At 69.5% G+C, this 93616-nt stretch carries 94 protein-coding genes, 2 tRNA genes, 1 pseudogene and 1 riboswitch (1 of these 98 cut by a window edge); of the genes and pseudogenes, 50 read left to right on the top strand and 47 right to left on the bottom strand.

Annotation, left to right across the window (positions count from 1 at the left end):
• Window position 1: 1 nt before the first annotated feature.
• The 5 genes from rocF to ACFONC_RS01000 all read right to left on the bottom strand — a co-directional run bounded on the left by rocF (window position 2) and on the right by ACFONC_RS01000 (window position 3791).
• Entirely contained in the window at window positions 2–925 is a 924-nt protein-coding gene (gene rocF, locus ACFONC_RS01020; RefSeq protein WP_386741685.1) for an arginase, read from the bottom strand.
• Between the two features lie 131 nt (window positions 926–1056).
• Window positions 1057–1132, bottom strand: a tRNA-Thr gene (locus ACFONC_RS01015).
• A gap of 62 nt (window positions 1133–1194) precedes the next feature.
• On the bottom strand, window positions 1195–1983 hold the full coding sequence (locus ACFONC_RS01010; RefSeq protein ID WP_386741683.1) for an SPOR domain-containing protein: 789 nt from the start codon (window positions 1981–1983) through the stop codon (window positions 1195–1197).
• A 66-nt stretch (window positions 1984–2049) separates the two neighbouring features.
• On the bottom strand, window positions 2050–2784 hold the full coding sequence (locus ACFONC_RS01005; protein ID WP_386741682.1) for a type III pantothenate kinase: 735 nt from the start codon (window positions 2782–2784) through the stop codon (window positions 2050–2052).
• On the bottom strand, window positions 2781–3791 hold the full coding sequence (locus tag ACFONC_RS01000; RefSeq protein ID WP_386741681.1) for a biotin--[acetyl-CoA-carboxylase] ligase: 1011 nt from the start codon (window positions 3789–3791) through the stop codon (window positions 2781–2783). The genes ACFONC_RS01005 and ACFONC_RS01000 overlap by 4 nt, the downstream gene beginning before the upstream one ends.
• A gap of 231 nt (window positions 3792–4022) precedes the next feature.
• On the opposite strand from ACFONC_RS01000, the gene ACFONC_RS00995 reads away from it, so the two are divergent.
• Both ACFONC_RS00995 and ACFONC_RS00990 read left to right on the top strand, forming a co-directional pair.
• The gene (locus ACFONC_RS00995) at window positions 4023–4298 is read left to right on the top strand and encodes a hypothetical protein (RefSeq protein ID WP_386741680.1); all 276 of its coding nucleotides are present in this window, start codon (window positions 4023–4025) and stop codon (window positions 4296–4298) included.
• A gap of 85 nt (window positions 4299–4383) precedes the next feature.
• The gene (locus ACFONC_RS00990; protein WP_386742197.1) at window positions 4384–5079 is read left to right on the top strand and encodes a M90 family metallopeptidase; all 696 of its coding nucleotides are present in this window, start codon (window positions 4384–4386) and stop codon (window positions 5077–5079) included.
• A 65-nt stretch (window positions 5080–5144) separates the two neighbouring features.
• On the opposite strand, the gene ACFONC_RS00985 is transcribed toward ACFONC_RS00990, so the two are convergent.
• The 5 genes from ACFONC_RS00985 to dusA all read right to left on the bottom strand — a co-directional run bounded on the left by ACFONC_RS00985 (window position 5145) and on the right by dusA (window position 10010).
• Window positions 5145–6530, bottom strand: coding sequence for an ATP-binding protein (locus tag ACFONC_RS00985; RefSeq protein WP_386742195.1), 1386 nt, complete (start codon window positions 6528–6530; stop codon window positions 5145–5147).
• A 195-nt stretch (window positions 6531–6725) separates the two neighbouring features.
• Window positions 6726–7412 (bottom strand): response regulator transcription factor, encoded by a 687-nt coding sequence (locus ACFONC_RS00980; protein WP_386741679.1) that lies wholly within the window; start codon window positions 7410–7412, stop codon window positions 6726–6728.
• Window positions 7413–7485: 73 nt separating this feature from the next.
• Window positions 7486–7914, bottom strand: a complete 429-nt coding sequence (locus ACFONC_RS00975; RefSeq protein ID WP_386741678.1) for a hypothetical protein — start codon at window positions 7912–7914, stop codon at window positions 7486–7488.
• A 129-nt stretch (window positions 7915–8043) separates the two neighbouring features.
• Entirely contained in the window at window positions 8044–8955 is a 912-nt protein-coding gene (locus tag ACFONC_RS00970; protein WP_386741677.1) for an arginine deiminase-related protein, read from the bottom strand.
• Entirely contained in the window at window positions 8952–10010 is a 1059-nt protein-coding gene (gene dusA / locus ACFONC_RS00965) for a tRNA dihydrouridine(20/20a) synthase DusA (RefSeq protein WP_386741676.1), read from the bottom strand. Before dusA ends, ACFONC_RS00970 begins: the two co-directional genes overlap by 4 nt.
• A 115-nt stretch (window positions 10011–10125) precedes the next feature.
• Between dusA and ACFONC_RS00960 the strand changes: the two genes are divergently transcribed.
• Window positions 10126–10452, top strand: a complete 327-nt coding sequence (locus tag ACFONC_RS00960) for a type II toxin-antitoxin system RelE/ParE family toxin (protein ID WP_386741674.1) — start codon at window positions 10126–10128, stop codon at window positions 10450–10452.
• 2 nt (window positions 10453–10454) lie between these two features.
• Window positions 10455–10742: a helix-turn-helix domain-containing protein gene (locus ACFONC_RS00955; RefSeq protein WP_386741673.1), complete on the top strand. Its 288-nt coding sequence runs from the start codon at window positions 10455–10457 to the stop codon at window positions 10740–10742.
• A gap of 88 nt (window positions 10743–10830) precedes the next feature.
• On the opposite strand, the gene ACFONC_RS00950 is transcribed toward ACFONC_RS00955, so the two are convergent.
• Together ACFONC_RS00950 and ACFONC_RS00945 are read right to left on the bottom strand one after the other, a co-directional pair.
• A complete protein-coding gene (locus tag ACFONC_RS00950; protein WP_386741671.1) occupies window positions 10831–11538 on the bottom strand; it encodes a LytR/AlgR family response regulator transcription factor in 708 nt (235 codons plus the stop codon).
• Window positions 11529–13235, bottom strand: a complete 1707-nt coding sequence (locus ACFONC_RS00945; protein ID WP_386742193.1) for a sensor histidine kinase — start codon at window positions 13233–13235, stop codon at window positions 11529–11531. The genes ACFONC_RS00950 and ACFONC_RS00945 overlap by 10 nt, the downstream gene beginning before the upstream one ends.
• 143 nt (window positions 13236–13378) lie before the next feature.
• On the opposite strand from ACFONC_RS00945, the gene ACFONC_RS00940 reads away from it, so the two are divergent.
• Complete coding sequence (locus tag ACFONC_RS00940; protein WP_386741670.1) at window positions 13379–14815, top strand: alpha/beta fold hydrolase; 1437 nt, start codon at window positions 13379–13381, stop codon at window positions 14813–14815.
• A gap of 4 nt (window positions 14816–14819) precedes the next feature.
• On the opposite strand, the gene ACFONC_RS00935 is transcribed toward ACFONC_RS00940, so the two are convergent.
• Entirely contained in the window at window positions 14820–15089 is a 270-nt protein-coding gene (locus ACFONC_RS00935) for a hypothetical protein (RefSeq protein ID WP_386741668.1), read from the bottom strand.
• Window positions 15090–15143: 54 nt separating this feature from the next.
• On the opposite strand from ACFONC_RS00935, the gene ACFONC_RS00930 reads away from it, so the two are divergent.
• Entirely contained in the window at window positions 15144–15983 is an 840-nt protein-coding gene (locus ACFONC_RS00930; RefSeq protein ID WP_386741667.1) for an amidohydrolase family protein, read from the top strand.
• Here ACFONC_RS00930 and mntR read toward each other — a convergent pair.
• Entirely contained in the window at window positions 15980–16426 is a 447-nt protein-coding gene (mntR, locus tag ACFONC_RS00925; protein ID WP_386741666.1) for a manganese-binding transcriptional regulator MntR, read from the bottom strand. The genes ACFONC_RS00930 and mntR overlap by 4 nt on opposite strands.
• 227 nt (window positions 16427–16653) lie before the next feature.
• Between mntR and ACFONC_RS00920 the strand changes: the two genes are divergently transcribed.
• Complete coding sequence (locus ACFONC_RS00920; protein ID WP_386742191.1) at window positions 16654–17934, top strand: Nramp family divalent metal transporter; 1281 nt, start codon at window positions 16654–16656, stop codon at window positions 17932–17934.
• Window positions 17935–17943: 9 nt separating this feature from the next.
• On the opposite strand, the gene ACFONC_RS00915 is transcribed toward ACFONC_RS00920, so the two are convergent.
• The gene (locus ACFONC_RS00915; protein ID WP_386741665.1) at window positions 17944–18483 is read right to left on the bottom strand and encodes a hypothetical protein; all 540 of its coding nucleotides are present in this window, start codon (window positions 18481–18483) and stop codon (window positions 17944–17946) included.
• Between the two features lie 223 nt (window positions 18484–18706).
• Here ACFONC_RS00915 and ACFONC_RS00910 point away from each other — a divergent pair, with 223 nt between their 5' ends.
• Window positions 18707–18907: a hypothetical protein gene (locus ACFONC_RS00910; RefSeq protein WP_386741663.1), complete on the top strand. Its 201-nt coding sequence runs from the start codon at window positions 18707–18709 to the stop codon at window positions 18905–18907.
• Between the two features lie 7 nt (window positions 18908–18914).
• Here ACFONC_RS00910 and ACFONC_RS00905 read toward each other — a convergent pair whose 3' ends face one another.
• The 4 genes from ACFONC_RS00905 to ACFONC_RS00890 all read right to left on the bottom strand — a co-directional run bounded on the left by ACFONC_RS00905 (window position 18915) and on the right by ACFONC_RS00890 (window position 21257).
• The gene (locus ACFONC_RS00905) at window positions 18915–19256 is read right to left on the bottom strand and encodes a hypothetical protein (RefSeq protein ID WP_386741662.1); all 342 of its coding nucleotides are present in this window, start codon (window positions 19254–19256) and stop codon (window positions 18915–18917) included.
• A gap of 73 nt (window positions 19257–19329) precedes the next feature.
• Window positions 19330–20055 carry an HAD family hydrolase gene (locus ACFONC_RS00900; RefSeq protein WP_386741660.1) on the bottom strand — a complete coding sequence of 242 codons (726 nt, stop codon included), beginning with the start codon at window positions 20053–20055 and terminating at the stop codon, window positions 19330–19332.
• A 340-nt stretch (window positions 20056–20395) separates the two neighbouring features.
• The gene (locus ACFONC_RS00895) at window positions 20396–20740 is read right to left on the bottom strand and encodes an EF-hand domain-containing protein (RefSeq protein WP_386741659.1); all 345 of its coding nucleotides are present in this window, start codon (window positions 20738–20740) and stop codon (window positions 20396–20398) included.
• Window positions 20741–21068: 328 nt separating this feature from the next.
• Window positions 21069–21257: a CPXCG motif-containing cysteine-rich protein gene (locus ACFONC_RS00890; RefSeq protein WP_386741657.1), complete on the bottom strand. Its 189-nt coding sequence runs from the start codon at window positions 21255–21257 to the stop codon at window positions 21069–21071.
• Between the two features lie 83 nt (window positions 21258–21340).
• On the opposite strand from ACFONC_RS00890, the gene ACFONC_RS00885 reads away from it, so the two are divergent.
• Window positions 21341–22525, top strand: coding sequence for a PQQ-dependent sugar dehydrogenase (locus ACFONC_RS00885; protein WP_386741656.1), 1185 nt, complete (start codon window positions 21341–21343; stop codon window positions 22523–22525).
• Between the two features lie 173 nt (window positions 22526–22698).
• Here the strand turns inward: ACFONC_RS00885 and ACFONC_RS00880 are convergent, their stop codons facing one another.
• The gene (locus ACFONC_RS00880; protein ID WP_386741655.1) at window positions 22699–23469 is read right to left on the bottom strand and encodes a lytic transglycosylase domain-containing protein; all 771 of its coding nucleotides are present in this window, start codon (window positions 23467–23469) and stop codon (window positions 22699–22701) included.
• Window positions 23470–23778: 309 nt separating this feature from the next.
• On the opposite strand from ACFONC_RS00880, the gene ACFONC_RS00875 reads away from it, so the two are divergent.
• From ACFONC_RS00875 to ACFONC_RS00865, 3 genes are all read left to right on the top strand, one after another.
• Window positions 23779–25032, top strand: coding sequence for a sensor histidine kinase (locus ACFONC_RS00875; protein WP_386741654.1), 1254 nt, complete (start codon window positions 23779–23781; stop codon window positions 25030–25032).
• Window positions 25022–25813 (top strand): LytR/AlgR family response regulator transcription factor, encoded by a 792-nt coding sequence (locus ACFONC_RS00870; RefSeq protein ID WP_386741652.1) that lies wholly within the window; start codon window positions 25022–25024, stop codon window positions 25811–25813. Before ACFONC_RS00875 ends, ACFONC_RS00870 begins: the two co-directional genes overlap by 11 nt.
• Window positions 25814–25884: 71 nt before the next feature.
• Window positions 25885–26265: a hypothetical protein gene (locus ACFONC_RS00865; protein ID WP_386741651.1), complete on the top strand. Its 381-nt coding sequence runs from the start codon at window positions 25885–25887 to the stop codon at window positions 26263–26265.
• Window positions 26266–26394: 129 nt separating this feature from the next.
• On the opposite strand, the gene ACFONC_RS00860 is transcribed toward ACFONC_RS00865, so the two are convergent.
• Complete coding sequence (locus ACFONC_RS00860) at window positions 26395–26823, bottom strand: hypothetical protein (protein WP_386742189.1); 429 nt, start codon at window positions 26821–26823, stop codon at window positions 26395–26397.
• Between the two features lie 275 nt (window positions 26824–27098).
• On the opposite strand from ACFONC_RS00860, the gene ACFONC_RS00855 reads away from it, so the two are divergent.
• The 4 genes from ACFONC_RS00855 to ACFONC_RS00840 all read left to right on the top strand — a co-directional run bounded on the left by ACFONC_RS00855 (window position 27099) and on the right by ACFONC_RS00840 (window position 30943).
• Window positions 27099–28286 (top strand): M23 family metallopeptidase, encoded by a 1188-nt coding sequence (locus tag ACFONC_RS00855; protein ID WP_386741649.1) that lies wholly within the window; start codon window positions 27099–27101, stop codon window positions 28284–28286.
• 90 nt (window positions 28287–28376) lie between these two features.
• The gene (locus ACFONC_RS00850; protein WP_386741648.1) at window positions 28377–29702 is read left to right on the top strand and encodes an APC family permease; all 1326 of its coding nucleotides are present in this window, start codon (window positions 28377–28379) and stop codon (window positions 29700–29702) included.
• 132 nt (window positions 29703–29834) lie between these two features.
• Window positions 29835–30167: a biotin--protein ligase gene (locus ACFONC_RS00845; protein WP_386741647.1), complete on the top strand. Its 333-nt coding sequence runs from the start codon at window positions 29835–29837 to the stop codon at window positions 30165–30167.
• Window positions 30164–30943 (top strand): lipoate--protein ligase family protein, encoded by a 780-nt coding sequence (locus ACFONC_RS00840; RefSeq protein WP_386741646.1) that lies wholly within the window; start codon window positions 30164–30166, stop codon window positions 30941–30943. Before ACFONC_RS00845 ends, ACFONC_RS00840 begins: the two co-directional genes overlap by 4 nt.
• Before the next feature lie 38 nt (window positions 30944–30981).
• Here the strand turns inward: ACFONC_RS00840 and ACFONC_RS00835 are convergent, their stop codons facing one another.
• Window positions 30982–31149 carry a hypothetical protein gene (locus tag ACFONC_RS00835; RefSeq protein ID WP_386741645.1) on the bottom strand — a complete coding sequence of 56 codons (168 nt, stop codon included), beginning with the start codon at window positions 31147–31149 and terminating at the stop codon, window positions 30982–30984.
• Between the two features lie 96 nt (window positions 31150–31245).
• Between ACFONC_RS00835 and ACFONC_RS00830 the strand changes: the two genes are divergently transcribed.
• Entirely contained in the window at window positions 31246–33147 is a 1902-nt protein-coding gene (locus tag ACFONC_RS00830) for an MFS transporter (RefSeq protein ID WP_386741643.1), read from the top strand.
• Window positions 33148–33307: 160 nt separating this feature from the next.
• Here the strand turns inward: ACFONC_RS00830 and ACFONC_RS00825 are convergent, their stop codons facing one another.
• The 4 genes from ACFONC_RS00825 to ACFONC_RS00810 form a co-directional block, all read right to left on the bottom strand.
• Window positions 33308–34213: a hypothetical protein gene (locus tag ACFONC_RS00825; protein ID WP_386741642.1), complete on the bottom strand. Its 906-nt coding sequence runs from the start codon at window positions 34211–34213 to the stop codon at window positions 33308–33310.
• Window positions 34214–34250: 37 nt separating this feature from the next.
• Window positions 34251–35165, bottom strand: coding sequence for an NAD(+) diphosphatase (gene nudC / locus ACFONC_RS00820; RefSeq protein ID WP_386741641.1), 915 nt, complete (start codon window positions 35163–35165; stop codon window positions 34251–34253).
• A gap of 91 nt (window positions 35166–35256) precedes the next feature.
• Window positions 35257–35634 carry an iron-sulfur cluster insertion protein ErpA gene (gene erpA / locus ACFONC_RS00815; protein ID WP_386741640.1) on the bottom strand — a complete coding sequence of 126 codons (378 nt, stop codon included), beginning with the start codon at window positions 35632–35634 and terminating at the stop codon, window positions 35257–35259.
• Between the two features lie 31 nt (window positions 35635–35665).
• A complete protein-coding gene (locus tag ACFONC_RS00810) occupies window positions 35666–36484 on the bottom strand; it encodes a DUF6776 family protein (protein ID WP_386741639.1) in 819 nt (272 codons plus the stop codon).
• 72 nt (window positions 36485–36556) lie between these two features.
• Here ACFONC_RS00810 and ACFONC_RS00805 point away from each other — a divergent pair, with 72 nt between their 5' ends.
• The 3 genes from ACFONC_RS00805 (at window position 36557) to ACFONC_RS00795 (ending at window position 41707) form a co-directional block, all read left to right on the top strand.
• Window positions 36557–37138: a DUF4126 domain-containing protein gene (locus tag ACFONC_RS00805; RefSeq protein WP_386741638.1), complete on the top strand. Its 582-nt coding sequence runs from the start codon at window positions 36557–36559 to the stop codon at window positions 37136–37138.
• Window positions 37139–37247: 109 nt separating this feature from the next.
• Window positions 37248–39122 (top strand): EAL domain-containing protein, encoded by a 1875-nt coding sequence (locus ACFONC_RS00800; RefSeq protein WP_386741637.1) that lies wholly within the window; start codon window positions 37248–37250, stop codon window positions 39120–39122.
• A complete protein-coding gene (locus ACFONC_RS00795) occupies window positions 39119–41707 on the top strand; it encodes a hybrid sensor histidine kinase/response regulator (RefSeq protein WP_386741635.1) in 2589 nt (862 codons plus the stop codon). Before ACFONC_RS00800 ends, ACFONC_RS00795 begins: the two co-directional genes overlap by 4 nt.
• A gap of 135 nt (window positions 41708–41842) precedes the next feature.
• On the opposite strand, the gene bfr is transcribed toward ACFONC_RS00795, so the two are convergent.
• From bfr to ACFONC_RS00780, 3 genes and pseudogenes are all read right to left on the bottom strand, one after another.
• The gene (bfr, locus tag ACFONC_RS00790) at window positions 41843–42319 is read right to left on the bottom strand and encodes a bacterioferritin (protein ID WP_386741634.1); all 477 of its coding nucleotides are present in this window, start codon (window positions 42317–42319) and stop codon (window positions 41843–41845) included.
• Window positions 42320–42460: 141 nt separating this feature from the next.
• Window positions 42461–42682 carry a (2Fe-2S)-binding protein gene (locus tag ACFONC_RS00785; protein WP_386742187.1) on the bottom strand — a complete coding sequence of 74 codons (222 nt, stop codon included), beginning with the start codon at window positions 42680–42682 and terminating at the stop codon, window positions 42461–42463.
• 170 nt (window positions 42683–42852) lie between these two features.
• Window positions 42853–43371: pseudogene (locus tag ACFONC_RS00780) on the bottom strand (RNA pyrophosphohydrolase); the annotation flags it as partial.
• 117 nt (window positions 43372–43488) lie between these two features.
• Between ACFONC_RS00780 and ACFONC_RS00775 the strand changes: the two are divergent.
• The 6 genes from ACFONC_RS00775 (at window position 43489) to ACFONC_RS00750 (ending at window position 47072) form a co-directional block, all read left to right on the top strand.
• Window positions 43489–43565: transfer RNA gene (locus ACFONC_RS00775), tRNA-Met, on the top strand.
• Window positions 43566–43677: 112 nt separating this feature from the next.
• On the top strand, window positions 43678–44001 hold the full coding sequence (locus tag ACFONC_RS00770; RefSeq protein WP_386741633.1) for a hypothetical protein: 324 nt from the start codon (window positions 43678–43680) through the stop codon (window positions 43999–44001).
• A 68-nt stretch (window positions 44002–44069) separates the two neighbouring features.
• Window positions 44070–44717: a DNA oxidative demethylase AlkB gene (gene alkB / locus ACFONC_RS00765; RefSeq protein WP_386741632.1), complete on the top strand. Its 648-nt coding sequence runs from the start codon at window positions 44070–44072 to the stop codon at window positions 44715–44717.
• A gap of 113 nt (window positions 44718–44830) precedes the next feature.
• Window positions 44831–45901 carry a bifunctional DNA-binding transcriptional regulator/O6-methylguanine-DNA methyltransferase Ada gene (gene ada, locus ACFONC_RS00760; protein WP_386741630.1) on the top strand — a complete coding sequence of 357 codons (1071 nt, stop codon included), beginning with the start codon at window positions 44831–44833 and terminating at the stop codon, window positions 45899–45901.
• Between the two features lie 147 nt (window positions 45902–46048).
• The gene (gene queD, locus ACFONC_RS00755; protein WP_386741629.1) at window positions 46049–46405 is read left to right on the top strand and encodes a 6-carboxytetrahydropterin synthase QueD; all 357 of its coding nucleotides are present in this window, start codon (window positions 46049–46051) and stop codon (window positions 46403–46405) included.
• Window positions 46406–46670: 265 nt separating this feature from the next.
• On the top strand, window positions 46671–47072 hold the full coding sequence (locus ACFONC_RS00750) for a phasin family protein (RefSeq protein WP_386741627.1): 402 nt from the start codon (window positions 46671–46673) through the stop codon (window positions 47070–47072).
• A 118-nt stretch (window positions 47073–47190) separates the two neighbouring features.
• Here ACFONC_RS00750 and ACFONC_RS00745 read toward each other — a convergent pair whose 3' ends face one another.
• Window positions 47191–48096: a LysR substrate-binding domain-containing protein gene (locus ACFONC_RS00745; protein WP_386741625.1), complete on the bottom strand. Its 906-nt coding sequence runs from the start codon at window positions 48094–48096 to the stop codon at window positions 47191–47193.
• 96 nt (window positions 48097–48192) lie between these two features.
• Between ACFONC_RS00745 and ACFONC_RS00740 the strand changes: the two genes are divergently transcribed.
• Window positions 48193–49254 (top strand): YeiH family protein, encoded by a 1062-nt coding sequence (locus ACFONC_RS00740; protein WP_386741624.1) that lies wholly within the window; start codon window positions 48193–48195, stop codon window positions 49252–49254.
• Between the two features lie 373 nt (window positions 49255–49627).
• Here ACFONC_RS00740 and ACFONC_RS00735 read toward each other — a convergent pair whose 3' ends face one another.
• The 4 genes from ACFONC_RS00735 to ACFONC_RS00720 all read right to left on the bottom strand — a co-directional run bounded on the left by ACFONC_RS00735 (window position 49628) and on the right by ACFONC_RS00720 (window position 55559).
• Window positions 49628–52789: a multidrug efflux RND transporter permease subunit gene (locus tag ACFONC_RS00735; RefSeq protein WP_386741622.1), complete on the bottom strand. Its 3162-nt coding sequence runs from the start codon at window positions 52787–52789 to the stop codon at window positions 49628–49630.
• Between the two features lie 6 nt (window positions 52790–52795).
• On the bottom strand, window positions 52796–54031 hold the full coding sequence (locus ACFONC_RS00730; protein WP_386741621.1) for an efflux RND transporter periplasmic adaptor subunit: 1236 nt from the start codon (window positions 54029–54031) through the stop codon (window positions 52796–52798).
• Window positions 54032–54147: 116 nt separating this feature from the next.
• Complete coding sequence (gene bioD / locus ACFONC_RS00725; RefSeq protein WP_386741620.1) at window positions 54148–54828, bottom strand: dethiobiotin synthase; 681 nt, start codon at window positions 54826–54828, stop codon at window positions 54148–54150.
• Complete coding sequence (locus tag ACFONC_RS00720; RefSeq protein WP_386741618.1) at window positions 54825–55559, bottom strand: TMEM175 family protein; 735 nt, start codon at window positions 55557–55559, stop codon at window positions 54825–54827. The genes bioD and ACFONC_RS00720 overlap by 4 nt, the downstream gene beginning before the upstream one ends.
• A 57-nt stretch (window positions 55560–55616) precedes the next feature.
• Here ACFONC_RS00720 and ACFONC_RS00715 point away from each other — a divergent pair, with 57 nt between their 5' ends.
• From ACFONC_RS00715 to btuB, 3 genes are all read left to right on the top strand, one after another.
• Complete coding sequence (locus ACFONC_RS00715; protein ID WP_386741617.1) at window positions 55617–56099, top strand: GAF domain-containing protein; 483 nt, start codon at window positions 55617–55619, stop codon at window positions 56097–56099.
• 138 nt (window positions 56100–56237) lie between these two features.
• Window positions 56238–56585, top strand: coding sequence for a TfoX/Sxy family protein (locus ACFONC_RS00710; protein WP_386742185.1), 348 nt, complete (start codon window positions 56238–56240; stop codon window positions 56583–56585).
• A 280-nt stretch (window positions 56586–56865) separates the two neighbouring features.
• Window positions 56866–57111: riboswitch (cobalamin riboswitch) on the top strand.
• A 230-nt stretch (window positions 57112–57341) separates the two neighbouring features.
• Window positions 57342–59237: a TonB-dependent vitamin B12 receptor gene (btuB, locus tag ACFONC_RS00705; RefSeq protein ID WP_386741616.1), complete on the top strand. Its 1896-nt coding sequence runs from the start codon at window positions 57342–57344 to the stop codon at window positions 59235–59237.
• 168 nt (window positions 59238–59405) lie between these two features.
• On the opposite strand, the gene dinB is transcribed toward btuB, so the two are convergent.
• The 4 genes from dinB to ACFONC_RS00685 form a co-directional block, all read right to left on the bottom strand.
• Window positions 59406–60497, bottom strand: coding sequence for a DNA polymerase IV (dinB, locus tag ACFONC_RS00700; RefSeq protein WP_386741615.1), 1092 nt, complete (start codon window positions 60495–60497; stop codon window positions 59406–59408).
• A gap of 149 nt (window positions 60498–60646) precedes the next feature.
• Window positions 60647–63346 carry a bifunctional acetate--CoA ligase family protein/GNAT family N-acetyltransferase gene (locus ACFONC_RS00695; RefSeq protein ID WP_386741613.1) on the bottom strand — a complete coding sequence of 900 codons (2700 nt, stop codon included), beginning with the start codon at window positions 63344–63346 and terminating at the stop codon, window positions 60647–60649.
• Window positions 63347–63404: 58 nt separating this feature from the next.
• A complete protein-coding gene (locus ACFONC_RS00690; RefSeq protein WP_386741612.1) occupies window positions 63405–64157 on the bottom strand; it encodes an anti-sigma factor family protein in 753 nt (250 codons plus the stop codon).
• The gene (locus ACFONC_RS00685; protein WP_386741611.1) at window positions 64154–64666 is read right to left on the bottom strand and encodes a sigma-70 family RNA polymerase sigma factor; all 513 of its coding nucleotides are present in this window, start codon (window positions 64664–64666) and stop codon (window positions 64154–64156) included. Before ACFONC_RS00685 ends, ACFONC_RS00690 begins: the two co-directional genes overlap by 4 nt.
• Before the next feature lie 169 nt (window positions 64667–64835).
• Here ACFONC_RS00685 and ACFONC_RS00680 point away from each other — a divergent pair, with 169 nt between their 5' ends.
• From ACFONC_RS00680 to ACFONC_RS00655, 6 genes are all read left to right on the top strand, one after another.
• Complete coding sequence (locus ACFONC_RS00680; protein ID WP_386741610.1) at window positions 64836–65966, top strand: catalase family peroxidase; 1131 nt, start codon at window positions 64836–64838, stop codon at window positions 65964–65966.
• A complete protein-coding gene (locus tag ACFONC_RS00675) occupies window positions 65963–66514 on the top strand; it encodes a cytochrome b (RefSeq protein WP_386741609.1) in 552 nt (183 codons plus the stop codon). Before ACFONC_RS00680 ends, ACFONC_RS00675 begins: the two co-directional genes overlap by 4 nt.
• A 106-nt stretch (window positions 66515–66620) precedes the next feature.
• Entirely contained in the window at window positions 66621–67178 is a 558-nt protein-coding gene (locus ACFONC_RS00670) for an NADPH-dependent FMN reductase (RefSeq protein ID WP_386741608.1), read from the top strand.
• Window positions 67179–67332: 154 nt separating this feature from the next.
• On the top strand, window positions 67333–67659 hold the full coding sequence (locus tag ACFONC_RS00665; RefSeq protein ID WP_386741607.1) for a helix-turn-helix domain-containing protein: 327 nt from the start codon (window positions 67333–67335) through the stop codon (window positions 67657–67659).
• A gap of 13 nt (window positions 67660–67672) precedes the next feature.
• A complete protein-coding gene (locus tag ACFONC_RS00660) occupies window positions 67673–68950 on the top strand; it encodes a type II toxin-antitoxin system HipA family toxin (RefSeq protein WP_386741606.1) in 1278 nt (425 codons plus the stop codon).
• Between the two features lie 126 nt (window positions 68951–69076).
• Window positions 69077–69724, top strand: a complete 648-nt coding sequence (locus tag ACFONC_RS00655; RefSeq protein WP_386741605.1) for a 2-hydroxychromene-2-carboxylate isomerase — start codon at window positions 69077–69079, stop codon at window positions 69722–69724.
• A gap of 110 nt (window positions 69725–69834) precedes the next feature.
• Here the strand turns inward: ACFONC_RS00655 and ACFONC_RS00650 are convergent, their stop codons facing one another.
• Window positions 69835–70725, bottom strand: a complete 891-nt coding sequence (locus ACFONC_RS00650) for a LysR family transcriptional regulator (RefSeq protein WP_386741604.1) — start codon at window positions 70723–70725, stop codon at window positions 69835–69837.
• A 134-nt stretch (window positions 70726–70859) separates the two neighbouring features.
• On the opposite strand from ACFONC_RS00650, the gene ACFONC_RS00645 reads away from it, so the two are divergent.
• Window positions 70860–71459, top strand: a complete 600-nt coding sequence (locus ACFONC_RS00645; protein ID WP_386741603.1) for an NADPH-dependent F420 reductase — start codon at window positions 70860–70862, stop codon at window positions 71457–71459.
• A gap of 93 nt (window positions 71460–71552) precedes the next feature.
• Window positions 71553–72293, top strand: coding sequence for an SDR family NAD(P)-dependent oxidoreductase (locus ACFONC_RS00640; protein ID WP_386741601.1), 741 nt, complete (start codon window positions 71553–71555; stop codon window positions 72291–72293).
• A gap of 89 nt (window positions 72294–72382) precedes the next feature.
• On the opposite strand, the gene ACFONC_RS00635 is transcribed toward ACFONC_RS00640, so the two are convergent.
• Together ACFONC_RS00635 and ACFONC_RS00630 are read right to left on the bottom strand one after the other, a co-directional pair.
• A complete protein-coding gene (locus ACFONC_RS00635) occupies window positions 72383–73669 on the bottom strand; it encodes an arsenic transporter (protein ID WP_386741600.1) in 1287 nt (428 codons plus the stop codon).
• Between the two features lie 3 nt (window positions 73670–73672).
• Window positions 73673–74008, bottom strand: a complete 336-nt coding sequence (locus ACFONC_RS00630; RefSeq protein ID WP_386741599.1) for an ArsR/SmtB family transcription factor — start codon at window positions 74006–74008, stop codon at window positions 73673–73675.
• Between the two features lie 17 nt (window positions 74009–74025).
• Between ACFONC_RS00630 and arsH the strand changes: the two genes are divergently transcribed.
• Complete coding sequence (gene arsH, locus ACFONC_RS00625) at window positions 74026–74748, top strand: arsenical resistance protein ArsH (RefSeq protein WP_386741598.1); 723 nt, start codon at window positions 74026–74028, stop codon at window positions 74746–74748.
• Window positions 74749–74783: 35 nt separating this feature from the next.
• Here the strand turns inward: arsH and ACFONC_RS00620 are convergent, their stop codons facing one another.
• Genes ACFONC_RS00620 through glmS form a run of 3 tightly spaced genes read right to left on the bottom strand, consistent with a single transcriptional unit; the run spans window position 74784 to window position 78222 of the window.
• Window positions 74784–75839: an NAD(P)-dependent alcohol dehydrogenase gene (locus ACFONC_RS00620; RefSeq protein WP_386741597.1), complete on the bottom strand. Its 1056-nt coding sequence runs from the start codon at window positions 75837–75839 to the stop codon at window positions 74784–74786.
• Between the two features lie 47 nt (window positions 75840–75886).
• Window positions 75887–76387, bottom strand: coding sequence for a DUF411 domain-containing protein (locus tag ACFONC_RS00615; RefSeq protein WP_386741596.1), 501 nt, complete (start codon window positions 76385–76387; stop codon window positions 75887–75889).
• Complete coding sequence (glmS, locus tag ACFONC_RS00610) at window positions 76384–78222, bottom strand: glutamine--fructose-6-phosphate transaminase (isomerizing) (protein ID WP_386741595.1); 1839 nt, start codon at window positions 78220–78222, stop codon at window positions 76384–76386. Before glmS ends, ACFONC_RS00615 begins: the two co-directional genes overlap by 4 nt.
• Before the next feature lie 284 nt (window positions 78223–78506).
• Here glmS and ACFONC_RS00605 point away from each other — a divergent pair, with 284 nt between their 5' ends.
• The 10 genes from ACFONC_RS00605 to ACFONC_RS00560 all read left to right on the top strand — a co-directional run bounded on the left by ACFONC_RS00605 (window position 78507) and on the right by ACFONC_RS00560 (window position 89597).
• On the top strand, window positions 78507–79805 hold the full coding sequence (locus tag ACFONC_RS00605) for an efflux RND transporter periplasmic adaptor subunit (protein ID WP_386741593.1): 1299 nt from the start codon (window positions 78507–78509) through the stop codon (window positions 79803–79805).
• 2 nt (window positions 79806–79807) lie between these two features.
• A complete protein-coding gene (locus ACFONC_RS00600; protein ID WP_386741591.1) occupies window positions 79808–80017 on the top strand; it encodes a hypothetical protein in 210 nt (69 codons plus the stop codon).
• A 101-nt stretch (window positions 80018–80118) separates the two neighbouring features.
• Entirely contained in the window at window positions 80119–80850 is a 732-nt protein-coding gene (locus tag ACFONC_RS00595) for an ABC transporter ATP-binding protein (protein WP_386741590.1), read from the top strand.
• A gap of 118 nt (window positions 80851–80968) precedes the next feature.
• On the top strand, window positions 80969–82300 hold the full coding sequence (locus ACFONC_RS00590; protein ID WP_386741589.1) for an ABC transporter permease: 1332 nt from the start codon (window positions 80969–80971) through the stop codon (window positions 82298–82300).
• Window positions 82300–83517: an ABC transporter permease gene (locus ACFONC_RS00585; protein WP_386741588.1), complete on the top strand. Its 1218-nt coding sequence runs from the start codon at window positions 82300–82302 to the stop codon at window positions 83515–83517. Before ACFONC_RS00590 ends, ACFONC_RS00585 begins: the two co-directional genes overlap by 1 nt.
• 64 nt (window positions 83518–83581) lie before the next feature.
• Window positions 83582–84892: an ABC transporter permease gene (locus ACFONC_RS00580; protein WP_386741586.1), complete on the top strand. Its 1311-nt coding sequence runs from the start codon at window positions 83582–83584 to the stop codon at window positions 84890–84892.
• A gap of 125 nt (window positions 84893–85017) precedes the next feature.
• Entirely contained in the window at window positions 85018–86250 is a 1233-nt protein-coding gene (locus ACFONC_RS00575) for an ABC transporter permease (RefSeq protein WP_386741585.1), read from the top strand.
• 35 nt (window positions 86251–86285) lie between these two features.
• The gene (locus ACFONC_RS00570; protein WP_386741584.1) at window positions 86286–86666 is read left to right on the top strand and encodes a four helix bundle protein; all 381 of its coding nucleotides are present in this window, start codon (window positions 86286–86288) and stop codon (window positions 86664–86666) included.
• A gap of 36 nt (window positions 86667–86702) precedes the next feature.
• On the top strand, window positions 86703–88046 hold the full coding sequence (locus ACFONC_RS00565; protein WP_386741582.1) for a sigma-54-dependent transcriptional regulator: 1344 nt from the start codon (window positions 86703–86705) through the stop codon (window positions 88044–88046).
• A 240-nt stretch (window positions 88047–88286) separates the two neighbouring features.
• Window positions 88287–89597 (top strand): sensor histidine kinase, encoded by a 1311-nt coding sequence (locus tag ACFONC_RS00560; RefSeq protein WP_386741580.1) that lies wholly within the window; start codon window positions 88287–88289, stop codon window positions 89595–89597.
• 151 nt (window positions 89598–89748) lie between these two features.
• Here the strand turns inward: ACFONC_RS00560 and glmU are convergent, their stop codons facing one another.
• Complete coding sequence (glmU, locus tag ACFONC_RS00555) at window positions 89749–91116, bottom strand: bifunctional UDP-N-acetylglucosamine diphosphorylase/glucosamine-1-phosphate N-acetyltransferase GlmU (protein WP_386741579.1); 1368 nt, start codon at window positions 91114–91116, stop codon at window positions 89749–89751.
• A gap of 143 nt (window positions 91117–91259) precedes the next feature.
• Here glmU and ACFONC_RS00550 point away from each other — a divergent pair, with 143 nt between their 5' ends.
• Window positions 91260–91643 (top strand): GtrA family protein, encoded by a 384-nt coding sequence (locus tag ACFONC_RS00550; RefSeq protein WP_386741577.1) that lies wholly within the window; start codon window positions 91260–91262, stop codon window positions 91641–91643.
• Window positions 91644–91772: 129 nt separating this feature from the next.
• On the opposite strand, the gene ACFONC_RS00545 is transcribed toward ACFONC_RS00550, so the two are convergent.
• Complete coding sequence (locus tag ACFONC_RS00545; protein WP_386741576.1) at window positions 91773–92198, bottom strand: F0F1 ATP synthase subunit epsilon; 426 nt, start codon at window positions 92196–92198, stop codon at window positions 91773–91775.
• Window positions 92199–92281: 83 nt separating this feature from the next.
• Window positions 92282–93616, bottom strand: partial view of a F0F1 ATP synthase subunit beta gene (gene atpD, locus ACFONC_RS00540; RefSeq protein ID WP_386741574.1) — the 3' portion only. The gene runs 90 nt beyond the window's last position; only the last 1335 of its 1425 coding nucleotides appear in the window; its start codon lies beyond the right edge, outside the window — the gene reads right to left on this strand; the stop codon is at window positions 92282–92284.

Genomic DNA, 93616 nt, shown 5'->3' with positions numbered 1-93616 from the left:
GCTAGTCGCGCATCAGAGTCGACTTGCCGAAGAGGCTTTCGACCAGGTCCACGGCCAGTTCCGCGGTCGCGTTGCCGGCGTCCAGGATCGGGTTGACCTCGACGATGTCCAGCGACCCCATGCGTCCGCTGTCGGCGATCATTTCCATGATCAGCTGCCCCTCGCGGTAGTTCACCCCGCCCGGGACCTTGGTGCCGGTGCCCGGCGCGATCGACGGGTCGAGCATGTCGACGTCGAAACTCACGTGCAGGTGGGTGTCGGCATCGACGCCGGCCAGCGCCTCCTCCATCACCTGCTTCATGCCGACTTCGTCGATGTAGCGCATGTCGTAGATATCCAGCCCGTGCTGCTTGACCAGGCGCTTCTCCTCCTGGTCGACCGAGCGGATGCCGATCTGGCGGACCTGCGCCGGCTCGATCTCCGGTACGTGTCCGCCCAGCGAGGTCAGCGCGTCGGGGCCGATGCCGCACAGGCAGGCCACCGGCATGCCGTGGACGTTGCCCGAGGGCGTGATGTCGCTGGTGTTGAAGTCGGTGTGCGCGTCGAGCCACAGGATCCGCAGCTTCTTGCCGCGCTTGCGACAGTGCGCGGCCACGGCCGCGATCGAGCCCACGGCCAGGCAGTGGTCGCCGCCGAGCATGATCGGCATGCGGCCGGCGTCGAGTTCGCGGGTGGACGCTTCAAGCACGGCGCGGTTCCAGGCCACCACCTCGTCGAGGTGGCGGTAGCCGTCGACCGGCGGTTGCCACGGATTGCGCGGACCCTCGACGTTGCCGCGGTCGACCACGTCGATGCCGCGCGCTGCCAGTGCCTCGACCAGGCCGGCCACGCGCAGCGCCTCCGGCCCCATGCGGGTGCCGCGGGTGCCGGCGCCAACGTCGGTGGGCGCGCCGATGATCGATACGGGGGGATGGCTGCGGCTCATGGCGGGCTCCGGTTCTTGACTGTGCCTGCCGCTCCCGGCGGGCATGGATGGCGGACTGGCGTCGACGCGGCCCGCCGCGTTCGATCGCGGCGACGGTTGCGCAGGACGATGGCCGATCCACTCCCCGGCGATGGTGCCGGCACCCGGGTTCGAACTGGGGACCTACCGCTTACAAGGCGGTTGCTCTACCAACTGAGCTATGCCGGCAGTTTTCGCGGGAGTGGATTGCAGCGCGATGCCGTCGTCCTGGCACGCCGCGGGCGGGCATTCTAGCGCGAGGCGGTCGCCGGCGCGGCCGGCAGGGTCGCGCAGTCGACCGCGTCGACGCGTTCGGCGCCCAGCGCATTGCCGTCGGCCGCGGCCAGCGGCATGGCGCTGGCCACGTCGATCCACGTCACCGGCGACGGCGCCTCGCCGAGGGCATCGGCGCGCACTTCGGTGAATCCGGCCGCACGCAGGGCGGCCTGGTGGCGGCGCGCCGGCTCTTCGCTGCCATACAGGCCCAGCGCGATGCTGTTGGCCTCCTCTCCCGCGGCCACGATGTAGTAGTCGCTGAAGCCGGCGGCGGTGATCCGGTCGACCAGGGCCTGCGCGGCGGCGCGATCGGCCTGCGGCGGCAGCCACACGCGCCACTCGCGGCGTGCGGCGTTGGCGGGGGCGGCTTCGCGGATGCTCAGGCGCGCCACGCGCGCCTGCAGTTGGCCTCGCGCGGCAGCGAGCTTGCCCGCATCGGAGAACGGGCCGATCGCGTAGCACTGCAGCGGCGCCTGCGTCGCCGCGGGCGCGACAGGCGGGTCCGCCCGGGATGCATCGGCTCCGGTCGGCGATTCGGGCGCGGACGATTCGCGTGCAATCGCCGCTGGCGCGGCGGCCGCGACGGATGGCGGCGAAGTGGCGCCTTCGGCCGGCGCCACTTCGCGCAGCAGCTGCAGCCGCGCGACCCCGGCGGGCGGTTCGACGGAAGCGACGGCGGGCGCGGTCTCGTCGCGCGCCATCCACCAGGCGGCGACGCCGAGGTTCAACACCACCAGCAGGACGATCAGGGAACGGGCGAGCATGTGTTGATTCTAGGGGTAATCGATGCACGGCTGGCCGCGCGAAGGATGCGGTTCGCGCACCCGCTCCTACAGCGCGTCTGGCTGCGCCCAACGGGCGAGGCCTTCGAGCACAAGCGCCGGCGCGTGCACGGCATGCGGCAGGTGCGCGCGCAGCGCTTCGGCCCCGCCTCCGTGCAGCAGCAGCGTCGGTGCGACGCCTGTCGACGCCGCGGCCTGCAGGCTGCGTTCGACCAGCGCCAATGCGGCGCCGGTGCAGCCGGACTCGAGCGCATCGTCGGTGTCGTCGCCGAATTCGACGTAGCGACCGCCGCTCGCGGGCAACTGCGCTGCACGGGCATGCAGCGCGTCGCGCATCAGCGTCGGCGAGGGCGCGATGCGGCCGCCGTGGTGGTGGCCGTCGGCACCGAGCCAGTCGATGGTCAGCGCGGTGCCCACGCCCACCACCAGCGTCGCGTCGGTGCCGCGCGCGTGCGCACCGAGCAGGGCGAGGAAACGATCGACGCCCAGGCGCGACGGCTGCGGGTAGGCGATCCGCACCGCACCGAACTGCGCCTGCGTGCATGCCAGCGAGATGCGCTGGCAATGTCGGGCGAGCACGTCGAGCAGTTCGGTGCGCAGGCCGTCGGGTGCGACGCTGGCCACGCAGGCGTCGGTGAAATGCGCGGGCAGCACGCTTGGAAGTTCGTCGTCGAAACGCACGCCGTCATGTGCGATCGCATGCACCGGGCCGATGCCGCCGGCATCGTCCAGCGGCGCGCACTTGAGGCGGGTGTTGCCGAGGTCGAACAGCCAGCGGCTCATCGCGGGCGCACGCTGACTTCGCCGGCATGGAAGGCCTGCACCCGGCCGTCGGCCAGGCGCACGCGCAGCGCGCCGTCGGGTGCCAGCCCGAGCGCGGTGCCTGTTCGATCGCCATCGCCGCCGTGCAACACGATGTCGCGGTCGGCAAGCGCATCGAGCTCGGCATGGCGCGGCAGGAAGTTCGCCAGGCCGTCGCGGTCGAACCGTTCCAGCGCAGGCAGCAGCGCCGCCAGCAGCGCCGCCGCGATGGTGTTGCGCGACGGCAGCGCATCGCCCGCCATCGCTGCCAGGTCGGTCCACGGCTGGTCGATGACGCGCCCATGCACGTCCGGCATGCGCACGTTGAGGCCCAGGCCGACCACCGCGCGCACCGGACCGGCATGCTCGCCGCTGCCTTCGACCAGCAGCCCGCCAAGCTTGCGCAGAACCTGCCCCGGGCGTGCCCCGGAGCGGTCACACTCGACGACCACCAGGTCGTTGGGCCATTTCAGGCGGACCGCGTCCAGCCCCAGTGCGTGCAGCGCCTCGGCCGCGGCAACGCCGGCCACCAGGCTCAGCCCGCCCAGCCGCGCCAGCCCGCCGTCGAAGCCTCGCGCCAGCGACAGGTAGAGGTTCGCCGCCAGCGGCGAGGCCCAGTCGCGGCCACGGCGACCGCGACCACCGGTCTGGCGCTCGGCCAGCAGCACCGCCACGCCGTCGCGCGGCGCCGGGCGGCGCAACAGCTCGGAGTTGGTGGAATCGATCGACCAGGCCACCTCCAGGTCGGCCAGCAGCCCGCGCGCACGGTCCGGCATCGCCATCACGATGGCGTCGGCATCAAGCAGGTCCAGCGGCTGCGCCAACGCGTAGCCGCGGCCGGCCTGCGCCTGGATCGCCACCCCGGCTTCGCGCAGGCTTTCGATCCGCTTCCACACCGCGGCGCGGGTCTCGCCGTTCTCGCGCGCCAGCGCGTCGCCCGAGACCGGGCCGGCGATCAGCCGCTGCAGCAGGGCGCGCTCGGCGCTCATCGGCGCCTGGTCGCGCGGTGGCGGGCGGGAGGGCTTGTTGGAAGGACGGCGACGGGCATCAAGCGATTATCCGCGAGGCCATTCACCGCTGTCTCGCCCTCGGGACCGCCGGGGGGCGTAGCCCCGACCTACGTGAGCCCGGCTGCTGCATCGCAGCATGCAACCATCTGCGGAGCCGCCGCATCCAAGGTATAGTCCGCCATTGATCGCGGCTCCGGCCAAGGATCCCCCATGTCCATCCGACTCGCATTGTGCCTGCTGCTGTTGTGCGCCAGCCTGCCGCTGGTTGCGCGCGACATGCCCCTGCTCAGCGCTCAGGACAGCGGCTGCCAGGACGATACGGCAACGCAGGACGGCGACGACGACGTGCGCCCCGCCAGCACCAAGCCGGCGGCGCACACGGTCAAGCCGGCCAAGGCCAAGCCCGGCGCGCGCCATGCCGGCGACAATATCGGCGAGATCCGCCCGCCGCGCTGGCACAGCTTCCTGCCGGGCATGTTCCGCTGAGGTCTTGGCAACATCCCGTGCGCGCGTGCGTGCGCTGATCCGACGCCTGTTCGCAGGCACCGTACCCCCTCCACCCGAGCCGGCCCTGTGGGACGGCGTGCGTCGGCGCGTGCGCTGGGTGGCCGCGCTCGATGCCGAACGCGATGCAAGGCTGCAGGCGCTGGCAGCCCGCTTCCTGCGCGACAAGTCGATCACGCCGGTGGGCGATCTCGAACTCGATGCCGCCGCGCGCACCCTGCTGGCGGCGGTGTGCTGCCTGCCGCTGCTCGAGTTCGGCGAGCAGGGGTTGTACGGCTGGACGCAGCTGATCGTCTACCCCGACGCCTTCCGCGTGAACCGCAGCCACGTCGACGCGGCCGGCGTGCTGCACGAGTGGGAGGACGAACTGATCGGCGAGTCCTGGGAGAGCGGCCCGCTGATCCTGTCGTGGGCCGACGTGCAGGCCGATCTGGACGAGCCGGACGTGGGCTTCTGCGTGGCGGTGCACGAGATGGCGCACAAGCTCGACGCGCTCGACGGCCTGCTCGACGGCACCCCGCCGCTGCCGCGCGCGTGGCAGCGCGAATGGGCGCGCGATTTCCAGGCCGCGTTCGACGCGTTCGCCGCCGAAGTCGACCGCGGCCGGGACACCGCGATCGATCCCTATGCTGCCGAGGCGCCGGAAGAGTTCTTCGCGGTGTGCAGCGAATACCACTTCAGCGATCCACGCTCCCTGCAGGCCACGATGCCGACGGTGGCCGCGCACCTGGCGCGCCTCTACGGCCCCTCGCCCCTGGCGTAGGTCGGGGCTACGTCCCCGACGACTTGCCGGTGTGCCGAGGGAATCGTCGGGGGCGTAGCCCCGACCTACAGGCCTGGCGGCAGGGTCACCTGGAAGCGCGCCCCGCCCAGCTCCTGCGACGGGCCGACGGCCAACTGGCCGCGGTAGCTGCGCACCAGGTCCTGCACGATCGACAGGCCGATGCCGTGGCCCTGCACGCGCTCGTCGCCGCGCACGCCGCGCTGCAGGACGTAGGCGATGCGGTCCTCGGGAATGCCCGGGCCATCGTCGTCGACGACCAGCACCAGCCCCGGCCGCCGGTTGGGCTGCTGCTCGGCGGGCCTGGCGGTCAGCAGCACGCGCGACTTCGCCCACTTGAACGCGTTCTCGAGCAGGTTGCCGAGCAGTTCCTGCAGGTCGCCCGGTTCGCCGTAGAACTGCACGCCGTCGTCGATGTCGAATTCGCAGATCACGCCCTTGTCGGCGTAGATCTTTTCCAGCCCGCGCACGATCTGCTCGGCATGCGGTTCGATGTCGATGGGCGCGGCGAACAGCTTGTGGCCGGCCGAGGCGGCGCGGCCGAGCTGGTAGCCGACCAGGTCGTTCATGCGCCGCAGCTGGGTGTCGACCTCCTCGCGCAGCTCGGCCTCGCTGGCATCGTTGTCCAGGCGCGTGCGCAGCACCGCCAGCGGGGTCTTCAGGCTGTGCGCCAGGTCGGACATCGTGTTGCGCTGGTGGTCGAGGTTCTCGCGTTCGCTCTCGACCAGCGCGTTGATGCTGTCGGTGAGCGGTTCGAGCTCGCGCGGATGGTGTTCGCTCATGCGGTTGGCCTGCCCGCGCTGCACGCGCTTGAGTTCGCTGACCACGTTGCGCAGCGGCCACAGGCTCCAGCGCAGGACGAGTGTCTGCAGCAACAGCAGCACCGCACCGGCGATGCCCAGGTAGCCCCACAGCGCGGTGCGGAACACGCGCACCTGGCGCGCGAGCGAGCCTTCGTCCTCCATCACGTAGACGGTGTACGGGCGCTCGATCTCGACCCCACCGCCGCTGTCCTGCACCGCCGCGACGCCGATGCCGTAGCGGAACACCTCCCCCGGCTGGCCGTTGGTCTTGACGATCGGCAACGGGCCGCGGAATTCCTCCTGGTTGGGCGCCAGCATTTCCTCTTCCGGCAGCTGCGGCCCGCGCGTGGACATCGACCGCCACGATTGCTCTCCCTCGGGCAGGACGACCACCGCGTACAGCCCGCTGCCGGGCTGGTCGAAGCGCGGATCCGTCGGGATCTCGGGGACGTAGATATCGCCGTTACGCCAGAAGTCGATATTGCGGACGTAGTTGTAGGCGTAGGCCTTCAACCTGTCGCGCTGCACCTGTCCGGCGACGTCGACGAAGGCGCGGTCGAGCGCATAGCCGGCCAACGCGAGGAAGGCGACCAGGCCCAGGCTCGCAGCCATGAGCTGGCGCGCCTGCAGCGAACGCGGCCGCCACGGCAGCAACGGCCTGCGCTGCCCGCTCTCCTGCTTATCGGCTCGTCCAGGCAACGGCGCCTCGCGGTGTGGACCTGTTCCGGTTCGGGGATGTCGCCGAGCGTGCCGGGGCCGGCGCCGGCGACATGGGGGACCGATCCATTGTGCCGCACCGCGGTCGAACGCGGCGCGGCAGTGCGATCAGCCTTCGTTGCTGCGCGGGATCGCGAAGCGGTAGCCGCGGCCGCGCACGGTCTCGATCGGCTTGAGCGTGCCCTCGGGGTCGAGCTTCTTGCGCAGGCGGCCGATGAAGACTTCCAGCACGTTGGAATCGCGGTCGAAATCCTGCTGGTAGATGTGCTCGGTGAGGTCGGCCTTCGAGACCAGTTCGCCGGCGTGCATCATCAGGTACTCGAGCACCTTGTACTCGTAGCTGGTCAGGTCGACGTTGGCGCCGTTGACGGTCACCGTCTGCGCGGCCAGGTCGAGCGCCACCGCGCCGCATTCGAGCGTGGGCTTGCTCCAGCCGGCGGCGCGGCGCACCAGCGCGTTGATCCGCGCCAGCAGCTCCTCGACGTGGAACGGCTTGACCAGGTAGTCGTCGGCGCCCTGCTTGAGGCCGTCGACCTTGTCCTGCCAGCTCGAGCGCGCGGTGAGGATCAGCACCGGGAACTGCTTGCCTTCCTCGCGCAGCTGCTTGACCAGTTCCATGCCGGACATCTTGGGCAGGCCGAGGTCGATGATGCCGACGTCGAACGGCACTTCGCGCCCCATGTACAGGCCTTCCTCGCCGTCCTGGGCGGCGTCCACCGCGAAACCTTCGCGCTTCAGGCGTGCGGCGAGCGTCTCGCGCAGCGGGGCTTCGTCTTCGACGAGGAGAATTCGCATCGGCTACTCCAGTGTGGTGATGTGCGAGGGCAACCGTGCCCGGTCGATGTGTTCGTTGTGGAAGCTTGGAAGCTCAGTTGTCGTCACCGCGTGTAGGCGCACCGCGGCGCGCCTGTGGATCGTCCATGTAGACGCGGATGCGGCCGCGATCGTCCATCACCTTGATGCGATTGATGTTGCGCCCGTCGGACTGCACGCGCTCGGCGTTGATGACCCGGCCGCGGGTGGTGCGCTCGATCCGGCGCACCGAGTCCGCCAGGCCGTCGTCGCGCTGGCGCCTCTGCTCGTCGCGGGGGCGCCGCAGTTGCTCCTCCCGCCTTGCCCGGGACTCCATCGCCCGGGGTGGGGGCGCTTCGCGCATGCGTTCGATGCGGTCGCCCCGGTTGCCCTGCCCTTCATGGCCTCGGCCGTGTCCGCGCCCGTCCTGCGCCCAGGCGCTCGTTCCCGCCAGCGCCAGCACGGCGACGGCAATCAGGGACAACGGGAACGGGCGGATGGTCATGGTCGACGGAACTCCGGGACGCTTGTGCCTGCGGCAGCTTGATGGGGGACGATGATTCTCGAAAGGGAGCGGTGAACAGGTCTTAACTTTTCGTTTTTCCGGGTTTTCGCATTCAGTCGCCGTGGCGGCTCAGTAGATCTCCGCCACGCAGCAGCGCAGCGAACCTCCGGCCGCCTCGATCGCATCCAGCGGCACAGGGCGCAGCGAGAAACAGGCATTGTCCAGCATCGCGCGGCTGGCCGCCGACAGCGCAGACGCGGCGCCAGCGCTCATCCACGCAGTGCCGGGCGAGGCGGAAATGGCGTTGCCGGCGAAGGCCGCGTGCTCGGCCTGCGACAGCATCGCCACGTGCGGCGCGTACAGGCCGGCGATGGCCTCGACCGCGGCGGGATCGGCGAACCCGCCCGGGCACACGAGCGCCGCCCGGCCGGCCAGTACCGCCAGCACCACGTTCGTGTGGTATTCGCCCGGCGCCAGGTCGAACAGCAGGGTCGCGCGCAGGCCGAAGGCTTCGTGCATCTGCCGCGCGCCTTCCTCGTCGCAGCGCTCGGACAGGCCGCAGAAGCCCAGGCCGCGGGCGCGGTCGATCACCAGCGCGCCGGTCAGCTCGCAGGGATGCGGCTGGCCGGACAGATCGACTTCCGCGTAGCCGAGCACGTCGCGGAAGAACCCGCGGATGTCGTCGCGCGCGGCCTCGCGGCGGCGCACCGGGTGGCGCATGCGCCCGACCACCAGCCGCCCCGGCACGGTGGCGAAGGCGTTGTTCGGAAACAGGCCATCGGGCGCGTCCGGGTTGCCGGCGAAGCACAGCGTCGGCAGCACCGAAGACAGCGCGGCCTGCAGGCCGCGGTGCTGCGCGCCGGCCAGCGCCGCGTCGAAGCCGGCGGCGTCGGCCATGTAGCGATTGTCGCTGGCGGACTCGTCGGCGCGCGCGAAGCCGTCGGGCGAGACCAGGAAGGCCGCCTTCGCCGTCGCCGGCCCGAAGTCCGGCGCGCAGCCGCGTGCGGCCTCGAGGAAGGCGCGCGCGTCCCGGGTGATCATGCGGCTGCCTGTTCCTTGTGTCCGGTCACCGCGAGCGCCGCCTCGACCAGCGACCAGTCGGCGCCCGGTCGGTGCGCGCCTTCGCTCAATATCTGCCGGAACGCCCGCCCGCCGCGCTCGCCGTGGAACAGGCCGAGCAGGTGGCGGGTGATGTGCTTGAGGAACACGCCGCGCGCCAGCTGCGCCTCCACGTACGGCCGCAGCGCGCGCAGCAGCTCGCCGCGCGTGCGCAACTGCCCGCCGAACCAGGCCACGTCGAGCCGGTGCAGCAGCCAGGGATCGTGGTACGCGGCACGGCCGAGCATGGCGCCGTCGGCGTGGTCGAGATGCGCGGTTGCCTCTTCCTGCGTGGCGATGCCGCCGTTGACGATCACCGCCAGCTCCGGACGCTCGCGCTTGAGCGCGTACGCCCAGTCGTAGCGCAGCGGCGGCACCTCGCGGTTCTCCTTCGGTGACAGTCCCTTGAGCCAGGCGTTGCGCGCGTGCACCACGAACATGCGGCAGCCCGCGGCGGCAACCTCGTCGACGAAGTCGCGGAACACCTCGTAGCGATGGTCGTCATCCACGCCGAGCCGGCACTTCACCGTGACCGGCACGGGCGTTTCCAGCGTGGACACCGCCTCGATCATCGCCGCCACCGACCCGGCCACCAGCGCCGGCTCGCGCATCAGGCAGGCGCCGAAACGCCCGGCCTGCACCCGGTCGGACGGGCAGCCGCAGTTGAGGTTGACCTCGTCGAAGCCAAGCTGCGCACCGATCACCGCCGCCTGCGCCAGAAGTTCCGGTTCGCTGCCGCCCAGCTGCAGCGCCACCGGATGCTCCACCGGATCCATCGCCAGCAGCCGCGAACGATCGCCATGGATCACCGCATTGGCGTGCACCATCTCGGTGTAAAGCCGCGCATGCGGCGCCAGCAGCCGGTGGAACACGCGGCAGTGGGTATCCGTCCAGTCCATCATCGGGGCGACGGACAGGCGCAAGGACGCCGCGTAGCGCGTTGTCCCACGCAAATCCGGGAACTTGCCTGATTCCTGATGTTGGTCTGCTGCTGTCATTGTTCGGCCATGCCGAGCCCAAGTGTCGACGGCTGCGCTGGGCCGCATAGGGTACATGCCCGATTCGGCGTCCCCGGGCACTTAATTTGCCATTTATACAAATACGGATATATTTGTGCCCGCCAAGCCGATCGAATTCCTTGGAGACTCCCTGCGCGCCTTGCGGGGGTTTCCGGATGACGCGAAACGAGACGCCGGCTACCAGTTGGATCGCGTACAGCACGGATTGCAGCCGGACGACTTCAAGTCCATGCCCACGATCGGCAAGGGCGTCGAGGAAATCCGGGTGCGGGACGACACTGGCGCCTACCGCGTCATCTACACCGCGCGGTTGGCCGATGCCCTCTACGTGCTCCACGCCTTCCAGAAGAAGACACGGACCACATCGAAGCGGGATATCGAACTGGCGAAGCAGCGCTTCGCCCTGTTGAGCAGGAAGTGACCATGAACAAGTCCAAGACCGAACGACATGCCAGCGTCTGGGACGCGCTTGCCGACACCGCCGAGGAAGCCGCCAACCTCAAGGTCCGAGCGGAACTGATGCGCAAGATCGCATCGCTCATCCAGGACAGCGGCTGGACACAAGCCGCGGCTGCCGAGCATTGCGGCATCAGCCAGCCACGCATCAACGACCTGCTCCGTGGACGCATCTCGCGCTTCTCGCTGGATGCGCTGGTGAACATCGCGGCATCACTGGGCCAACAAGTCCGCATCGCACTGGAAGTCGCGTAGCGCTGATTCGTCGACTTCAAAGGGGCCACCGCTCATCAAGAACCGGCACTGGCGTTGAAAGTTAACCTGACCCCGATGTCCGCGCCTTCTATGACTTGCCGTCACCAAGCGCCCTTCGTGCCGACTTGATCCATTTCCGCCCCACCGGCAACTCGCTTCCGTCCTTCAATTCGAGGCGATAGCGACTGCCGGCGTACGCTGCAAGCGAATGCACCTCATCCAGGTTGACGAGGTGGGAACGATGGATTCGCATGAAGCGGCCCGCCAGCATTTGCGCCAGTTTGTCCAGCGACTTTTCATGCAGGCGGCGCGAGTCCCCGGCAAGCTCGAGCTCGGAATAGTCGTTGGCGCCATGAATCGCGCGGATGTCGTCGATCTTGATGCGTTCAAGTTTGCCGGCATGCCGAACGATCAGGTAGCGGATGGCTTCGCCCTCGCCGCCTTTCGCCGAGAGCCGTTCGAATGCCTGGCCCAGTCGCGCTTCTGTAAACGGCTTCGGCACAAAGTCGACAACACCATGCTCGAACGCTTCGATGGCGCGATCGGTATTCGCGGAGACAACGATGGTATCGAACGAACCGGAAACCGCGCGCTTCAGCAGATCGAAGCCGTCGCGGCCATGCAGGTTCAGATCGAGGAGAAGGACATCCGGCACCGTCGCCTGCAGGCATGCTTCGGCCGAACGGAGATCACCGAAGATATCAAGCCGCTGGAGCGACGCACCCAGCACCGATTCCACACAGCGCGCCAGGCGGCGGGCCACCATCGTTTCATCCTCCACCATGATCACGTGCATCGGGCATCACCCGGAATCTCGATCTCGGTGAACCAGCCGCCGCTGTTGGAAACGCCATGCTGCAGTCGCCAGTCTTCGCCGAATGCTTCGGCCAGCCTGGCTCGAACGTAGGCCAGGCCTGTGCCCTCCAGTGAACCTTCGCCGACTTCGGCACCGGCGGGACAATCCAGGCGCAATCGCCATCTACTCCGATCACCCTTGCGCGCGGTGAAGACAAAAGACGCGGGGGCATCAACATTGCCACCGTGGGTGATGGCGTTTTCGATCAGCGTATGCAGCACCGCCGGGGGCACGACGGGGCTGCCTGGATCGAGCCTTGCATCAAGAACGAACGCCCGGTCCCTGCGAAAACCCATCACTTCGAGGTGAGCACGGCAAAGCGCCAGCTCCTCTTCCAGGGTGACGAATGCCCGATCGGAGACATCGATCAGGGTGCGGAACTCATCGGCCAGCGCATCGACCATCCGAACCGCCGTGCGTGGAGACTCCTCGATCCATCCCGCCAATGCCGTCAGGGTGTTCATGAGAAAGTGCGGCTTGAGATGCTGCTTGAGCAGGTCGAGCTCCAGCCGCTGGGCGGCATGCCGTGCCGCATCCCGCTCCCGCACGGTTCTGAAATGCAGGCGCACGTGGTCCGCGAAGAACAGCATCAGTACCAGCGAAAAACCGACGTAGAGCCAACGGTCGAGAAAGGCCGCTGTCTGCAACAGCAGCAGCGCCAGCAACAGCGCCAGGACGACCAGGAAAGGCATCGCGTCGGGGTGCCCGTTCTTGCGGGCCATGCCAGCAATCAGAAGACTGCCACCGAGGAACACCAGCAGCACGGCAGCGGCAACGACATCGCCCGAAAGGAAGAATGGCAACAGCGCCAGCAGGCCAAGGGCAAGTTGCCAGCGAATGGGCCGTGGCGTTCGAAGGCGCGCCATGAAGAAGCCGACGAGGCTGAAACCGAACAGCCATGCACTTGCGGCGATGGCAACAAGTCTCGGGCCATGCCAGGGATAGGGATAGTTGACGAACCCGCGCAAAGATTCGAACCCCAGCTGCAACAGCAACGCGAGGCAACTTGCGGAAAGCCACAGCGCGGCCGGGTCCCTGCTGCGCCATCCCGTCACCAGGAGGAACAAACCAGCCAGCACAACCGCACCACCGCTGAGCACGCTCGGCAGGTAGTACCGCAGCGCGTCATCCAGCGGGTCTTCCCACGGCCCCAGGGACAGCTGATCGATCGGCGTCGAGATCATCGCGCTGCCATGCTGTCGCGAGAGCCGCATCAGCAACCGGTGCTCCCCTTCGCGCAACTGCCGGTCATCGAGCATGAATACCGCTTCTATGCGGCCCGGAAGTTCGCCGACGGCAGTGGATTCCGGTCGACCGTTGCGTCCGATCATTGCGCCGTCCCACCAGACTTCGGCAGACGCTGCCGCGTTGAGGGAAAGACCCATCGGATGATCGCCGGTCGCGAATCCAGGCGGCACTTCGACGACAGCCCGCAACCAGATGGCATCCCGGAACCTCAGCGCTTGCCAGTCAGCGGCTGTCCAGCCTGGATCATCGTCGGCCAGCGGCGTGTCGCTGACATCCGCGCCGGAGTGCACCATCACGTCACGTCCAACGCTGAGGTATTGCGCTTCCGATGCAACGGCAAGGGACGGGGCAAGCAAGCTTGCAAGGAGGAATAGAAGCACGGTCGGCATGTCGTTCAAGTTAGCATCGCTGCGGGCTCCAGCTTCTGCAGCACGAGTCGTTGACCGTACTCTTCGAGCAGTTCACCGGAAAGACGGGTGAACGCGGGCAGTGCGTGATCTAGCGTGACCGCACCTGGACACCGGAGCGCATCATGCGCAGCATTCTTCTTGCGATCGCCCTGCTCGTGACATCGCCGGCAATCGCCGGCATCACGATCGCCCCGTACAAGTTCAAGGCCGACAACGGCACCATGGTCGAAGCCGAACGGGGCACGTTCGAGGTGCCGCGGCATCATGCCGAACCGGACGGCGCCACGTTCACGCTGCACTTCGTGCGCTTCCCATCCACCAACCCGAACCCCGGCTCGCCCATCGTGTACCTCGCCGGTGGCCCGGGCGGTTCCGGTATCGGCGCGGCCGAAGGGCCGAGGTTCGAGTTATTCATGGCGCTGCGCGAGGTCGCCGATGTCATCGCACTGGATCAGCGCGGCACGGGCGCATCCGCCGTTGACCCGGACTGCCAGCCACCGCTGACCGCATTCGCGGGCCGGGTACTTACGCGAGACACATTCGAGGCCTATCTGGACCAGGCGGCCAGCTACTGCAGCGCCTGGTGGAAGGGCCGGGACGTCGACCTTTCCGCGTACTCCACTACGGAGAGCGCGGCCGATCTCGAGGTTCTGCGTCGGCAGATCGGCGCCGAAAAACTGAATCTCTGGGGCATCAGTTACGGCACCCACCTTGCACTGGCGGCGGCACGACAAATGGGCGATCGCATCGACCGCATCGTGCTCGCCAGCGTCGAGGGCACCGATCAGACCTTGAAGCTCCCGGCCCGCACGGATGCCTTCCTGGGACGGGTCAATGCGCTTTTGCAGAACGATCCAAAAGCAGCCAGCCTGCCGCCGCTTCCCGATCTCATGCGACATGTCCTGGGCAAGCTGGAGCAGGAACCCGCCAAGGTCACGTTCGTCCCCGAAGATGGCAAGGGACCGGTCACCATGACCCTCGGCGCCTATCCGGTGCGGCTGCTCACGGCTTCCGGGCTGATCAAGAACCCGGAGAACATCCGCAACCTGCCAGGCCTGTACGCCATGATGGCCATGGGCAACTACCAGATTGTCGCGCGCGAGCTGGACAAGTCCGTCGCCAACGGCGGCATGGCGTTCTCCCCGATGTCGGTTGGAATGGATATCGCCTCGGGCGTCTCGCCCGAACGCTTGGCGACATTCCGGGAACAGGCGAAGACGGCAATCCTGGGGGATGCCCTGAACTTCCCCCTGCCCCAGTTCCTGGGCAAATTCGACGTACCGGACCTGGGCGAGGCGTTCCGCGCGCCGGTGGAAACGTCGGCACCCGTGCTGGTCCTGACCGGCACGCTTGATGGCCGCACCTACCCAGAAGCGGCCAGGGAAATTCTGGACGCACTGGAGAACGGCCAGCAAATTGTCATCGAGAATGCGGGCCACGACCTGTTCCTGAGTGATCCCAGGGTTGGCGAGGCGATCGTGGATTTCCTGTCAGGACGGGACGTCAACACGAAAACCATCACGATTCCGCCGCCGGAGTTCGCACTCGACTCACCATGAAACGTCAACGCAACATGGCGACCTGGAATCGCCGTAACAGCTTGAAATCAATCACCTTAAGCGAACTGGCGGTCCAGTCCATCATCGGCGCAACCGAAAGCCGCAGCGACGCCGCATCAGGCTGTGGATTGACGGAGGGCTGGCCGGGAAGGGTCATCGAGTGCCGGGCGCGGTTGGACAGCGCGCATTCTCGCCGGTCGCCGGCGGCGGGTCGAATCGCCGGGCTTTCTCGCTTGCCCGCGCCGATCAATGCATGCACGCGGGTTTGTCGCAAGGCGCCATATCCGGGCGCTGCTAGACTCGCCCACCCCACGCGCCGGAAACTACCATGTTGCGAGCCCTCGCCCTCCTTCCGCTGCTCTGGGCCGGGACTGCGGTCGCGGCCACGCCGGTGTTCGACGTGCACGTGCACCTGCATGACGGGGAGAAGTCGCTGCTGGCGTACGAGGCCGAGGTCGAAGCCGCCGGGATCGAGCTGGCCGGGCTCGGCGCGATGTGGTTCGGCGGGCCGCACCAGGCACTGCAGGGCGAGCTCGACGAGATGCGCGCCGGCAACGACAGCGTGATCGCGCTGGCGGCGAAGCACCCGGAGGTGGTGCCGATCGCGACCGTCCATCCCTACGACGGGCAGGCGGCGCTGGACGAGCTCGCGCGCGTGGCCGCCGCCGGGGTCGCGGTGCTGAAGATCCATGCCCACACGCAGCGCTTCGACGTCTCCGATCCGCGGGTGGAGGCGCTGGTGCGGCGCGCCGGCGAGCTCGGCATGGTGGTGCTGACCGACAACGCCAACATCCTGCCCGGGGACAGCGAGAAGCTGTTCAACCTGGTGGCGCGGGTGCCGGAAACGAAGTTCATCCTCGCGCACATCGGCGGGCTGAACTTCCGGTTCTGGAACGTCCTCGCGCTGGTCCGCACGGCGGACGGCTTCGCGATGGACAACCTGTACTTCGACATCTCCGGGCCGGTACTGCTGGCGGCCGATTCGCCGATCGAGGCGGAGTTCGTGTGGACGCTGCGCAACGTCGGCATCGACCACGTGCTGCTCGGGTCCGACTATCCGCAGATGTGGCTCGACGACACGGTGGACGCGCTGGAGAAGCTCGACCTGACGGACGAGGAGAAGGCGAAGATCCGCGCCGGCAACGCCCATCGGTTGTTCGGGCGTTAGCGCCGCTGCTCGACGAACCGCGCGAACGCCGCGACCGTCTCCGCGCTGACGTGGTGCTCGATGCCCTCGGCGTCGCGGCGCGCGGTGTCGGGGTCGATGCCCAGCGCCAGCAGGAAGGCCTCCACCACCTGGTGGCGTTCGCGGCTGGCCTGGGCGAGGGCCTCGCCTTCCGGCGTGAGGAACGCGCCGCGGTACGGCTTCTGCACCACGTAGCCGGCCTTCACCAGGCGCTTGAGCATCTTAGCCACCGTCGGCTGGGCGACGCCCAGACGCGCGGCGATGTCGACCTGGCGGGCCTCGCCGCCGTCGCGGATCAGGTCCGAGATCAGTTCGACGTAGTCCTCCACCAACTCCAGGCGGTGCGCCTCGCGCACCTGGCGGAAGCTTTCGGCGTGCAGGTCGGCGTCGATCAGCGGCGGCGGGGATGGCTTGGGCTTCGGCATGCCGGCTCGCGTCCTGTTGCGCGGACGCCCGCGGCGCCGGAATGGGCCGCGGGGAAACGCTAGGTTACCGCAGCCATGATGGTGCTTGCTTCGCAACATAGCAGAGGCTATAACAACGCTTTCCCCGCACGGACGGCGCCCGCCCCGTGGATCGCGAAGCCACTCCCCCGCCACGCGCAGCCGAACCCGGCTGGCGCTTCAGCCGTGACCCGCGCACCGGCGCGAGCCTGGGCGCGCTGAACGCCAGCGTGCGGGTGCCGACGCAGGGCCAGTGGCTGCGCCGCTTCCTCGCCTTCCTCGGTCCGGGCTACATGGTCTCGGTCGGCTACATGGACCCGGGCAACTGGGCCACGGACCTGGCCGGCGGCTCGCAGTTCGGCTACACCCTGCTGTGCGTGATCCTGCTCTCGAACCTGATGGCGATCGTGCTGCAGGCGCTGGCCGCGCGGCTGGGCATCGCCACCGGCCGCGACCTCGCCCAGGCCTGCCGCGACCACTACCCGCGGCCGGTGGCATTCGTGCTGTGGGTGGTATGCGAGATCGCGATCATCGCCTGCGACCTGGCCGAGGTGATCGGCACCGCGATCGCGCTCAACCTGCTGTTCGGCATCCCGCTGGTCGCCGGCGCGATCATCACCGCCGTCGACGTGTTCCTGGTGCTGTACCTGATGCGCCACGGCTTCCGCGCGCTGGAGGCCTTCATCATCGCGATGCTGCTGGTGATCTTCGCCTGCTTCGCGGTGCAGATCGCGCTGGCTGCGCCGCCGGTGGCCGAGGTGCTGGGCGGCTTCATCCCGCGCGCGGAAGTGGTCACCAACCCGGCCGCGCTGTACATCGCGATCGGCATCATCGGTGCCACGGTGATGCCACACAACCTGTACCTGCACTCGTCGATCGTGCAGACCCGCGACTACCCGCGCGACGACGCCGGCAAACGCATGGCGATCCGCTGGGCGGTGACCGACAGCACCATCGCGCTGATGCTGGCACTGTTCATCAACGCGGCGATCCTGATCATGGCCGCCACCGTGTTCCACAAGGCCGGGCACACCGACGTGCAGGAGATCGAGCAAGCCTACGCGCTGCTGTCGCCGATGCTGGGCGTGGGCATCGCCTCGACCCTGTTCGCCGTCGCGCTGCTGGCCTCGGGCGTCAACTCCACGGTCACCGCGACGCTGGCCGGGCAGATCGTGATGGAAGGCTTCCTGCACCTGCGCATGCCGACGTGGGCGCGGCGGCTGGTCACCCGCGGCATCGCGATCGTGCCGGTGGTGGTGATCACCGCGCTCTACGGTTCGGAAGGCACTGCGAAACTGCTGGTCTTCAGCCAGGTGCTGTTGTCGATGCAGTTGCCGTTCGCGGTGATCCCGCTGGTGCGCTTCGTCACCGACCGCGAAAAGATGGGGCGCTTCGTCATCGCGCCCTGGCTGGCATCGCTGGCGTGGGTGATCGCGGCGATCATCGTGGTGCTGAACATGAAGCTGCTGTACGACACTTTCGTCGGCTGAAGCCGCGCGTCAGCCGCCCTTGCCCGGTGCCAGCCTTGCGTCGCCATCCCCTTGCGACCGCGCTGCGGGCACCTCGGCCAGCGGCCGCCCCCAGCGTTCGTAACTGCTGGTGATGGACTGCTTCAGCCGCTGCGCGGCGTCCGGGCGCTTGGCGATGCCCGCCTTGCCGGCAACCGCTTCCCAGCCCTCGTCGTGGAACTGCCCCCAGACTTCGACCAGCGACCGGCACGGGCGTCCCACCACCTGCGCCAGCGTGCAGGCGTAGTAGACATCGCCGGGCGCCCAGTTGCGCTCGTCGACCAGCTCGTTGACCAGGTCGCGCGGCGCGGCGTGGTAGCGCACCAGTTCGTCGACGAAGGCGCCGCGGTAGCGGCCGCCGTACGCGTTGATGTCGGCCAGCTGGGCGTCGATCCAGGCGTCGCCGCTGCGCGGGTTCCACGCAAACGCGTAATCCTGGGCGAACGCGGTGCCCGCCAGCAGCAGACCGGCGACCAGCAGCGCGGTGGACCGGCTCAGGCCGTGCAGCGGGGAAATGGCGGCGTTGGGCATCGTGGTCCTCACGGGACATCAGGGGGCGAACGGGACAGCGTCGCGTCATCTTGCACCGGCAGCGGCCGGACGCGCGAATCGCGCGACTGCATGCCGCGACGGACCCATACGCGATTGTGCGCACGCGGGCCGTCACTTGCACGCGTCCGTGACGCGGCTCGGCGTAATGTCCATCCGGACTCGGCAGCGCCCGCTGGCGCAACGCGTATTCAGGAGAAGACCCATGACCGGCACCCGATCTGCGCACCTTCGGCAACCGCCGCGATCGCGCCGCTGGGCGATCTGGCTGGTCGCAATCGTGGTCCTGCTCGGCGCCTACGCCGTCGGGCTGCGCTGGGTCACGCTGCAGGTGGAATCGGGCGTCGAAGCGAGCATCCATCCGCTCGTGATCGATACGCCGGCGCAGGAGGCACCCCCCGGATAGCCGCGCGCTACCGGTCGTCGCTTCCGCGGCGTGCGGCGCTGCCGTCCTCTTCGGCACAGCGGCCCCGGTCGTCGCAAGCCGCGCCTTGCCCCGTGCCCGCATCGCGCACGGCGGTGCCGTGGCGATCCAGCGGAATCTCGCGGAAATGGATCGGCCGGCCATAGGCATCGCGACGCACGCGGGCGGGGGCGTCGTGCCCGTCGCGGCTTCCGCTTGCGGTATCCGCCGGATGGGTGAAGCGCAACGTTGGCTCGCTGCGGGCCTGCGTCGGCCCGGTCGCGCTGCATGCGCCGAGCGCCAGCGCCGCGGCGCCCACCGCAGCGGCCATCCAGCGTGGCGTCGATTCCATCGGCCTGCTCCCGTGCGTCAGGCCGCCACCATGGCGCAACCGCGGTGAACGCATCGCCAATCCGGCCATCGCTTCAAGCGGCCGCGGCCGCGGCGATCGCCTCGACGGCTGCGGGCAGTTCGCCGGGCGAACCGACGCTGCGCATGCGCTCGCTGCCGGCGTCGACGCGGGCCTCGTTCTCGTGGCTCCAGGTCGTGTGGTAGGGCATGTGCACGCCCCACCCGCCAAGCGAGAGCACCGGCGCGATGTCCGACCGCAGCGAGTTGCCGATCATCAGGAACTGCGCGGCGTCGATTTCGAACTCCTCCAGCAGGCGTGCGTATGTCGCCGGGTCCTTCTCGCTGACGATCTCGATGCGCCGGAACAGGTCGGCCATGCCGGAGTCGCGCACCTTGGCCTCCTGGTGGAACAGGTCGCCCTTGGTGATCAGCACCACGTCGTGGCGCGCGGCGATGTCGGCCACCGCGTCGCGGATGCCCGGCAGCAGTTCCACGGGATGCCGCAGCAGGTCCTTGGCCAGGCCGACGATGCGCTGCACGTCGGCGGCGGCCACGCGCTGGCCGGTGATCTCCACCGCCGCCTCGATCATCGACAGCGCCATGCCCTTCACGCCGTAGCCGAACCAGGCCAGGTTGGCCTTCTCGAACGCGTACAGGCGCTCGGACACGCGCGCGTCGGCGAGGTCGACGTAACCGCCGACGATCTGTTCGAACTCCAGCTGCGCGGCATCGAAGAAATCCTGGCTGCGCCAGAGGGTGTCGTCGCCATCGAAGGCGACCATGCGGATCTGGTTGGTCATCGCTGCATTATGCCGCGCCGCGAAAAGCCCAAGCCGGCGTGGGCTCCGGTGAGTCGCCGTGTCCTGTCGGCCGGGAGCCGCTTTCCCCTCGGCAGGACATCCTGTCCTGACGAGGGCGCGCGCCATCCATGGCGCGCTTGTCGCGGCCCCCGGCCGCCAGGACACGGCTCACCTTGACGCGACCTTCGTCGCTTCGGTTGAAGCCGCATAGGTCGGGGTTACGTCCCCGACGGCTTTTGATCTTCGGTTGCCGATGAAGAAGCCATCCCAGGGCAAACAACCACAAAAAAGGGCGGCCCGGAGGCCGCCCTGCACACACACGCGGAGAGTCCCGCGAGTCTTACTGCTCGCTACCGTCATCGGCGCCGGCTTCACCCGAAGCCGCGGCCGCGTGGACCTTGTATTCCTCGGCGGTGAGCTTGCCGTCCGCGTCGGCGTCGGCATCGTCGAAGACCTGGGTGAGCGCCGGCACGGTGGCGACTTCCGCCTTGCTCAGGCTGCCGTCCTTGTCGACGTCCAGGTCGGCCCAGGTGACCTGCTTGGGCTCGGCGGTGGGCGCGTTGGCCTGCGTCGACGTCGGCTGCATGCCGTCGTCGGTGGTCGGAGCGGTCTGCGCGAACGCCATCGGCATGGCGACGGCGGCGGCAAGTGCGATCAGGCCGGACAGCTTGTTTGCATGATTCATCAGTGTTCTCCATGGGGTTGTCTGTTCGAGGGTGCTGACGTGTCGTGTCCGTGCACCACCCTGGTACCGACCTTGACCCCGCGCCGATGAACGCTTGCCGCGCCCCGCGGCGCCGACTTACGCCGTCTTAACCACATGCGCCGCGAATGCGGCTAGTCCGCAGTGCGATGGCGGTCATGCATTCGCGGTTGCAGCCGGAACCAGCGCGGATTTCCGGCCTGTTTCGCAGGACGGCGGTGTGGCCTGCGACTGAACACAACACAACCTTTACCTGCACGGCAACGACCCGGGCCGCGCTTCGGCGAACAGATGCGGCGCGATGGCTCCCTCAGGCCTCGTCCTCGGCACGCACCGCGACTTCGGGCTCGCCGTCCGCATCCAGCGCGACCGTGACCACGATCGGCCGGCAACAGACCTGGCAATCCTCGATGTATTGCTGGCCACCGGCGGAGTCGTCAACGAACAGCTCGATCGGCTCGCCGCAGTACGGGCATCGGGTGTCGATGGCGGGCAGCATCCTGATCCTCCTGACGGTCGTTCCACGCACGATGCTAGTGTGCATCCCTCCCACCGTGTCGACATGTGAACCGGAGCGCTGCCATGACCCCTCGCCTGCTCGTCCTCGCCTGCGCCAGCCTCGCACTGATCGCCTGCAACGCCCCCGGCAACGCCTCGGGACAGCCCGGCGCTGCGCAGGACGACAAGCCCCAGGCCGCGGAGCCCGCTGCCGCCGAGCCGGTCGCCAGCGACTCCCGCCCCTTCGCCAGCACTGAAGTCGCCTCGTTCGACGAACCCTGGGCGATGGCCTTCCTGCCCGACGGCCGCCTGCTGGTCACCGAGAAGCGCGGCGCGCTGAAGCTGGTCGACGTCGCCACCGGCAAGGTCGGCGACATCAAGGGCGTGCCCGAGGTCGACTACGGCGGGCAGGGCGGCTTCGGCGACATCGCGCTGCATCCCGGTTTCGCCGACAACCACGTGGTCTACGTCAGCTACGCCGAGGCCGGCGACGGCGACACCCGCGGTGGCGTGGTCGCGCGCGGCACGCTGGCGCTGGACGACAGCGGCGGCACGCTCGAAGGCCTCGAGGTGATCTGGCGCCAGGTGCCCAAGGTTGGCGGCCGCGGACACTACGGCCACCGCCTGCTGTTCGACGACGACGGCAAGCTGTGGATCAGTTCCGGCGAACGACAGAAGTTCGATCCCGCGCAGGACATGCAGTCCAACCTCGGCAAGCTGGTGCGCCTCGACGACGACGGCAGCGTGCCGGCCGACAATCCCTTCGCCGACCAGGGCGGCGTGGCCGCGCAGGTCTGGTCGCTGGGCCACCGCAACCCGCTGGGCATCGATTTCGATGCGCAGGGGCGGCTGTGGGAAGTGGAGATGGGCCCGAAGGGCGGAGACGAGCTCAACCTGGTCGAACGCGGCGGCAACTACGGCTACCCGATCGTTTCCAATGGCGACCATTACGACGGCCGCGACATCCCCGACCACGACACGCGCCCGGAGTTCGACGCGCCGAAGGTGTCGTGGAGCCCGGTGATCTCGCCGTCGAGCCTGCTGATCTATTCGGGCGCGATGTTCCCGGACTGGCAGGGCGACGCCTTCATCGGCGGGCTGTCCTCGCAGTCGCTGGTGCGGGTGGAGTTCGACGGCGACAGCGCGCGCGAGGCGCAGCGCTTCGACATGGGCTCGCGCATCCGTGCCGTCGAACAGGGGCCGGACGGCGCAATCTGGCTGCTGGAGGATGGCGACGGCGGGCGGCTGCTGAAGCTCACGCCACGCTGATTCGCGGTCGCCGTAGGTCGGGGCTACGTCCCCGACGGCTCTTGATTTTCGCAGAGTGTCGGCCCGCCCCGGGGCTTCGGTTCGATTCGCGGGTGTCGGGGGCGTAGCCCCGACCTACGGCACACCCGAGGAGGTTGGGGGTTTCCCGACCGCATGGCTCGCGCGAATCGTCGTCACTGCGCCGGCGTTTCGCGCTTGATCCCCATCGCCTCGCGGTAGCGCGCGTACAGGGCCAGCACCTTGTCGATGTAGGTCCGCGTCTCGTCGTACGGCGGCACGCCGCCGTAGCGCGCCACGGTGCCGATGCCGGCGTTGTAGGCTGCCGCGGCCAGCGTGCGGTCGCCATCGTAGCGGCGCAGCAGCGCCTTCATGTAGCGCGCGCCGGCGCTGATCGACTGCTCCGGCGCGAACGGGTCGTCGACGCCGTACTCGGCCGCCACCTCCGGCATCAGCTGCATCACGCCCTGCGCGCCCTTGTCCGACACCGCCTTCGCGTCGAAGCCGCTCTCCGCGTGCGCGATCGCGCGCAGCCACGCGTCGTCGACCCCGGTCGCCTTCGCCGCGGCCTTGAACAGCTTCGCGTGCCGGTCCAGCTGCGGCTTGCCGACTTTGCCCAGGCCCGCATGCGCCTGTTCGCCCGGCGGCGTGTGCACGGTGAACTTCAGGTACACCCGAGACCCGGGCAGCTTGCGGGTCGAGTACACCAGCTCGCCGTCCTGCTCGCGCTCGTACAGCGTGCCGCTGAACACCCCCATCTCGCCCCACAGGTTCGGCGTCTGCACGGCGTTGTCGTCGATCTGCTTCGCCACGCACTTCGAACCGGGCTCGGGCGCGGTGGCCAGGCTGACCGTGCCGTCGCGCACGCAGCGGTAGACGGTACGCGCCTGCACGTCGACGGCGGTCGCCAGCAGCACGACCGCAGGCAGGGCGAGCCAGGCGCGCATGCGCATCGTCAGCAGCCCTGGCGGGCCTGCCGCCGGCCACGGCCGGCGCTTGATGACAACACGAGGACGGCAACAAACAAAGGCGGGATGCGCATGCTCGGAGTCCTTCCCGGACGGGGTCAGGCATGATCGCGCACCGGTGCGAGCACCGCGTCAACGCGCCTGCAAGGCCCCGGCCTGCACCAAACCGACGAATCCGGCGCGGAATCCGGCGGTTCCGTCGCCGGATGCCCCGCATTCGTCGCATCCCGCTTCCCCTGCCCGGCCGCATCGCTATCCTCGCCCCATGACCACTGCACCGGCATCGCCATGACCGCCTTCTCCTTCGTCACCCGCCACGTCTTCGCCTGGTGCGTGTTCTACCTGGTGGTGCTGATCCTGTGGTCGAACTTCGGCCTGCCGGAGTTCCCGATCGTGCTGCTGTGGATGATCACCCTCGCCTTCGTGATCCCCGACGTGATCTCGCACATCCACCGCGTGGGCATGATCGTCGGCCGCAAGGCCACGCCCGAGCAGCTGCGCAACCGGCAGCGCCGGCAGATCGAGGTGCCTTTCCCCGCCGACGAGGCCTTCGACCTGCTCGATGCAGCGCTGCGCGAACTGCCGCGCGCTGTCGACATCGAATCGGCGCCCGGCAGCCTGCGCGTGCGTGCCGGCGTCGAGCGCCCCGATCCATACGGCACGCACAACCGCTTCGACCCGATGCACTGGATCGACCGCAAGCTTGGCGGCCGCTACGACGTGGTCGTCGCCACCGTGGCGCCCGGCGGCGACACGTCCAGCATCACCCTGGCCTGCGAGCCGGAAAGCGCGGCCTGGACCGACTGGCTGCGCGTCGACCACGGCCGCAACCTGGAAACCACCGAAGCCATCACCCGCGCCATCACCCGCCGCATCGCCGAGCACCGCCGCGGCGAAAAGGCCGTGGTGCGCGACACGGCCAGCGCCAAGGAACTGAGCGAGGCCAAGCTGAGCCTGCTCAATGCCCAGGTCGAACCGCACTTCCTCTACAACACCCTGGCCAGCGCGCAGGCGCTGACCCGCAGCGACCCGCAGCGCGCCGACGCGATGCTCGGGCATCTGATCGCCTACCTGCGCCGCTCGCTGCCGCGCAACCTCGACGGCCAGTCGACGCTGGGCGAGGAGCTTGAACGCGCCGTCGCCTACCTCGAGATCCTGAAGATCCGCATGGGCGCGCGGCTGTCGACCCAGGTCGACGTGCCCGAGGCGCTGCACGCGGTGCCGTTCCCGTCGATGATGCTGCAGACGCTGGTGGAGAACGCGATCAAGCACGGCCTGGAGTCCAAGCCGGGCGGCGGCACGGTCTGGATCCGCGCCACCGGCGGCAACCGCGAGGTGTCGGTCACCGTCGCCGACGACGGCCGCGGCTTCAACGCAGAGAGCAGCGGCACCGGCATCGGCCTGAAGAACGTGCGCGAACGCCTGCGCCTGGCCTACGGCAATGCCGCGCACTTCAGCATCGCCGCCAACTTCCCCAATGGCGTGGCCGCCACCATCACCTTGCCGGCCGGCACCACGCAGGACCACGGCCATGTCGCCTGAGACCGAAACCGCCACCACCCCGACCTGCGTCATCGCCGAGGACGAGGAGATCCTGCGCAGCGCGCTCGAATCGCTGCTGCGCGAGGCCTGGCCGGAGCTGTCGATCGTCGCGTCCTGCGACGACGGCGGCAGCGCGGTCGAAGCGATCGCCGAACACCAGCCGGACGTGGCCTTCCTCGACATCCGCATGCCCGGCCTGACCGGCCTGGAGGTCGCTTCGGCGGCGGCCGACACCAGCCCGCGGACGCAGGTGGTGTTCGTCACCGCCTACGACCAGTACGCGATCGACGCATTCGACAACGGCGCGGTCGACTACCTGCTCAAGCCGGTGACGCGCGAACGCCTGGACGCGACGGTGCAAAGGTTGCAGGCGCGCGCGGCCGGCTCGCACCCCGATGCCGCCACGCTGGCCGCGCTGATCCGCCAACTCGACGCGACCCGCGTCCCGGACAAGACGCCGCTGTCATGGATCACCGCCAGCGCCGGCAAGGACACGCGGCTGATCCTGGTCGAGGACGTGGCCTACTTCCGTGCCGACAACAAGTACACGACCGTGATGACCGCCGAGGGCGAGTCGCTATTGCGCACGCCGATCCGCGAACTGCTCGGCCTGCTCGACCCGGCGATGTTCAAGCAGGTGCACCGCTCGACCATCGTCAACCTCAAGGCGATCGCGTCGATCGCCCGCGACGACAGCGGCCGCGGCACGATCCGGCTCAAGCAGCGACCCGAGACGCTGGCGGTCAGCCAGCCGTTCATGGCGCTGTTCCGCAACATGTGACACGCGCGCCGCGCGGGCGAACCATTCGTCCGAGCATCCACGCCATCGCGATACCCGCAAGGAGAGACCCCATGCGCACCGCCATCCTGTTCGCCGCGACCATGTTGCTGCTGGCCGGCTGCAAGATCGACGCCGGCACGACCACGATCACCAACGTGTCGATCGACGGCAAGGCGCAGAACGTGATGCGTTCCTATGTCAACGGCGGCGCGGGCGACTTCGAGTGCATCAAGAGCGTCAGCGGCCGCTGCCACTACCTGCTGTTCGTGCGCGACTGCGACGCCGCGGCGCCACCCACCGGCGACCAGCCCTGCGCCGCGCGCACCGTGCAGGCCTTCACCCTCGACGCCGGCACCTCGCGCCACCTGGCCAACCTGCCGCCGCGCCTGAAGCAGTGCGTCAGCCACGACCGTGAACCCTCCGCCCCGGACTGCCTGGCCAGCCAAGGCTGACTTGGCCCTTGCAGGAGCGGCGGAAGCCGCGATGGCTTTACCGGGAAAGCATCGCGGCTCCCGCCGCTCCTACAAGAACCCCATAAAAAAGCCCCGCAGCTGCGGGGCTTTCCTGCACACCGGCTACGACTATTCGCGATAGCCGCTGTCGTTCTTGTTGTGGATGATCCAGATCAGGTTGCCGCCGGTGCCCATCGACTTGCCGGCGAAGACCAGCCGGCCCTGGCCCTTGTAGGCCATCTCGTACCGATACCGGTCGCCGCCGAAGAAGAACGGAATGAACGCCTTGCCAGTGACGTAGGCGCCCTGGTCGGTGGGTTCGCCGATCAGGTCGGTGACCTGCTTCATCGGCATGCCGATCTTGAGTTGGGTGAACTTGCTGTCGGGCGCGGGAATGCCCGTGATCTCGCCCTCGTAGTCGTTGATGCCGACCACTTCCTCGCCCCAGCCGGACTCGACCTCGGCCGAATTGACGACTTCGCCGGCCTCGTTCATGCCGGGCCCCACGCCGGATTGCTTCTTCTTGGCCAGCGCCGACATCGGCGCGGCAACCACCAGCGCCGACAGCGCGACGGCGAGCAATGCGTTCTTCTTCAACATGCCTGAAATCTCCGTATATCAGTTGATCCCCATTCCTGTCCTTCACGCCTCCCCCGAGCGTGGCGGCGGGGATTCCGCCACGGACCAAGACGCGGCCCACAGTGTCGACGGACAAGGCGACAGGCACAAGCATCTCGTGATGACAATCGCATTTCCCGGTACTTCCGGCCCGCTCGCGGGGGGCGTCCCGAGCCTAACCTCGGCAGCCTGCCCATTCGTATGACGCAGGTCCGATGACCCGCCTGTTGACCACTGCGCGACGCGGGGCGTTCGCGCTGCTGCTGCCCTGCCTCGTGCTCGCAACCCCGGCCGCCGCCGAAACACCGCTGCGCGAATCGTTCGACCTGCGGGTGCCGGTGGCACCGGCCGCCGTGCCCGTCGACGGCCAACACCTGCTGCGCTACGAACTCCACCTAGCCAACTTCGCCGCGCAGCCCCTGGCCCCGACCCGCATCGAGGTGCGCAATGCGGACAGCGGCACGGTGATCGCGCGCCTCGAGGGCCCGGCGCTGTCGCGAAGCCTCGCGCTTCCCGGTGCGGGCGCGTCGGGTGCTGACCCATCGGGCGCCGATGCGCGGACCATCGCGCAAGGCATGCATGGCGTGGCCTACCTCGAGGTCACGTTGCCTGCGCAGGCGCAGGTGCCGGCGGCGCTGGACCACCACGTCGAGTACCGCGTCGACGACCACAGCGGGGCCCGCGCAGCCGTGGACGGCGCGCACGTCCGCGTCGATCGCCGGCCGCTGCCGGTCCTGGGCCCGCCGCTGCGTGGCGGCCCCTGGGTCGCGATCCATTCACCGGCCTGGCCACGCGGGCACCGGCGCGTGCTATATGCGATCGACGGCCGCGCGCGCATCCTTGGGCGCTTCGCGATCGACTGGGTCAAGGTCGATGCGCAAGGGCGCACGACGCACGGCGATCCGGATCGCGTCGACAGCTTCCTGGGCCACGGCGCCGACGTGCTGGCGGTCGCCGACGCGGTAGTGTCCACCGTGCGCGACGACATGCCCGAGAGTGAAACCATCTCGGCACATCCGCGCAATGCACTCGCCGATGCCAGCGGCAACTACATCGCGCTCGACCTCGGCAACGGCCGCTATGCGTTCTACGAACACCTCAAGCCCGGCAGCATACGCGTCGCACCTGGCCAGCGCGTGCGGCGCGGCCAGGTGATCGCCACGCTCGGCTTCACCGGCGATTCCAATGGCCCGCACCTGCACTTCCATGTCGCCGACGGGCCGTCGCCGCTGGGCGCCGAAGGCGTTGCATTCGTCATCGACCGCTTCGACGTGCTCGGCCGCTATACCGACATCGGCACTCTCGGCACCGCGCCCTGGCAGCCGCGGGTGGACGACCTGCCACAGCGGCGCACGATGCAATGGCCGGCGTCGAACGTCGTGGTCAAGTTCGACACGAAGTAACCGTACGCCAGCGCCGGAAGGCGCCACGCTGCGCGAAGACCAGGCCGGCATGCTAGCTTGCGCCGATCGCCAGCCGTGGATAGACCACCCATGCCCAGCCCGCAGCAGTCCGCCGTGCCACCCCTCGACACCGAGCCGACGATGCACCGCGCGGTCGGCCGCTGGCAGTTGTTCGGGCTGTCGATCAACGACGTCATCGGCAGCGGCATCTATCTCCTGCCCGCAGCCGCGGCGCTGCTGCTGGGGCCGGCGAGCCTGTGGGCGGTGCTGCTGGCGGGGCTGGCGGTCAGCCTGCTGGTGCTGTGCTACGCGCAGGCGGCCAGCTACTTCGACCAGCCCGGCGGCGGCTATCTGTACGCGCGCGAGGCGTTCGGGCCGTTCATCGGCTTCGAGGTGGGCTGGATGCTGCTGATCACGCGCGTGGCCAGCGCCGCGGCGCTCTCCAACGGCCTGGCCGAGGCGGTGACCCATTTCTGGCCGGATGCGGCCCACGGCGGCGTGCGGGTGGCGATCGTCACCGGGTCGCTCGCGTTCCTGGTCGCGGTCAACGTGTTCGGCGTGCGCGCCGCCGCGCGCACCGGCGTGTTCCTGGCGATCGCCAAGGTGCTGCCGCTGCTGATGTTCCTCGGCATCGGCGCGATGTACGTCGACATGTCGCTGGCCACGCCGCTGGCCGGGCCGATCCCGCTGGACGACCTCGGCAGGGCCGCGCTGCTGCTGCTGTTCGCCTACGCCGGCTTCGAGAACCTGCCCGCGGCCGCCGGCGAGTACCGCAACCCGCGCCGCGACGTGCCGTTCGCGATGCTGATGATGATCGCCTCGGTGACCCTGCTCTACTTCGCGGTGCAGTGGGTGGCGCTGGGCACGCTGCCCGGGCTGGCGCAGTCGCAGACGCCGCTGGCCGACGCCGCGGCCACGTTCGGCGGCGGCTGGCTGGCGCTGGTGCTGACGGTGGGCGCGGCGGTGTCGATCCTGGGCACCAACAGCAACACCGTCATGCTCGGGCCGCGCTACCTGCACGCGATGGCGATGGACGGCTACGGCCCGGCCGCGCTGGCGAAGATCCACCCGCGCTTCCGCACCCCGGCGCTGGCGATCATCACCGTCGGCGTGCTGTCGCTGCTGCTGGCGCTGTCGGGCTCGTTCGTGCAATTGGCGTTGCTGTCGGTGGTTGCGCGGTTGTGCACCTACATCGGCACGTCCGTGTCGGTGCTGGTGCTGCGTCGCCGCCACGGCGACCGCGACGGCGCCCTGCACCTGCCCGGCGGGCCGCTGATCCCGATCGCCGCGACGCTGCTGTCGATCGGCCTGCTGGCCAGCGCCAGCATCGAGAACCTGATCGCAGGCGCGGTGGCGTTGCTGCTGGGCGCGGTGATCTACAAGTTCCGGCGCAAGCCCGGGCCCGAAGCGCCGTAGACGCACAACGTAGGAGCGCCCCATGGGCGCGATGCCTTCGCAGCGAACGGCGATCGCGCCCATGGGGCGCTCCTACGGGGCTCGCATCGCAGGCAGGTCCGCCGGGCCATGGGGTTTGGATAGACTGTGCCGATGGACACATCGAACAGCGCGGCGCATGGCGAATACAAGGTTCCGGGCGGCAAGCTGGTGGTGGTGGACCTGTCCATCGTCGACGGCCGGATGACGGCCGTGCAGGTCAGCGGGGATTTCTTCCTGGAACCGGCCAGCGCGCTGGATGCCATCGATGCGGCGCTCGAGGGCCTGCCGGTCGATACCGGCGAGTCCGCGCTCGCGGCCGCGGTAGAGGCAGCGCTGGACCAGGAGACGCAGATGTTCGGCATCACGCCCGCAGGCGTCGCGGTCGCGGTGCGCCGTGCGCTGGATGCGGCGGGGCCGGCCCATGGCGCAGGAGATACGGTTTGAGCCGCAGCGACTGGCGCGACCACGCCTGGCACCTGGTCCATGCCGAGCCGCAGGCGCCCGCGCTGCACATGGCGCTGGACGAAGTGATGCTCGACGACGTGGCTGCCGGGCGGCGGCCGCCGACGCTGCGGATCTGGGAGTGGGCCGGGTCGGCGGTGGTGATGGGACGCTTCCAGTCGCTGCGCAACGAGGTCGATGCCGAGGCCGCGCATCGCCACGGCATCGAGGTGGTGCGCCGGATCAGCGGTGGCGGCGCGATGTTCATCGAGCCGGGCAACACCATCACCTACTCCATCACCGCGCCGATGACGCTGGTGGAGGACATGTCGTTCGAGCAGGCCTACGAGTTCATGGACCAGTGGGTGATCGAGGCGCTGGCCGGGCTGGGAATCAAGGCCTGGTACCAGCCCTTGAACGACATCACCTCCAGCGCCGGCAAGATCGCCGGCGCAGCGCAGGCCAGGCGCCGCGGGGCGGTGCTGCACCACGTCACCATGGCCTACGACATCGACGCGGTGCGGATGCTGGAGGTGCTGCGCATCGGCCGCGAAAAGCTGTCCGACAAGGGCACGACCAGCGCGGTCAAGCGCGTCGACCCCCTGCGCAGCCAGACCGGGCTTGCCCGCGAAGCGGTGATCGAGCACATGGTCGAGACCTTCCGCACCCGCCACGGCGGACTGGTGCGCGATGCCCTGCGCGCGGACGAACTGGCGCGCGCACAGGCGCTGGCGCGCGACAAGTTCGCCACGGCGGAGTGGACCGCGCTGCTGCCGTAAGCGTGCTGGGTCGCGCTGCCTGTGGCCGTAGGTCGGGGCTACGTCCCCGACGGCTTTTGGGCGTGACGGGCAACGATCGGTTGCCGGGGATCGGGAACGGAGACCAAGAGCCGTCGGGGGCGTAGCCCCGACCTACGGCGCCGTTCGACCGCGGCCAGGTAATCCTCGACATCGGCGTCGGTTTCGACGGTCTTGTTGGCGATCATGCACGCTCCCGCGGGTTCGACGCCCGATGGTATCGCCGCGGCGCGCGGCGACGCGCGGCTCTGCTAGGCTCGCGCGGTTGCCACCGGGACGATCGCATGTCGGGCCACAACCAGTTCCAGCTGCTGCGCCAGCGCCGCTTCCTGCCGTTCTTCGCCACCCAGTGCTTCGGCGCGTTCAACGACAACGTCTACCGGCAGGCGATCATCGGGATGCTGTTCTGGCTGGGCGTGAGCGCCGAGCAGAAGACGCTGTACGCCACGCTGGCGCCGGCGATCTTCATCCTGCCCTACTTCCTGTTCTCCGCGCTGGCAGGCCAGTTCGCCGAGCGCACCGAGAAGGCGACGCTGATCCGCATCACCACGGCGATGGAGATCGCGATCATGACCCTGGCGGCGGTCGGCTTCGCCACCACCAGCATGACGGTGCTGCTGGTGGCGCTGTTCCTGACAGGGGTGCAGTCGACGCTGTTCGGGCCGGTGAAGTACTCGATCCTGCCGGCGGTGCTGCATCCGCGCGAGCTCACCGGCGGCAACGGGCTGGTGGAGATGGGGACGTCGATCTCGATCCTGCTGGGCATGATCCTGGGCGGGTCGATCTTCGCGATGGCCGGCGACGGCGGGCCGTGGGCGGCGGGCGGCATCATCGTCGCGCTGGCGGTCACCGGCCACCTGGTGAGCCGCGCGATCCCGCCGGCCGGCGCCGGCGCGCCGGGGCTGAAGATCAACTGGAACCCGATCCCGGAATCGATCGCGGTGCTCAAGCTGGCGCGCAAGCAACTGGCAGTGCGCAACGCGATCCTGGGCGTGTCGTGGTTCTGGTTCGTCGGCACGGTGCTGACCAGCCAGCTGCCGGCCTATGCCGAGGTCTACCTGGGCGGCTCGGCGACGCTGTACATCCTGGCGCTGGCGCTGTTCTCGGTTGGCACCGGCGTGGGCTCGATGCTGTGCGAGAAGCTGTCCGCGCGCACGGTGGAGATCGGGCTGGTGCCGCTGGGCGCGTTCGGGATGACGGCGTTCATCCTCGACCTGGCGCTCTCGCGCACCGGTGCGGCGACGGTGGCGGGGCTGGACGTGGCCGGCTTCCTGCAGCAGCCGGGCGCCTGGCGCACTGTCGCGGACCTGGTCGGGATCGGGCTGTTCACCGGCTTCTTCGTGGTGCCGCTGTTCGCACTGATCCAGTCGCGCTCGCCGAAGTCGGAGATGTCGCGGACCTTCGCCGCGCTCAACATCCAGAACTCGGGCTTCATCGTGCTCGCGTCGCTGTCGGCGCTGGCGGTGCAGGGATTGCTCGGCTGGACGATCCCGCAGGTGTTCCTGGCGCTGGCGGTGGCGAACGCGCTGGTCGCGGTCTGGATCTTCACGATCGTGCCCGAGTTCCTGATGCGCTTCCTGAGCTGGCTGCTGGTGCGCTCGCTGTACCGGCTGCGCACGCGCGGCATCGACCACGTTCCCGACGACGGCCCGGCGCTGGTGGTGTGCAACCACGTCAGCTACATGGACGCGTTGATCCTCTCGGCCAGCATCCCGCGGCCGGTGCGCTTCGTGATGTATTACAAGATCTTCAATATCCCGGTGATGCGCTGGATCTTCCGCACCGGCAAGGCGATCCCGATCGCCGGCGCACGCGAAAACCCGACGTTGATGGAGCGCGCGTTCGACGAGATCGACGCGGCGCTGGCCGATGGCGGGATCGTGGGCATCTTCCCCGAGGGACGGTTGACGACGGACGGGGAGATCGCGGCGTTCAAGTCGGGCGTCGAACGCGTGCTCGCGCGTGCGGCCGAAGCCGGGCGCCCGGTACCGGTGGTGCCGATGGCGCTGCGCGGGATGTGGACCAGCATGTGGAGCCGCCGCGACTCACGCCTGGGCCGGATGCGCGTGCCGCGCAGGTTCCGCGCGCACGTGGAGGTGGTAGCGGGCGAGCCGGTGGACGGTCGGGAAGCGAGCGCGGAGCGTCTGGAAGCGGAAGTGCGGGCGCTGCGCCGCGACGCCGCGTAAGGCCGAGACGGCTCGTAGGTCGGGGTTACGCCCCCGACGGCTTTTGCATTGGCGCAGCAGGCCGGAGACCAAGGCGAAGATCAAGAGCCGTCGGGGGCGTAACCCCGACCTACGGCCCGGTTACGTTCGAAGCGGCTCTTGCAGGAGCGGTGGTCGCCGGTCAGTTGACCCAGCCAGCGACCACGAACAGCGCCAGCACCGCCAGCCACACCAGCAGGATGCGCCAGGCCAGGCTCATGGCGTCGCGCAGTTCGGGCAACGCCGGCATGTCGACGATCGTGGTGCCGGGGACGCCGGATTCGGTTTCGTCGTCGGCGTCTTCGGCCAGCTCGGTGCGCACGCAGGCGCGCGCGGCGGCGGCGAGGAAACCGGCGTCCAGCGAGAACGATGCGCCGTCGTTCTCGCGCCACGCGGTGAACACGGCGTCGAAATTGCCGACCAGCGCCATCGCCAACGTCATCAGCTGCGCCACCGGCCAGTCGAGGATCGCCAGCAGCCCGCGCGCGCCGTCGACCGTTTCGGCCGGCAGCAAGTGGCTTGCGTTGCCCTCGGCGGCGATCGCGGCCAGGCGATACAGCAGCGCGCCGACCGGACCCAGCAGCAGGAACCAGAACAGCACGCCGAACCACCTCCGTCTGGCGCTGCCGAACACGGCGCCGATCAGCGCCCCGCCGGCCAGCGACACCGATGCGCCGGCAGGCCATAGCCGTGCCGCGGCGTCGTGGCGCGCGACCGGATCGCCAGCCTCGACCACCGCATCGACGTCGACATCAAGGTCGCGCGGGCCCCATGCGTAGAACAGCGCGACGATGCCGAACACCAGCGCCGGCAGGCCCAGCACCGAGCCGGCAAGCGCGAGCTGGAACAGCAGCACCAGCAGCAGCGGCGGCAGCAGCGCCAGCGCGATGCCGAAACGGCCGCGCCAGAAGCCGTCGCCGGGAAAGCGCTCGTCGAGCCAGCGCATCCATTCCGTGAACCAGCCGTAGCGGCGCACCGCCGCCGCGAACGGCGGCACGAGGTGGCCGAGGACGATGGCGACGACGACGGCGAGCAAGGTGGTGAACATGGCCGGAGTTTAATGCAGCGGCGCGACGGGACGCGCCTCAGCCCTGCGTGGCCATCGCCGCGTGCCAGTACTCGACCAGCCAGCGCGAGATCGAGACCGACGGCGACAGCAGCAGGCCGCCCTCCGGCGAGTCTCCGCGCAGCGCGGCGTCGACCTCGTCGAAGGTGAACCAGCGCGCGTCCTCGAGTTCGTCGCCGACCTGCGGCTCGTCCGGCGCCGCTTCGGCGAAGAAGCCGAGCATCAGCGACGACGGGAACGGCCACGGCTGCGACGCGAGGTAGCGGCAGCGAAGGATGCGCACGCCGCTTTCCTCCAGCACCTCGCGCTCGACGGTCTGCTCCAGCGATTCGCCCGGCTCGACGAAGCCGGCCAGGGTGGAATAGCGGTGCGGCGGCCAGCCGGGGTTGCGGCCGAGCAGCAGGCGGCTGCCGTCGGTGATGGCGACGATCACCGCCGGGTCGGTGCGCGGGTAGTGCTCCAGTTCGCAGCGCGGGCACCAGCCGAGCCATCCGGCACGGCGGTATTCGAGCGCCGTACCGCAGGCGCCGCAGTAGCGGTGCCGCGCCTGCCAGTGCAGCACCGCGCGCGCCTGGGCGAAGGCGGTGGCCTCGAACGCCGGCCAGCCGGCGGCGGCGGTGCGCAGGTCGATCCAGCGCGGGATGGCGACGTCCGCTGCGTTCGCGGCGCGCACCGCGAACCAGGCCTCGTCGTCGCGCAGGCCGAGGAACAGGGGCGCGTCGTCGTCGGCAGGCGCGATGTCGGCACCGTGCAGGCGCAGCGGCGCGCCGTCGGCATCGGCCGCGGCACGGCCTTCGACGTCGACCACCACCACCCGCGCCAGCGGCCAGCGCGCGGCGAGCACGCCGGCGTCGTCGCGCAGGTGCTCGGCGCGGTCCAGGGGCGATTCGAGGAAGGCGAACGCGGGCGTGCGTTCGACGGGGAGCGAGGGCATTCGCGCGGGTCCGGTCACGTGCGGGCCGTCATTGTCCCACCTGTGCCCGAATCTCCGCCGAGTGGCCGTAGGTCGGGGCTACGCCCCCGATCTACACCGTGAAGCTGCTTCCACAACCGCAGGTGGACTTGGCGTTGGGGTTGCGGATCGTGAACTGCGCGCCGTGCAGGCTTTCGACGTAGTCGACCGCCGCACCCATCAGGTACTGCAGGCTCAGCGGGTCGACCAGCAGGACCACGCCGTCGGTGTCGATCGCCAGGTCGTCCTCGCCCTGCTGTTCGTCGAACTCGAAGCCGTACTGGAAGCCCGAGCAACCGCCACCCTGGATGTACACGCGCAGCTTGAGCGCCGGGTTGCCTTCTTCGGCGATCAGCTCGCGGACCTTGGCGGCCGCGGCGGGGGTGAAGTCGAGCGGGCGCTGCAGCGACTGGTAGCCGGGCTCCGCGCCGTGGGCAACGTTGGTTTCCATGGCCACAGGATGGGGCCCGCGGCGACGGGCTTCAAGCGCCGGGCTCGGAACGCCTTGTCGCGTCGGCCCAGGTGAAAGACTGCTCCACCGCCGCGCCGCTTTTCGGCGCCAGCCGCACGATCACCCGCATCGGCTGGTAGCCCGGGGGCAATACCAGGTCGCCGCCGACTTCCTGGAAATACTTGAACGAGTACGCAATGCCGGCCGCGTCGGGATCCTGGCGCAGCGCGTCCCAGTCCAGGGTCTGCAGCTTGCCGTCGCGGGTGCCCTCCACCGACAGCGTCACCTCGCCGCTGCTGACCGCGCCGCGGTTGAGGTTCTGGGTCAGCGTGGTGGTGAAATGCCAGGCCTGGTCGGACTGCGGCTGCAGGTGCAACTGGTGCACGGTCAGGCCACGGCGCTGGCCGGTGGCGCCCACGAAGCGTTCGTAGAAGGCGACGTCGGCGCGCAGGCCGGCGATTTCCTCGTCACGCTCGGCCAGCGTGCCCTGCAGGTCGCGGTTGGCGTCGCGGCTGATCTGGTCGGAGCGCCTGAGCGTGGCGGCCTGCTGCTCGAGCGCCTCCACCCGTGCCCGCTGGTCGCGGGGCTGGCTGGTGGTATCGGCCGGGGCGAAAGTCTTCCACGCGCCCCAGACGCCGAATGCCAGCGAGGCGATGAACACCAGCGCCAGCCACCACTTTCCGCGGCGTGCCTGCTGCGTGACGGGGGCCGGCGCTGGCTCGGGCCCAGCCCCGGGGGCTTCGTCGGGCGGCGGCGTTTCGGGCGTCTGGTCGGGCTCGGTCATCGGCACGGTATAGCGGCGGCGGCGCGGCGGCGCAACCGGATGCCATCGTCGGACGTGCGCCTGCATTCATGCAGCCGCCCGCAGGCGCGCTAACCTGCGCGGAGCCGCCCATGGTCCGGGCGCGCCGGGGACACAACGATGACCGAAGCCCACCTGTTCGCGATCGGCGTCCTGCTGGCCTGGCTGGCGGGCATCCGGGTCTACCTGACCGTGTTCGGCATCGGCCTGGCCGGCTTCTTCGGCTGGCTGGACCTGCCGCAGGCACTGGAGGTGACCGCCTCGCCGTGGGTGCTGGGCGTGTCCGGGGTGCTGGCGATCGCCGAGTTCTTCGCCGACAAGATCCCCGGCGTGGACAGCGGCTGGGACCTGCTGCACACGCTGCTGCGGGTCCCGGCCGGCGCGTTCCTCGCCGCTGCCACGCTGTCGCCGGACGGCGACCTCGGCGCCGGCATGCTCGCCACCGGCGCCGGCGTGGCGCTGACCAGCCACCTGCTCAAGAGCGGCGCGCGGGCGATGATGAACACCTCGCCCGAACCGGTCAGCAACTGGACCGCGTCGGTCACCGAGGACGCGGCGGTGGTCGGCGGGCTGGCGCTGGCGTTCGCGCACCCATGGCTGGCGCTGGCGATCGTGGTCGCGGTCAGCCTGTTCTTCGCACTGCTGGTGTGGTGGGTCTGGCGCCGGCTGTTCAGGCGCGCGCCGCGACCGCAGGCGGGCTGAGGCGGCCGGCGGGCTGGGGTTTTCCCTGTCCTGATCGAACTGTGCGGTCCGTAGTAGGCTGTATGCAGGTGCGTGCGGATAATCGCCGCATCGACAGGGGAGCAAGGCCGTGCCCGCGTCTTCAAGAACCGCTGCCGCGAATGCATCCGGCGGTGCCCGGCAGGGTTCTGCCGGGACGCCGGCCGCGGTGCTGCGCGCGGAAACCCCGCCCGCGCACTACTGGCGCCGCTGGTGCGAAGACGCGCCAGCCCCCGAGCTGCCCGCGGCCGAAGGCGCGCCGGCAGCCAACGAGCCGCTGCCGCAGGTGCTGCCGCACGGCGACGGCGCCGACGCGCCGTACCGGGTGCTGATCGTCGAGGACGACCCCAGCCAGGCGCTGTTCGCCGAAACCGTGCTCAACGGCACCGGCATGCAGGCGCGGGTGGTGGGCGTGAGCAGCGAGGTCATGGCGGCCATGGAGCAGTTCCGCCCCGACCTGGTCCTCACCGACCTGCACATGCCAGGCCTCAACGGCACCGAGATCACCACGCTGATCCGCGCCCACGCCGCGTTCGCGCACACGCCGATCGTGTTCCTGACCGGCGACCCGGATCCGGAGACCCAGTTCGAGGTGCTGCAGGTCGGCGCCGACGATTTCCTGACCAAGCCGGTGCGCCCGCGGCACCTGATCGCGGCGGTGGAAAGCCGCGTGCGCCGCGCGCGCACGCTCGAGCGCCAGCGCAGCGGCGACGGCCGGCACCCGGTGACCGGGCTGCACACGCGCACGACGATGCTGCAGCGGCTGGGCGCGGCGATCCCGGAGCAGGCGCGCGGCGCGCTGTACTTCGTCGAGATCGAGAACACCACCGCGCTGCGCGACCGCTTCGGCTACGCGGCGCTGGAAGGCGCGCTGGTCGACACCGGGCGCCACGTCGGCGAGTTGGCCGGCGAACACCTGGTCTCGCGCCTGAACGACAACACTTTCGTGGTGTTCGCCGCGGAGCTGGCCGCGCGCGAGTTCGGCACGTTCGCGCGCAGCCTGCGCGACGGCATCACCCGCCACCAGCTCACGGTCGAAGGCGAACCGCTGCGCCTGCGTGCGCTGGTCGGCTACGCCTCGCTGCATTCGGGATTCGAGGACGCCGGCGCCGCACTGGCCGCGGCCGAGCAGGCGCTGCGCGACGCGCGCCAGCTGCCGGTCGGCATCGCCGCCCACCAGCCGCCCGAGGCTGCCGCGGCCGAAGCCGACGCCGACCGCGTGGTGATGCTGCACGAAGCGCTGATGAACGACCGCTTCGAGCTGGCCTACCAGCCGATCGTCGCGGTCGCCGGCGGCGAGGAGGCGCAGTACCAGACGCTGCTGCGCCTGCGCGACGCCGACGGCAACATGCACACGGCCGCGGAGATCCTGCCGGTGGCCGAGGCCGCCGGCGTGCTGCACGAGATCGACCGCCACGTGCTCGAACTGGCCATCGCCATCCTCGACCAGCGCGTCGGCGAGAGCCGCCCGGTGCGCCTGTTCGTCAGCCAGTCGGCGCGCACGCTGACCCGCGACGGCTACGCCGCGACGCTGCTGGGGATGCTCGAGGGCACGCGCATCGACGGCCCGTCGCTGGTCATCGACGTGCGCCAGGACGAAGCCCTGGTGCACGCGGTGGCGCTGCAGGAGTTCTGCAGCGCGATGGTCCCGGCCGGCGTGCAGCTGTGCCTGAGCCAGTACAGCGCCGGGCCCGAGGCCGACGCCCTGCTCGCGCAGATGCCGCTGGGCTTCATGCGCCTGGCCGCGCGCTACTCGAGCCAGCTCGGCGAAGGCGCGGTCCGCGACGAGATGCGCGCGGCGATCGAGCGCGCGCACCGGCTCGGCCTGCAGGTGATCGGCCAGCAGGTCGAGGACCCGCAGGCGGCGGCGACGCTGTGGATCAGCGGCGTCGACTACATCCAGGGCAACCTCGTGCAACACGCCGCGGGCGGCCTCGACTTCGACTTCCAGAACTCGGTCCTATGAACCTGAAGGTGACCCGCACCCGCCCCTCGGCGATGATGCTGCGCTGGCTGACCCTCGGCGCTGCCGCCGGCGCGGCGCTGACCATGTCGCTGGACGCACTCGGCCTGGACGGGCCGTGGCAGGGCGTGGCCCTGGTGCTCGCGCTGCTGGCGCTGTTCGCCTCGATCGGGGTGTTCGTCTCCGCGCGCCAGCGCGAACGCGAGATCGAGGACGCCGAAATCCGCGCCCGCCGCGACGAGGCCGAGCTTGGCGAACTGCAACGCGAGCTCGACCGCCACACCCAGCTCGAACAGCAGCTGCGCCAGGCCAAGCAGACCGCCGAGGCGGCGATGATGGCCAAGGGCGAGTTCCTGGCCACGATGAGCCACGAGATCCGCACCCCGCTCAACGGCATCGTGCCGATGCTCGACCTGCTGATGCACGCGCAGCTCGCGCCCGACCACGCCGAGATGGTGCGCACCGCCTACACCTCGTCGCAGCAGATGCTGCGCATCGTCGACGACATCCTCGACTACTCCAAGCTCGAGGCCGACAAGCTGGTGCTCGAGTCCACCGGCTTCAACCTGCGCGAGCTGCTCGAGACGGTGATCCAGCTGATGGAGCGCCCGGCGCAGAGCAAGGGCCTGCGGCTGGTGCTGAACATCGATCCGTCCGTGCGCCTGCCGGTGCGCGGCGACCCGGTGCGCCTGCGCCAGGTGCTGGGCAACCTGGTGAGCAACGCGGTGAAGTTCACCGAACGCGGCTCAATCACGATCAACGTGAGCCGGACCGGCGAGACCGCCGCCCAGCACCAGCTGCGCTTCGAGGTCCGCGACACCGGCATCGGCATCGCGCACGAGGCCCAGGGCCGGCTGTTCCAGGCCTTCAGCCAGGCCGACACCTCCACCACCCGCCTGTACGGCGGCACTGGCCTGGGGCTGGCGATTTCCAAGCGCATCGTCGAACTGATGGGCGGGCGCATCGGGGTGGAGTCCGAACCCGGGCGCGGCTCGACTTTCTGGTTCGAGGCGCCGCTGCTGAAGGTCCAGGGCGACATGCCCGCGACTTCGGTCAGCGCCAACAGCGGCGGCCGCCTGCTGCTGCTCAGCGCCGACCCGCGCCTGCGCCTGCGCCTGTCGATGCTGCTGCCCAACTGGGGCCTGCGGGTGAGCTCGGTCGAGACCACGCAGGAAGCGCTCGACCGCGTGCGCACCGCCGCCAACCAGGGCAAGCCGTGGGCGTACTCGGTGGTGCTCGCCGACCTGGCCGGCATCCGCAACACCGCCGTGGCCCTGCATCGCAACATCAGCCGCAGCACGATCTACGGCGACCTGCGCCTGGTCTGCCTGTACGGCGAGGACCCGGTCCCCGACGAACTCCAGCGCAGCGTCACGCTGCTGAGCCGGCAGGCGCCCGACGCGGACCTGCGCGCGGCGCTGACCAACGCGCGCCCGGCCTCCACCACTCCCGACAGCCTGCAGCGCGAAGCTGCCGCAACGCCGACAACCACCATGGTCACCAGCAACGACAACGCCACCACCCTGCGCAGCGCGCGGGTCCTCCTGGTCGAAGACAACCCGGTCAACCTGATGGTCGGCCAGCGCCTGCTCGGCGTGCTCGGCATCACCTGCGACACCGCCAGCAACGGCGAGGCGGCGCTGATGCAGATGACGGCGTCGCGCTACGACCTGGTGCTGATGGACTGCCAGATGCCGGTGATGGACGGCTACACCGCCACCCGCCGCTGGCGCGAGAGCGAGGCCCTCGCCGCCGACGGCCGCCACCTGCCGATCGTGGCGATGACCGCCAACGCGATGGCCGGCGACCGCCAGAAGTGCCTGGACGCCGGCATGGACGACTACCTGCCCAAGCCGGTCACGCGCAGCGAACTCGAGCGCTGCCTGCACCACTGGTGGAACCCGCAGGTGGCCGCGATGGAGCGCGAACGCGAGGCGGCCATTGCCATGGCCGACGCCGACATGGCCGCCGACGCTGCAGGTGCATCCGCCGTCGAAGGCGGGGAACTTCCCGCGCAGGAGCCGGAAATCGTGATGCCGGAGATCGTGCACGCGGAAGGGGGGTTCTCCGCGACGACGGCAGCCGAAGCACCGGTACCCGCTGCAGTTGCCGTTACCGAAGTGCCTGCCGCGCCACGACCAGCGGCCGCCACGACAGCAACGGTTCCCACCAGGCTTCCGGCCGAACCGCCCGCCGCGAGCGCCGGGATCGCGCAGCCGCGCGTCGCACCGCCGCCGCTGATCGACCAGGAAGTGCTGGACGAACTGCGCGCGATGCTCGGCGGCGAGGTCGACCGCCTGATCGACGTGTTCCTCGAGGACACGCCGCGGTTGATCACCGCGCTGGAGAACGGCGCCGCCGGCGTCCCCGACTACCCGGCCCTGCGCGACGCCGCGCATTCGCTGAAGTCGTCCAGCGCCAACCTCGGCGCCATGTCGCTGTCGGCGGCCGCCAAGCGCATCGAGATGGGCGCGCGCCAGCAGTCGCTCGAACGCCCCGCGGTGGCGGTGGCGCTGGTGGCCAACGAGTTCCACCGCGTTCGCCAGCAGCTGCGCACGACCCAGCGCAGCGAAGCCGATTCACTCTGACCAGCCGCGAGTTCGTAGGTCGGGGCTACGCCCCCGACGGCTTTCAGGCAAAACGGCGTGCGTGTTCCGGAGCTTCTGGATCAAGAGCCTCAGAAGCCGTCGGGGACGTAGCCCCGACCTACGACGCCGGCGCAATCACTCGTCGCCGTCGATCTTGGTCTGCAGGTAGTTCTGCTCGCCAATCCGTGCGATCAGGCCGAGCTGCGTTTCCAGCCAGTCGACATGCTCTTCCTCGGACTTGAGGATGTCGGTGAACAGCCTGCGGCTGACGAAATCGCCGACCTGCTCGCAGTGCACGATCGCGGCCTTGAGCGGCGGGATCGCCTCCAGCTCCAGCGCCAGGTCGCACTCGAGGATTTCCTTCGGGTTCTCGCCGATCTTCAGCTTGCCCAGCGCCTGGAAGTTCGGCAGCCCGTCGAGGAACAGGATCCGCTCGGCGAGCATGTCGGCATGCTTCATCTCGTCGATCGATTCCTCGTACTCGTGCTTGGCGAGTTCGTCCAGGCCCCAGTTCTTCAGCATCTTGGCGTGCAGGAAGTACTGGTTGATCGCGGTCAGCTCGTTGTAGAGCGCCTCGTTGAGGAACTTGATGACTTGCGCGTCGCCTTGCATGGCGCGTCTCCGTGGCTCGTGATGGCGCCACTCTAGTCCCATCGCCGCGGCGATGACGAAACGCGAATCGTGTGCATCGCCGCGTGCATTTCCGGACACGGCGACGCGCCGGCGCGGGCCGGCAGGGGTTAGCGGGCGGGTTCAGGCTGCGTGCGAAATGCGCGGGAACGCGACGACGTTGTCGCGCCCGGGCTTGAGTTCGGCGCGCGCCTGCTCGAGCACTTCCGCGGCGGTGTCCACGCAGCTGCCGCAGCAGGCACCGCAGCCGGTGCGCATGGTGAGCTCGGCCAGGCCACCGCAGCCGGCCTTGGCGGCCTGGCGGATGTCGCTGTCGGTCACGCCATTGCAGATGCACACGTACATGGTTCGGAAAGCGCCGTCGCTGCAGGAGAACGGCGCCATTGTGGCTGCGAATGAGAATGATTGTCAATCATGAACGCGCCGTCGCGGCGTGACGGGCGAACGCGGGGTCGCCCGGGCTCCTAGCCCCGCTGGCCGCGCTGCCCGGACCGACGTGCCGCGGGCCGCTCCCGCGCGTCCGGCCGCGGATTCGGGTGCGGGACGGCCTGCTGCCCGGCGATCTGGCGCGCGAACGGCGCCAGGTGGCGCAGCGCGCTGGCGTAGACGCCGCGCTTGAAGGTCACCACGTGCTCCAGCGGATACCAGAAGTCCACCCAGCGCCACAGGTCGAACTCGGGCTTGTCGGTGGCGTCCAGGCACAGGTCGCTTTCGGTGCCGGTGAACTGCAGCAGGAACCAGACCTGCTTCTGGCCGATGCACACCAGCTTGTCGTTGCGGCGGATGGCCCGGTGCGGCAGGCGGTAGCGCAGCCAGCCCGGGGTCACGCCCAGCACGGCCACGTGGTCCGCCCGCAGGCCGGTTTCCTCCTCCAGCTCACGGTACATCGCCTCCAGCGGCGTCTCGTCGGTGTTCATCCCGCCCTGCGGGAACTGCCAGCCGTCACGTCGCACGCGCCTGGCCCAGAACACCCGGCCATCCGGATGCATCAACACGATGCCGACGTTGGGTCGGTAACCGTCCGGATCGATCACGATGCGGACTCCATAATTCACTGCCCCCGACTCTGCCACGCCCCCGCCGGGTCGACAAGCGACCGGGCCGCGAATTGACGGCGCGCATCATCGCGGGAATAATTCGCGGTTCCGCGCGGCTATGTAGCTCAGACGGTTAGAGCGCGAGACTCATAATCCCGAGGTCGGTGGTTCGATTCCACCCATAGCCACCACGCGCAGGACGCACGCAACCCCGCGGATTCGCGGGGTTTTTCGTGCCGGCACCTTGGCTCGTGCGGGCGTCCGGACATGACGGGCCGGCCTGGTCCGGCCACCGGGGAGGCCATGGCAACGATGCGGGATTTCGAAGGCAAGTCCTTCGCCTGGGCGTTCTGGCTCGCTGCAGCCATGTTCTCCTGCGGCGCCTGGTGGGGCGAGGTCGCCGGGCTTGGCAGGGGGTCGCGTGCGGTGCTGCTGGTCGTGGCCGGTTGTGTTCCGCTCGCCATCCAGCTGATCACCGGCCATGGCCTGGACGGCGCGTGGGTGGCCCGTTTCACGAAGTCCGGGAGTCCGGGGCAGTACCGGCGCTCGATGACCGTCGCCATGGTGGCGGCCGTCGCTTCCGGTCTTGGGGCGTGGCTGTTCCTGGTCGGACCTGGATCGGGTTGATGGTCCGTGCGGGCGTGGTGATGGGCGGCCTATGCTCGGCGTTTCCCACCCCGCCACGCTCCGCAGGCATGTCCGGCCAATTGTTCCCGCAAGACCCGACGCCCCGACGCCTCGCGCTCGGGCCGCAGGCCTGCGTGCTGGGCGGCTTCGCGCTCCCTCACCTGGGCGGCGTGATGCCGGCACTGCAAGCCGTCCTGGACGCCGCGCCGCTGCGCCACCTGGTCACGCCGGGCGGGTTCACCATGTCGGTGGCGATGAGCAACTGCGGCGCGCTGGGCTGGACCAGCGACCGCCGCGGTTATCGCTACACGCGCGATGATCCGGACAGCGGACGCCCGTGGCCGGACATGCCCGCGGCATTCGAGCGGCTGGCAACCGCGGCGGCGGCCGAGGCGGGTTTCGACGGCTTCGTGCCCGACGCCTGCCTGATCAACCGCTACGCGCCCGGCGCGCGGCTGTCCCTGCACCAGGACAGGGACGAGCGCGATTTCGACGCGCCGATCGTGTCGGTGTCGCTCGGCCTGCCGGCGACCTTCCTGTTCGGCGGACTGGCGCGTGCCGACAAGGCCGCGCGCGTGCCGCTGGCGCACGGCGATGTCGTCGTCTGGGGCGGCGTGGACCGGCTGCGCCACCACGGCGTGCTGCCGCTCAAGGACGGCGAGCATCCGCAACTGGGCGCGCAGCGGATCAATTTCACGTTCCGCAAGGCCGGTTGAACCTGCGGGACGGTGGACCGGCGCCGGTGGGAGAATTTGATCGCAAGACTCGGATATCCGGTTTTTGCCCCCATTCCCATGATGGTCGCGTCTTCCGAAGTCACGACAACGCCATGAACAAGTCCGCCGACACCACCACGCAGACACCGACCGAGCGCGACCCCCGCTGGGCCGCAGTGCTCGCCCGCGATCCGTCCGCGAACGACCGTTTCGTCTACGCCGTGCGCACCACCGGCGTGTACTGCCGCCCCGGCAGCCCGTCGCGGCTGCCGCGGCCGGAGAACGTGGAGTTCTTCGACACCCCGGCGGCCGCCGAGGCGGCCGGCTATCGCCCCAGCCGGCGCGCCGACGCCGACCAGGCCACCGCGCAGCACGCGGCCCTGGTCGCCGACGCCTGCCGCCACATCGAGACCGCCGAAACCGCACCCTCGCTGGACGCGCTGGCCCGGCGCGCCGGGCTGAGCCCGCACCACTTCCACCGGGTGTTCAAGGCCGGCACCGGGCTCACGCCCAAGGCCTACGCGGTGGCGCATCGCGCACGCCGGGTGCGCACGCGGCTGGACGGCGCGGCGTCGATCACCGATGCGATCTACGACGCCGGTTTCGAAGCCAACAGCCGCTTCTATGAAACCGCCGGCCAGCGGCTGGGCATGCGGCCGAAGGAGTTCCGCGACGGCGGCGCCAACACCGATATCCGCTTCGCGGTCGGCGAGTGTTCGCTGGGCTCGATCCTGGTCGCGCGCAGCGACAGGGGCGTGTGCGCCATCTTGCTGGGCGACGACCCGGACGCGCTGGCGCGACAGCTGCAGGACCAGTTCCCGAACGCCAACCTGATCGGCGGCGACGCCGGGTTCGAGGCTTTGGTGGCGAAGGTGGTGGGCTTCGTGGAAGCGCCGGCGATCGGCCTGGACCTGCCGCTGGACGTGCGCGGCACCGCGTTCCAGGAGCGGGTGTGGCTGGCGCTGCGGCAGATTCCCGCGGGCGCAACGGCGTCGTATGCGGACATCGCGCGGCGCATCGGCCAGCCCCGCGCCGTGCGCGCCGTGGCCCAGGCCTGCGGCGCCAACCACCTGGCGGTGGCGATTCCCTGCCATCGCGTGGTGCGCAGCGACGGCAACCTGTCCGGCTATCGCTGGGGCGTGGAGCGCAAGCGCGCGCTGCTGCAGCGCGAAGCGCAAGGCTAGCTGCAGAAGGCGGCGAATGGCCGTAGGTCGGGGCGCTACGCCCCCGACAGCCCGCGACAACCGTGGCCGGCGACAGCTCCCCCTCTGCGGCGGGTCAAGACCCGCCCTACGGCGTGACCGCGCGGGCGCGGCCGTAGAATGACGCCCATGGACATCTTCAAGACCTTCACCATCGAAGCCGCGCACCGGCTGCCCAACGTGCCGCCGGGCCACAAGTGCGCGCGGTTGCACGGGCATTCGTTCGTGGTCGAGGTGCACGTGTCAGGCGAGCCGGGCGCAGACAGCGGCTGGGTGATGGACTTCGGCGACATCAAGGCCGCGTTCCGGCCGCTGTACGAACGGCTCGACCACCACTACCTCAACGAGGTCGAGGGGCTGGAGAACCCGACCAGCGAACGGCTGGCCGCCTGGATCTGGGAACGGCTGACGCCGGCCCTGCCGCAGCTCGCCGAAGTGGTGGTGCGCGAAACCTGCACCTCCGGCTGCCGCTACCGCGGGCCGTAGGTCGGGGTTACGCCCCCGACGGGTGTGGGCTCGGGGTGTCGGGTACGGGAATCTGACCGGTCTTGCAGGAGCGCACTAGGGCGCGCCCAGCCGTCTCGGGAAAACTGGTCTCGCGCTCCTGCGGGTGCCCAAGCCTTTGATTCCAATCGAAACTGAACGGAAATATCGGTGAAACCTGCTTGATGTTGCATCGCAACAATTCCGGGGTTATGCTGCACCGCACAAATACCGGCAATCCCTGCCGGACACCCAGCAGGAGCCCACCATGTACCAGGATTTCAACGAGCAGTTCGCCAACGCCTCGCGCCAGTTCGCCGACGCCGCCACCCAGGTCAACAGCCTGGCCCTCGAGAACGCCGAGAAGGTGTTCGGCCTGCAGCTGGCCACGTTCGAAGAGAACGCCAACGCCGCCTTCGCCTTCTGGGGCGAGGTCGCGCAGGCCCGTGACTTCGACGGCCTGAAGGCCGCGTGGCCGAAGGGCGCGCAGGTTGCGCGCGAGAACGTCGAGCGCGCCGTCAGCACCGGCCAGGAAGTGTTTGGCCGCACCCTGAAGACCAACGAAGCCATCGCCCAGATCGCCAAGGCCCAGGTCGAGTCGACCACCGCCAAGGTCCAGGCCAAGGCCGAGGAAGCCGTCAAGGGCGCGACCAAGGCTTCGCGCAAGTAATCAGCTCCACCGGCCGGGTCACCGGCCACGCGGTCTCTCTCCCGCGTCGAACCCGGCAACGCAAGTTGCCGGGTTTTTTTTGTGGGGAGGGAGCAAGAGCTCAGGGCTTCCGCCGCTCCTACGAGAGCGGATCGCGCTTGCCTTCGACCATTTCGACGAAGGCCTGCAGCGCGGGGCCGCGGGGACGGTTGGCCAGTTCCAGGCGACAGAGGGGACGCAGGATGTCGGGATCGCCGGTGAGGCCAACGACGCGCACTCGGCCCATGGCCACCAGGTCTTGCAGCACCACGGCGGGCAGCAGCGCCACGCCCGCGCCGGCGGCGACCGCGTGCGCGATCGCCTCGTTGCTGCCCAGTTCGATCAGGCGCGCCGGCCTGATGCCGCGCCTGCGCAGCATGCGCTGCGCGACCTGCCGCGTCCCGGATCCGGCCTCGCGCAGCAGCCACGTCTGTCGCGACAGTTCGGCCACCGATGCGCGCCGCCTGGCACCGAGCTTCGCGTCGGCGGCCACCGCCACCTGCAGCGGCTCGTCGCGCCAGGGCGTGGCGACGATGCCCGGGTCGTCCACCACGCCTTCGACAAAGGCCACGTCGATGCGCCCCTCGGCGATGGCGTGGCCGATGCCCGCAGTGTTGCCGACCTGCAGTTCGAACCCGACGCCGGGAAAGCGCTGCACGAACGTGGCCACGTGCGGCGGCAGCCAGTAGCCGGCGACCGTGGTGCTGGCACCCACGCGCAGCGCGCCGCGGCGCAGTTCGACGCGCTCGCGGATGTCGTCCATGGCCGTGCGCTCAAGGGCGAAGATCGCGCGCGCGTGCTGGTGCAGCGACTGCCCGTGGTCGGTCAGCACCACGCCGCGCCCGCGCACGCCGCCGCGCTCAAGCAGCGGCAGGCCGAGCTGGTATTCGAGTTCGCGCACCGCCTTGGACACCGCCGGCTGGGTGACGTGCAGCGCCTCGGCCGCGCGCGAGAAGCCCTGGTGCTCGACCACGGCCATGAACATGCGTAGCAGGTGGAGATTCATGGATAACTTTGATTCATGGATTACTGAATTATATGCATTTGATTCATTCCAGGTCCGGGCCTAGCCTCTGCGCACCTCCACTGCCCGAACACCAACATGCACGCCGTCGCAGATCCGTCTCCACTCCACGCCCGCCTCCAGCGCTGGTCGGCGCGGTGGCCGGGGCTGGCGCTGGCGGCGGCCGTCGCGGCGGCGGCGATGCTGGCCGAACGCCTGCCCGCGCTGCAGGCGCTGGGCATGGGCGCGCTGACGCTGGCGATCGTGTTCGGCATCGTGCTGGGCAACAGCGTGTTCCCGAAGGTCGCCGCCCGCAGCGGTGCGGGCGTGGATTTCGCCAAGGGCATGCTGCTGCGCGCCGGGATCGTGCTCTACGGCTTCCGCGTCACCTTCCAGGACATCGCTGGCGTCGGCGTGGAAGGCGTGCTGATCGCGGCCACCATGGTCGGCTCGGTGTTCGGGCTGGCGGTGCTGCTGGGCACGCGGGTGTTCAAGCTCGATCGCGAGACGGCGATGCTGATCGGCGCCGGCAGCGCGATCTGCGGCGCGGCGGCGGTGATGGCGACCGAGCCGGTGGTCCGCGCGCAGGCGCACAAGGTGTCGGTGGCGGTGGCGACGGTTGTCGTCTTCGGCACGGCGGGGATGTTCCTGTACCCGTGGCTGTACCCCCACCTGGGGCTGGGCGAGCACGCGTTTGGCGTCTACGCCGGCTCGACGATCCATGAAGTCGCGCAGGTGGTCGTCGCCGGCGGCGCTGTCGGCGATGTCGCCGGTTCAGCGGCGGTGATCGAGAAGATGTTGCGGGTGATGCTGCTGGCGCCATTCCTCCTGCTGCTGTCCTCGCGCCTGTCGCGCGATGCGGGCGCGGGCAGCGGGAAGACCGGCATCGTGGTGCCGTGGTTCGCGGTGCTGTTCGTCGCCGTCGCCGGCTTCAACTCGCTGCAGCTGCTGCCGGCGGCTGCCGTCGACGCCCTGGTGCAGATCGACACCGTGCTGCTGGCCATGGCGATGGCTGCGCTTGGCCTTCGCACCCATGTCGGCGCGATCCGCCAGGCGGGTTTCAAACCGCTGCTGCTGGCCAGCGCGTTGTTCGTGTTCCTGCTGGTTGGCGGCTACGCGGTGAACGTGGGCATCGGCGCGCTGTTCGGATCTACCGTGTAGATCAAAAGCCGTCGGGGATGTAACCCCGACCTACGGCCGTTTGGATTCAACCGGGACGGGCGATCCGCGCAGGTCGGGCCTACGCGCCCGACGCGACCTGCCGGCCACGTCACGGTACGGGTCAAAAGCCTGCCGAGAGTCAGGCGCTTCGTTTCGCGCCTTTGAAGCAGCGAGGAAGGTGAAACGCCGGGTGCGAATGCCCTTGGTGCGAAATCAAGGAGGAGACGCCGGCCAAAGGCCGGCGTCGGGGGACATTCGCACCAAGGGTATTCGCACCCGGCGCCCACGAACGCCATGTTGCTCCCGCAACTGGAACGGGAGCCAAAAGAAAGGCCGCGTCTCCGCGGCCTTTCCGTGCATCAAGCAATGCGCGCTACTCGTTCGCGATCGCCTGCCTGGGTTCCGGCGCCTCGTCGAGCTTGTCGCCCAGCAGCCTGCGCACCACCACGTAGAACACCGGGATCAGCAGCAGCCCGAGGAAGGTGGCGAACAGCATGCCGCCGATCACGCCGGTGCCGATCGCATGGCGCGCGTTGGCGCCTGCGCCGGAAGACACGGCCATCGGCACCACGCCCATGATGAAGGCGAACGAGGTCATCAGGATCGGGCGGAAGCGCAGGCGCGCAGCCTCGATGACCGCATCGCGCAGCGGCTTGCCGAGCTGGCGCTGCTCGATCGCGAACTCGATGATCAGGATCGCGTTCTTCGCTGCAAGACCAATCACCGTGATCAGGCCGATCTTGAAGTAGATGTCGTTGGGCAGGCCGCGCAACAGCGACAGCGTGACCGCGCCCAGCACGCCAAGCGGCACCACCAGCAACACCGCGACCGGCACCGACCAGCTCTCGTACAGCGCCGCCAGGCACAGGAACACCACCAGGATCGACAGCACCATCAGCATCGTGGCCTGGTTGCCCGACAGGATTTCCTGGTAGGACTGCCCGGTCCAGTCGTAGCCGAAGCCCTGCGGCAGGTCGTTCTCGACGATCTGCTGCATTACGGCCATCGCTTCGCCCGAGCTGTACCCCGGCGCCTGCGAACCGACGATCTCCACCGCGGCATAGCCGTTGTAGCGGCTGAGCGACGGCGATGCCGTGGTCCACTGGCTGTCGACGACGTTCGAGATCGGGATCATCGACGCGCCTTCGCCGGACGCACCTTCCGCCGAAGCGGACTGGTTCGGCGCCGGCGTGTAGAAGCGCGACAGCGACTCGGGCCCGGTGCGGTAGTCGCGGTCGGCCTGCATGTTCACGCGCTTGACGCGGCCGCCGTCGGTGAAGTCGTTCACGTACACCGGTGCCAGCATCAGGCTGATGGCGTTGTAGATGTCGGTCACCGACAGGCCCATGGCCTGGGCCTGGGTGCGGTCGACGTCGAGCTTGAGCTGCGGCGCATCGGCCAGCGTGTTCGGCCGCACCCCGGTCAGGGTCGAATCCTGCGACGCCTTGCCCAGCAGCGCGCCCATCGCCTGCGCGAGCGCGTCGCGGCCCTGGCCGCTGCGATCCTGCAGGTACATGTCGAAGCCGCCGAACTGGCCCAGGCCGTTCACCGTCGGCAGGTTCATCACGAAGATCTGCGCGTCACGGATGCCGAACGCCACCCCGTTGGCCTGCTGGATGAATTCCTGCGCGGTGATGTCGCGTTCGTCCCAGGGCTTGAGCTTGATGAACGCCATGCCGACGTTCTCGCCCTGGCCGACGAAGCTGAAGCCGGCCACCTGCATCATGCCCTCGTAACCGTCGAGCTTCTCGATGCCGCCGCGCATCTGTTCGAACACGCGCTTGGTGCGGTTGAGCGTGGCGCCCGGCGGCAGCTGCACGATCGCCATCGCATAGCCCTGGTCTTCCTCGGGCAGGAAGCTGCCGGGCATGCGCGTGAACAGGAAGCCGCACAGCAAGGTCAGCGCAGCGAACACCAGCATCCAGCGCGGCGCATGCCGCACCGCGCCGCCGATATGGCCGACGTAGGTGCGCGCGACCCGGTCGTAGATCTTGTTGAACCCGCGGAAGACCGGGTTGCGGCTCTCGTGGTGTCCGGTGGGCTTGAGGATCGACGCGCACAGCGCCGGGGTGAAGCCCAGCGCCAGGAACGCCGAGAAGCCCATCGCCATCGCGATCGTGACCGCGAACTGCTTGTAGATCTCGCCCGCGCTGCCGGCCTGGAACGCGCTGGGCACGAACACCGCCGCCAGCACCACCGTCACCGCCACCACCGCGCCGCTGATCTGCCCCATCGCCTTGATCGTGGCGTCCTTCGGCGACAGGCCTTCCTCGGTCATGATGCGTTCGACGTTCTCGATCACGATGATCGCGTCGTCGACGACGATGCCGATCGCCAGCACCATGCCGAACAGGCTGAGCTGGTTGATGGTGAAACCGAGCACCCACAGGCCGATGAACGTGCCCATCAGCGCGACCGGGATCACCAGCGTCGGGATCAGCGTGGCGCGGAAGTTCTGCAGGAAGATCAGCATCACCAGGAACACCAGCACGATCGCCTCGAACAGGGTCTTGACGACCGCGTCGATCGACGCGTCCACGAACGTCGAGCTGTCGTACGGCGAGAACCAGGTCACGCCTTCCGGGAAGGTCGCCTGCAGTTCGTCCATCCGCTCGCTGACCGTCTCGGCCACGCCCAGCGCGTTGGCGCCGGGCGCCAGCTGGATCGCGAAGCCGGACGCGGGCGTGCCGCTCCACTGCAGGTCGAAGCCGTAGGCCGATGCGCCCTTCTCCACCCGGGCCACGTCCTTCAGGCGCACCGTGGTGCCGTCGCTTTCCGCGCGCAGGATGATGTTGCCGAACTGCTCGGCCGTGCTGAAGCGACCCTCGGCCGAGACCGTGGCGGTGAACGCCTGGCCCTCGGGCGAAGGCTCGGCGCCGACCGAGCCTGCGGCGAACTGCACGTTCTGCCCGCGCACCGCCGCCAGCACCTGGCTGGCCGACAGGCCGTAGCCGCGCAGCTTGTCGGGGTTGAGCCAGATGTTCATCGCGTACTCGCCGCCGAACAGCTGGGTGCTGCCGACGCCGGGCGTGCGCGAGATCTGGTCGAGCACGCGCGCGGCGATCAGGTCCGACAGCGCGTCCTTGTCGTACTCCGGGTTGCTCGAGCGCAACGCCGCGATCATCAGGAAGCCGGGGTTGGCCTTGGCCACCACCACGCCCTGCTGGACCACTTCCGACGGCAGCCGCGGGGTCGCAAGCGCGACCTTGTTCTGCACCTGCACCTGGGCGATGTCGGGGTCGGTGCCGGGCTTGAAGGTCAGCGTGATCGAGGCCCGGCCGCTGGAGCTGGACGAGGAGCTGAAGTAGTCGAGGTTGTCGATGCCGGTCAGCTGCTGCTCGATGACCTGGGTCACCGCGCCCTCGGTGGTCGCCGCGCTCGCGCCGGGATAGGCGGCGGAGACGGTGACCTGCGGCGGGGCGATGTTCGGGTACGACTCGACGCCCAGGCCGCTGATCGCGAGCACGCCGCCGAGCGTGATCAGGATCGCGATGACCCAGGCGAAGACCGGGTGGTGGATGAAGAAGCGTGACATGGGCGGTCAGTCCTTCTGCGCCGCGTCGCCGGCCTGCGGCTGTTCGGCCGGCTTGCCTGCGGGTTTGTCGCCCGGTGCGCCTGCTGCGGGCGGTGCCCCTGCTGGTGCGCCGCCGGCGCCGGGCGCCTGGTACGGCTCGGCCTTCGCCGGCTGCCCCGGCTGGGCCTTCTGCAGGCCGGACACGATGATGCGCTCGCCGCCGGCCAGACCGCGGGTCACGATCCAGTCGGCGCCCTTGGCCGTCTCGGCGGCGATGTCCTTCCGCGCGACGTTGCCGTCCTCGCCCACCACCAGCACGTAGGCGCCCTGGTGGTCGCGCTGCACGGCCGCCTGCGGCACCAGGAACGCGTTCGGGACCTGCCCCAGGGTGATGTCGAAGGACACGAAGGTGCCCGGCAGCAGCTGCTTGTCCGGGTTGGGCAGCTGCGCGCGCAGCGTCACCGAGCCGGTATCCGGGTCGACGATGTCGCCGGAGAAATCGAGCACGCCGGGGTGGTCGTAGACCGTGCCGTCGGGCAGCTGCACGCGCACCTGCGGCGCCTCGCCGTTCGACTGCAGGCCGCGCGCGCGGCTCAGCTCGGACACGCTCATCGAGAAGTTCACGTACAGCGGGTCGATCTGGTCGACGGTGGTCAGCAGGGTCGCGGTGCCCTGCCCGACCAGCGCGCCCTCGGTCACCTGCTGCTTGCCGGCGCGGCCGTCGATCGGCGCGCGCACGGTGGCGTAGCCGAGGTTGATCTGGGCGGCGTCCACCGCGGCCTTCCCGGCCTGGATGGCGGCCAGCGAACTGCGCTCGCTGGCCAGCGCGTTGTCGTAGTCGGACTTGGAGATGAACTTCTGCGGCAGCAGCTGGCGGGCGCGGTCGGCGTTGGCCTTGGCGTTGGCATAGTTGGCCTGGGCCTGCGCCAGCGAGGCCTGGGCCTGGCCGAGCGCGGCGCGCAGCGGCGCCGGGTCGATCACGAACAGCACGTCGCCCTTGCTGACATCGCTGCCTTCGTCGTACACGCGCTTTTGCAGCACGCCGGGCACGCGGGCGCGCACGTCGGCGCTGCGGTACGGCGCCAGCCGGCCGACCATTTCCTGGGTCAGCGGCACCGTCGTCTTCTTGGCCACCACCACGCCCACCTGCGGCGGCGGCATCTGGCCCGCGGCGCCGCCGGGACCGGCTTCTTCACCATTTCCACAGGCGGACAGCAGGAGGATCGCGCCGGCGAGCGCCAGCGTACGTGTTTGCATCGTCATGGGTGGGGCTCCGGAGAGAAGAGGCGCCGGCAGGTGGGGGAACCTTCAGGGCAATTCCTATACCCGCCAGTGTAGCATCGCCACCCGGGTGCCTTACGTGCCGGAAGTCAGGATTTTCAGCCTGGCATCAGCCTGTCTGTGCACAAGCGCGGCGCCAGGGCGACGGCGTCCGGCTCCCACGGCAGGCGGCCCAGGCACGGCGCCGGCAGGCGCAGGCGCAGGGCGTCGAAGTTCTGGTCACGGCGGTCCATGTCCGGGTCGACCTCGCTGGCGATCCAGCCGGCCAGTCGCGCGCCGTCGGCTTCGATCGCCCGCGCGCTGAGCCGGGCATGGTTGAGGCAGCCCAGGCGCAGGCCGACGACCAGCACCACGGGCAGGTCCAGTGCGCGCACCAGGTCGATCTGGTCGAGCGTGGCGGTCAGCGGCGCCAGCCAGCCGCCGACGCCTTCGACCAGGACGAAGTCGGCCTGCGCGGCCAGTCGCGCGTGCGCGGCGAGGATCGGCGGCAGCGCGACCTCGATCCCCGCGTCTCGCGCGGCGAACTCCGGCGCGACCGGCAGCGGCAGCGCGAACGGATTGACGTCGTCGTAGGCCGGGCGCGGATCGCTTGCGGCCTGCAGCGCCAGCGCGTCGTCATTGCGCCAGCCCTCGCCGGTACGTTCGCAGCCGCTGGCCAGCGGTTTCATGCCGACCGCGCGCAGGCCGCGCGCGCGCAGCGCATGCAACAGCGCCGCGCTTGCGGTGGTCTTGCCGGCTCCGGTGTCGGTGCCGGTGACGAACACGCCCGCCGCGCTCACGCGCCTGCCTGCCGCGCAAGCGCGCGGCGATGCGCCCCCGCCTCGACCACGCCGGTCAGGCCGAGCAGCGCGTAGAGCACGCCGGACACGCCGATCAGCTGCGGCGCGTGCCGCGGCGTCCACAGCGCCAGCACGACGGACAGCGTGGCGATGACCACGAAGTAGACGTAGATCGCCAGTTCGCCGATCGTGCGCGCACGCTCTTCGCGATCCAGCCCGATCGCTTCGCGCCGGCGCCAGGCATGCGCGTAGAGCCCCAGCATGCACAGCGACATCATCGCGAACGCCAGCCCGTACACCAGGAACATGAAACCGACGTCGGCCACACTCTCGATCTGCATCGGCGACGGCAGCCAGCCGTCGGTGATCCAGGCGAAGAACACGCCGAACTGCAGCCGCAGCGGATACACGTACACCAGCACCACGAACACCAGCAGCAGGCTGAGCGTGGTGCTGGTGCCGTCGTCGAAACCGTAGCGCCGGCTCCAGCGCGCGTGCGCGGCCCAGAACATCGCGATCATCGCGAAGCACGCCGCGAACGACGGCACCGCCTTGAGCGCGACCACCAGCGCGGCGCGGCTGTCGGGGATCGCGTCGATGGAAATCACCAGCAGCGTCACCGCGAACGCGAACGCCGCATCGACGAAGGCCTCAAGCCGCGTGACCTGGCGGCCACGGTGCATGAAGCCGTCGGCCATCCTCGGCACGCGCGCGTCGCCCGGTTCGCTCACGGCACGCTTCCCCCACGCGAGTCCGGGACGATGGCCGCCACTGCTAGACTGCAAGGCATGTTCACGACGCACAGTCTAAGCGGCAGCAAGCCCGAACAGTATGCGCAGCTTGCCGAGCAGGCCCGCGCGCTGGTCGCCGGCGAGCGCGACCGCATCGCCAACGCCGCCAACCTGTCCGCGCTGGTCTACCACGCCCTGCCGCGGCTCAACTGGGTCGGTTTCTACTTCTTCGACGGCACCGAACTGGTCGTCGGACCGTTCCAGGGCCTGCCGGCCTGCATCCGCATCCCGCTCGACAAGGGCGTGTGCGGCGCGGCCGCCAGCAGCGGCGACACCCAGCGCGTGGCCGACGTCAATGCGTTCGACGGCCATATCGCCTGCGACTCGGCGTCGCGCTCCGAACTGGTGGTGCCGCTGTACCGGAACGATGCGCTGGTCGGCGTATTCGACCTCGATAGTCCGGATCCGGGCCGTTTCGACGTTGTAGACCAAGGGGGAATCGAGGAAATCGCACGTATCTACGTGCAATCACTGGGGTAAGCGACAGATGAAGCTGCGCATGATCGGGCGGGACACCGCCACACCCACGCGGCAAGACCATCCGGTTGGATACAGGGCGAACGGCCGCGCCGCCGCGCCGGCGACAGGGGCAGGCCCGTGAGCACGCCGCCGCTGAAGATGCGCAACATCGGCCCGAAAAGCGCCGCATGGCTGCGCCAGGTCGGCCTGCGCACGCCCGAGGACCTGGCCGAAGCCGGCCCGCTGGAAGCCTTCATGCGCGTCAAGCGCGCCGGCTTCAAGCCCAGCCTCAACCTGCTGTACGCGCTCGAAGGCGCGCTGCAGGACTGCCACTGGCAGGAAGTGCCCGACGAACGCCGCGTCGAACTGGTCGAACAGGCCGAAGCGGCGATTGCCGGCCTGCCGCCGCCGCGCAACCGCCCCCCTGCCGGACCGGTGACCACGACCGTGATGCAGCCCGACGACGACATGCCGTCGCCGAAGCTGTTCGACGAGAGCGACGACTGACCCACACGTCGCTGCTTTTGTAGGAGCGGCTTCAGCAGCGAGCTCTTGCTCCCCCCCTGCGAAGGCAGGGGGGGAGGAGGCGCGTTTGCGAGCCATTGGCTCGCGCGCCGAACGAACGCACGCCAGCTGTGCTGGCGGGCCGGACGGGTTGGGGGGGGTGTCTTTGGGATCAGCGCGAACCGTGAGCACCCCCTCCCAGCCTCCCCCTGCCTTCGCAGGGGGAGGAGCCAGAACACAAGAACTCGCGGCTGAAGTCGCTCCCACAACGGTACATCGCGTACAATCCTCCCCGCTTCGCGGTGACCCGGCGGCATCCGCCAACGGGTTGAAACGGGAAGCCGGTGAAGTCCGCGGCGCACGCACGCGCCACGACCATTCCGGCACTGCCCCCGCAACGGTAAGCGAGTTCGCGCCAACGCATCCGCCACTGTCCAGGCCCGCAACGGGGTCCACGGGAAGGCGCCGCGGCCGGAGTCCTCGACTCCCACTCGCAAGTCCGGAGACCGGCCACGGAGCAAGGGTCCATCGACCCTGTCCGATTGTGATGCGGAGGGCATCGCGGCGGCGATGCCGGCGCGTGCCCCACGCCGACTCCGCAGCCACCGCCCACCACACTGCAAACGGATGCGAGTGCTTCGCAGGCGGTCGTGCGCATGCACGCTTTCCCCGCGTGGCGCCCGCGAAGGGCCCGCGCATGTCGCGCGGGCTTCCACCTTGTTTCGCGTGCGTGGGTGCGCGCGAAGGAGAAGCGTCCCGATGCAGTCCCGTATCCTCGCGCTGGCAGTCGCCGGCATCCTGTCCGCTCCCCCGCTCGCCCTCGCCGAAGGCGCCGCCGCCACCGACCTGGACGAAGTCGTGGTCACCGCCACGCGCACCGAAGTGGCACTGGCCGACAGCCTGTTCCCGGCCCAGGTCATCGACCACGACGAGATCGTGCGCAGCCAGGCGCGCAGCCTGACCGACCTGCTGCGCGGCCGCGCCGGCATCGACATCGGCAACCAGGGCGGGCCGGGCAAGCTGAGCAACGTGTTCATGCGCGGCGCCGAGGCCGACCAGGTGCTGGTGCTCATCGACGGCGTGCGCGTGGGCTCGGTCAGCGCCGGGCTGACGGCGTTCCAGGACCTGCCGGTCGACCAGATCGACCGCATCGAGGTCGTGCGCGGCCCGCGTTCGAGCCTGTACGGCTCGGAAGCGATCGGCGGCGTGATCCAGATCTTCACCCGCCGCGACGACGGCGCGTTTTCCCCGCGCATGCGCGCCGGGATCGGCAGCCACGGCCTGCGCGAAGCGAGCGCCGGCATTGGCGGAGGCGGCGAGCGCGGCTGGTTCGGCGCGGACGTTGCATACCAGCGCACCGACGGTATCAACGCCTGCCGCGGCACGGCTTCCGCGCCGGGCGCGCCGTTCGGCGCCGGTTGCTTCGTCGACGAGCCCGATCGCGACGGCTACCGCAACAGCTCGGTCAACCTGCGCGGCGGCGTGCGGTTGGGCGAGACGCTGGAGCTGCAGGGCAACGCGCTGCGGGCCGAGTCTCGCAACGAGTTCGACGGCAGCTTCCAGAACCTCGCCGAGAACGTGCAACAGGTCCTCGGTGCGAAGCTGGCCTGGACGCCGACCGAGCGCATCGACATCACCGCGCAGCTCGGCCGCAACGACGACCGCTCCGAGAATTTCCTCGACGACCACGCCGGCAGCCGGGTCGACACCGGCCACTTCTACACCAGCCGCGAGACCGCCTCGCTGCAGGCCGATTTCGCCGTCGATGCACGCAACCTGCTCAGCGCCGGCGCCGACTGGCAGCACGATGCAGTGGAAAGCAATACCGCGTTCGACGTCACCGAGCGCGACAACACCGGCGTGTTCCTCGAATACCAGGGCAAGTTCGGCGCGCACCGGCTGCAGGCCAGCGTGCGCAACGACGACAACGAGCAGTTCGGCAGCCACACCACCGGTGGCATCGGCTACGGGCTGGCCTTCGGCGACGACTACCGCCTCACCGCGAACTACGCCACCGGCTTCAAGGCGCCGACCTTCAACGACCTGTACTACCCGTTCTTCGGCAAGCCCGACCTGCGCCCCGAGGAATCGAAGGGATACAACGTCGGCATCGCGCAATACGCGCAGCGCTACAGCTGGACGCTCAATGCGTACGAGACCCGCATCGACGACCTGATTTCCTACGACTCGTCGATCTTCCTGCCCAACAACATCGACCAGGCGCGGATCCGCGGCGTCGAGCTGACGTTCGACACCACGCTGGCCGGGTGGGACCTGTCCATGCAGCTCAGCCACACCGACCCGCGCAACCGCACCCGCCGCAACCCCGACGGCAGCGACAACGCCAACCGCGGCAACCTGCTGGCACGCCGCGCGCGCAACACCGGGCGCGTCGACGTCGACCGGGCAATCGGCGCGTTCGCCTTCGGCGCCAGCCTCAAGGGTGCCAGCCACCGCTTCGACAACGCGGCCAACACGGTGCGCCTGGGCGGCTACGCGACGTTCGACCTGCGCGCGTCGTGGACGCTGCATCCGGACTGGACGCTGGAGGCGCGCGTGGACAACGCCTTCGACCGCGATTACGAAACCGTGGCCTGGTACAACCAGCCCGGCCGCGAATACGGGCTGGCGCTGCGCTGGGCGCCGGTGCGCTGACCCACGGCGCCGCGCCTGCGCTTGCGGGCGCGGCTTCGGCCGCGGGCTCTTCTCCCGGGACATCGCCGCGCCGATGCCTGCGAGGAACGGCAGGGATGCCACCCGCCGACGTCGCCACGGATCCGGCGCGTCGGCGAAGAGCCCGCGGCTGAAGCCGCGCCCGCAGGGCTACATTTCTTCGTTCGCGGGCGGCAGGCCGTCTTCGAACAGGCTGCCCTGGCCGTCGCCGTCCTCGCGCTCGCGGAATCCCGATACGCCGACGCCCACCAGGCGGTAGCGCGTCGACGCTGGCAGGCCGACGCGGTCGCGCAGCGACAGTGCGATCGCGGTCAACTCTTCCAGCGAGGCAGGCGGCGTTTCCGGGGTGAAGCTGCGGGTCAGGATGCGGAACTGCGCGGTCTTGAGTTTCAGCACGACGGTGCGACCGACACGCTCGGTCCTGCGCGTGGCCAGCCAGGTCTTTTCGGCCAGGCGGCGGATGTCGGCCTCGAATTCGTACAGCAGCAGGTCGCGCTCGAAGGTGTCCTCGGCCGAGATCGACTGCACCGGCTGGTCCGGCTGCACCGGGCGTTCGTCGATGCCGCGGGCGCGCAGGTGCAGGCGCGCGCCGAAGCTGCCGAAGCGCGACTGCAGCTCCTCGACCGGATGCATGCGCAGGTCGCCGACGGTGGCGATGCCCAGGTCGGCGAGTTTCTTCTGCATCACCTTGCCCACGCCGGGGATCTTCGCCACCGGCAGCGGCGTGAGGAAGGCCTCCACCTGCGACGGCTTGACCACGAACAGGCCGTCGGGCTTGTTCCAGTCCGAGGCGACCTTGGCCAGGAACTTGTTCGGCGCCACCCCGGCCGAGGCGGTGAGCGAGGTCTCCTCGCGGATCTGCGCGCGGATCGCCTGCGCGGTGGCGGTCGCGCTGGGCGAGGGAATCTTGGGATCGGTGACGTCGAGATACGCCTCGTCCAGCGACAGCGGTTCGACCAGGTCCGTGTGGCGCAGGAAGATCTCGCGCACCTGTTTCGACACCGCCTTGTAGCGCGCGAAATCCGGCGCCACGAACACCGCGTCCGGGCACAGCCGCTCGGCGCGCACCGCGGGCATCGCCGAACGCACGCCGAACACCCGCGCCTCGTAGCTGGCCGCGCACACCACCGAACGCGCCCCGCGCCAGGCCACCACCACGGGCCGCCCACGCAGGGACGGATCGTCACGCTGCTCGACCGACGCGTAGAACGCGTCCATGTCGACGTGGAGGATCTTGCGCATGTGCCGATTATCCCGCGGAAGCCGGAAGCCGGAAGCCGGAAGCCGGAAGCCGGAAGCCGGAAGCCGGAAGCCGGAAGCCGGAAGCCGGAAAGGCTCCTCGCCTTTGCCCCCTTTGAAAAAGGGGGTATGGGGGATTTGCTCCGCCGCTCCTACGAAACTTTCCGCCCCACCGGCAACGTCACCAGCATCACCGTCGCATCCTCCGGATCCGGCACCACCTCGAACCCCAGCTGCCGGCACATCGACAGCATCGTGCTGTTCTCGCGCAGCACCTGGCCTTCGATGACATTGAGCCCCAGCCAGCGCGCGACCTCGATCATCGCCTGCATCAGCTGCCAGCCCAGGCCCGCGCCCTTGAGATCGGAGCGGACCATGATCCCGTACTCGCCGCGGTCGTAGTTGGCGTCGGCCAGCAAGCGCACCGCGCCGAGCATCTCGCCGCTGGCCGCGTCGATCGCCACCAGCGCCATCGAGCGCGCGTAGTCGAGCTGCACCAGCCGCGCGATGAAGTCGTGGCTGAAGTCGCGCACCGCGCGGAAGAAGCGCAGGCGCAGGTCCTCCGCGCTCACGCGGGCGAAGAAGGCGCGGAACATCGCGTCGTCCTCCGGCCGCACCGGGCGCACGAACGCCTCGCGTCCATCGGCGAGGACGATGCTGCGCTCCCATTCCTTCGGATACGGCAGGATCGCAAAGCGCGGATGGCCGCGGCCGCGGTGCAGCCGCCGCGACGGCGCCACCGCCACCCGCGCATCCAGCGCGGCCACGCCGTCGGCGTCGACCAGCAGCGGGTTGATGTCCAGCTCGCGCACGGCGGGGATGTCCGCCGCCAGCTGCGCCAGCTTGACCAGCACCAGCGCCAGCGCGCCTTCGTCGGCCGCGGGCACGTCGCGGTAGGCCTTGAGGATGCGCGCCACGCGGGTGCGGCCGACCAGTTCGTGCGCCAGGCGCAGGTCGAGCGGCGGCAAGGCCAGCGCCTTGTCGTCGATCACCTCGACCGCGGTGCCGCCGCTGCCGAACACGATCACCGGGCCGAAGACGGCGTCGTCGGCGATGCCGGCGATCACCTCGCGCGCCTTCGGCCGCCGCACCATCGGCTGCACCAGCACACCGTCGATGCGCGCATCGGGATGGCGGGCGCGGGCGCGATGCAGGATGTCCTGCGCAGCGGCGCGCACGGCCTCCGCGCTGCCCACGTCCAGGCGCACGCCGCCGACATCGGACTTGTGCACGATGTCGGGCGACAGCAGCTTCACCGCAACGCTGCCGCCGTCGGCAAGCAGCGGCGCGGCGACGCGCGCCGCCTCGTCCGCATCGGCCGCCGGCAGCGCACGGACGAAGGCGATGCCATAGGCCGCGAGCAAGCGCGCCACGGCGTCGGGGTCCAGCCATTCCCGCCCGCTGGCGAGGGCGTCGGCCACCACCGCCTGCGCGGCGGCGCTGTCGACGGCGAAGTCCTCGGGCAGGCTCGGCGGCGTTTCCATCAGCGCCTGCTGCGCCTCGCGATGGCGCACCAGGTACATGAAGCCGCGCACCGCTTCGGCCTCCGAGGCGTAGGTCGGCACGCCCGCGGCATTGAGCGCGGCCGTGGCCTGTTCGTCGCCGCCCACCCACACCGCCAGCACCGGCTTGCGCGCGCCGCCGCGCCGCGCTTCCAGCGCACGCGCGACCGCTTCGGCGGTCTCGCGCGGCGGCGACAGCACCGTGGGCACGTGCATCGCCAGCACCGCGTCGCCGTCGCGGTCGGCCAGCAGCGCCTGCAGGCCGGCGAAATAGCGCCCCCCGTCGGCGTCGCCGAGCATGTCGACCGGGTTCGTCCGCGACCACCCGCGCGGGAACGCGGCGTCGAGCGTTTCCACCGCCTGCGCCGACAGCCCCGCCGGCACCCCGCCCAGATCGACCAGCCGGTCGAGCGCCAGCAGCCCGGTGCCGGCGCCGTTGGTCAGCACCGCCAGCCGCTTGCCGGAGGCGTTGCCCAGGTGCGACAGCGTTTCGGCCGCGGCGAACAGTTCGTCCAGCGCATGCACGCGCAGCAGGCCTGCGCGGCGGAAGGCCGCGTCGTAGGCGGCATCGGGCGTGGCCAGGCGGGCGATGTGGGTCTGCGCATCGGCCGGCGCGCGCACGTGGCGGCCGGGCTTGACCACCACCACCGGCTTGCCGCGCGCCGCCGCACGCGCGGCCGAGAGGAACTTGCGCGCATCGCGCACGTGCTCCAGGTACAGCAGGATCGCGCGGGTGTGGCGGTCGACCGCAAAGTAGTCGAGCAGGTCGGCGAAATCGACGTCGAGCGCGTCGCCCAGCGCCACCACCGCGGAGAAACCGATGCCGCGCGGGCGCGCCCACTCCAGCACGCCCGCGGCCACCGCGCCGGACTGCGACACCAGCGCCAGGTCGCCGGCCAGCGGCCGGTGCGCGGCGAAGCTGGCGAACAGGCGGGCATGCGGCGCAACCACGCCCAGGCAGTTGGGGCCGACGATGCGCAACCCGCGCGCGCGCGCCACGGCGGCCAGCGCGGCGTTGTGCGAATCGGGCCCGGCGCCCATGCCGCGGGTCAGCACGATCGCCGCGCGCGCGCCGCTGTCGGCCGCGGCGGTGGCCACCGCCGCCACGTCTTCCGGTGGCGCGGCGATCACCACCAGTTCCGGCGCGAACCCCAGCGCGTCGAAGCGGCGCGCGGCCGCGATGCCGTCGATCTCGCGGTAATGCGGATTGACCAGCCCCACCGGTCCGGCAAAGCCGCCCTCGCGCAGCTGCTGCAGCACCAGCCGGCCCAGCGAACGCGCGCGCGGACTGGCGCCGACCACCGCCACCGACGCCGGCGCGAACACGGACTGGAGCGCGTAGGTGCTCATCGAACCCCTGCAGGCAGGCCAGCGGCGACCTTAGCACCCGGCAACGCAGGCGCCGGCCTCACACCGCAGGCGGAATCGCCTCCTGCACCGCCCGCGTGCGCGGGTCGTCGGCGCGCCCCACCACCGCGAAGCCGTAGCCGTTGCGGTACCAGTAGCGCAGCGCGAGGCCATCGTCGCTGCGGCTGCCGCGCGCATCGGCGAAGCGGCTGCTGGGCCGCACGTAGAAACTGATCCGGCTGCCGTCGCGGTCCTGGTACATCAGCATCGCCGCGGCGCCGTCGGGCGTGGCGAGCATGCGTCCGCCGAGCAGGGTGAAGCCGTAGGACTGCAGGTCCGGCAGCGACATCGGCCGGCCAAGGCGCGCGGACAGCCATGCCTGCAGTTCCGGCCCGTGGCTGGCGTCCATTTCGACCGGGCGCGTGCGGTCGGTGGCGAAGATGCGATAGGCCGCGACCGCATCGCCCATCGGCGGCGCCGCGGCGGCGACGCGTGCGGTTTTCATCTGCCAGCCACCGACGCCGCCCAGCCCCAGCGCCAGCACCAGCGACGCGCACAGCGCGAGTCGGCGCCGTGCGCGCGTACGCCGCGTGCGCCGGATCGACACCGGGTCCAGTCGTGCCTGTGGCGGCAGCGACAGGCCGCCGGCCAGCGCCGCGCGCAGGCCGGCCGCGTCGCGCTGCCACTGCGCCACGCGCGCGGCCAGCGCCGGCTGCGTGGCCAGGCAGGCTTCGACATCGCGGCGCTGCGCCTCGTCCAGCTGGCCGTCGACGTAGGCCTGCAGGGTGTCGTCGTCGGGCATGGTGTCGTTCATCCGATCCTCCGCAGCCGGGCGCCGCCGGGTTCGTCGCCGGTGAGCTTGCGATACGCGGCGCGCGCGCGCGACAGGCGCGACATCACCGTGCCCACCGGCACGCCCAGCGCCTGCGCGGCGTCCTGGTAAGGCAGCCCTTCCACCACGACGAGCAGCAGTACGGCGCGATGGTCGACGGCCAGCGCGCCGAAGGCCTCCAGCGACGAGCGCGCCACGAAGGTCTCTTCTGCCGACGGCACCGCACCGGGGTCTCCGCCGAGCATCGCCAGCACGTTGCGCCAGCGCCCGGCGCGGCGGCGCTGGTCGAGGAACTGCCGGTGCAGGATCGCGAACAGCCAGGCCTTCAGGCTGCCGTCGCCACGGCGCGTGGACCAGCGCGACAGCGCGCGCTCCAGGCTGGCCTGCACCAGGTCGTCGGCCTCGGCGGCATCGCGCGACAGCCACAGCGCGAAGCGCCGCAGCGAGGGCAGCAGCGCGCGCAGTTCGTCGTCGTCGATCGTGTTGTTCACGTGGTCATCGGTCCCGGCGCGGGGGCGCTTCTGGATTGGTCGCAGGGTACGACGCACGGCGGCGGCGTTTATTCCCTGCGCGTGAACGGCGCGCAACGCCGTGGACACCGGGGGAATAAACCGGTGGCCGGCGCGTCCCACGGCCATCGAACGCCACGCAGGAGCCAAGATGTCGCCGTCCTTCCCTTCCCCGCAATCGCGGCGCCGCCTGTGGCATCGACGGCGTCGGTTGATCATCCGCTACGGCGCGATCGCGCTGACCGTCGGCGGCCTCGCGCTGGCCTTCGCCTGGACCGCCGGCTGGCTGTCACCGTCGCGCCTGTCGGGCGCCGATGTCGCCGACGTGCTGGAACGCCACAACGGCGACCACCCCGGCTTCCGCCGCGCGCACGAGAAGGGCGTGTGCGTGGTCGGCCATTTCGACAGCAACGGCCGCGGCGCGACACTGTCGAAGGCGGCGGTGTTCGCACCCGGGCGCACGCCGGTGTTCGGCCGCTTCGCGCTGGCCGTGGGCACGCCGCATGCGCCCGACGGCGTGCCCGCGCCGCGCAGCCTTGCCCTGGACCTCAGCGCGCGCGACGGCAGCACCTGGCGCACGGCGATGAACAGCGTGCCGCTGTTTCCGGTGGGCAACGTGCGCGATTTCGTGGCCCTGCAGCGCGTGACCACGCCCGACCCCGCCACCGGCAAGCCCGACCCGGCCAAGGTCGCCGCGTTCATGGCCGCGCACCCGGAAACGCGCGCCTTCAACGCGCTGATGGCGACGCGCCCGATCCCGTCCAGCTTCGCCAACGGCAGCTACCACTCGATCAATGCGTTCCGCTTCATCGCGGCCGACGGCACCGCGCGCGCGGTGCGCTGGTCGCTGGTGCCGGAAGCGGCGTTCGCGCCGCTCGACCGCAGCCGCTTCGACGCGATGAACGCGCGCGACCGCGACTTCCTGTTCAACGACCTGTTCGCGCGCGTCCGCCACGAACCGCAGCGCTGGCACCTGCTGGTGACCGTGGCCGAACCCGGCGACCGCACCGACAACGCCACCGTGCAGTGGCCGGCCACGCGCAAGCAGGTCGACGTCGGCACGCTGGTGATCGAACGGGCACTGCCCGAACCCACCGGCCCCTGCCGCGACGTCACTTTCGACCCGCTGCTGCTGCCGCCGGGCATCGCCGCCTCCGACGACCCGTTGCTCGCCGCGCGCTCGGCGGTCTACGCCGCCTCGCTGCGGCGCCGTTCCGGCGAAGGCCCGCATCCCGGCGCACCCGGCGCGCCCGCCCCCACCGCACAGGAGTCGCAGCGATGAGCACGCCCACCGCCCCGTTCCACGCCAAGGCCCGCCTGCTGCACTGGCTGATGGCGCCGCTGGTGGTCGCGATGCTGTTCATCGGCATCGGCATGCTCTCCACCACCGAATCCGCGTACGCGCTGCTGCTGGCGATCCACAAGCCGCTGGGCGCCGCGATCCTGGTGCTGGTGCTGCTGCGCATCGCCGTGCGCCTGCGCCACCGGCCGCCGCCGCTGCCCGCCGACCTCCCCCCGCTGCAGCGGCGCGCGGCCGCCCTGTCGCACTGGCTGCTGTACGCGCTGATGCTGCTGATGCCGCTCAGCGGCTGGGCGATGCTGTCGGCGGCGGGCTATCCGGTCACGCTGCTGGACGGCCTGCAGCTGCCGCCGATCATGCCGCGCGACGCGGCGCTGTTCGCCACGCTGCGCGGCGCGCACCACTGGCTGGCGCTGCTGCTGTTCGCCACCTTCCTGCTGCACCTGGCCGCGGCGCTGTTCCACGGACTGGTGCGGCGCGACGGGGTGCTGGCGAGCATGGCGCCGTGGCGGCGGCGCGGCCGCCACTGACCTCGGCCCACGCTGTCACGGCCACTCGCACGGCGTGTGCGACGGTGCGAGGATCACGACAGGTCGCGCACGACGCGCGGCCACTGGCAAGCGGGGAGTGCGTTCCATGGCCAACATCGTCGGACTGTGCGGAAGCCTGCGGCGCGGTTCGTTCAATGCCGCGCTACTGCGTGCGGCCGCGGGGCTGGCGCCCGACGGCAGCCGCATCGATGCACGCACGCTGCACGGCGTACCGCTCTACGACGGCGACCTGGAAGCGGCCGAGGGCATCCCGCCGGCGGTGGCCGCGCTGAAGGACGCCGTCGCCACGGCCGACGGCCTGCTGCTGGTCACGCCCGAATACAACAACGGCATCCCGGGCGTGTTCAAGAACGCGATCGACTGGATGTCGCGCCCGGCCGCGGACATCGCCCGGGTGTTCGGCGGCAAGCCGGTGGCGGTGATCGGCGCCTCGCCCGGCGGCTTCGGCACACAGCTCGCCCAGAACGCCTGGCTGCCGGTCCTGCGCACGCTGGGCACGGCCCCGTGGTTCGAGGGCCGGCTGATGGTGGCGCGGGCCGGGGACGTATTCGACGCCGACGGCGGCATCGTGGATGCCGGCATCGAGCGGCGCCTGCGCGGGTTCGTGGCCGGCTTCTGCGCCCACGTGGATGCGGGCTTATGAAGTCTGTTAACCGGTTGGTTTCTACCTGTTCATCTTGAATATTGATGAAACGGAAGATATCTACCGGCCATGATGAGAAGATATCAGTCAATTCAATTGGTACTATTCGACCGGATTCATCCTTTCCCGCCCGCCGGGCAGACAGGTGTGCCGAATGAATAGCAGCCCCCCGGACATCGACGACCTGCAGGCCCGCCTTGGCGAGCAGCTCCGCCGCCTGCGCCTGGCCCGCGACCTCGACCAGCTGACCCTGGCCGACAAGGCCGGCGTGTCCGAAAAGGCGCTGCGCAACCTGGAGGCCGGGCGCGGTTCCAGCCTGTCGACCCTGCTGCAGGTACTGCGCGCGCTCGACCGCCTCGACTGGCTGGACACGCTGTCGCCGGTCGCCTCGGTCAGCCCGATGGCGCTGCTGCGCCAGCGCCCGGAGCGCGAGCGCCGCCGCGTCGGCCGCCCGCGCCGCAAGACCGCGGCGACGAAGTAGCCGGGAACCTGCCGTGGATACCTCCGTCATCGAAATCCGCATCTGGGACCAGCGCATCGGCGCCGTGGCGCCCGACCCGAAAGCCGGCTGCCACGCCTTCGAATACGACCCGGCCTGGCGCCGGCAGGGCATCGAACTCGCCCCGCTGACCATGCCCACCGACGCGGCGGAAGCGGTGTTCCTGTTCCCCGACCTGCCGCGCCACAGCTTCCACGACCTGCCGGGCCTGCTCGCCGACGCCCTCCCCGACGCCTTCGGCAACGCCCTGATCGACGCGTGGATGGCGCGCCACGGCGTGGCCGCCAGCGCCGTCACCGCACTCGACCGCCTGGCCTACATGGGCAAGCGCGGCATGGGCGCGCTGGAGTTCCGTCCCGCGCGCGGCTCGCACCGCGAAAGCGCCGAGCCGCTGCAGATGAAGTCGCTGGTCGAGGCTGCGCGCAGCGTCATCCAGGGCGACCTGTCCGACGACGCGCACGCGCAGGCCGCGCTGGCCAACATCATCCGCGTCGGCACCTCGGCCGGCGGTGCGCGCGCCAAGGCCGTGGTGGCCTGGAACCCGGACACCGGCGAACTTCGCAGCGGCCAGTTCGAAGCCGCGTCCGGCTTCGAGCACTGGCTGCTCAAGTTCGACGGCGTCGGCAAGGACATGGAACTGGGCACCGGCGCCGACTACAGCCGCATCGAATACGCCTACCACCTGATGGCGCGCGCCGCCGGCATCGCGATGGAGCCCTGCCGCCTGCTTGAAGAGAACGGCCGCGCCCACTTCATGACCCGCCGTTTCGACCGCGACGGCAACCGCAAGCACCACGTGCAGTCGCTGTGCGCGATGCAGCACCTGGACTACAACCAGCGCGCCACCCACGCCTACGAACAGCTGTTCCTCGTCGCGCAGCAACTCGGTCTCGGCGAAGACGCGCATACGGAAATCTTCCGCCGCATGGCCTTCAACGTCATGGCCCGCAACTGCGACGACCACACCAAGAACCACGCCTTCCTGCTGCGCGAAGGCAGCCGCTGGGAACTCGCCCCCGCCTACGACGTCACCCACGCCTACAACCCGAACGGCGAGTGGACGTACCAGCACCTGATGGGCGTCAACGGCAAGTTCGACGACATCGCGCGCGACGACCTGATGGCGGTGGCCAGGCGCTTCGGCGTGGTCGGCGCGCGCGACGCGCTGGTACGGGTGCGCGATGCAGTCGGACGCTGGCCGCAGTTCGCGCACGATGCGGACTTGCCCGAAGCCGAAGCGCGCGCTGTCGGCGCGGATCACCGGCTGGCATGACGCCGATGCCGGTTCGAGGCGACTGCGACAACGTTGGCTCAAAGGCGGAGCAACAGCTTCGGGAGCGTCGAGTCCGGTAGTCTGTCCGGGACCGCATATTGCAGTGACCGGGGAAACTCCCAGGAAATGACCGGGATCAGCGACAACAAAAGCGTCGACTGGTACTTCGACTTCATTTCGCCCTTCGCCTACCTGCAGTGGCAGGCGGTCAAGCGGATGGAGGGCGTTGCCGTGACCTGTCGCCCCGTGCTGTTCGCCGGCCTGCTGTCGCACCATTCCCACAAGGGGCCGGCGGAAATCCCGGCGAAGCGGCTGTTCACCTATCGCCATGCGCTGTGGCGCGCCGATCGCGCCGGGATCCCGATGGCGTTCCCGCCGGCCCATCCGTTCAACCCGCTGGCGTCGCTGCGCCTGTGCATCGCCGCGGGTTCCGGCGCGGACGCGGTCGATGCGATCTTCGATCATGTCTGGCGGCAGGGTCGCCCGGCCGAGTCATTCGACGAGCTCGCGGAGGTGGCCTCGGGGCTGGGCATCGATGATCCCGTCGCGTTGCAGCGGCCCGGGGTCAAGCAGGCCCTGCGCGACAACTTCGACGCGGCGGTCCAGGCCGGGGTCTTCGGCGTGCCGACGCTGGTGACCGACGGTGAGCTGTTCTGGGGCGAAGATGCCACCGCGATGTTCCAGCATTATCTGGCCGACCCCGCGCTGTTCGCGACGCCGGAGATGCGCCGCCTGGCGGAGCTGCCGGTCGCGACCGCGCGCCGCCGGGACTGAGCGCCATCCCAGGATCCGATACCGCCCGTGCGCGTGCGTATCGGTTCGACCGGACCGTCAGCACCTGGCTGAGCGACAAACCATGCAGACAGCTGCAATCTGCATGAAAGCTAAGGTTTTCCAAGAATCTCGACCAGCCGCGATTCGCACGGTGAGAGATCGTATCCACGGCGCTGCGAGACCACGAACGTCAGCGGGCGGATGTGCCAGGCGCGACGTTCCAGTTCGACAAGCTGTCCGCCCGCCAAGTCATCGGCGACGAGGTGCCGCGGCAGGTGTCCCCAGCCAAGACCGGCCTTGAGCAGGTCGCGCTTGGCGCCGAGGTCATTGACCAGCCACTGGCGCTTGCCGGCAACGCCCTGCTGGGTCTTCTCCGCTTCGGGCTGGTTGTCCGTAACGACGACCTGGACATGCAGACCGAATTCGTCCGTGGGGATGGGACCCGTTACCGAAGCGAGTGCGTGGGACGGCGCGCATGTGGTCACCATCTCCGCCTCGCACAGCCAGCTGCGTTCAATGGCATCCGGGTTCACCTCCGGCACGTTCTCGATCGTGATCGCCAGGGCACACACCCTTTCGAGCACCAGGCTCTCGCCGCCCTGCATGGTCGTGATCCGCAGGTTGATCGCCGCGGTGGGGAACTCCGCCTGCAGCGCCCGCAAGCAATCGGTCAGGCGGGCGCGCGGGAAGTAGGCGTCGACCGCAACCGAAACCTGCGGCACGCCGGCGCTGGCGATCGCGCCGGCGCGGTTCTTCATTTCCTCGACGCGCGAGATCACCGCGCGCGCGTCGGGCAACAGGCTGCGCCCCGCCGCGCTGAGCTGCGCCTTGCGCGCGTTGCGCTCGAACAGTTCGACATCGAACGCGCTTTCCAGCGCCTTGACCGCGTGGCTGATGGCCGACTGCGCGCGCCCGAGTTTCCGCGCCGCGCCCGAGAAGCTTCCTTGTTCGCACACCGCGACGAACGCACGCAGCTGGTTGATGGTGACGTTGTCGAGCACGGGTTATCCAGAAAACTGATCGTATCCAGCGATGTTTCGTCAATTGTATTGATGCGTCAAGCGACCCAGATTGGTCGGGCAACGGGCCCGAACGGGCCAGACCACTCACTCCCCCGCTGAAAAGGATCATCGTCATGAGCTACGCAATCATCGGTTTCGGCTCCATAGGCCAGGCCCTCGCCGGCGCTTTCGCCCGCAACAATATCGAAGTCACCGTCGCCAGCCGGCGCCCACCCGAAGCACTGTTGCCGCAGGCGCAGGCGATCGGACCTCAGGTCATCCCCCGGACGCTGCAGGAAGCAGTCAAGGCGGACGTGATCCTCCTGGCCGTCCTGTTCAACGGACACCGGGACGTCGCCAAGGCCCTCCCGGATTGGCAGGGCAAGACGATCATCGACGCGATGAACACGAACGCCCCCGTCGAAGAGCTCGACGGCCTTCCGTCCACGGCCTTCGCCGCCAAGGCTTTCCCAGGCGCAAGGTTCGTGAAGGGCTTCAACCACCTGCTTGCACGCACCCTGGCCACCGACCCGAACGTGGAGGGCGGCCATCGCGTCGTGTTCCTGTCGAGCGACGACGAAGCTGCCGCGGCGCAGGTGGCGGACATTGCCAAGCGCCTCGGCTTCGCGCCCGTGAACCTCGGGAAGCTCGACGAGGGCGGCACGCTGGTGCAGGCGCGCGGCAAGACCTGGGGCCCGCTGATTTTCCAGGACCTGTTCAAGAAGGAGCCGTGAGCGATGCGTGGCCGTCACGGCGAGATCGTAATCGGCCCACAGCGTGGATCGCTGCTCCACAAGCACTGACTCCCCCAACGAAGAATCCATGAAATGACCACGAACAAACTCAATGGAAAAACCGCCGTGATTACCGGCGGCGCCACCGGCATCGGCATCGCGGCGGCAAAGCGCTTCATCGAGGACGGCGCATTCGTCTTCATCTTCGGCCGCCGGCAGGAAGCGCTCGACGCGGCCCTGGCCGAACTCGGACCCAATGCCCGCGCGGTACGGGGCTCGATTTCGGACCCGGCGGACCTCGACCGGCTTTACGCACAGGTGAAGGCAGAGCGCGGAACCCTCGACATCGTCTTCGCCAATGCCGGCACGGGAGGCGTGCTTGCGCTGGGCGAGATCACCGTCGAGCAGATCGACGACACCTTCGACACCAACGTGAAGGGCACGATCTTCACGGTCCAGAAGGCGCTGCCGCTGATGGGCCAGGGCGGCTCGATCATCCTGACCGGGTCGAGCGCCGGCACCACGGGCGCCGCGGCATTCAGCGTCTACAGCGCAAGCAAGGCCGCCGTTCGCAACCTCGCAAAGAGCTGGGCCGAGGACCTGAAAGGCACCGGCATCCGGGTCAACGTGCTGTCGCCCGGACCGACGGCGACCGAACTGGCGAAGGCAGCGGTGGGCGAGGAGGGCTTGAAGGTGTTCGCCTCGATGAATCCGCTCCAGCGCATGGCCGAACCGGCGGAAGTCGCGGCGGGGGCGGCCTTCCTCGCGTCGGATGACAGCAGTTTCATGACCGCCAGCGAGGTCGCCGTCGACGGTGGGCTGGCGCAGATCTGAAGCGCTACGCCCAGTCGGGGAAACAGGCCCACAGGCCGGGTTAGTGAAGCCAACCCAGCCTGCGTGGTCTCCCGGCTACGTCGTGCCGATCAAGCAAGACTCAACCGCAGCGCCAACGCCGCCAGGGTGACGAGCAACACGGGAAGCGTCAGCACCACGCCGATCTTGAAGTAATAGCCCCACGTGATCCGGATGTTCTTGCGTGCCAGCACGTGCAGCCAGAGCAGCGTGGCCAGGCTGCCGATCGGGGTGAACTTCGGGCCCAGGTCGCTGCCGATGACGTTGGCGTGGATCATCGCCTCGCGCACGATGCCTTCCGCGTGGCTGGCGTCGATGGAGAGCGCGCCGACGAGCACCGTCGGCAGGTTGTTCATGACCGAAGACAGGAAGGCGATCAGCAGGCCCGTCCCGAACGTGGCGCCCCACACGCCGTATCCGGCGAACAGGTCCAGCAATGCCGCCACGTGGTCGGTCAGGCCCTCGTTGCGCAGGCCGTAGACGACTAGGTACATGCCCAGCGAGAACACCACGATCTGCCACGGCGCTTCCCGGATCACCTTGCGGGTCGATATCCGGTGTCCGCGCGCCGCCACGCCCAGCAGCACCAGCGCGCCGGCGCCCGCCACCGCGCTGATGGGCACGCCGATCCGCTCCAGGCCGAAGAATCCCACCAGCAGCAGCGCCAACACCACCCAGCCCGCGTTGAAGGTCGCGGTGTCGACGATTGCCGAGCGCGGCGCCTTCAACCCGGCAGCGTCATAGCGGCCCGGGATGTCGCGGCGGAAGAACCACATCAGCATGCCCAGCGACGCGGCGACGGCGACGAGGTTGACCGGCACCATGACCGACGCGTACGCGGCGAAGCCGATGTCGAAGTAATCCGCCGACACGATGTTGACCAGGTTGGACACGACCAGCGGAAGGCTGGCGGTGTCGGCGATGAAGCCGGCCGCCATCACGAAGGCCAGCGTGGCCGCCGGGCTGAACTTCAGCGCCAGCAGCATCGCGATCACGATGGGCGTGAGGATCAGCGCCGCGCCGTCGTTGGCGAACAGCGCCGACACCGCGGCACCCAGCAGCACCAGCAGCGCGAACAGCCTGCGCCCGCTGCCCCTGCCCCAGCGCGCCACGTGCAGCGCGGCCCATTCGAAGAAGCCGGCTTCGTCCAGCAACAGGCTGATGACGATCAAGGCGATGAAGGTGAAGGTGGCGTTCCAGACGAAACCCCAGACCGTCGGGATGTCCGCCACGGCCACCACGCCGGTCAGCAGGGCCAGCACGGCGCCGGACATGGCGCTCCAGCCAACCCCGAGGCCCTTCGGCTGCCAGACGACCAGCACGATCGTGGCGACGAAGATCAGCGATGCCGTCAGCATGGTTCAGGCCCTGGGTTTCGAACCCGCCGCGCCGGGCGCGCAGGCCTCGTCCGGCGAGCCCGCGCAGCAGTTGTGGGTCAGGTAGGCGACGAGCCCGTTCATGGCATCGAACCGGGCGCGGTAGCAGACGTTGCGGCCGCGGTTCTCGTTCTCGACCAGGCCCGCATGCACGAGTTCCTTCAGATGGAAGGACAGGGTGGCGCCGGGCACGGCGAGCGCTTCGGCGATTTCGCCGGCCATGCGGCCGTCGGGGCCGGCCTCGACCAGCAGCCGGAAGGCGGCAAGCCGGGTCGCGTGGCCCAGCGCCGTGAGCGCCGCCATTGCCTGTTTCGTTTCCATGATTCTAGAATAGTCGAATGGATATCAAGCAGCAAACATCCCAACTCCCCGACCTCCCCCATCTGGCGACCGGACTGTTGCCGGCCCCCCGGCACGACGTCCTCGGCACCGACGGCGGCACGCACGCACCCCGCATCCTGCTGCTGTACGGCTCGCTGCGGCCGCAATCCTACAGCCGCAAACTGGCGCTGGAGGCCGAACGCATCCTGCAGCACCTCGGCGCCGAGACCCGGATGTTCGACCCGCGCGACCTGCCGATGCTGGACAGCGTCGGCAGGGACCACCCGAAGGTGCGGCAGCTGCGCGAGTGGTCGCAGTGGTCCGAAGGCCAGGTCTGGGTCTCCCCGGAGCGGCACGGCACCATCACCGGCGTGTTCAAGAACCAGGTCGACTGGCTCCCGCTCGAGGACGGCAGCGTACGTCCGACCCAGGGGCGCACGCTGGCGGTGATGCAGGTCTCCGGGGGTTCGCAGTCGTTCAACGTGGTCAACACCCTGCGCGTGCTGGGGCGCTGGATGCGGATGGTGACCATCCCCAACCAGTCATCGGTCGCCAAGGCCTGGCAGGAGTTCGACGACACCGGGCGCATGCGCCCGTCGCCCTACTACGATCGCGTGGTGGACGTCATGGAGGAACTGGTGAAGTTCACCCTGCTGGTCCGCGGGCGCAGCGGCTACCTGGTCGATCGCTACAGCGAACGAAAGGGCTCCGACGAGGCCCGCCGCCTGGCCAGGCCGTAAGCTGGGCTGGCGGGGCCAACCCAGCCTGTGTCTGCCTACGCGGCGGTTGCCAGCGACGCGTTGTCGATCACGAAGCGGTACTTCACGTCGCCCTTGAGCATGCGTTCGTAGGCGGCGTTGATGTCATCGGCGCGGATCATCTCGATGTCGGCGACGATCCCGTGCTCCGCGCAGAAATCCAGCATCTCCTGCGTCTCGGGGATGCCGCCGATCAGCGAGCCGGCCAGCGAGCGGCGCTTCATGATCAGGCTGAAGACGTTCGGTGACGGGTGCGGCGTGGCCGGCGCGCCGACCAGGGTCATCGCACCATCGCGTTTGAGCAGCGCAAGGAAGGCATCCAGGTCATGCGGCGCGGCCACGGTGTTGAGGATGAAGTCGAAGCTCTTGCGGTGCGCGGCCATCTCGTCGGTGTTGCGAGAAACCACCACCTCGTCCGCGCCCAGCGCCAGCGCGGCCTCGCGCTTCGACTCGGACGTGGTGAACGCCACCACGTGCGCGCCCAGCGCATGCGCGAGCTTGATGCCCATGTGCCCCAGCCCGCCGATGCCGACCACGCCGACCTTCTGCCCCGGCCCCACCTTCCAGTGGCGCAGCGGCGACCAGGTGGTGATGCCCGCGCACAGCAGCGGAGCCACGGCCGCCAGCTGGTCCTCGGGATGGCGCACGCGCAGCACGTAGCGTTCGTTCACCACGATCTGCTGCGAGTAGCCGCCCAGCGTGTGGCCGGGCGCGTCGGGCGTGGGGCCGTTGTAGGTGCCGACCATGTGGTCGCAGTAGTTCTCCAGCCCGTCCGCGCACTCGTCGCAACCGCGGCAGCTGTCGACGATGCAGCCCACGCCCACCAGGTCGCCGGGCTTGAAGCCGGCCACGTCCCCGCCAACCGCCGACACGCGGCCGACGATCTCGTGGCCCGGCACGCAGGGGAACAGGGTGCCGGCCCACTCGGAGCGCACCTGGTGGAGGTCGGAGTGGCACACGCCGCAGAAGGCGATGTCGATCTGCACGTCGTTCGCGCCCGGCGCGCGGCGCGTGATGCGCATCGCTTCGAGCGGCTTGTCGCCCGCATGGGCCCCGTAGGCGTGGATGGTCATGGCAATTGTTTCCTCGAATCGGATTGCGCCAGGTGCTTTCGTGAGACTCAGTGCCGCGCGAACACCGCGGTGCTGCCGTCCCGGTGGACCAGTTCGACGGCGTAGGGCTGGGTGCGCCCGTCCGGCATTTCCATGCCCGGCGAGCCCAGCGGCATGCCCGGGACCGCGAGCCCCTTTGCACCCGGGCGCTGCGCGAGCAGCCGCTTGATGTCTTCCGCGGGCACGTGGCCTTCGATGAAGTAGCCGGCGACGAACGCGGTATGGCACGAATGCTTGCCCGCCGGGACGCCGGCGCGTGCCTTGACCGGCCGCATGTCGTCCTCGTCGCGGGCATCGACCTCGAAACCGGACTCGCGCAGGTGCGCGATCCATCCGTTGCAGCAGCCGCACGTCGGCGACTTGTGCACGACGATGCGCGGCAGTTCACCCGGCGTGGCCGGCGTTTCGGCCGTCGCCTGGGTGGGCGGCGCCGGTTCGGCGCATCCGGGCAACGAGGCCGCCGACAACGGCAGTAGCGACACCAGGAGCAGGACGTTGCGAAGGTTCATTCCACCGTCACCGACTTGGCCAGGTTGCGCGGCTTGTCCACGTCGGTGCCGCGTGCCAGCGCCACGTGGTAGGCGAGCAGCTGCACCGGGATGGTGTGCACGATCGGGCTGAGCACGCCGACGTGGCGCGGGGTGCGGATCACGTGCACGCCTTCGGACTCGCTGAAGTTGCTGTCGGCGTCGGTGAACACGAACAGTTCGCCGCCTCGGGCGCGGACTTCCTGCATGTTGGACTTCACCTTCTCCAGCAGGTTGTCGTTGGGCGCGATCACCACCACCGGCATGTCGGCGTCGACCAGCGCGAGCGGGCCGTGCTTGAGTTCGCCGGCCGGGTAGGCCTCGGCGTGGATGTAGGAGATTTCCTTGAGCTTGAGCGCGCCTTCCAGCGCGATCGGATAGTGCACGCCGCGGCCGAGGAACAGCGCGTGCTGCCTGGGCGCAAAGCGCTCGGCCCAGGCGGCGACCTGCGGCTCCAGGTTGAGCGCGTGCTGCACGCTGCCGGGCAGGTGGCGCAGCGCTTCGATGTATTCGGCTTCCTTGTCTTCCGGCAGGCGGCCGCGCAGCTTGGCCAGCGTCGCGCACAGGGTGAACAACGCCACCAGCTGGGTGGTGAACGCCTTGGTGGAGGCAACGCCGATCTCTGCGCCGGCGCGCGTGTAGAACACAAGCCTGCTAGCGCGCGGAATCGCGCTTTCGGGCACGTTGCAGATCGACAGGGTCTTGTCATGGCCGAGTGACTTGGCGTACTTGAGCGCCTCCATGGTGTCGAGCGTTTCGCCCGACTGCGAGATCGTCACCACCAGGTGCTTCGGGTTGGCCACGGCGGTGCGGTAGCGGTACTCGCTGGCGATCTCGACGTTGCACGGCAGGCCGGTGATCGCCTCGATCCAGTAGCGGGCGGTGGAGCCGGCGTAGTAGCTGGTGCCGCAGGCGAGGATCTGCACGCCTTCGACACCCTCCAGCACGGCCTCCGCGTCGTCGCCGAACAGTTCGGCGCTGAAGGCACCGGCATCGATCACCGCCTCGATGGTGTCGCCGATCGCGCGCGGCTGCTCGTGGATCTCCTTCTGCATGAAGTGGCGGTAGGGGCCGAGTTCCAGCGACGCCAGCGACACGTCGGAGACGTGCACTTCGCGCTCCACCTGCGCGCCCTCTCCATCGAACACGCGCACGGCCTCGCGCGTGACTTCGGCGGTGTCGCCTTCTTCGAGGAAGATCACACGGCGCGTGGCCTGGATGATCGCCGAGACGTCGGAGGCAATGAAGTTCTCGCCCTCGCCCAGGCCGACCAGCAGCGGGCAGCCCATGCGCGCGCAGACCATGCGTCCAGGTTCGGCGCGGCTGACCACGGCCAGCGCATACGCGCCGTGCAAGTCCTTGACCGCGAGCTGCAGCGCGGCGAGCAGGTCGTTGCCTTGCTTGAGGTAGTGGTGGATCAGGTGGGCGATGACCTCGGTGTCGGTCTGCGACTCGAACTCGTAGCCCAGCGCGGCCAGTCGTTCGCGCTGCTGTTCGTGGTTCTCGATGATGCCGTTGTGCACCAGCGCCACGCCGTGGCTGACGTGCGGATGGGCGTTGAGCTCCGTCACGCCACCATGCGTGGCCCAGCGGGTGTGGCCGATGCCCAGGTTGGCGTGGAAACCCTCGGCGCTGGCGGCCGCTTCCATTTCCGCGACGCGGCCGGTGCGGCGCACGCGGCGGATGTCGCGGCGTTCGGATTCGTCGACCACGGCGATGCCGGCCGAGTCATAGCCACGGTATTCGAGGCGCTTGAGGCCCTCGACGAGGACGGGAACCACATCGCGATCCGCGATCGCGCCGACGATGCCGCACATGGATGGGGAGACTCCTTCTTGGGATGGACGATTGTAAACGGCGCACGGCAACGGACCTTGCAGGCGCGCGCCGGGCGCGGCCAGGATTCCCCGGTAACGCCTGTCGCGCCCGGTGCGTTCCCACGGAAACGCGAATTGCCGGGGAAAGCGTCCGCGCGGACGCCGCGGGTGTCCGCGCGGACAGTGTCCGCGGCCGGGAATCGGCCACGAATCAATGGCTTGCGGTTGGCACGCATATTGCGCATTGCAACCACATGAAGCCTTCGGACATCCAAACCCCAAGCATGGAAAACCGCTCCCGCATCCGCGACACCTCCGGCCAGGACCACGTGGTATCGACCCCCGCCGGTTCATTCAGGCGCCACCGCAAGGCATGGCTGGTCGGCGGCATCGCCGGCGCCGTGGTGCTGGCGCTGGCGGCGTGGGTAGTCATCGGCTGGACCTCGGGCGGGCGTTCCTACGACGCCAGCCGCGTGCGCATCGCGCAGGTCACCCGCGGCGACCTGGTGCGCGACCTGTCGGCGGACGGCCGCGTGATCGCCGCCAACAGCCCGACGCTCTACGCCATCGCCGCGGGCACGGTCGCGCTGAAGGTCGTTGCCGGCGACGTGGTCAAGAAGGGCGAGCCGCTGGCCGTGATCGACAGCCCCGAACTGCGCAGCAAGCTGGTACAGGAGGAATCCACGCTCGCGAGCATGGAGGCCGAGGCCAGCCGCGCGGTGCTCGACGCGCAGATCGCCCGCGCCGCGGCGCGCAAGGTGGTGCAGCAGGCCGAGATCAGCCGCACCGCCGCGCAGCGCGACCTGGAACGCTACCAGCGCGCCTTTGAGGGCGGCGCGGTGTCGCAGAATGAACTTGCGACCGCGCAGGACCAGCTGAAGAAGGCCGAGATCGAACTGGCCAGCGCGAAGAAGGACTTCGACCTGCAGGGCCAGGGCGCCGGCCTGGACGCGCGCAACAAGCGCCTGCTGGCCGATCGCCAGAAAGCGGTCGTGACCGAACAGCAGCGCCAGGTCGACGCGCTGACCATCCGCGCGCCGTTCAACGGCCAGGTCGGCCAGGTCCACGTGCCGCAGGGCACCAGCGTGGTCGCCAACGGCCCGGTGCTGAGCGTGGTGGACCTGGACAAGTTCGAGGTCGAGATCAAGGTGCCCGAGAGCTTCGCCCGCGACCTCGGCATCGGCATCCCGGCGCAGGTCACCAGCAACGGCAAGGTCTACAAGGCCGAGGTGTCGGCGGTGTCGCCGGAAGTCGTCAACGGCGAGGTCAACGCCCGCCTGCGCTTCGCCGACGGCCAGCAGCCCCCGGGCCTGCGCCAGAACCAGCGGCTGTCGGCGCGCATCGTGCTCGACACGCGCAAGAACGTGCTGATGGTCGAGCGCGGCCCGTTCCTGGAGCAGGACGGCGGCAGCTTTGCGTGGGTGGTCAAGGATGGCAGCGCCACGCGCCGCCCGATCCAGGCCGGCGCCAGCAGTTTGAGCAGCGTGGAAATCGTATCCGGGCTGGAGGAAGGCGATCGCATCGTCGTCTCGGGCACGGACCAGTTCGGCAACGCGGAGCAAGTCCGCATCAACGGAGAGTAACCATGTCTTCCCCCGCCTATTTCTCCTTCCCGCAGCAGTGGAACGCGCAGGACCTGGCCGACGCCATGCCGCGCCGCCTGCGCCTGTCGCAGATGGTCGACTTCGACGCGGTCCGCGAAGGCGCCGTGGCTGCCAACAGCGTGCCGCGGACGCGGCTGACGCAGGCGTACCTGCGCGTCGCCGAGTTGCCGCGGATGTTCCGCGTTACCTGAAATGCAGGGCGGGTCTTGACCCGCCTTCAGGCAGCCTCCCGGCAGCCCCTCCCGCGGCGGGTCAAGACCCGCCCTACGCAAACCCATCAAGGAAACCTCCGATGCTCGACATGCGCCAGGTCACCAAGGTCTACCGCACCGAACTGGTCGAGACGCACGCGCTGCGTTCGCTCGACCTGCACGTGAAGGAAGGCGAATTCGTCGCCGTCACCGGCCCGTCCGGTTCCGGCAAGACCACCTTCCTCAACATCGCCGGGCTGCTGGAGACCTTCACCGGCGGCGAGTTCACGCTCGACGGCGAGAACGTCAAGGGCCTGTCGGACAACCAGCGCAGCAAGCTGCGCAACCAGAAGATCGGCTTCATCTTCCAGAGCTTCAACCTGATCCCGGACCTGAACCTGTTCGACAACTGCGACGTGCCGCTGCGCTACCGCGGCATGCCGGCGAACGAACGCAAGCTGCGGATCGAAGACGCGCTGGGGATGGTGGGCCTGGGCTCGCGGATGAAGCACTTCCCGGCCGAGCTGTCGGGCGGCCAGCAGCAGCGCGCGGCGATCGCGCGCGCGCTCGCCGGCAGCCCGCGCCTGCTGCTCGCGGACGAACCGACGGGCAACCTCGACTCGCAGATGGCGCGCAGCGTGCTGGAGCTGCTGGAGGACATCAACTCGCAGGGCGCGACGATCATCATGGTCACCCACGACCCGGAGCTCGCCGCGCGCGCGCAGCGCAACGTGCACATCGTCGACGGCATGGCGACCGACCTGTCGGTGGAGCCGAGCCTGTCGCGCATCCGCGAACAGAAAGCAGGGAACGAATCGTCGACTTCCGCGTAGAGCCTGCCCCGGACTTGATCCGGGGGTGGACCTCAACCCGTCTTTGCCCGGTACGCAAGACAGAAGACGTCAATCGGTAACGCCATGGCGGGTCAAGACCCGCCCTACGGAGTTCTTCATGTTCGGCTACTACGCCAAGCTCTCTCTGCGCAGCCTCCGCCGCAACTGGGTGCTGAGCGCGTTGATGGTGATGGCGATCGCGCTGGGCATCGGCACCAGCATGACCACGCTGACGGTGATGCGCCTGCTGTCGGGCGACCCGATGCCGGGCCGCAGCGACACGCTGTTCTACGCGCAGGTGGACGCCAGGCCGGACAGCGCCACGCGCCGCGAGCCGCTGGACATGATCGACTACCGCTCGGCGGTCGACCTGTGGAGCGCGAAACGCGCCGACCGGCAGACGATGGTCGCGCGCAGCCCGGTGAAGCTGCAGGCGCCCGGCACGCGGCAGTCACCGTCGATGGGCACGATGCTGTCGACGACTTCGGACTTCTTCACGATGTTCGACGTGCCGTTCCGCTACGGCGGCCCCTGGCGCGCGGAAGACGGCGAGAAGCGCGCACGCGTGGCGGTGATTTCCGCCGACCTCAACCGGAAGCTGTTCGGCGGCGTCGACAGCGTCGGCCGCGAACTGCAGATCCGCGGCACGTCGGTGCGCATCGTCGGCGTGCTCGACGACTGGCGGCCGCGGCCGCTGTTCTACACCGTGGCCGGCGGCAACTTCGCCCAAGGCGATACCGGCGACTTCTACGGCAAGCCGCAGGACGTGCTGGTGCCGTTCTTCACCAGCCTGGAACTCAACGACGGCCACTTCCAGCAGTTCACCTGCTGGGACTTGCCGGAGACGCCGGGCAGCCTGCAGAACACGCCCTGCGTCTGGATCGGGCTGTGGGCACAGCTCGACGATGAGGAGGCGGTGGCCGGGTATCGCCGCTTCCTCAACGACTACGCCGCGCAGCAGAAGGCCATGGGCCGCTTCGCGAGCACCAACAACGTCCGCCTGCGCAACCTGATGCAGTGGCTCGACTACAACCACGTGGTGCCCGCCGACGTGCGCGTGCAGACCTGGCTGGCGTTCTCGTTCCTGGCGATCTGCCTGTTCAACACGGTCGGCCTGCTGCTGGCGAAGTTCCTGCGCCGCAGTGGCGAGATCGGCGTGCGGCGCGCGCTCGGCGCCAGCCGTTCGGCGGTGTTCGCGCAGTGCCTGGTGGAGGCCGGCATGATCGGCCTGGCCGGCGGCTTCGCCGGCTGGCTGCTGACCCTGGCCGGCCTGTGGCTGGTGCGCCGGCAGCCGGCTGCGTATGCCGATCTCGCCCACCTGGACCTGCCAATGTTCCTGGTCACGTTCGCGCTTGCCGTGGCCGTGAGCCTGCTGGCGGGCATGCTGCCTGCCCTGCGTGCCAGCCGGGTTGCGCCGGGGCTGCAGATCAAGACCCTGGGAGGCGTGTGATGCACATCCGCCCCATCCTCTCCGCACTGTCCCGGCATCGCGCTTCCACGCTGCTGATCGCGCTGGAAATCGCGCTGGCCTGCGCGGTGCTATGCAACGCCTGCTTCCTGATCATCCAGCGGCTGGACAACATGCGCATCGACAGCGGCGTCGACGAGGCCTCGCTGGCGGTCGTGCGGCTGGACGGTTATTCCGACCAGCCGGCGAACGACCTGAACGCGCGGATGCTGGCCGGGCTGCGCGCGATTCCCGGCGTGGAGTCCGTGGCGGTCATCAACGCGGTGCCGTTCGGCCAGCAGGCTGGCGCAGCCGGCATCTTCCTGGACGCGGAGAACGAACACTTCGGCGGCGTGGTGGATTTCTATGTCGGCAGCCCCGGCAGCCTGGAGACGCTGGGCCTGCGCGTGGTCGCCGGACGCGCACCGCAGGCCGCCGACTACCAGCCCGTATCCAACTTCGTCCCCGAGGATGCCCAGGTGCTGGTGACGCGCGCGCTGGCCGAACAGCTGTGGCCGGGCGCCGACCCGTTGGGCCGGGAGTTCTGGCTGAGCGGGGACCGCCACTTCCGGGTCATGGGCGTGCTCGACCACCTGGCGATCGCGCGCCCCGGGGGCCGCGGCGCCCACAGCGCGGAATGGTCGGTGTTCGTCCCCGCGCAGCCGGGCCCGCAATTGCTCGGCAACTACGTGCTGCGCGCCGCGCCCGGGGACCTGCCGCGCGTGATGCGCGCCGCTCGCGAAACCGTCGCCAGGGTTGCGCCCACCGTCGTGCTGGACGAGGAACAGACCGCGACCCTGGGCGAACTGCGCGAGCGCTACTTCCGCAGCGACCGTGCCATGGCCGGCCTGCTGGTCGGGACGATCGTGGCGCTGCTGCTGGTCACCGCGCTGGGCATCGTCGGCCTGACCAGCTTCTGGGTCTCGCAGCGGCGCCGGCAGATCGGCGTGCGTCGTGCGCTGGGTGCCACCCGCGGCGACATCCTGCGCTACTTCCAGACCGAGAATTTCCTGATCGTCAGCGCCGGCATCGTGATGGGCATGCTGCTGGCCTACGGCCTCAACCAGGGCCTGATGCAACAGTACGAGCTCGCGCGCCTGCCGGCGTTCTACCTGCCGGTCGGCGCCATCGTGCTGTGGCTGCTGGGCCAGGTCGCGGTGCTCGCGCCGGCGCGGCGCGCGACGCGGGTGTCGCCGGCCGAAGCGACGCGATCGATCTGACCGATGAATGCAACACGCGCCGTCGCGACCGCCGCGGCGACGCCACCACCAGGAGCAACGATCCATGTTCGCCTACTACCTCAACCTCGCGCTTCGCAGCTTCCGCCGCAACAAGGTGCTGACCGCGCTGATGGTGCTGGCGATCGCGCTGGGCATCGGCGCCAGCATGACCACGCTGACGGTGTTCCACGTCCTGTCCGGCGATCCCGTGCCGACGCGTAGCGGTGAGCTGTTCTACGTCCAGCTCGACCCGGAAAGCATGCGCGGCTACACCCCGGGCGAGGAGCCTTCCCAGCAAGTCACCCGCTTCGATGCCCAGACCCTGCTGCGCGAAAAGCGCGGCGACCGGCAGGCGATGATGACCGGCGGCAGCGCCGCGATCACGCCGCAGAAGCAGGGGCTGTCGCCGTTCTACGCCGACGCGCGCTACACCACGGCCGACATCTTCCCGATGTTCGACATGCCGTTCCTGTACGGCGGCGGCTGGAGTGCGGTCGAGGACGAGCGCCATGCGCGCGTGGTGGTGATCGCCAAGGCGCTCAACGACAAGCTGTTCGGCGGCGCCAACAGCGTCGGCAAGACGGTACGGCTGGAGAATGACGATTTCCGCATCGTCGGCGTCCTCGACCAGTGGCGTCCCACGCCGCGCTTCTACGACATGAACAGCGACCGCTTCGGTGAGCTGGAACAGGTGTTCATCCCGTTCTCCGTCTCGCGCGACCTGAAGATGAGCCGCAGCGGCAGCATGGACTGCTGGGGCGATTCGGGATCCGATCCCGAGGGCGAGGCCGGCGTGAACGCACCGTGCGTGTGGATCCAGTACTGGGTGCAGCTCGACACGCCGGCGAAGGTTGCCGACTACCACCGTTACCTGGTGAACTATTCCGACCAGCAGCGCGCCAACGGCCGCTACGAGCGCCCAACCAACGTGCGCCTGCGCAGCGTGATGGAGTGGCTGGACTACAACAAGGTCGTGCCCGGCGACGTGCGCCTGCAGGTGTGGCTGGCGTTCGGCTTCCTGCTGGTCTGCCTGCTCAACACGGTGGGCCTGCTGCTGGCCAAGTTCCTGCGTCGCAGCAGCGAGGTCGGCGTCCGCCGCGCGCTGGGCGCGTCGCGGCGGGAGATCTTCATGCAGTGCCTGGTCGAGGCCGGCGTGGTCGGCATGGCCGGCGGCATCGTCGGCCTGGCGCTGGCCTGGCTCGGCCTGTGGGCCGTGCGCCAGCAGCCGACGAGCTATGCCGAACTCGCACACCTCGACCCGCTGATGCTGCTGACCACCTTCGCGCTCGCCGTCGGCGCCAGCCTGCTGGCCGGCGTGATCCCGGCCTGGCAAGCGATGCAGGTCACCCCGGCCATGCAACTGAAGAGCCAGTAGGTCGGGGCTACGCCCCCGACGCCCCGCGCGCCAACGGTCCACGGCCAACCGGACCACCCGACGCGGACACCCTTCACCACCGTCGGCCTTCACGCCGGCATGCGCTTCCCACCGAGGAAACCACCATGGAACTGCGCCCCATCCTCTCCACCCTGCTCCGGCACAAGACCGCCGCGGCGCTGATCGTGCTCGAGATCGCGCTCAGCTGCGCCATCGTCTGCAATGCCCTGTTCCTGATCGGCAACCGCATCGAGCGGATCAACCTGGTCAGCGGCGTGGCAGAGAACGAGGTCGTACGCATACAGCTGGCCGGCATCGGTGCCGACGACGATGCGGACGCACTGACCCGCAGCGACCTGGCCCTCCTGCGCGGCCTGGCGGGCGTCAAGGCCGCGACCGTCACCAACCAGGTGCCGTTCGTGAAGTCGTCCTGGAACACTTCGGTGAGAATGAGCACGGACCAGAAGCAGCCGACGCTGAGTGCCACGGTCTACATGGGCGAGAACCAGTTTCTCGACACCCTCGGGCCGAAGCTCGTGGCCGGCCGCCAGTTTGCACCGGATGAGTTCATCGAGTGGTCGGCGTTCAACGCACCCGACGCCGACATCGAGATCCCCTCGGTCATCATCACCCGCAGCATGGCCGACAAGCTGTTCCCCGGGCAGGACGCCGTCGGCAAGTCGTTCTACAGCTGGGGCGACGATCCGATCCGGATCATCGGCATCGTCGATCATCTGGTGCGCCCGAGCGAACAGGGCGGCCCGGCCGCGCACGAATATTCGATGATCTTCCCCATCCGGGCGCCCTACTCGCTGGGCGGCAACTACCTGCTGCGCACCGACCCCGCGCGCCGCGCAGAGGTGCTCAAGGCCGCGATGGCCACGCTTGAACGCAACGGCCCGAACCGCATCATCCTCACCGACAACACCAAGACGATGGAAGAGCTGCGCGGCGAGTACTACCGCGCCGACCGCGCCATGGTCTGGTTGCTGGTGGCGGTGATCGTCGCGCTGCTGGTAGTGACCGCGCTGGGCATTGTGGGCCTGGCCAGTTTCTGGGTGCAGCAGCGCACCAAGCAGATCGGCGTGCGCCGCGCGCTGGGCGCGACGAAGGGGCAGATCCTGCGCTACTTCCAGACCGAGAACTTCCTGCTCGCCACGGTCGGCATCGTGCTGGGCATGCTGCTGGCGTTCGCGATCAACCAGATGCTGATGGGCAAGTACGAACTGCCGCGCCTGCCACTGGTGTACCTGCCGATCGGCGCGGTGGCGCTTTGGGTGCTGGGCCAGATCGCGGTGTTCTGGCCCGCGCGGCGCGCGGCGGCGGTACCGCCGGCGGTGGCGACGCGGAGTGTGTAGATTGGGGCTGGGATCTGGGGACTGGGGGCTATGGAATGGCCGAAGTGGTGAAAAGTTTCAGGGACTTGCAGGTATGGCGGGAGGCAATTGATCTGGTAGAGCTGGTCTATCGGGCATTGGCTACGTTCCCTGCAGACGAGCGGTTCGGACTGACTTCACAATTCCGCCGATCTTCGGTGTCGGTACCATCCAATATCGCGGAGGGGCACGCGCGACCCACGACTCGCGACTACTTGCGGTTTCTTGGCATCAGCCTTGGATCACTTGCGGAGATGGAAACCCAGCTCCTCATCTCGCATCGTCTAGGCTATCTCGACGATGCAGCGCTCGATCCCATCGCCCAGTCCAGCACCCGCATAGGTCGCATGCTGCGCACCCTGATGAAATCCTTGCAAGCCAAACTCCCCGCTCCCTAGCTCCCAGTCCCCAGATCCCAGCCCCCGCCTCTCCCCATGCCCACGATCCTCGTCATCGACGACAATCCCTCCGTCGCCACCGCGCTCGACGTGCTGTTCTCGCTGCACGACATCGACACGCTGCGCGCGGAGTCGCCGCAGGACGGGCTGGAACAGCTGCAACGCCACGACGTGGACCTGGTGGTCCAGGACATGAACTTCCACGCCGACACCACCTCGGGCGAGGAAGGCGTCGCGCTGTTCCACGAAATCCGCGCGCGGTTCCCCGACCTGCCGGTGATCCTGCTCACCGCGTGGACGCACCTGGAAGCGGCGGTGGACCTGGTCAAGGCGGGCGCGGCGGACTACCTCGCCAAGCCCTGGGACGACCAGAAGCTGATGGCGACGGTGAACAACCTGCTCGAACTCGGGCAGGCGCAGCGCGAACTGTCGCGCCAGCACGCCGGCGAGCGCCAGCGGCGCACGGCGCTGCTGCGCGAGAACGACCTGCGCGGGCTGGTGTTCGACGATCCAGCCAGCGAGGCGACCGTGGCGCTGGCCTGCCAGGTCGCGCGCTCGGACATCCCGGTGCTGGTCACCGGGCCCAACGGCACCGGCAAGGAGAAATACGCCGAGATCGTCCACGCCAACTCGCACGTGCGCAACGGCCCTTTCGTGGCGCTCAACTGCGGCGCGCTGCCGGCGGACCTGATCGAGGCCGAGCTGTTCGGCGCCGAACCGGGTGCGTACACCGGCGCCAACAAGGCGCGCGAAGGAAAGTTCGAGGCCGCCGACGGCGGCACCCTGTTCCTGGACGAGGTCGGCACGCTACCGCTGGCCGGGCAGGTCAAGCTGCTGCGGGTGCTGGAGACCGGGCGCTTCGAGCGCCTGGGCGGCAATCGCGAGCGCAACGTGCGCGTGCGCATCGTCAGCGCGACCAACGCCGACCTTGCCGCGCTGATCGCCGACGGCCGCTTCCGCGAGGACCTGTTCTACCGCCTCAACGGCATCGAGCTGCGGCTGCCGCCGCTGGCGCAGCGCCCGCGCGACATCCTGCCGCTGGCGCGGCATTTCCTGCCCGATGGCAAGCACCTGGCCGAGGACGCCGAGCGCGCGCTGCTGCGCCATGCGTGGCCCGGCAACGTGCGCGAGCTGCGCAACACGATGCAGCGCGCGGCGCTGCTGGCGGCCGGGGACGAGGTGTTCGCCGCCGACCTCGGCCTGCAGCCGGCGCCACGTGCGGCCAGCGCCGCGACAACGGGCGACGAGCCGGACCGTGCGGCGATCGAGGACGCGCTGGAACGCAACCACGGCGTGCTCGCGCAGGCCGCCGCGGAGCTGGGGCTGTCGCGGCAGGCGCTGTACCGGCGGCTGGACCGGCTCGGGATCCGGCGGGACTGATGGCGTGCACATGACCGACGCGCCCGCGATACGGCATTTGCCGTCCTTCCTTCTGGCGTCATATCCCCCGGCGTCATTCCCGCGAAAGCGGGAACCCAGTGACCTGATCGCATGCGGGCCAAAGTCACCGGGTTCCCGCTTTCGCGGGAATGACGGCCTGTGGTGCTCTCGTGGAAATGACCGGCTCTTGCATTCGCGCGTGCGCGACGCTCATTCCGGTCACGCGGCAAGGAGCGCCTGATGCACTGGTGGCACCGCCTCCCGCTGAACGTCGTCTACGCCGCGCTGACCCTCGGCTACATGCTCGCTGCCGCCGCGCTCACGCTGCTGCTGCAGCGCTGGTTGCAGCCGTGGGCGGCGCTGCTGGTCGCGGTCGCGCTGCCGCTGCCGCTGTTGCTTTACCACGTGCGCCGGGTGTTCGCGCCGGCGCGCTCGCTGTTCCGCGCATTGGCCGGCAGCGTGGCCAGCTATCGCGACGGCGACTTCAGCGGCGGCGTCTCCTGGCAGGGCCGCGGCGAACTGCGCGAACTGGTCGAAAGCCACAACCAGCTCGGCCGCGTGCTGCGCGACCAGCGGCAGGCGCTGGTGCAGCGCGAACTGCTGCTGGACACCATCGTGCAGAACACGCCCGTCGCCACGCTGCTGCTCGATTCCACGCGGCGCGTGGTGCTGGGCAACCTGGCGGCGCGCAAGATGTTCGGCGACGGGCGCAAGCTCGAAGGGCAGTCGTTCGACGCGCTGCTCGACGGCACCAGCGACGCGGTGCGCGAAGCGTTCTCCCGCGGCGGCGACGGCATGTTCACCGTCGGCGACGAGGACCAGGAGGACATCTACCACCTGAGCCGCCGTCGCTTCCGCCTCAACGGCCGCCAGCACGAACTGGTGCTGCTGCGCCAGCTCACCGCCGAGCTGCGCCGGCAGGAAGTGCAGACGTGGAAGAAGGTGATCCGGGTGATCAGCCACGAGCTCAACAACTCGCTCGCGCCGATCGCCTCGCTCGCGCATTCCGGCGCGGAGTTGCTGCGCCGCGGCCAGCACGAGCGCCTGCCGACCGCGCTGGCGACCATCGAGGAGCGCGCGCGCCACCTGGAAGGCTTCATCCGCGAATACGCGCGCTTCGCCAAGCTGCCTGCGCCGCGGCTGCAGCCGGTGGAATGGCGGCGTTTCGTCGCGCAGCTGCGTAGCCAGGTCGAGTTCGTCGTCGACCTGCACCCGGCCGACGGCACCACGCGCCTGGACGCCGCGCAGGTCGAGCAGGCGCTGCTGAACCTGCTGCGCAACGCTCATGAGTCGGGAAGCGCGCCCGGGGAGGTCAAGCTGTCGCTGCGGCACATCCCCGGCCACTGGCGCATCGATGTCCTCGACCGCGGCAACGGCATGAACGAGGCGGTGCTGGCCAACGCGCTGCTGCCGTTCTACTCGACCAAGCGCCACGGCACCGGCCTGGGCCTGGCGCTTGCACGCGAGATCGCAGAGGCACACGGCGGCCGCATCGCGCTGCTCAATCGCGACGGCGGCGGGCTGTGCGTGTCGATGGTGCTGCCGGAGTAGGTCGGGCCTGCGTGCCCGACGCCCCGCGCGACCGGAAAGCACACCGGGCACAAGGTCCGCGCAGGCAATCGATGGTGCGGTGTCGGGGGCGTAGCCCCGACCTACGGGTTGTCGGGCGTTGCCAACGATGCCGGGGACGTCGCCACGCGATTCACGATTTCTTCGTCGGGCGCTGCCAGCCTTCGATGGTGACCTGGCGCGCGCGGGCGACGGTGAGTTTGCCGGCAGGGGCGTCGTTGCCGATCACCGAGCCTGCGCCGATCGTGGCGCCCTTGCCGATGGTCACCGGCGCGACCAGCGACGCGTTCGAACCGATGAAGGCGTTGTCCTCGATCGTCGTCGTGAACTTGTTGGCGCCGTCGTAGTTGCAGGTGATGGTGCCGGCGCCGACGTTGACGCCGGCGCCGATGTCCGCGTCGCCCAGGTAGGTCAGGTGGTTGGCCTTGCTGCCCACGCCCACGCGTGCGTTCTTGGTCTCGACGAAGTTGCCCACGTGCACGCCGTCGGCGAGCACGGTACCCGGGCGCAGCCGCGCGAACGGCCCGACCTGCACCGCGCCCTCGGTGCGCGCTCCGTCGATGTCGCAGTGCGCGCGCACTTCGGTGCCGGCGGCGAGGTCGGCGTCGCGGATGCGGCAGAACGGCCCGATGCGGACGCCCTCGCTCAGCGAAACCCGGCCTTCGAGCACGACGTCGACATCGATCTCGATGTCGCTTTCGACCGTGACCTCGCCGCGGATATCCACGCGCGCCGGATCGGCGAAGCGCACGCCCTGTACGCACAGCGCCCGCACCTGGCGGCGCTGGAACGCGCGTTCGAGCTGCGCGAGCTGCCACGGATCGTTGGCGCCCTCGGTTTCGATCGGATCGTCGACGGCGACCATCTCGGCGGCGTTGTACTCGGCGGCGGCCATGGCGAACACGTCGGTCAGGTAGTACTCGCCTTGCGCGTTGTCGCTGGACAGCCGCTGCAGCCAGCCCTTCAGCGCGACCGCATCGGCGGCGAGGATGCCGGTGTTGACGGTGCGGATATGGCGCTGCTCTTCATCGGCGTCCTTGTGCTCGACGATCGCGCCGACGCGGCCTTCGGAATCGCGCACGATGCGGCCATAGCCGGTCGGATCGTCGAGGTCGGCGACGAGTACCGCGATGCGGCCGTCCGCGGCGAGCAGTCGCTGCAGCGTGGCGGTGGTAATCAGCGGCACGTCGCCGTACAGCACCAGCACCTGCGCGTCGTCGGGCACGTCCGGCATCGCCTGGCGCACGGCGTGGCCGGTGCCGAGCTGGCGCGCCTGTTCGACCCACTGCAGGTCCTCCTGCGCCGCGAAGGCTTCGCGCACCTGTTCGCCGCCGTGGCCGTGCACGACATGGATGGCGGCCGGCTGCAGCCCGCGCGCGGCGGCGATGACGTGGGCGAGCATCGGCTGCCCGGCGATCTTCTGCAGCACCTTGGGCAGGCTCGACTTCATGCGCTTGCCCTCGCCGGCGGCGAGGATCACGACGTGCAGTGGTGCGGTCATGCGGGGACCCTGGATGGAATCGCTGAATTCTAACGGCGCGCGCATTACGATGCCGGCCACGCCCGCCTTCCCGTCGCCCGCATGCCCGACGCCTCGCCCGTTATCCCGCCGCCCCGCCCGTCCACCGCCGGTCGTCGCCGCGCATGAGCCTGGGCCGGCAGGGCCGCCACTACCTGTTCATCGGTGGCATCCAGTGGCTGGTCGACTGGGGCGTGATGGTGGCGCTGAGCCATTTCGGCATGCGCATCGGCCCGGCCAACGTCGCCGGCAGGGTCAGCGGTGCGCTGCTGGGCTACTGGCTCAACGGCAAGCTGACCTTCGCCGGTGAAGACACGGCGGTCGGCCGCATCCAGCTGCTGCGCTTCCTTGCGATGTGGCTGGCCACCACCGCGATCAGCACCTGGTCGATGACCCACATCGACGAGATCTTCGGCCGCGGCTGGGCGTGGCTGGCGAAACCGGGCATCGAGGTCGTACTGGGCATCCTCGGCTTCGTGCTGTCGCGGCACTGGATCTACAAGCGCTGAACCGGGAATCGGACCTGGGGATTCGGACGTAGGTCGGGGCTACGCCCCCGACCTACGGCGCCGGAGCAGCCCCCCAAACAGGAAACGCCGGCTTGCGCCGGCGCCTCCATCTCGACTCCGAACCCCGGCTCAGTGCTTGAGGTTCTTGCGCAGCCGCTCCAGCGCGCTGAGCTGGGCGATGCTCATCGCCAGCTGGGTCTGCGCTTCCTCGGCGGACATCTTCGGGTCCTTGTTGGCCAGCGCACGCTCGGCTTCTTCCATCGCCGCGCGCACGGCGGCCTCGTCGATGTCCTGCGCGCGCACCGCGGTGTCGGCCAGGATCGTCACCAGCTGCGGCTGCACCTCGAGGATGCCGCCGGAGATGGCGAAATCGAGCGTCTCGCCGCCCGGCTGGGTCACCACGACCTTGCCCGGCTTGAGCCGGGTGATCAGCGGCGCGTGGCGCGGCGCGATGCCGAGCTCGCCCATCTCGCCGGTGGCGACGATCATTTCCGCCTCGCCGTGGAAGATTTCCTGTTCGGCGCTGACGATGTCGCAACGGATGGTGGATGCCATGGATCTTCTCTCGTAAGGCGGGCCTGGGCCCGCCGTGGCTTGTCGCGATGGCGGGTCGAGACCCGCCCTGCATCAGTCGCCGGTCAGGCGGCGACCTTCTTCGCCTTCTCGATCGCCTCGTCGATGCCGCCGATCATGTAGAACGCCTGCTCGGGGATGTGGTCGCACTCGCCGTCGACGATCATCTTGAAGCCGCGGATGGTGTCCTTCAGCGGCACGTACTTGCCCGGCGAGCCGGTGAACACTTCGGCCACGTGGAAGGGCTGGCTGAAGAAGCGCTCGATCTTGCGCGCGCGCGACACGGCCTGCTTGTCCTCTTCGGACAGCTCGTCCATGCCCAGGATCGCGATGATGTCCTTGAGCTCCTTGTACTTCTGCAGGGTCTGCTGGACGCGGCGGGCGGTCTCGTAGTGCTCGTTGCCGATCACGTTCGGGTCCATCATCCGCGAGGTCGAGTCCAGCGGGTCCACCGCCGGGTAGATGCCCAGCGACGCGATGCTGCGCGACAGCGCCACCGTGGAGTCCAGGTGGGCGAAGGTCGTGGCCGGCGACGGGTCGGTGTAGTCGTCCGCGGGCACGTACACGGCCTGGATCGAGGTGATCGAACCGGTCTTGGTCGAGGTGATGCGCTCCTGCAGCACGCCCATTTCCTCGGCCAGCGTGGGCTGGTAGCCCACCGCCGACGGCATGCGGCCCAGCAGCGCCGAGACCTCGGTGCCGGCCAGGGTGTAGCGGTAGATGTTGTCGACGAAGAACAGCACGTCGCGGCCCTTGCCGGTCTCGTCCTTTTCGTCGCGGAAGTATTCGGCCATGGTCAGGCCGGTCAGCGCGACGCGCAGGCGGTTGCCCGGCGGCTCGTTCATCTGGCCGTAGACCATCGCCACCTTGGACTCGGGGAAATTGTCCGGGCGCACGACCTTGGCTTCGATCATCTCGTGGTAGAAGTCGTTGCCCTCGCGGGTACGCTCGCCGACGCCTGCGAACACCGACAGGCCCGAGTGCTGGGTCGCGATGTTGTTGATCAGCTCCAGCATGTTGACCGTCTTGCCCACGCCGGCGCCGCCGAACAGGCCGACCTTGCCGCCCTTTGCGAACGGGCACATCAGGTCGATGACCTTGATGCCGGTTTCCAGCAGTTCGTTGGCCGCGGCCTGCTCTTCGTACGACGGTGCGTCGCGGTGGATTTCCCACTGTTCCTTCGCCTCGATCGGGCCAACCTCGTCGATCGGCTCGCCGAGTACGTTCATGATCCGGCCCAGCGTGGCCGCACCGACCGGCACCGAGACCGCGCGGCCGGTGTTCTCGGCCACCAGGTTGCGCTTGAGGCCGTCGGTGGAACCCAGCGCGATCGCGCGCACCACGCCGTCGCCCAGCTGCTGCTGCACTTCGAGGGTGATGTCGGTGTTCTGCACCTTCAG

Source organism: Luteimonas soli (genome assembly GCF_042648865.1).
Lineage (GTDB): Bacteria > Pseudomonadota > Gammaproteobacteria > Xanthomonadales > Xanthomonadaceae > Luteimonas > Luteimonas soli.
The sequence above is the reverse complement of the archived record's forward strand: the minus strand, read 5'-3'. Positions and strand labels throughout refer to the sequence as shown.

Bases quoted from the DNA above. Each gene is read 5' to 3' on its own strand.
- dusA (WP_386741676.1), bottom strand. From the start codon at position 10,010: ATGACAGCAGCAGACCAACATCAGGAATCAGGCAAGTTCCCGGATTTG.
- ACFONC_RS00745 (WP_386741625.1), bottom strand. From the start codon at position 48,096: ATGAATCTCCACCTGCTACGCATGTTCATGGCCGTGGTCGAGCACCAG.
- ACFONC_RS00600 (WP_386741591.1), top strand. From the start codon at position 79,808: ATGTCTTCCCCCGCCTATTTCTCCTTCCCGCAGCAGTGGAACGCGCAG.
- ACFONC_RS00565 (WP_386741582.1), top strand. From the start codon at position 86,703: ATGCCCACGATCCTCGTCATCGACGACAATCCCTCCGTCGCCACCGCG.
- ACFONC_RS00595 (WP_386741590.1), top strand. From the start codon at position 80,119: ATGCTCGACATGCGCCAGGTCACCAAGGTCTACCGCACCGAACTGGTC.
- alkB (WP_386741632.1), top strand. From the start codon at position 44,070: ATGTCCGGCCAATTGTTCCCGCAAGACCCGACGCCCCGACGCCTCGCG.
- glmS (WP_386741595.1), bottom strand. From the start codon at position 78,222: ATGTGCGGCATCGTCGGCGCGATCGCGGATCGCGATGTGGTTCCCGTC.
- ACFONC_RS00585 (WP_386741588.1), top strand. From the start codon at position 82,300: ATGCACATCCGCCCCATCCTCTCCGCACTGTCCCGGCATCGCGCTTCC.
- ACFONC_RS00885 (WP_386741656.1), top strand. From the start codon at position 21,341: ATGACCCCTCGCCTGCTCGTCCTCGCCTGCGCCAGCCTCGCACTGATC.
- ACFONC_RS00970 (WP_386741677.1), bottom strand. From the start codon at position 8,955: ATGATCACCCGGGACGCGCGCGCCTTCCTCGAGGCCGCACGCGGCTGC.
- ACFONC_RS00900 (WP_386741660.1), bottom strand. From the start codon at position 20,055: ATGACCAACCAGATCCGCATGGTCGCCTTCGATGGCGACGACACCCTC.
- ACFONC_RS00950 (WP_386741671.1), bottom strand. From the start codon at position 11,538: ATGCACGTGATCATGGTGGAGGATGAAACGATGGTGGCCCGCCGCCTG.
- ACFONC_RS00940 (WP_386741670.1), top strand. From the start codon at position 13,379: ATGCGCAGCATTCTTCTTGCGATCGCCCTGCTCGTGACATCGCCGGCA.
- nudC (WP_386741641.1), bottom strand. From the start codon at position 35,165: ATGCCCTCGCTCCCCGTCGAACGCACGCCCGCGTTCGCCTTCCTCGAA.
- ACFONC_RS00670 (WP_386741608.1), top strand. From the start codon at position 66,621: ATGGCCAACATCGTCGGACTGTGCGGAAGCCTGCGGCGCGGTTCGTTC.
- ACFONC_RS00690 (WP_386741612.1), bottom strand. From the start codon at position 64,157: ATGAACGACACCATGCCCGACGACGACACCCTGCAGGCCTACGTCGAC.
- ACFONC_RS00740 (WP_386741624.1), top strand. From the start codon at position 48,193: ATGCACGCCGTCGCAGATCCGTCTCCACTCCACGCCCGCCTCCAGCGC.
- ACFONC_RS00655 (WP_386741605.1), top strand. From the start codon at position 69,077: ATGACCGGGATCAGCGACAACAAAAGCGTCGACTGGTACTTCGACTTC.
- bfr (WP_386741634.1), bottom strand. From the start codon at position 42,319: ATGCAAGGCGACGCGCAAGTCATCAAGTTCCTCAACGAGGCGCTCTAC.
- ACFONC_RS00825 (WP_386741642.1), bottom strand. From the start codon at position 34,213: ATGTTCACCACCTTGCTCGCCGTCGTCGTCGCCATCGTCCTCGGCCAC.
- ACFONC_RS00865 (WP_386741651.1), top strand. From the start codon at position 25,885: ATGCGCACCGCCATCCTGTTCGCCGCGACCATGTTGCTGCTGGCCGGC.
- ACFONC_RS00930 (WP_386741667.1), top strand. From the start codon at position 15,144: ATGTTGCGAGCCCTCGCCCTCCTTCCGCTGCTCTGGGCCGGGACTGCG.
- ACFONC_RS00590 (WP_386741589.1), top strand. From the start codon at position 80,969: ATGTTCGGCTACTACGCCAAGCTCTCTCTGCGCAGCCTCCGCCGCAAC.
- ACFONC_RS00850 (WP_386741648.1), top strand. From the start codon at position 28,377: ATGCCCAGCCCGCAGCAGTCCGCCGTGCCACCCCTCGACACCGAGCCG.
- ACFONC_RS00915 (WP_386741665.1), bottom strand. From the start codon at position 18,483: ATGCCCAACGCCGCCATTTCCCCGCTGCACGGCCTGAGCCGGTCCACC.
- ACFONC_RS00630 (WP_386741599.1), bottom strand. From the start codon at position 74,008: ATGGAAACGAAACAGGCAATGGCGGCGCTCACGGCGCTGGGCCACGCG.
- ACFONC_RS00845 (WP_386741647.1), top strand. From the start codon at position 29,835: ATGGACACATCGAACAGCGCGGCGCATGGCGAATACAAGGTTCCGGGC.
- ACFONC_RS00835 (WP_386741645.1), bottom strand. From the start codon at position 31,149: ATGATCGCCAACAAGACCGTCGAAACCGACGCCGATGTCGAGGATTAC.
- ACFONC_RS00730 (WP_386741621.1), bottom strand. From the start codon at position 54,031: ATGACGATGCAAACACGTACGCTGGCGCTCGCCGGCGCGATCCTCCTG.
- ACFONC_RS00895 (WP_386741659.1), bottom strand. From the start codon at position 20,740: ATGAATCATGCAAACAAGCTGTCCGGCCTGATCGCACTTGCCGCCGCC.
- ACFONC_RS00975 (WP_386741678.1), bottom strand. From the start codon at position 7,914: ATGACCATCCGCCCGTTCCCGTTGTCCCTGATTGCCGTCGCCGTGCTG.
- ACFONC_RS00675 (WP_386741609.1), top strand. From the start codon at position 65,963: ATGAGCACGCCCACCGCCCCGTTCCACGCCAAGGCCCGCCTGCTGCAC.
- ACFONC_RS00645 (WP_386741603.1), top strand. From the start codon at position 70,860: ATGAGCTACGCAATCATCGGTTTCGGCTCCATAGGCCAGGCCCTCGCC.
- ACFONC_RS00810 (WP_386741639.1), bottom strand. From the start codon at position 36,484: ATGCAGGCGCACGTCCGACGATGGCATCCGGTTGCGCCGCCGCGCCGC.
- ACFONC_RS01010 (WP_386741683.1), bottom strand. From the start codon at position 1,983: ATGCTCGCCCGTTCCCTGATCGTCCTGCTGGTGGTGTTGAACCTCGGC.
- rocF (WP_386741685.1), bottom strand. From the start codon at position 925: ATGAGCCGCAGCCATCCCCCCGTATCGATCATCGGCGCGCCCACCGAC.
- ACFONC_RS00695 (WP_386741613.1), bottom strand. From the start codon at position 63,346: ATGAGCACCTACGCGCTCCAGTCCGTGTTCGCGCCGGCGTCGGTGGCG.
- ACFONC_RS00580 (WP_386741586.1), top strand. From the start codon at position 83,582: ATGTTCGCCTACTACCTCAACCTCGCGCTTCGCAGCTTCCGCCGCAAC.
- ACFONC_RS00980 (WP_386741679.1), bottom strand. From the start codon at position 7,412: ATGCGAATTCTCCTCGTCGAAGACGAAGCCCCGCTGCGCGAGACGCTC.
- ACFONC_RS00560 (WP_386741580.1), top strand. From the start codon at position 88,287: ATGCACTGGTGGCACCGCCTCCCGCTGAACGTCGTCTACGCCGCGCTG.
- erpA (WP_386741640.1), bottom strand. From the start codon at position 35,634: ATGGAAACCAACGTTGCCCACGGCGCGGAGCCCGGCTACCAGTCGCTG.
- ACFONC_RS00605 (WP_386741593.1), top strand. From the start codon at position 78,507: ATGGAAAACCGCTCCCGCATCCGCGACACCTCCGGCCAGGACCACGTG.
- ACFONC_RS00575 (WP_386741585.1), top strand. From the start codon at position 85,018: ATGGAACTGCGCCCCATCCTCTCCACCCTGCTCCGGCACAAGACCGCC.
- ACFONC_RS00665 (WP_386741607.1), top strand. From the start codon at position 67,333: ATGAATAGCAGCCCCCCGGACATCGACGACCTGCAGGCCCGCCTTGGC.
- ACFONC_RS00795 (WP_386741635.1), top strand. From the start codon at position 39,119: ATGAACCTGAAGGTGACCCGCACCCGCCCCTCGGCGATGATGCTGCGC.
- arsH (WP_386741598.1), top strand. From the start codon at position 74,026: ATGGATATCAAGCAGCAAACATCCCAACTCCCCGACCTCCCCCATCTG.
- ACFONC_RS00880 (WP_386741655.1), bottom strand. From the start codon at position 23,469: ATGCGCGCCTGGCTCGCCCTGCCTGCGGTCGTGCTGCTGGCGACCGCC.
- ACFONC_RS00785 (WP_386742187.1), bottom strand. From the start codon at position 42,682: ATGTACGTGTGCATCTGCAATGGCGTGACCGACAGCGACATCCGCCAG.
- ACFONC_RS00680 (WP_386741610.1), top strand. From the start codon at position 64,836: ATGTCGCCGTCCTTCCCTTCCCCGCAATCGCGGCGCCGCCTGTGGCAT.
- ACFONC_RS00995 (WP_386741680.1), top strand. From the start codon at position 4,023: ATGTCCATCCGACTCGCATTGTGCCTGCTGCTGTTGTGCGCCAGCCTG.
- dinB (WP_386741615.1), bottom strand. From the start codon at position 60,497: ATGCGCAAGATCCTCCACGTCGACATGGACGCGTTCTACGCGTCGGTC.
- ACFONC_RS00870 (WP_386741652.1), top strand. From the start codon at position 25,022: ATGTCGCCTGAGACCGAAACCGCCACCACCCCGACCTGCGTCATCGCC.
- btuB (WP_386741616.1), top strand. From the start codon at position 57,342: ATGCAGTCCCGTATCCTCGCGCTGGCAGTCGCCGGCATCCTGTCCGCT.
- ACFONC_RS01000 (WP_386741681.1), bottom strand. From the start codon at position 3,791: ATGAGCGCCGAGCGCGCCCTGCTGCAGCGGCTGATCGCCGGCCCGGTC.
- queD (WP_386741629.1), top strand. From the start codon at position 46,049: ATGGACATCTTCAAGACCTTCACCATCGAAGCCGCGCACCGGCTGCCC.
- ACFONC_RS00750 (WP_386741627.1), top strand. From the start codon at position 46,671: ATGTACCAGGATTTCAACGAGCAGTTCGCCAACGCCTCGCGCCAGTTC.
- ACFONC_RS00830 (WP_386741643.1), top strand. From the start codon at position 31,246: ATGTCGGGCCACAACCAGTTCCAGCTGCTGCGCCAGCGCCGCTTCCTG.
- ACFONC_RS00910 (WP_386741663.1), top strand. From the start codon at position 18,707: ATGACCGGCACCCGATCTGCGCACCTTCGGCAACCGCCGCGATCGCGC.
- glmU (WP_386741579.1), bottom strand. From the start codon at position 91,116: ATGACCGCACCACTGCACGTCGTGATCCTCGCCGCCGGCGAGGGCAAG.
- ACFONC_RS00945 (WP_386742193.1), bottom strand. From the start codon at position 13,235: ATGCCGACCGTGCTTCTATTCCTCCTTGCAAGCTTGCTTGCCCCGTCC.
- ACFONC_RS00635 (WP_386741600.1), bottom strand. From the start codon at position 73,669: ATGCTGACGGCATCGCTGATCTTCGTCGCCACGATCGTGCTGGTCGTC.
- ACFONC_RS00640 (WP_386741601.1), top strand. From the start codon at position 71,553: ATGACCACGAACAAACTCAATGGAAAAACCGCCGTGATTACCGGCGGC.
- ACFONC_RS00890 (WP_386741657.1), bottom strand. From the start codon at position 21,257: ATGCTGCCCGCCATCGACACCCGATGCCCGTACTGCGGCGAGCCGATC.
- ACFONC_RS00615 (WP_386741596.1), bottom strand. From the start codon at position 76,387: ATGAACCTTCGCAACGTCCTGCTCCTGGTGTCGCTACTGCCGTTGTCG.
- ACFONC_RS01005 (WP_386741682.1), bottom strand. From the start codon at position 2,784: ATGAGCCGCTGGCTGTTCGACCTCGGCAACACCCGCCTCAAGTGCGCG.
- ACFONC_RS00955 (WP_386741673.1), top strand. From the start codon at position 10,455: ATGAACAAGTCCAAGACCGAACGACATGCCAGCGTCTGGGACGCGCTT.
- ACFONC_RS00770 (WP_386741633.1), top strand. From the start codon at position 43,678: ATGGCAACGATGCGGGATTTCGAAGGCAAGTCCTTCGCCTGGGCGTTC.
- ada (WP_386741630.1), top strand. From the start codon at position 44,831: ATGAACAAGTCCGCCGACACCACCACGCAGACACCGACCGAGCGCGAC.
- ACFONC_RS00545 (WP_386741576.1), bottom strand. From the start codon at position 92,198: ATGGCATCCACCATCCGTTGCGACATCGTCAGCGCCGAACAGGAAATC.
- ACFONC_RS00855 (WP_386741649.1), top strand. From the start codon at position 27,099: ATGACCCGCCTGTTGACCACTGCGCGACGCGGGGCGTTCGCGCTGCTG.
- ACFONC_RS00875 (WP_386741654.1), top strand. From the start codon at position 23,779: ATGACCGCCTTCTCCTTCGTCACCCGCCACGTCTTCGCCTGGTGCGTG.
- ACFONC_RS00805 (WP_386741638.1), top strand. From the start codon at position 36,557: ATGACCGAAGCCCACCTGTTCGCGATCGGCGTCCTGCTGGCCTGGCTG.
- ACFONC_RS00710 (WP_386742185.1), top strand. From the start codon at position 56,238: ATGCGCAACATCGGCCCGAAAAGCGCCGCATGGCTGCGCCAGGTCGGC.
- mntR (WP_386741666.1), bottom strand. From the start codon at position 16,426: ATGCCGAAGCCCAAGCCATCCCCGCCGCCGCTGATCGACGCCGACCTG.
- ACFONC_RS00905 (WP_386741662.1), bottom strand. From the start codon at position 19,256: ATGGAATCGACGCCACGCTGGATGGCCGCTGCGGTGGGCGCCGCGGCG.
- ACFONC_RS00715 (WP_386741617.1), top strand. From the start codon at position 55,617: ATGTTCACGACGCACAGTCTAAGCGGCAGCAAGCCCGAACAGTATGCG.
- ACFONC_RS00550 (WP_386741577.1), top strand. From the start codon at position 91,260: ATGAGCCTGGGCCGGCAGGGCCGCCACTACCTGTTCATCGGTGGCATC.
- ACFONC_RS00570 (WP_386741584.1), top strand. From the start codon at position 86,286: ATGGCCGAAGTGGTGAAAAGTTTCAGGGACTTGCAGGTATGGCGGGAG.
- ACFONC_RS00620 (WP_386741597.1), bottom strand. From the start codon at position 75,839: ATGACCATCCACGCCTACGGGGCCCATGCGGGCGACAAGCCGCTCGAA.
- ACFONC_RS00735 (WP_386741622.1), bottom strand. From the start codon at position 52,789: ATGTCACGCTTCTTCATCCACCACCCGGTCTTCGCCTGGGTCATCGCG.